Source organism: Donghicola tyrosinivorans, from assembly GCF_003003355.1.
GTDB classification, from domain to species: Bacteria; Pseudomonadota; Alphaproteobacteria; order Rhodobacterales; family Rhodobacteraceae; genus Donghicola; species Donghicola tyrosinivorans.
The window spans coordinates 56,258-149,118 of record NZ_PVTQ01000012.1; the positions used below are offsets into that span (position 1 = coordinate 56,258).

Genomic DNA, 92,861 nt, shown 5'->3' on the forward strand with positions numbered 1-92,861 from the left:
TCCGCAAGACATGCGCCAAGGGTCGGACCCGGTTCAATGTCGCTGGTGGTGTGGACAAAGTGGACCTCAATGGTCTGGCCGGACTGCAGCAGGCCATGCTCGCCAGTTCCGATCGGTGCGGCCAGCGGCGCCAGTTCGGCCTCGGTCAAATCGCCGTCATAGACGTAACCGGTACCCCAGCCTTCGCCGTCACCATTGCCACGGAAGGTCGAGAACTGACCGCCCGCGTGTTCAGCACCATCATGGAAGTGGATGTTGCACAGGTTCATCTGGCTGGCAGGAGGTGCCATCGAGAACACCCGCGGGTTGCCACCCACAGTGTAGCGCAGATCGCGGGGCGACTGGGGACCAAAGCCTGCGTCTTCTGTCGCCTCGGCCAAAACAGCGCGCTGTGCGTCGATCACAGCATCTGCCACCTCTGCATGTTCGCTGGTTCCCGCGACAGCTGCTATGCTTGCCGCAAGAAACGCCGTTACCGATAGACCGGTTGTCATGATTTTCATGGAAAACTCCCTTACATCGTTAAAGAAAATTGCAGAGCTGCAAATTTTGTCCAGCGACACTAAAGGGAAACTGTTCTAACAAAAGTTTAATATACCTTAAGAAGTAATCTTTTACCCCAATACCCTATAACGTTGGCAAAACGAAAGAAGGGCTGGCACCGCAGCACCTGCCCTTCCTACGATCCTACAAGACGCCTCCTGAGGATTACTTGGTCAGGATCAACTTGCCCTGACGGGTGATCCGAAGGGTGTATATCTGGTCACCCAGCTGGATCAGGGCCTGAGCGCCCCCGCCTGTCAGTTCCTCGGCAAGGTGCAGGGGCAGTTCGGGCGAATGGGCACTGGCGGTGCGGAAAGTCGTAGGCATCATGGTCATCTTGCGTGTCTCCGGTTGTCGGGGCGAAGGGGTTCAGCGGTCGCCAAATTCGATCCGGTCCAGCAGGCGCTCGGTATCCAGATCGACGGGCCACGACAACTCGGCAAGGATCGCCCGCACGTCGGCTGCGCGCTCGCGCAGACTGCGGGCAGTTCGGGTCTTCTGATCTTGGGTCATGTCAAAGCAATCCGTCTAAGAATGGCAACTGGCTGACCCGTTGAAGGCTGGCTGACCTAAACCTGACTTTTTTAGTCGGTTTAGTCAAGGCCCTTCCTTGCGCAAATAAAAAAGGCCCGCAGCAGCGGGCCTTTCGTGCCATCAATTCAGGCAGATCAGAGGGCGTCAACCACCGCTTCGCCCGCCGACAGAGTGCAAACTCCGGGGCTTTCCTCAACGTTCAGAAGGGTCACGGTGCCGTCTTCGACCACCATCGCGAACCGCTTGGAGCGGCCAATCAGGCCCGCGGGCGGCGCGGTGAAATCAAGACCCAGCGCCTTGGTAAAGCTGCCGTCCGCATCGCCAAGGAAGGTCAGCCCCGCCTCTTTCGCGCCAGTCGATTCGGCCCACGCGGCCATCACGAAGGGATCGTTGACCGACACGCAGATGATCTCTTCAACACCCTTTTCGGCCAGCGCATCCTTGCTGCGGATAAAGCTGGGAACGTGAGCGGTGCTGCACACACCGGTATAGGCCCCGGGCAAACCGAAAATGACAACCTTGCGGCCTTTGACCTTGTCGGCCAGCGCCACAGATTCGGGCCCTTGGTCGCCCAAACGCAACAAATTGGCCTCTGGCAAAGCCTGTCCGGTGGAAATGGTCATATCTTACCTCTCTGCAGAATTGCACTCGCAGGGATCCTGCGGTTATGTCGGTTCAATTGTCCGATGACGCTAACATAGGCGAGGTTTTCAGAATGTCCCATATTGCAGTGATAGGCGCAGGTCAGGCCGCAGCAACTTTGGTTGCGGAACTGCGGAAACAAGGCTTTGACGGGAACATCACGATCTTCGGAGACGAACCCGTACCCCCCTATCAGCGCCCGCCCCTGTCCAAAGCCTATCTGCTTGGTGACATGGCGATGGACCGCCTCTACCTGCGCCCTGCAGAATGGTACGCCGAGAACAACATCACCCTGCGCCTTGGCACTCGCGTAGATGGCATCGACACAGCCGCCAAAACCCTGCTGGTCGGGGACGAGCGCATCGCCTTTGACCAACTGGCCCTGACCACCGGCTCGACCCCGCGCACCTTGCCTGCGGCCATCGGCGGTGATTTGAACGGGGTCTACACCGTGCGTACGTTGGCCGACATCGACGCCATCGCGCCCCATGCCACCGAAGGCCGCCGTATCCTGATCGTCGGAGGTGGCTACATCGGGCTTGAGGCCGCTGCTGTCTGCGCCAAGCGCCAGATGCAGGTCACTCTGGTCGAGGCCGCCCCCCGCATCCTTGGCCGCGTCGCCGCGCCTGAGACCGCAGACTATTTCCGCGCCCTGCACCAAAGCCACAGGGTAGACATCCGCGAAGGCATCGGCCTTGCCCGCCTGATCGGCACCGACGGCCATGTCACCCAGGCCGAGTTGGCGGATGGCACCATGCTGGATGTGGATCTGGTCATCGTCGGTGTCGGCATCACCCCGAATGACGGTCTGGCAGAATCCGCAGGGATCACGCTGGACAACGGCATCGCTGTAGACATCAAGGGCCAAACCAACGTGCCCGGCATCTGGGCTGCGGGCGATTGCGCCAGCTTCCCCTACAAGGGCAAGCGCATGCGTCTGGAAAGCGTCCAGAACGCTATCGATCAATCCCTGACCGTTGCCCGCAACATGCTTGGGGCGGATCAGGATTACCTGCCAATGCCGTGGTTCTGGTCGGACCAGTATGACACCAAACTGCAAATCGCGGGCCTCAACACCGGCTATGATAATATCGTCACCCGCGACAGCGGCGCAGGCTCGGTGTCCTACTGGTACTACGCAGGCGATACCCTGCTGGCCGTTGACGCCATGAACGATCCCCGCGCCTATATGGTCGGCAAACGCCTGATCGAGAACGGAAAATCCCCCGCCAAAGAGGCCGTCGGCAACCCTGAAACTGACCTGAAGGCCTTGTTGAAATGAGGATCATCTCTGGCAGCCTGCGCGGCCTGAAACTGGCCGAGGTCGGCGAAGGTGATGCCAAGGCTCACCTGCGCCCCACCTCGGATCGCGTCCGTGAAAGCCTGTTCAACGTGTTGGCCAGCCTTGATGGGGGCATCTCTCCGGTGGTGGATGCCCGTGTGCTGGACCTCTTTGCAGGTACCGGCGCCTTGGGGTTCGAGGCCCTTTCGCGCGGGGCCGCCCAAGTCACCTTTGTGGACGAAGGGGTCAAGGCCCGCGCCCTCATCCGCGAGAATATCGACAAATGCCGCGCCATCGGCACCACCCGCCTGCTGCGCCGCGACGCCACCGACCTCAAACGCAATGACGGTGCGCCCTTCAAGGTGATCTTCCTTGACCCGCCCTACGGTAAAGGCCTTGGGGAAAAGGCCATCGCCTCGGCCCAAGACGGCGGCTGGATCGCCCCAAGCGCCTTGCTGATCTGGGAAGAAAACGCCCCGCAATCCACCCCCGCAGGCTTCACCCTGCTGGACCAACGCAAATACGGGGATACGTGGATCACCCTGCTGCGTGCCCCAGCACCTTAAAGCTCACGGCGCCACAAGCCCAAATCACCCAAATCAAAAAGCCCCGCGGTCGAATATGACCTGCGGGGCTTCTTTATTGCAAAAATACTCACCCGATCCGAAGATTGGCCAAGTCCTCAGACATCATAGGTCGGGTGGAACTTGCCCGCAGGCGACAGGGTGAAAATGTCAAACCCGTCCGCCGTCACCCCGATCGAATGTTCGAACTGCGCGCTCAGCGATTTGTCACGGGTCACAGCGGTCCAGTCATCGGCCAGAACCTTGGTTTCGGGGCGGCCCAGATTAACCATGGGTTCAATAGTGAAGAACATACCTTCTTCCAGAACCGGACCGGTGCCTTTGCGGCCATAGTGCAGCACGTTCGGCGGCGCGTGGAACACCTGACCCAGACCGTGGCCGCAGAAATCGCGCACAACCGACATGCGCTGCGCTTCCACATAGCTCTGGATCGCGTAGCCGATGTCGCCAAAGGTGTTGCCGGGCTTCACAGTCTCGATCCCCAGCATCAGGGCATCATGAGTGACCTGCAGCAAACGCTCGGCCTTGCGGGGCATCTTGCCTGCCACATACATGCGGCTGGTGTCACCGAACCAACCATCGACAATGACGGTCACGTCGATGTTCAGGATATCGCCTTCTTTCAGCTTTTTATCACCGGGAATGCCGTGGCAAACCACGTGGTTCACGCTGATACAGCTGGCGTGTTTGTAGCCGCGATAGCCAATCGTTGCACTGGTCGAGCCCGACGCATTCACCTTTTCCTCGATGATGCGATCAATCTCGCCGGTAGTCTGACCGGGGAACACATGCTCGGCGATTTCGTCAAGGATCTGCGCAGCCACACGGCCAGCTTTATGCATGCCGGCAAAATCCGCTTCCGAATGAATGCGGATACCATCTTTGGTCACGCGTCCGTCGTGCTTGGTTCTCACCGCGCTCTCCTTCTCAAACTCTGTGCTTTCCTTAAATAACTTCCGCACATTATGCCAGAGGCCCTGCATTCTAAGCACCCCCACCCGATTGAGACGCCGCGTCAACGGGCAGCGCCGCGCCAAAGCGCACGCCGCGTGTGTCAATCTCGGTGCCGTGGGCGATAACTTCGACCCCTGCCGCGCGGGCAGCGTCAAAAGCCGCGGCATAGGTGGGGTCCAGATCGCCCGCCACTTTCACCCGCCCGCAATCGGTGCGCTGGATCAGGAACAACAGCACGGCGCGGTGACCAAGCGCCACCATATCCGACAGCTCAGCCAGATGCTTGGCCCCGCGGGCAGTAACGCAATCGGGAAACTCGGCCCAGTCATCCATGCGGCGCAGGTGGACGTTTTTCACTTCGACATAGGCATCGGGCAGACCCGCGCCAGTCAGCAGGAAATCGATGCGGCTGTTCTTGCCGTATTTCACCTCGGGGCGGATCAGGTCGTAGCCCGCCAGTTCCGGCACCATTCCCGCGCTCAGCCCTTCGCCCACCACGCGGTTGGGCAGGCTGGTATCGATCCCCGCCATGTGACCGCCGTCCAGTTCGGCCAGCCGCCAGCCGTAATCCAGCTTTTTCTTCGGATCATCGTTCGGCTCTAGCCAGCAGCGGATACCGGGATCTTTCAGCCCCAACATCGCGCCGGGATTGGGACAGTGCGCACGCACTTCCTGACCGGTGTCTTCCAGCATCATATCGCTGAGAAAGCGATTATAGCGGCGGATCAGCCGCGCGGGGATCAAAGGGGTCGCAAATTCCATAGGCCAAGCTTTAGGCCCCCTGCGCCCCTTTGGCAAATCCGCACGTGCGCTATGGAAACCACCCACCCACTGCCCTAACCTCTGCCCCGAACACTGCTGAACCGGAGCGCAAAAGATGCCGAACCCCACCGCCGCCATGTTGGTCATCGGAGACGAAATCCTCTCGGGCCGCACCCGCGATGCGAACATGCACCATCTGGCGAATGAGCTGACCCACGCGGGGATCGACCTGAAAGAGGTGCGCGTGGTCAGCGACGACCATGACGCCATCGTTGCAGCAGTAAAGGCCCTGAGCGGTGCCTATGACTATGTATTCACATCGGGCGGCATCGGGCCGACCCATGACGATATCACCGCCGACTGCATCGCCGCCGCTTTTGGCAAGCACATCGATGTGCGCGACGATGCCCGCGCCTTGCTACAGGCCCACTATGACGCCCGCGGGCAAGAGCTGAACGCCGCGCGTCTACGGATGGCCCGTATCCCCGACGACGCGACCCTGATTGACAATCCTGTCAGCACCGCACCGGGCTTCAAGCTGGAGAATGTCCATGTGATGGCAGGGGTGCCTTCGGTATTCAACGCGATGGTGGCCAGCGTCATTCCGACCCTGACAGGTGGTGCACCGCTGCTGTCGCAAACCATCTGCATCATGCGCGGCGAAGGCGATATCGCGATCCCCCTGCGTGCGCTGGCCGAAGAATTCACCGACCTTTCCATCGGCTCTTACCCCTTCCAGCGGGACGGGGTTTATGGCTCGAACATCGTGATCCGTGGCACCGATGGCGTGCGGATTGATGCTGCTGCCACGCAACTGGCTGACACATTGGGGCTGTGATGGATCTGAGTTACTTTGATGTGGTTGACGCCACATGGCCGCCCGCCAAGATCACCTGCAACGGACCTTGGCTGATCCGTGAGGGCCAAGGGGGCGGCAAGCGGGTGTCGGCGGTCTCGGCCACCTGTGAGGTTAGCGCAGAGGACATCCCGCAGGCTCTGGCAGCGCAGGATGCATTGCACCAGCCGCACCTATTCATGCTGCGCCCCGTCGATCAGGCGCTGGACCAGATGCTGGACGACCAAGGATACCAAGTCGTTGATCCGGTGCATCTATACACTGTGGAACCTTCCACCGTAGCGCAGGCCCATATCCCGCCCGTCACCACCTTTGAATCCGAGACACCTCTGGCCATCGCCCGCGAGCTTTGGGCAGAAGGCGGGATCGGACCCGAGCGCATCGCCGTAATGGAGCGGGCCGCTGGCCCCAAGACCTTCCTTCTGGGCCGCACCGATGACCGCGCCGCGGGTTGCGCCTTTGTGGCGATCCACAACGGCATCGCCATGCTGCACGCATTAGAGGTGATCACCGCCCATCGCGGCAAGGGCCTTGGTCGTTACCTCATGTATGCCGCCGCCAAGTGGGCGCACCGCAACGGGGCCAAGGAACTGACCCTGCTTGTGACGCGCAGGAACGTGCCTGCCAACGCGCTATACACTTCCTTGGGGATGCTGGTTGTGGGACAGTACCACTACCGCTTGAAGGAGGCATGATGACCAAAGACACTCGTCCCACCGCGCTTGACCTGCCGATGGTTGATCCACTGCCGCCAGAAACGCAGAAATACTTTGATATCTGTCAGGACAAACTGGGGATGATCCCCAATGTCCTGCAAGCCTATGCGTTCGACATCGACAAGCTGAACGCCTTCACGGCGATGTATAATGATCTGATGCTGGCAGACAGCGGCCTGACAAAGCTGGAACGCGAGATGATCGCTGTCACTGTCTCCAGCCACAACAAGTGCTTCTACTGCCTTGTGGCCCACGGCGCGGCTGTTCGGCAGCTGTCCGGCGATCCGGCCTTGGGCGAGGCGCTGGCGATGAACTATCGCGTGGCCAATATCACCCCCAAGCAGCGGGCCATGCTGGATTTCGCAGTACAGATGACGCTGGCCAGCGCCACCATTGAAGAGGCTGACCGCCAAGCCCTGCGCGATCACGGTTTCACCGACCGCGACATCTGGGACATCGCCTCAGTCGCGGGGTTCTATAACATGACGAACCGCATGGCCTCGGCCACCGATATGCGCCCCAACCCCGAGTATCACGCGCTAGCACGATGATCCGTACTCTCTGTTTGCTTGGCTGCGTGCTTGCCGCCAACGCCGCCACGGCTCTGGAACTGCCCCTACCTGCGGGTACCGAGCAGGTGCTGTCCTTGGCACCTGCCGCAGACAACTATGCCATGCCCACCGGCCCCTACGCCCAAGGCATCGTCCCCAGCGAAGAGATCGAGGGGCTGCGTTCGGTCTCGGTCTGGCGGGCACCGCCGCAAAGCTCTTACCGAGTGATGAGCGCCTTGATCGACGGCCTGAAGGCGCAAGATATCGAGATCATCTTTTCCTGCGATACCCTGACCTGCGGCGGCTTTGATTTCCGCTTCGCGACTTATGTAGCGCCGGGGCCGGAGATGTTCGTGAACCTGCGCGATTTCCGTTTTCTGTCCGCCCGTCTGCCCGATGGTGGCGCGATGACCCTGCTGGTCAGCCAGACCAGCAACCGAACCTATGTGCAGATGGTGCAGATCAGCCCCGATTCTGTGGGCGAAACGCCTGAAACAGTCAGACCTGCTGAGCCAATCACCGCCACTCCGCAAATTTCCTACGCCACGCCCCCGCTGCAACGGATGCTGTCCGTTGGCCACGCGGTTCTGGATGATCTGACGTTCGAGACCGGCGCCTCGACCCTTGGGAAAGGGCCGTTTGCCTCGCTCGAAGTGCTGGCGGGCTATTTGAAAGAGCATCCCACCGCGCAAGTGGTGCTGGTCGGCCATACGGATTCGGTCGGGTCGCTGTCTGGCAACACCAATCTGTCCAAAGTGCGTGCACAGGCCGTACGCCGCAGCCTGCTGGACCGCTACGGCGTGCCCCCCGCACAGGTGGACGCCCAAGGCGCGGGTTATCTGGCACCCGTCGCCAGCAACATGGAAAACGCCGGTCGCGAAGCGAACCGGCGTGTCGAAGTCGTGTTGCTGAAGCAGTAAAGCCTTACCAGCTGTTCGGGCCTTTTTCCGCGAAGGCATCAACCAGAAAGTCGATGAAGGCGCGGACTTTGGGCTGGGTAAAGCGACCCGGCGGGTAAACCGCGTAGATGCCTTGTGTCTCCATTGGCAGATCGGGGATCACATCCACCACCTCGCCACGCTCCAGCGCCTCGGCGTAAAGGAACGAGGGCAGATAGGCGATACCAAGACCCGCAACCGCCGCGTTGAGCAGCGATTGACCGTCGTTGACGCTCAGCCAGCCGCCGGTGCGGATCTGACGTTTTTCGCCCGAAGGCGCGGTCAGCTTCCAGACGCTGCCATTGGCTTGGCTGGAGTAATGCAGCAGCTTGTGTTCGTTCAGATCATCAATCCGCTTGGGACGGCCATAACGCTCGATATACGCGGGCGAGGCGATCATGCGGCGGTTGGTGTCGGTCAGCTTGCGGGCCCGCAGAGTGCTGTCTTCCAGCTCACCGATACGCACGGCCAGATCAAAGCCTTCGCTGATCAACTCGACGTAACGGTTGTTCAGTACCATGTTGACGCTGATGTCCGGATAGGTGGCCAGAAAATCGCCAATCACCGGGCTCAGGTGGTTTACGCCAAAGTCGGTCGCTACCGAAATACGTAGCTGGCCCGACGGCGCCGCCTGCATGGAAGTCACTAGTGCATCCGCCTCGCCTGCATCCGTCAGAACACGGCGCGCGCGGTCGTAGTAGGCCAGACCGATTTCGGTCGGGCTGACGCGGCGCGTGGTGCGGTTCAACAGGCGCGCCCCCAGACGCGCCTCCAGACTGGACACATGCTTGGACACAGCAGATTTGGAGATTCCCATCTTTTTGGCCGCATCGGTGAACCCACCTTGGTCAACAACCGTTGCGAAAGCCTCCATTTCGGTAAGCCGATCCATAACAATCCCTCGAACTAAAATCCTCAAGGACTGTATCCCGCTGAAATTGGGCAAGAGTGGGGCCGAGGGGGGACAATATCAGGGTAAATGGATAATCGTTAGGCATATGGAAACGACAAAACTGTCGTTTCGCTACGCCCTTAGGAACCATATCTTTGCAAAAACCTCAGTTAGAGCATATTCGCAAGGCGAGTTCCTTGATTTATCGCCCGTTTGGCGTCCAATTCTGCAGCCACGTCCGCGCCGCCGATCACATGCACATTCTTGCCTGAATCTGTAAGCGCATCGGCCAGATCACGGCGCGAAACCTGCCCTGAACACAGAATGATTGTTTCCACATCAAGAACCTGCGGGTTCTCGCGGGCCTCGCCTTGGCTAATGTGCAGCCCCTCGGCGGTGATCCGTTCATAGTTCACGCCGCCAAGCATCTTCACGCCCTTCATCGCCAGACTGGCGCGGTGGATCCAGCCGGTGGTCTTGCCCAGCCGCTTGCCCGGCCGTTCGGCTTTGCGCTGCAACAGTGTGACCTGCCGGACAGGCGGCGTGGGCTGGGGGCCAGCCTCGGCCAGACCGCCACGGGTCTTTTCAGGATCGCCCACGCCCCATTCCGCGCGCCACTCTTCAAGGTGTTCGGTCGGGCTGTCATCCATCACCAGATATTCGGCCACGTCAAAGCCGATGCCACCCGCGCCGATAATGGCCACGGTCTTGCCCACAGGGGCCTTGCCTGCCAGCACATCTATATAGGACAGCACATTCGGGCCGTCCTGACCTTCGATCTGCGGATCACGGGGGGCAACGCCGGTGGCGATGATCACCTCGTCAAAGCCCTCCAGATCGGCCGCAGCAACACGGGTGTTCAGACGCAGATCAATGCCCGAGGCTGCAACCTGCGCCTCAAACCAATCCACCAGCCCGTGGAATTCCTCTTTGCCCGGAACCTGACGGGCCATGTTCAGCTGACCACCCACGCGGGCATCGGCATCGAACAACGTAACCTTGTGGCCGCGCTGATCGGCGGTCAAAGCTGCCGACAATCCCGCAGGCCCCGCCCCGACAATCGCCACTGATTTAGGCGCATCGGTGGGCGTGATCACCAGTTCGGTTTCATAGCAAGCGCGGGGGTTCACCAGACAGGTGCTGATCTTGCCGCCAAAGGTGTGATCCAGACAGGCCTGATTGCAGGCGATACACGGCGCGATGTCCTTGGACCGGCCACGGGCCGCCTTTGCCACGAACTGGCTGTCCGCCAGAAACGGACGGGCCAGACTGACCATATCGGCGCAACCGTCGGCCAGCACCTGTTCGGCCACTTCGGGCGTGTTGATCCGGTTTGAGGTAATCACCGGAATCCCGACCTTGCCCATCAGCTTTTTCGTTACCCAAGCAAAGCCAGCGCGGGGCACGCTGGTGGCGATTGTCGGAATACGCGCCTCATGCCAGCCGATGCCGGTGTTGATGATCGTCGCGCCTGCGGCCTCAACTGCCTGCGCCAGTTGCACCACCTCTTCATGGGTGCTGCCATTCGGCACCAGATCAATCATCGACAGGCGGAAGATGATGATAAAGTCATCGCCCACAGCCGCACGGGCGCGGCGCACCACCTCGACCGGCAGGCGCATACGGTTTTCATAGCTGCCGCCCCAACGGTCTTCGCGCCGGTTGGTGTGGGTCACAAGGAACTGGTTCAGGAAGTACCCTTCCGAGCCCATGATCTCGACCCCGTCATAACCTGCCTCGCGGGCGCGAACGGCGGCAGTGACGATATCTGCGATCTGCTTTTCAATCCCGTCTTCATCCAGTTCATTCGGCGGAAAAGGAGAAATGGGCGAGCGGATCGCAGATGGCCCGACGCAATCCTTGCCATAGGCATAGCGGCCTGCATGCAGAATCTGCATGGCAATCTTGCCGCCTGCCCCGTGGACGCGGTCCGTCACGATCCGGTGGTTCGCAATGTCATCGGCACTGAAAAGGCCAGCCGCACCGGGGAACACGCCACCTTCACGGTTGGGGGCCATGCCGCCAGTGACGATCAGGGACACATCGCCTTTGGCGCGTTCCTCATAGAAGGTCGCCACGCGGTTCCAGTCACGGGTCTCTTCCAGACCAGTGTGCATCGAGCCCATCAGGACACGGTTCTTCAACGTGGTAAAACCAAGGTCCAGTGGTGCCAACAGGTGCGGATAGTCTGTCATCGGTGCCTCCCCTTTGCGTGCAGGTTGGCACCAAATCCAACGCCCTGTCATCCGCAACGCCGCGTCACATGGCGCGGCGTCAGGGGCAGGGTACCGGCGGCCTTAACCGGTGGTCCGGCAGTGATGACGGAAGGCGCGTTTCAACAGGTCCAGCTCTTCGCGCAAGAGGTTCAGTTCGACCCGCAGATCGCCCGACAGCGGATCGCCTGCCATGATGGAAAACGTCTCAAGGATTTCATCCGTGGTCACATCGCGGATGATAAAGGTCTGCACCCCGTCCGAGATCTTTTCAGCCGGAATCGGAACCCGCAGCAACCAGTCGCCATCCTGCGGCGAAACGCTAACCCCGTCTACGGGCTGGCCCAGATGGGTCACCTCGATCGAGGGGCCGCCGTCCTCAGAAGTCGAGCAGCTAAGAACACCATGCCACACGCCTTCAAGGATGCGAGTCTTGGTCAAGGTCACGTTCATCATTGCACAAGCTCCAAGTTACAGTTCGGCGCGCGGGCGGCGGCAGAAGGTCAGATCGCGAATTGTGATCTGGTTCATCCGCGCCCGCTCAAAGATCAGATCGACCCAGGCGCTTTCCAGCCGCTTTTCGTTAATATTGCTATAGCCAAGATCGAATTCCACCGTGTCCGAGCCTGAACGCAAATCAACCTCACGGACGATCTGTTCATTGTTGGGGCCGTGGCGGACATTCAGGCGGGCGAACAGCTCGATCGGTTCTTCGGTTTCGACGGTGATGTCCATACGCACAAGGTGTTTGCGGCGCAGTCCTTTCAAAGCCTCATCGGGCAGGGCCACCGCAATCGACAGAAAGCTGCCGTCAAAGTCATAGACTTCCATACGGACGCTGAAGGGGGCCATGTCCTCTTCGCGGCTGTTGCGGAACTGGCGCAACACCAGCTCGCTTCGGGGACAGTCGTGGAACACCTTGGCCTCATCACTGAAGGCATCCCCGTTGCGGGCACCGACCATCCCTTTATGGTGGATCGGACGGCGCCACAGCATCGGACGCCATGCCCAATCCGCATCGCGTGGACGCGAAAATATCTCGGACCCGATGTGGGGCAGGGCCAGACGCTGGTCAGCCGCAGCGATCACCTCGGCCAACTGATAATCCAGCAGTTCCGCCCGTGTCCGCTGACGCCGCAAACGAGACAATTCGGTGGTCTCTGCATGGCGTGCCACATCCCGCCAGCGCTTTAGCGTGCGCCGAAAGAAAAGCGCGTTCATCACACGTCTTAGCTTAGCCATTTCTCAGTCCGATCCCGCGTTCCATTGTTCTCTTTATCGGGAAAGTCTTTGAGAAAACAAATCCCTAATCCCGAAAATCATCAAGAAATCCGAACATTCTCAACTAGCACAACGATTTACGCAAAACCGGACAGACATTGTCCGAAACTTATGATGCCGATCCGGCAACAACTGCGGCGGCGGCGCTTGTTTTCGTGGCGCTGATCCCGCCCATCAGACGCAGCAGAATCGAACGGCCCGCATCGCCCGCCGCAGGGGCCCCTTGCCGCGCATAGAGCGCGATCGAGACCAGCCGCCCGTTTACAACCTTGGCTGCCCGCCAATAACGGGGATCGCCCCCCGGCACCACACGGCGTCCGCCTTCACCCAAATGGACAATAGCCACGTCGCCGCGCATTTCCTTGGACAGGATTTTACCCCCATCCAACGCCTTGACCAGCGCATCCAGCGTGATCGCATCCGCACCCACCTGCGCCCCGATCGAGACGGTCATGATCGCGGGCGATGCCTCGCTGCTGGACAGGGCCTGACAACTGGCGACCAGCGCGAATGCACCCAATTCACGGCTGTCCTTCGTATGGGCCAGATCAACGCAATAAGACGGCGGCGCTTTGATCTGCATCGTGCCGTCTGCAATCACCACGGCCCGCGGCGTAAGCGCCGTCCCGCCCGTCTCGACGCAGGCCGACAGACCAAACGCAATCAGACATATGCCAAGTAAATAACGCACAGGTTCCCCCAAACCCTGCGCCCGCATACTTTAGTTAAAGTTGTGCGGACCCAAACAGCACACTCCGGCCCCAAAGTGGCATCCGGCCTGCATTACCGACCAAACGAAGGCCCTTTTGGCAACCCAAAAGTTATCTGAATGAGACTTTCTGCCACAAATTTTGAAAGTTTGGCCTTCGCTTCACTGCTGACAGGCAGGAAATTCGGTATCACTCCGCCTCACAGACCGCAGGGTTTTCGGTGCGCGGCGATCATGTCCGATTGTGCTTGGCCCTGTCGCTGCTAATACTGGCACCATGGCCCCTGCGCACCCCTATACCCCTCATGATGCCCTTGCCCGCAATGCCGCAACCCGCCCCGAGCCGTGGCGGCTGCCGATTGGCATGATGGTCATGCTTGTGGCAGGCTTCGGGTTGGGCTCGTTCTATTGGACCATCCTTCAGGGCCTGACCCTGCCCCTTGGTTATGATCTACAGGCCGAGGCTGAAAGCGGCCAAAGCGCAGCAGGCATGTTAGCCTTGCTGTTCAGCTTTGCGACAATGGCCGGAGGGCTGGCCTTGGCGCTGGCTCTGGTCCACGGGCGCAGGTTGCTGGACCTGCTTGGTCCGCTGGATCTGTGCTGGCGGCAGTTCCGCCGCGTGGCTCTGTATCTGGTCGTGCTGCAACTGGTCATCGCCATTCTGCCACCGTGGTCCCAAGACACCGAACTGGTGCGCAATCTGGGTACAAACGCTTGGCTTGCCCTGCTGCCCTTCGCAGTCATCGCCATCGGCGTTCAGATCGCCACCGAAGAGATGATCTTTCGCGGTTACCTGCAACAGCATCTGGCTGCCCGCTTCGCGCGCCCTGCGGTCTGGATCTCTGTGCCTGCCATTCTGTTCGGGCTTGGGCATTATACTCCGGGCACTCTGGGCGACAACGCAATGCCTGTGGCAATCTGGGCGGCACTGTTTTCGCTGGCGGCCTCGGACCTGACCGCGCGGGCTGGCACTTTAGGGCCAGCGCTGGCGCTGCATATGGTAAACAACGGCTTTGCCATCCTGATCCTGTCCTATCAGGGCAACCTGTCGGGGTTGTCCCTCTACACCCTGCCCCACGACATGTCCGAGGCCGAAAGCATCCGCGCCGCTCTGCCAGTGGACCTACTTTCGCTGCTGGTGTCATGGCTGTGCGCTCGGATCGCCCTTCGCAGATGAACCAGTACGCCCCGCATCTCGCGTTTATCGCCCCTGCGAAGCCCCGCAGCACTCTTTGGACCTTGGTCATCGGCTACGCCCTGATCGAGGCCGCCTATTATGTGGCCCGCGGGGCCACCGGCCTTTTTGTGACGCTGATCGGCGAGTTGATCGGCTATCCCGCGCTGATCGACGGCTATGAGTGGGGCCAGAACTATCCCGGACTACTGATCGAGCTGGCCTCGTTCTCATTTCTCATCGGGGCGACAGTGTTCATCACATGGGCGCATCACAGCCGCAGTGGCTGGACCTTGCTGGGTGACCTGACAGGCTTTGGCCCAACGGTGATAAAAGTCACAACCGGCTGCCTGCTGGTCTTTGTCGCCACGGAACTGGCCCCGCCGTTCTACAGCTATGAGGGGGCCGAGTTTCAGTGGCTACGGCTGGTGTTGCTGCCCCTATCTGTCGCCGCGCTGTTAATACAGGTGACCGCCGAAGAGATGCTGTACCGTGGGTATCTGCAGCAGCAACTGGCCGCGCGGTTCCAGAATCCGATCATCTGGATGGTCGCCGTGAACCTGCTGTTCGGCCTTGCCCATTTCGATCGCGACGCAGATTTGGTCTATGCCATGCAATATGTGGTATGGGCGTTTGTCTTTGGGATGGCCGCCTCTGACCTGACCGCCCGCACCGGCAGTCTGGCCGCCGCCATCGGTTATCATCTGGCCAATAACCTGTTCGCCTTCATGTTCTGGGCCGAAGAGGGTGTTGATTCCGGCCTTGCCCTGCTGCTGTTCCCCGCGTTTGATGCCCATAGCGATGAGGGCATGGCTATGCCGTGGTTCGACCTTTACTACGCCTCAGAGCTTGCCATGCCGGTGGTCCTGTGGCTTGCCGCCCGCATAGTGATACGCCGCTGATTGCATTCTCTGGCCCATCGCCTTATCTGTGCGCCATTGCCGCACTTGGCCCAGAGGTAAGCGATGAACTGGATCACAAACTACGTCCGCCCGACCATCAACTCGTTCTTCTCGCGTCGCGATACGCCAGAGAACCTGTGGACCAAATGTGAATCCTGCGGGACGATGCTGTTCCACCGCGAACTGAGCGACAACCAGAACGTCTGCACAAGCTGTGGTCACCACATGGCGATCACCCCGCGTGACCGCTTCAAGCACCTTTTCGACGGCGGCACCTTTGCCGAGATTGACGTGCCCGAGCCGATCACCGATCCGCTGCACTTCCGCGATCAGAAGAAATACCCCGACCGCATGAAGGCGGCCCAGAAAAAGACCGGCGAGAAAGAAGCCATGCTGGTCGCTGAAGGCGAAATCGGCCGTACCCCCATCGTGGCGGCGGCGCAGGACTTTACCTTCATGGGTGGCTCGATGGGCATGTATGTGGGCAACGCGATCATCGCGGGTGCCGAACGTGCTGTCGCTACTGGCAAGCCTTTCGTACTGTTCTCGGCCGCAGGTGGCGCGCGCATGCAGGAAGGCATCCTGAGCCTGATGCAGATGCCCCGCACCACTGTTGCGGTGCAGATGCTGAAAGAAGCAAACCTGCCCTATATCGTCGTACTGACCCACCCCACCACGGGCGGCGTCACCGCGTCCTATGCCATGCTTGGCGACATCCAGATCGCAGAACCCAACGCGCTGATCTGCTTTGCCGGTCCCCGCGTGATCGAACAGACCATCCGTGAAAAGCTGCCCGAAGGGTTCCAGCGCGCCGAATACCTTCTGGATCACGGGATGCTGGACCGCGTGACCCCGCGCACCCAGCTGCGCGAAGAGTTGATCACCATCACCCGCATGCTGATGGGCCAATCGCCCGTTGTGGCCGGTGACCTTCCCGCGCCTGCCCCCGTCGCAGAGGCAGAGGAAGCGCCCGCAACAACACCGGACGCCGAGCCGAAATGACCCAGACAGGTTCCGACGCCATCCTTGAGCGGATGATGGCCTTGCACCCCAAGGTCATTGACCTGACCTTGGACCGCGTCTGGCGCCTGCTTGAGGCATTGGACAATCCTCAAAACGCCATGCCGCCTGTCATCCACCTGGCGGGCACCAACGGTAAAGGCAGCACGCAGGCCATGATCCGCGCGGGCCTTGAGGCAATGGGCAAGCGTGTCCATGCCTATACCTCGCCGCATCTGGCCCGCTTTCATGAACGCATCCGTCTGGCCGGAGAGCTGATCTCGGAAGAGGCCCTGACCGCCTTTCTGGATGAGTGCTACGCCAAGAACGGCGGCGAAAATATCACCTACTTTGAAATCACCACCTGCGCGGCTCTTTTGGCATTTGCGCGGACACCGGCGGATTACACCCTGCTTGAGGTGGGTCTTGGCGGGCGTCTGGACGCCACCAATGTGATCGACAAGCCCGCAGTGACCATCATCACCCCCGTCGATCTGGACCACCAGCAATTCCTTGGCGAAACGCTGGCCGAGATCGCAGGCGAGAAAGCCGGTATCATCAAGCGTGGCGTTCCTTGCGTGGTCGGTCCGCAAAAGCCCGAAGGCCTTGAGGTCATTGAAGCCCGCACCGAACGTCTTGGCGCCCCCCTGCTGGCCTATGGACAGCAGTGGCATGTCGGCACCGAGAATGGCCGCCTGATCTATCAGGACGAACAGGGCCTACTGGATCTGCCCCAGCCCAACCTGCCCGGTCCGCACCAGATCATGAACGCTGGCGCCGCACTGGCTGCTCTGCGCCATCTGGGTGCAGATGAGGCCGCCTGTGAGGCTGCTGTGACCAAAGCCTTCTGGCCCGCACGGATGCAGCGCCTAAAAACCGGCCCGCTAGTCGAGGCAGCAGGTGACAGTGATCTATGGCTGGACGGCGGTCATAACCCCGCAGCAGGCGAGGCGATTGCCGCCACACTGGCCCAGATGCCCAAGCGCGAAACCCATCTGATCTGCGGCATGCTGAACACCAAGGATATCGGCGGCTATCTGCGCCCGCTGGCCCCTCATGTGGCCAGCCTGCACGCAGTCTCGATCCCTGGCGAGGCGAATACACTGCCCGCGGATGTGACGGTTGCGGCAGCGACAAAAGCGGGCATCCCTGCCCATGAGGCCCACTCGGTCAACGAAGCCCTTGCGACCATCCGCGCACAAAACAAAGAGAGCCGCATTTTGATCTGCGGCTCCCTCTATCTTGCGGGCAATATACTGCGGTCGAACGGCTGAACCTTAGTAGGCCAACCGGCGGGCAGCGCGTTTCGGGGCAGCAACGATCGCGGCCAGAATTTCGGTTTCGGTCGCGGGCAATGTGATGATGCTGCCCGACGGCAGGTATTCCCGTGCGACGGACAGGTTTCCTGCATTGGGACGGGTCAACAGCACTGCTCCCGGCGCGGCCGAGATCACATGCGGCAGCAGAACCTCTGCGATCTCGCGGGTGGTTCCGCGACCTTCCAAGCACAGAACAACCGACTGGAACGCCATACCGGATCGCAGCAGCATCGACAGGCCCACAGACAGGCTGTCAGCGCCGGCCACCTGATATCCGTGGCCGGTCAACATCTCTGTCATGACGCCCAAAGCCTCGGCCTTGTCTGTGATCAACAGAACCGGAAGCGCCGGCGTCGCGCCAGTCGCCTTACGATGGGCATTCGCCCAAGATCGGCGTGCGTCATTCGCGACCAAATGGTTTGGCGCGGTGGTACGTTCAAAACAAATTCCGCCTGCCGCGTTCGCGACGAAGGTCAGACCCGACACATCTCCAAAAGGGATATATCCGCAGGCCCGATAGATAGGCAAAAGTCCAATTGTTGTGTCTTCGGTCTCCATGAGATCAACCCCAGGCATCCAAATTTATACCAATCACCATATTATTTAATCTAACGGACAAATAGACGGTCTTACGTATGCTTTAATATCCAAATGGGTATCTCCTATATCCTACACTCTGTTTGCACCTTTTTTCTTAAGGAAACAAAGCCTATCCGAAAGGCCCGAGTCGGTCGTCGATTAGTAAATATTAGTTACACATTGAGACTTCAGGTCCGCTTCGGACCTATCATGTTTCCCAAAGTCAAGGCATTCCTCATTTCTCTGCGGGGCAGAAATTAACAGTAGTTCCTATACGTTAGCCGCGAAAACTTCCGTCGTGCATTTTTGAAATGACGGGATTGCAGTACAGATTCGCCATTCTTGAAAGGATAGCCCTGCTGTGAGTCGCCCGCACAACGCAAAACGTCCGCGATATTTCGCGGACGCCCAAAACAATTTTCTACGAAAAAAAAGGGGATTTAGCCCTCTGACTGCCCCCAGCCTTCGGACTGCATTTCCCGAAGGCGGCTGGCGGTGCGTTCGAATTCGAAAACACCGTCCCCTTCGACATAAAGCATCTCTGGCCGGTCGGCGGCACTGGCGATCAGGCGGACCTTGGCTTCATAGAGGGCGTCGATCAGCGTCACAAAGCGCTTGGCCTCATTGAAGTTTGATCGCCCGAGGATCGGGATGTCTTGAAGGATCAGCACTCGCACGGCCTCGGCGATGGCCAGATAGTCGGCGGGACCTAGCGGCTTGCCGCACAGATCATGGAAACGGACCTTGGCAACGCCATTGTGGAAATCAGGCAGTTCGACCGTGCGGCCCTTAACGGTCAAATGCAGGGCCGAGGATTTGCCCCCCGTCAGGTCCTGCCAGATGCTGGCGATCTCGGACCGCGCATCCGCATCGGCGGGGTAAAAGTAGCTGGGGTTCCCTGCCAGACGGTTTTGACGGTAATCGCGCGGGCTGACCATTTCCCAGACCACCAGCTTTTCCTTGATCATCGCGATAAAGGGCAGGAACAGCTGACGATTCAGACCGTTCTTATACAGGTCATCCGGCACGCGGTTCGAGGTGGTCACCACAACCACACCCGCATCGAACAACATCTGGAACAGACGCCCCACGATCATCGCATCGGTAATATCGGTGATCTGCATCTCGTCGAAGGCCAGCAGCTTGACCTCATCGATGATCGACTTGGCCACCGGTTTTAGCGCGTCTTCGACACCATCAGCCCGCGCCTTATGCATGGCCGCGTGGATTTCCTGCATGAACGCGTGAAAGTGGACCCGCCGCGCCGGCACATCCAGATGCGAGACGAACATGTCCATCAACATCGACTTGCCGCGACCAACCCCACCCCAAAGATACAGACCCTTGGGCGGCTCGGGCGCTTTGCGGAACAGGCCCTTTTTGACGGGCTTTGCAAGCTCTGCGCGAATGCGCTCGAACTCGGGCATGACGGCTTCCTGAGCGGGATCCGCGTGGATTTCCCCCTTGGCAACCATGTCGGCGTAAATGTTTTGCAGGCTCTGGGTCATAGGAAATCACCTATCGCGCAGCGGCCGATCCGCCAAGTGCCTGATGTGCTGGAAAATCACATATTGAAACCAGAATTAAACCTTTTCGACAGAATGCTTTGCATTCATAAACATACCGAAGTTAAATGAGTGTAGATTTTTGCCGGTACCAGTTTATCATTTTAGACCAAAACATACGAATGAGTGAGCAGCACCATGAGCGCCGAGCAAATGAATACTAAGACAAGAGTCCTCATCGCAGATGACCATTCCATGGTGCTTGAGGTTCTTAGCCTTTTCCTTTCTTCACAACCCGATCTTGAGGTTCTGTCTGCCGGTGACCTCGATGGGGCATTGAAAGTGATTGCCGACGTCGGCCCTGTCGATGTGACATTGCTGGACCTGAACATGCCCGGCATGAACGGACTTGAGGGTCTGCGCCGCGCTCTGGATGCCTCGGAAGGCAAGCCTGTCGCGATCATCACCGGCACGCCGACCCGCCGTGTTCTTGATGAAACACTGGAGATGGGCGGCGCTGGCCTGATCCCCAAGACAATGCAGGCACGCAGCCTGGCGAACGCGATCCGCTTTATCGCATCGGGTGAGGTCTACACGCCTCTTAGCCTGATGCACGAAGAAACGAACACCAACAACAACGCCAACAGCCCCCTGTCCGATCGTGAGATGACCGTGCTGAACTATCTGGGCGAAGGTAAGCAGAACAAGGAAATCGCGTTCGAGTTGGAGCTGTCCGAGGCCACCATCAAGATGCACGTCCGGTCGATCTGCACCAAGCTGTCGGCCAACAACCGGACTCACGCGGTCTTCATCGCACGGAATACCGGACTGCTATAACATCTTTTGCAATTCTGCAAAATTGGCAAAGGCCCGCAATTCCATGCGGGCCTTTTTGCTTTCCATGACGTGTTATCTTGGGTCACTTTTCCCGCAGAGCGGATTTATCCCACATCTCCGATCAAACCGCGCAGGCGCATGATCGCCGCCTTCTTGATCTGTGACACCCGTCCAGTTGTAACCCCCAGAATGGCGGCGACCTCATAGACGTTCAGCTCTTCCACATAGTACAGGTGCAGCAGCAGCGCCTCACGTTCCGGCAGTTTCTCCAATGCCTTACGCAGCAATACTTTCAGCTGTGACTGATGGGTCAGGTCTTCCGAGTTCTGCTGCCGGTCTTCGAACAGCATGGACTGATCCGAATAGACCTCGTCCAGCGACTGCACCCGATTAACCTGAAAGCGGGCCTGCCAGTCTTCGTATTCCTCTATGGGAATCTCCATCTTGGCGGCAACTTCCTTGGGCTCGGGCGTGCGGCCCAGTTCACCTTCCAGTGCGTTGATGGCGGCCTTGACCTGCTGCTGCATGGCAATCGTCTTGCGGCAGAGGTTGGAATTCCGCCTGAGCAAATCCACGATCGAGCCGCGCACACGGATCGCCGCATAGGCCGAGAACGTCACCCCTTCGCGGGGCGTATACCGTTGCGAGGCATCCACCAGGCCAAGATATCCGGCCTGCATAAGGTCTTCCAGTTCCACAAACCGGCCAACACGGCCGAGGAAGTGCCAGGCCAATCGCTTGACCAGATGCATGTGATCCTCGACCAGTTTGTCGGGCCGTGGGGCCTGTTCCGAGTACGCTTTGGGCGCGATCATGATTGTCCTCCATCAGAAGGCTCTTGGGCGTAGAGACTGCGCACTTGCGCAGGAATTTCAGGGGGGAGCTGCTCTGCCAGCCAGTCGCGTTCGACCGCCGTCAGGGCATGCACCACGGATTTCGTCGCGCTGATCCACGTCAGGGGCAGACCGGCATCGGCCAGATAGGTCAGATCCTCAGCTTCCAGATCGTCCCCGGCGCGGCGGCTCAGTGCGACTACAGGGTCTAATGCACGGTACGTGCCAGCTTGGCCGATGATCGCGCGACGGCGCAGACCAAATGGCAAAACCAGCACGACACGGCTGTTGTCCTGTTCGACCAACGCGTCGATGGCAGCCTCGCTCAGCGGCGCACGCCCCGAGATTACGATGATCTCCAGCATACCAGACCGCGGCGCGCGACGGATGCTGTCCAGATCAGCGTGTCCAACCGGACAGCCCAGGATACGCGCCTTGGTGCTTAGGAAGGCCCCGTCCGCGTGTGAGGCCCCGACAAAGCTGACCTGCACGTCGCGGCCCTTCTGGGCCTCTTGTGCGGCCAGTTGCAGCGCCAAGACGGATTTGCCGGCACCGATCTGGCCCACAATCACCAGCCGGTCGGCCCGCAGCACATCATTGGGGCTGGCAAGGGTCACGCGATCGACAGGGTTACGGGCCTCGGCCTTGCCTTCCGACAGGGCCACAGGGGCGGGCGAGGTAGCGGGGTTCATCCGCGAGGAAAACAGTTTGCCAAAGTTGGCCATCTTGCCCTTGCTTTCCGGCTTGGGCGCAGGCTCGGCTGCGGTCTTGTCCCGATGAGCCGCGATAGGAACGACCTTGTCGCTATCGGGCGTCACATCCGGCTCGACCACGCGCGCGGGCGCCTGAACTGCAGCACCGGTTTCGGCTGCGTCTTCGGCAGGCTCTTCGATCTTGGTCCGCTCGGCCTTGGGCAATCGCGGCGGCACAGGATCGGTGGTCGCGGTGATCTCGACCATGCCGTTCTTTTTCACCGTCGAGAGGATCAAGGCGTCCGGCCCGAGACGGGCGATGACTTCGTCCATCGCTTCGGCACTATCGGCAGCTCTTACGGTTGTGGTTGGCATTTTGGGGCCTCGTTAGCTGGCTCAGGACTGGCCGATCTGGCGGTTGCCGCCGATCGTCGCCACGATTTCGATTTTGCGGTTGTCGGGCAGTTCGTTGACCGCCAGCACGATGGCGTCGCTGCCATGACCGCGCAGGAAGGCGGCATAGGGACGGCGCAGCGCGCTAGAGACGATCACGACCGGCTGGCGCCCTTGGGCCAGCATCTCTTCGTTGCTCTGGTTCAGGGCCTGCAGCATCTGCTGGGTCAGACCCTGATCCACGATCAAACCGGCGCCCTTCTGGTAGCTGCGGGTCAGCAACTCTTCGAAGTCGGGCGACAGGGTGATCAGGGGCAGCGGGGTGTTCAGAGGAGCAATCTGTTGCAGCAGCAGCGGGGTCAGGGCGGGGCGAAGGGCCTCTGCCATATCCTGCGTGTCGGTCAGGCGGCCTGCCACATCGGCCAGACCTTCCAGAATGCGGCGCAGATCGCTGACGGGAATACGTTCGGACAGCAGGTTGCGCATGACCGAGGTCAGGGTGTGCAGCGCGATGGGCTTGGGCACGACCGATTCCACCAGCGTCGGGCTGGCTTCGGCCAGACGGTCCAGCAGACCCTGCACATCATCGGGACCAAGCAGGTCAGAGGCGTGGTTGTACAGCATCTGGCTGAGGTGCGTCGCAATGACCGACTCGGGCTCGACCACGACGTGATCATCTGCCTCTGCTTCGGCCTGCTGATGGGGCTGGATCCACGTTGCATCCATGCCGAATGACGGATCTTTGACATCTATGCCGCGCAGCTTCTTGACCGAGTTACCGCCCTGAAGCGCCAGTTTGCGGTCGGGGTAGACCTCATCCTCGGCCACAATCGCCTGACCGATGCGGATGCGATAGGTGTTCGAGGGCAGGTTCAGATCGTCACGGATACGCACACCGGGAACCACAAAGCCCATGGCTTTGGACACCTCGCGGCGGATGCCGGTGATCCGGCTTAGCAGCTCACCACCAGAGGTTTCGTCGATCATGCCGATCAGACCAAAACCGATCTGGATCGAGATGGGCGCGTAGTCGGTGACCTCTTCGGCGGTGATGGTTCCGGGCGTGGCAGGGGCTTCGCCGCCACCGGCTGCGGGCTTGGCGCCAGCCTTGGGTTTTTCAGCGGCGGTGGCCTCTTCGGTCTCGGCCCCGCGGGAATACCAGTAGCCCGCGCCTGCACCTGCCGCTGCAATCAGGAAGAGAAAGTTGGGCATGCCCGGAACAAGGCCCAGAATGCCCATCACAGCCGCCACAGGCAGCCATGCGCGGCTCAGGTTCACCTGCGTCTTGATGTGGCTGGCCATGTCGTGGCCGCCCGACACACGGGTCACGATGATCGCGGTTGCGATCGACAACAGCAGCGAAGGGATCTGCGCCACAAGACCGTCACCGATGGACAGCAGAACATAGGTCTCTGCGGCCTCTCCGGCGCCCAGACCGTATTGAGTTGTCCCGATAATAATGCCGCCGACGATGTTGGCCGCAAGGATCAGGATACCGGCAACCGCGTCGCCTTTTACGAACTTCGAGGCACCGTCCATGGCGCCGTAAAAGTCCGCTTCCTCGGCCACTTCGGCGCGGCGGGCGCGGGCGGTATCGGGGTCCATCAGGCCCGCGTTCAGGTCCGCATCAATCGCCATCTGCTTGCCAGGCATCGCGTCCAGCGTAAAGCGGGCCGAGACCTCGGACACGCGGCCCGCACCTTTGGTAATCACCACAAGGTTGATGATCATCAGGATGGTAAAGACGACGATACCAACGGCAAAGTTGCCCGCGATGACAAAGTTGCCGAAGGCCTCGATCACCTTACCAGCTGCACCGCCACCCGTGTGACCATCGGTCAGAACAATACGGGTCGAGGCCACGTTCAAGGCCAGACGCAAGGTGGTGGCAATCAGCAGAAGGCTGGGAAAGCTGCTGAAGTCCAGCGGCTTGTAGGTGTGCATCGACACCATCAGGATCAGCAGCGACAGCAGGATATTAAAGACGAAAAAGACGTCCAGCAGGAACACCGGAAGGGGCAGCACCATCATGGCGATCATCGCCATAATGCCAATGGGCAGAACAAGGCCTCCCATGCGTTCGGTTGGTGCAGCAGTTGCAGTATTTGCCATTCCAGCGGTTCCCTGCGGATTGTCGGTTTTCCGTCGCGTTGTGCGATTGCCGGAAATGCTGCAATTCCCGTGCCAGCTGTTGGCGAACACCTTGGTTTTAAGGGCCAATTGCGGGGATTAAGGCGGCGCGCCATGGCTGGCACGGCTTTTGCAGACCTTTGGCATCACCAATGGCCCGCAACCAGGAGACCCGGATGCCAAGGAACCCCAAAGCGATGCGCCTGATCGCCGCCGCAGGCCTGACCATGGCCGCGAGCGGCTGCATGATGCAGCAAACGCCCCGCGCCGTTGAGCAACTGCCCCTCGCGCCCGCCGCGCAGACCAAAGAACTGGCCGAACTGAAAGACGCGCTTGATGGGCGGACTCCGATGACGGCTATTCTGGCCGGAGGCCCAAAGACCGAACAGATCGTGCCCCTGAAGGGCATGGGCTATGCGCAGGTCGCGGGTCAGCCGGGCAAAACCACCAACGAAAAGCGTCTGATGGCCATCCGTGCCGCCCGCCTTGAGGCGATGCGCGATCTGGCCGAGCAGATCCACGGACTGCACATCAGCTCGACCTCGACCGTGAATGATATGGTCCTGCGCAGCGACTACATTCGCGGCGTTGTCGAAGGACAAATCCGCGGTGCTCGCACCACGGCCATCAATCCCAAAAGCGCCGATACCTTTGAGGTCGTCCTGACCCTTGACGCGGATGTGGTCCGCTACATCGTGCGCGCCGCCAAGAAAGGTCTCTGATCCATGCTGTCCCTTTCGCGTGTTGTTGCGACCTCTGGCCTGTTGCTGATCGCCCTTCTGGTGTTCCTGACCATGCGCCCTGCCTATGCGGGCACCAAGGATCAGGCCATCTGGGTCGAGGCATGGGGCCATTCGGCCATGACACGGGGGGACACGCAGGACACCGCCAAACGCCGCGCCCTGCTGGACGCGCTGGTTGCGGCGGCAATGCAAGGGGGCGCAACCCTTCGCGGCTACACCTACGTGGACAAAAGCGTTGTGCAGGCCGATCGCGCCCTGCTGCTGGCCAAAGGTCAGGTGCTAAGCCACAAGGTTCTGGACAGCAGCTTTGACGGCAACCTCTGGCGTGTGCGGGTGAAGGCGCTGGTCGGCCCCGTGCCTGCGGGCATCTGTGGCGGCAGCCGCAGCCTGCTGATCACGGCCACCATGCCGAACTACAGCATCTCTCCGGCAGCCCCCGCATGGACCGCCGAGATGAGCCAGACCATGTTCAACGACATGATGCGCACGGTTGAACGCAACCGCGCCACCAAACTAGAGCGCGTGATTGCCACCTCTTCGGCAGGGCAACCGGCCAGCTCGGTCCCCTCAGGGATGAATTACAACGCGCTGATGACAGGCGCCGCGCCGGCTGCGGCCAAGGGTGATCACATCCTTAGCACCACCTTCGATGTGGATGTCGTGCTATCCAACGCCATGAAAGCCATCGTCCTGAACGTGGATCTGGCCTTCAAGGAAAGCAACGGCAACATCCGCCGCCACCGCATCAGCCGCACCGCGCCGCTGCCCAAAAACACCACGCTGCACCAGTTGACCCTGCGCAACCGCACCACCGCCGAGGGGATGCTGTCGAACGGTGTGCTCAAAGAATTCAACACCGTCCTGTCGGCACTGGGATGCGAGCCACCCTCGGCCCGTCTGGCGCTGGCTGGCAAAAGCCTGAGCGTGCCCATCGGGGCCAGCCATGGCATTACCCGCGGCGCTTTGGCCGTGGTGGACGATCCCAACGACAGCTTTGGTCTGCTGGAAATCACCAAGCTTGAAAACGGTCGCGCCACCCTGCGCCCCTTGGACCCCAGCCGCAGCGCCTCTAGCTATGCGGGCCGTCTGGTCTACTTTATGGAGGCGGGACTGTGAAACTACGCGCCCTTGCCTTGGCCTTGCTGCCCATGGGCGCAATGGCGCAGCCCTATGCAGACGGGCTGGATCACATCGAGATCGCCTCGCTGGTGCAGACCGCTATGGCTGCCGAAGGTATGACCGGCCAGCCCGAAGTCAGCGAATTCCGCCGCTTTCCCGCCTGCGACACCACACCTTCGGTCACCAACCGCTCGGGCAACTGGCGGACGGTGGAATTGCGCTGCGACAGCCCTAGTGCATGGGCCCGCGCAGTGCGCACCTCGGCCGTCATGCCCCAGATCGAGCGCCATGATCCCCGGACCGCCCCCTTGGGTGAGCCGGTGGTAACGCTAACGGAAAGCTTATCGAAGGGCACAGTGATAGAATCCCGCCATCTTGCCCTAAAACCAATCGGCCAAGGCACGTTGGAAGGACTCATGACGGATCCGGAAAACGTCATCGGCCGCAAGCTGATGACCAATCTGGGCGAAGGTCGCCCGGTTCTGGCCCGTCACTTGGAAATCAGCTGGCTCGTGACCGAGGGAACTCCGGTCGCGATCGTTTTTGAATCCGCAGGAATGTCGATTTTAGCGACAGGAATTGCGGCCGAGAACGGGCAACGTGGCCAGATAATTGCAGTAAGGAATACAGGCAGTGACCGCCTCATCAAAGCTATCGTCCGCGAACGTAACAAAGTGGCCGTAAGTACTAAAATGAATTGAGACACCGCCGTTTAATGAGTCCGAGAGTGTGTGTTTGCTCGTTAAGTTTCAACCCGAGGAGAAAGTTATGGTCGACTCCATAAATCCGTCCCTCGCCCGCGCCCGAATTCAGAAGACGCAGGGTGATACGCCCGCCCCAAGCGGCAGCAAGGGTGCTGCCAGTGCCGGTAGCGTCGGTGCAACCGCTGCGACTGACAGCGTCAGCCTGAGTGCAGCTGCGATTCAGAAACCGACGAGCGTTGACGAAACCAATCCCCCCTTCGACGTCGAAGCGGTGAAACGCATCAAAGCCGCCATTTCTTCCGGTAACTATCCGGTGGATCTGGACCGTATCACGGACAGCCTTTTCGAAGGCTACCGTGAATTGATGATGTGACCTAATACGAACCAAAGACGGAACACGCACAGTGACCAGCCAATTTCTTTACCTTGCCGCCGCAGCAGGTCTGCTTCTCGCAGCTTTTGTTGGGGCGACATTTGTCGCACGCCGCAAGCGTGCCGCGAAAAAGGCTGTCGTGGCCGCCCCCGCGACCGCGACTGATACGTTGAGTGATCGACTGGAACGTCTGGAAGACGCCGTTGCAGAGATGAGCGATCTGATGAAGGACACCCGTTCCGATGTAGCGTGGCTGGCCGGCGAGCGGATGATTGACCAAGCCATCAGCCTGGCACGTCAGGGCGAAAGCGGGCTTGAGATCTCGCGCAAGACCGGCATCTCGGCGGACGAGTTGGTCGCCATGCAGGCCTTCCGCAAACACTGAGGTTTGCGCCTTATCTACATCAGTTGGATGGACAGGTTACCGGCAGTTTTTCTGCCGGTAATTTTTTGCACCATTCAGCGAACAGCTGGCGAGCACGGGCCTGAATGGTCAGACGCTCCTGCTTGCTGATTTCCTGACTGGTACCTTCACGGAAAAGCGCCGCATGAGGCGCCTCAAAGGCCGCAGCAACCGTGAACCACAACAGCGCCTCCGGCGGGTTCGCAGGCTCGCTGACTTCGCTGTAGACGCGGCCGATGGCTGTCAAAGCCCCAAGATCACCGCGCACGGCGGTATCCGTCAGATCCGTGATCAATCGGCCCGCCACTTCGGTGCGGCCTTCTTCGGTCAGACGTTCCTTCAAAAGCTTGATCATGCCCTTCGCGGCCAGCTCGCCGGAAAAGCGCGCGCGCCACGCCCAGTAGTAAGCCTCGGCGTCATCCTGCGTGATCCCCTGCCCCAAGGCATACAGCACCGCCAGATTGGCCTGTGCAGCGCCGTCGTTGGTGTCAGCCAGACGGCTGAACAGCATGATTGCCCGATCCGTATCGCCACCTTTGAAGGCCGCAACCGCATCGTCAAAATCATCTGCCCCCACAGGCGCAGTCATAAGGGCCGAGACCGCCACAGCGGCCAGCATTCGTCGCATCATCCGTTTCACCGTCCGGCCATCATCACCAGTTGTAGATACAAGAGCCGCCGCTTGGTCCCCGACACGGTCCGTTCATAAACCACAATGCGCGGGCGTTTACCCGGCTCGGTCTCGACCTCAATCGCGATGGCATCGGGCAGATGCACGTCATAGGTGGACAGCATCGCCTTGGGGTCATCCATAAAGGCGCTCTGGAAATTCTTGTCGATCCAGCCCCGCGCTAGCGCACGACCAAGGATGTTGGGCAAGTGCCGCTCGATCTCGGTCAGGCTCATGAGGCGGGTCATCTTCTGGACCAGCACAAAGTCCTCTTGCGGGATATGCCCGTTCTGGGGCGGTTCCTGCGGCGCGGTGGAGTCTTCGACCACGGGCAGGTTGTCCTCGGGGGCGTAGGGCGGCAGGACCGTCTGCGCAGCCGTCTCCGACCGCCTGAATAGACGCCTGAACGGGCTGAACACCCGAGCCAATCCTATCGCCATTCCCATCGTATCCTCACAAGCAGGGCAGTGCTGGGTCGGGGAACAGAATTCCCCTATTTATACCTTCGGACAAGACGGGGATAATTTTAGCAAACCTGTCCGAAGGGGAACTTGGCACCGCATTTGCACAGGGTTGCAGCAAGGTGATTGCACGAAACCCAAGGAATTTCCCGCATGTCTGACGAGACAGAAGACCAGCCAACCGTCGATCCCGGCGCTATCAGCGGCAAGGCCACCATTCTGCTGGGAATCCTGCCCGCGCTGGTGGTGATCGGTGCGTTCTCGGGCGGTCTTTTCCATGCTTTGCAAACCGGCCCTGCCCGCCCCGACGTGCCCGAAGAAGAGGTCGTCGAAGAGGTGGTCGAGGTCAAACCTGACCCGCAGCGCATGTATCTGGATATCATCAACCCGATCCGCGCCACGATCCCCGAGCTAGGCGGCACCGTCAGCATCAACATCGGTCTGGCCGTGCGCGACGACATGAACAAAGACGTCATCGAAAAGCTGAAATCCGCGTCCGAGCCCATCGTCGCCCCGCTGGCCGAGACCATTCTGGACATCATCCCGAACCTGCCGCCGCAATCGGACTGGCACGACCTGCGCAAGCGTCTGCCCAAGGCCTTCCGCGAACGGCTGAATCAGGATCTGACGTCTCCTGACGTTCCCGAACCTGTCTACGAAGTGCTGATTATGAATTTTGCTGTGGGGTCCTGAGGCCACTTGGCCCGCCCCTTGCAGGTATTGCCCCGAAGCGCCCTGTTGCGCACCCGAAACCGGAGAGCCCCGATGAACATGATGATCGACACCGCCACCACTCAAAGCACACCGGCCACCGAAGGCCATGATCTGCCATATATGATGGTAGAGACCGTCTACTGCGACAAGAACGGTCAACCGCGTGCCCGCGCACGGACCTCGCTGAGCGGTCTGATCGCAGCCCTAGCGGCGCCCCTGCGCCTGTCCTGAGCGGGGGATTTCCCGCTCGGTACCTTCTTCCTTGATGTAGCGTGCGTAGCGCACAGCAAAAATGCCAGCGCCCACGAACATCATCAGGGATGCAACAACACTGGCATCGGGCAGATAGCCCGCCAGCCGCACGATCCCTGCGGGCTTCAGCCCGATCAGGACGACCAACGCCAGCCCGATAAATAGAAACGCACGCAACCGCATGCAGGTTTCACAAGGCTTGCGCTCTGCCATCCCCTTAGTCCTTCCGCGAATAGGCCAGACGCAGCCGGTTTGCTTTGTGGTCACGGGCCTTCTGCGCCTTTTGTTGCAGGGCCAGCGTGTCCAGAGTTTCCCCTACAATCCGCAGAGCTTCCTTCAGGCTGTCCATCTGGCCTTCCTCGGGCAACTCGCCCGCAGGAACAGTGCCGATGACGGCCATAGCTGCACAGCGCAGTTCATGATCCAGCGCGGGCAGACGATCGATCTCGCCAGCCTCGGCGGCTGCTTGCAGTTCCGCAACCGTCCGCTCCAGACGCTCGATGGTCTGGCGCGCGGTGATTGCTCGGAGGACGTTACGGCTCACCCTTGCACCCTCACGGTCTGGCTGCCGATCTGGCGCCATGCGGAAAGGATGTCAGTGATGCAGTCACGGGCGACAACGATATCGCTGTTTTCTTCGCGGCGCATGCAGCACAAGATCTGCTGGCGGGCGTATTCATACAGCTGGAACAGGCTGACGGCGATGTCTTCGCCCTTTTCAAAGTCCAGGCTGCTTTGCAGGATGTAGATAGCGGTCAGGCCACGGCTGAGATGATCATCCGGAACCTTCTTGCCCGCTTCATAGGCGGTCGCCATCACCGACATCGAACGCTCCAGCTCGCGCAGCGTGATCATGATCACCTCATGGGGATCTTCGACCTCGGGGGCCGAGACGGCTTCGGTTTGACGATACCGGGATCTGGCAAGAGCAAAATTCATAACTTCCTCCGAAGACCTTGACGCTGTGTTTCGTATTAGAATCAACGACAGATGCTCTGCATCTTTTAGGCCAAAATGCACTTGCCCGAAAAACTAAGTCATTATTTTTAAATAAAAAATCGCGCCATAAGGCGCGATTCATTGGATACATACCGAAGATATTTCGGTCAGGCGGTCGCAAAGCTGCTGACGGACAGCACCATGCCTACATCCCCACCCGTGAGGATTGCGATGCCCGACAGGTCGCGCATGTTCGACAGAACACCACGCAGGGGACGCAGCAGAACCAGCTGTTGGCCCAGAAGTTCATCCACGGGGATCGCGCGGCGGATCTCGCCATACCGCACGATCACATAGAGACCATCGGGGCTGTCGCCGATCTTGGCGTGACCGTTCGACAAGGGCTGGATTCGGACCAGATCACCATCGTCCAGACGCAACATCGACATATCGCGTGCGGCGACAACCGGCACCAGATCCTTGCCTTGATGGATGCGCTGGATCGATTCGATCGGCAACACGTAACGCACATCGCCAACCCGAACGACCATGCCATCCAGAACGATCATGTGCAGCGGCAGGCTGATGTGGAACCGGACACCGCCATCAGGCAAGGCAACCGATTTCAGGGTGCCGCCCTTGTGCAGGACGTCTTCCTCAAGCTCGGCGAATTCCTTGTTCTTATCCAGAACACCGCCATTGTCGCTGAGTTCGACCGAGATCCGGTCATCCTCGTTCGCGACCGAGATGTGGAACTTGCCGGGGCGCTTTTCGTTCTTCAGACGCTGGGTGACCAGTGCCTTCAGGATCAGACGTAGATCCGAGATCATGGTCTGGTCCAGCGTAACCTCACCACCCGACGAAGACAGACGGGCATCGCCGCCGAACTTGCGGGCCAGCGTTTCCACGAAAGACGCCATCGGGCGCAACAGTACGGTCGCGGGACGCGAACGCATAGCCACGCTTTCTTCCTGCAACTGGGTCAGCTGAGAACCCAACTGGGTCTCGGCTTCGCTCAGCTGCTGAAGCTGGTTGATGTGTTCCTGTACGATTTCGCGCAGGATCGTCTTGTGACGGGCCAACAGCGGCGGGGCATCCGAATGCTGGATCGACTGTTCCAGTTCGGCGATCAGATCGCGCATGGCCAGTTGGCGGACCATTTCCTGCACCATCGCCTGACCCGAAGAGATCTCGCCGATGGTTTCCAGCATTTTCAGGCCATCACCGCCCGAGCCCATAACCACGTTGAAATCAAGCGCGGCATCGCCGCCTTCGCTCAGGGATACCGGCGCATCCTTAATCGTCAGTTCTTGTAGAACGAACAGCTTGTCACCCGACGGATCGATCTGGGCCAGCGTCTCATTGACGTGATCCGAGGGCAGGCTGGTGGCCACAAGGAAGTCAAACAGCGTGATGTCGTCTTTGAAGACCGTCACGTTGGTGATCATCTTGGCCTGCGGGCTGGAAATCCAGTCCAGGAAGTACTGGGCGATCTGTTCGTCGTCGTTCAGGTCCGAACGGATGACGAAGAAGTTCATCTCCGATTCAATCGCCGACTGCGCTTTCTTCACGCTTTCGGGCGACAGAACGCGGTGGAATTCCTTGGGCAGACCCAGACGTTCCTCGATCGATTTCGCCGTCACCATGCCCGAGGCAAGGAAGCAGACGGTCGAAGCCTCTTCGAACAGTTTTTCGATCTTGCTGGTGTCGGGCTCGTCGCCCTGATCCAGCGTGTCGAAGACCAGTTCCATCGTATCCACAAAGCCACGGGCGATCTGGATCAGAATGATGTCGGGCTTTACCCCGTCCACACGTACACGGGCGAACAGGTCGATCAGCGCCATGGTCAACTGCGCTGCGGTTTCCATCCCGTAGAAGTTACAGGCGTGGAAGGCACGGCGCATCAGGCCTTCAAAGCTGGCAAACCAGGTCTCGCCAGCGCCATTGTTGGCCTCAAGGCCCTGACGCAGCTGGGTCAGCGTGTCGAAGATATTGTCCGAACCCCAAACCCGCAGCAGACGGGTCGGCGTCAGCAGATCGTCGGGGATCGAGTTCTTGGGCAAGACCGCTTCAACAGCGGCCAGCTCTTCGTAAAAGCTTAGCTCTGCGCTACGGAAGCCTTCGATTGTGTTCGCTTTGGCCAGCAGTTCAGCCGCAGCAGTCACACGCACGTAGCCCTGCTTTTCGACAATCGCCACGATCTCTTTCGAAAGATCGGACAGTTCCTTGCCCGAAGGCTTCTTGTCGTTGGCAAAGCGCAAGCCCATCTCGGACACCCGCTTGAACAGATCCGACAGCTGGATCAACACAGCCGTATTGGGGTCCAGCTTGCTGTCAGGCTTGGCCGCAGCCGCCGGAGCAGGTGCAGCAGCCGCAGGGGCCGGAGCCGCCGCAGGGGCAGCAGGGCCCGGTGCAGGTGCAGGTTCTGCCGCGGGGGCAGGTGCAGCAGCCTCAGGGGCTGGCGCGGGTGCCGCTTCGGGCGCGGGTTCGGGTGCCGCCGCAGGCGCGGGGGGCGCACTTGCAGGGGGCTCGCCGACACCCAGATCGCGGTAGCGCAGGGCTTTGATGCCGTCGATAATCTCGGACAGCAGCGCCTTGGTGTCGCCTTCGGCATCCTTGGCCTTGTCCAGAAGCGCGGTCCATTCGTCCAGACCCAGCTGCTTGGCGGCGTAGGCCAAACCGCTGGCCTTCTTGGCGGCGGCAGCGTCCAGATCGTCGGCAGCTTCCAGCGCGGTCAGGGTCTCGGCGACCATGTCCGTGTAAATCTTGTGGTAAACCGCATCGTCCAGCAGACGCTTGGCAGCTTCCGAAGGCTGATCGTCCTCGGGCGCGGCAGGCGCTTCGGCAGCCGGTGCAGCCTCGGCGGGCGCAGGTTCCGGTGTAGGTTCGGGCGCGGCCTCGGCAGCGGGGGCCGGTGCGGGTTCCGGTGCAGGCGCGGGTTCAGGCGCAGGTTCGGGTGCAGCAGCTTCGGCAGGCGCAGCCTCTTCCTCTTCGTCACCGAAGATCGCGTCCGCATCTCCGAACGAGCCATCGTCGTCCATGTCATCAAATGCCGAGAACAATGCACCCATGTCGTCGCCAGCCGACGGCGCACTATCGTCGTCGTCCAGTTCGTCCAGCTGGCTCAGGGCATCGAGGCCCGAATCCGCGGATTCAGCGGCAGCTTCTGCGGGTGTGTCATCTTCGGCGCCACCCTCGCCCGAATATTTTGCAACCATCTTCTTAAGATCTTCATGCAGTTTCTCGGAAGGGCCGGGTTCAACGTCGGAACGGTGTGCCGCCGTGTGATCCAGCATGCCCCGCAGGGTATCGCCGGTCAGAACCAGCATTTCGAGGATCTCTTCGTTCATCGGAACGCCCTGGTCACGCACCAGCCCGATAAGATCCTCGGCCACGTGAGCACGGCTTTCGACGATCGCCAGACCCAATACGCGGGAATTCCCCTTGAAGGTATGCACAGCACGGAACAAAGCGCCGATATGCGGAGAAATGTCTCCGTCCAGACCTTCTTCCAGTGCTTCAAGGGCCTCTTCCATGGCATCAAGAGCCTGCGCCCCATCGTCGGCGTAGAGTTCCCAGATTTCATCCATTTCGTCGTTCATGGTCGCTTCCTTGATGCAACGGGTGAAAGGAAAGAGGTGAGCGGGTCAGGGAAAGCGGCGTTAGGCCGCTTCCACCAGCGAGCGCATCACGCGGCGCAGTTCATCGCCGACGCGTTCTTCCAGGTCGTGGGACACAGTGCCCGAGGGTTTGGTGACAACGCCGTCGGCGCCCAGTTCGCGGGCCTTTGCAGCCAGAGGCGATCCCGATACGGTCACCGAGGACAGCATGCAGATCTTGGCGCGGGTTTTCAGCTTGGCGTGGCGCAGGAACTCCAGCCCGTCCATCACCGGCATTTCGATGTCCAGCAGGATCAGGTCCAGATCCTCCAGATCGGCCAGTTTATCCAGTGCGTCCTGCCCGTTGGCAGCCTGTGCTACCATTTTGAAGTCAGGCAGTGTCTTAAGGAAGCTCGAGATGTAGAGGCGCATCATTGCGGCGTCGTCTACGATCATTACCTTGTATGCCATTTTATGTTCTCTCCAGGTTTAAGGTGCCGCCGCGTCTGATCCAGCGCGACGGCGCTTGTCTTAGAAGTTGCCGAAGCCACGTTCGTCGCGGTCGGAATTTCCGCGTCCGGCACCGGCGGTGGCGGGCGCTTTGCCAGCCATCATCTTGTTGATCTGAGCCAGCATCTCGGGCGAGAGGTTGGTCAGATCGGGCATGCCGTTCATGGCAGCAGTGCTGGCGCGCAGTTTGAAGCGGCCGATTTCGTTGCGCATCTGGGTCGTCGCAGAGGTCATCTGTGCCGAAGTTGCGGCCAGTTCTTCTGCCTGCTGGCTGGTGGCCAGCGCGGCTTTGGCGATCTCGCCGATGGCATCGTTGATCTGGGCCACACCGCGGGACTGTTCGCCCGATGCGCGGTCAATCTCAGATACGATGTCACGGACCTTCTGGATATCACCGGCGATCTGGCTGAAGGCCTCGCTGGTTTCGCTTGCGATCCGCACACCCGAGGTCACGCGGCTTGCCGAGCTTTCGATCAGATCCGAGGTCTCGCGCGCTGCTTTGGCCGAACGGCCTGCAAGGTTGCGAACTTCCTGAGCCACCACCGCGAAGCCGCGGCCATGCTGACCTGCGCGGGCCGCTTCCACAGCGGCATTCAGCGCCAGCAGGTTGGTCTGGAAGGCGATTTCGTCGATGACCTTGATGATCTTTGCGATGTCTTGCGAAGAGGTGCTGATGCCTTCCATCGCGTCGACCATCTGGCTGATCTTCTGGTTGCCCATATCGGCAACCTGCGCCGCGGCCTGTACCAGTTTCGAGGCATCCTGCGCGCTGGCCGCATTGGCACGGACCTGCGCATCGGTTTCCTCGACCGAGGCCGAAACCTCATCCACCGAGCTGGAGGCAATCTGGCTGTTGGTGGCCAGCTTCTGCGAGGCGTCGTTCATCTGACCCGAGGTGGACGAGACCTGCTCGACCTGCTCGTTGAACATGCTGAAGATGCTGTTCAGGCTTTCCAGCGCACGATCAAAGTTCTCGACGATGCGGCCGTATTCGCCACCGAACTGGCTGGTGTCGATTTTCACGTCCAGATTACCGGTCACGATTGCGTCCGACATCTTGCTGACCTCATCGGTCAGGGCGCGGAAGTTTGCACGCGAACGGTCAACGATGTCGTTCAGGAACACCTTCTTACGTGGCAGACGCGGGATATCAGCGTCAAAGTTGCCCTGTGCGAACTGGTTGAACACCTCAAGAACCATTTTCTTGGTCTCGATATGCGCTTTCACCATTTCGTTGACCATCATGCAGGCATCCTGAAGCGGACCAATACTGAGTTTGGTGTAGTCAATCTCTACATCGATGTCGCCAGCCTCATGGGCCATCGCCATGTTGTTCATCTCATTGATGAAGACCCGGAACTGCTCTTCGCGGGCGACCGCGTTGGTCACATCCTGCAATTCGCCCACCGCGTGGGTGTATTTGCCCGCATCATCGAAGAAAGGCGTCAGGCTCAGATCCAGTGCCATGCCATCCATGCGCACGGGGATCACCATCGTCGATTTCATTTTGGCAATCGTCTTGCGCTGGTGCGCGGGGTTGACGTGGAAATCATCGATGTTGCCGCCGACGAAATTAGCCGCGCTGAAACCAGGGATCCGCGAAGCGATGACGCTTTCATAATTGGTCAGCGCATCGACGCAGGCATCGTTCGCATAAACCACGTTATGGTCAACGTCCGTGATCACAACCGCCGTCTTCATGATGTCGAGCGCGCCGGTTTCCACCAACTTTTGCCATTCGGGCATCTGGGGGGTGGATGGTTGCATATTGGTCATCTCTTCGGTCCTTTTGGTAACGCCGGTGTCTTCGATACCGGGAACTGAAACTTCGTTTTCACCGCTGGCTTGGGGAGCAGGTGCGGCCTTGGGTTTTCGGGGTTGCCGGCGCGGGCTCGCTGCCGGCTTAGGGGTCTCTTCTGTCATCGTCGTCCTCCCTTGGCGCGCAGCGGTACTAGAAAGTCGTCAGTGCGTTTGGGGACCGGACGACACACCGCGCGCGCAGGCGCTGGTTCAGGCAAAGCCTCTCTCATCGCCGTCAGCGCAGAGATCAGCCCCAGAAGGGCGATCCGGCCTGCGCGACGCAGATATGTGTCCGGGCACATCATGGGTTAGTTCCGGAGCGCCTGAGGCGCGATCACGTCCATGTCGGACACCAGAACCGGTACATCCAGCAGGATGACCACGCGCTCTTCGATGCGGCCAAGGCCGCTGACAACGCTGCGGCTGTCCGCGCCGCCAAAGTTATGGGCGCTGTCGATGTTGGCATCGGGGATGTCGATCACTTCGCGAACACGGTCGACGATCAGGCCCATGGGGGCATCGTTGACCTCAAGCACGATAACAACGGTACGGTCGTCATAGGGGCGCTCGGCCATGTTAAAGCGCAGGCGCACGTCCATCAGCGGGATCACCTTACCACGAAGGTTGATCACACCCTTGATGTAATCGGGAACATCGGGAACGACCATAATGCGCTGCATGCCGACGATCTCGGTGACCATGCCGATGGTCAGACCGTAATCCTCAGAACCGACCGCGAAGGTCAGGTACATGCTGTCGATGCTGTCCGCACCCGCGACGCCGCCTTCTTCGGCAGCGCGCTTGGCGTCCGCGATCTGTTGTGTGGTCTGTTGATCCATTAGTAGGTTCCTTTCCTGAGAGGTGTGGAAAAAACGTTTGTTTCTTGTAGGGGCGCAGGGGGTGAGCCGACTGAATCAAGCATCGTCTGCGCCATTTTATGGATGGGGACCAAACCCTCGGCTCCGCCTATTTCCCAGGCTGCCGCGGGCATACCGAACACCACCGAGCTAGCCTCGTCCTGAGCAAAGGTCCGACCGCCCACGCGGCGGATCATGTTCAGACCCTGTGCGCCGTCCCGGCCCATTCCGGTCAACAGCGCAGCCGTCACGCGGGGGGCCGCGTAGTTGGCAACCGAGGCAAACAAAACATCGACCGCAGGCCGCGAATAACAAACCGGTGCGCCTTCGTGCAGAACCACGCGGTGCCCGCCAGGCATCGGCTGCAACACCATGTGGCGGTCGCCGCCGGGGGCCAGCAGAACCACCCCCTGCTTGATCACATCACCGTGCTGCGCCTCACGAACTTCGATCGCACACTGCTCGTTCAAACGGCGCGCGAACGCATTCGTAAAGCCCGAGGGCATGTGCTGGACAATCACTGTGCCCGGCGCATCTGCAGGTAGCTGTTCAATCAGCGTGCCAAGTGCCTGCACACCGCCCGTCGAAGCACCGATTGCGAACAACCAGCGCCCGTATTCGGGGTTGCTGGCGACCGACGGCACCGCCGCGCGCGGCATAGGCGCAGGGGCGGCTGCAGTCGTGGCGGCCGGCCGACGATCGGCGCGGGGCCGCTCATTGCGCACATGGGCCGCACGGGCCGCCTTCAGGCGCATCCGGATCTGGCTGGTGGCGGTCAGCATGTCATCGCCAGCGGTCATCCGCGGCTTGGGCAGCACGTCCACGGCACCGGCCTGCAAGGCATCGATGGTCACGCGGATACCGGAGGCCGTCGTCGACGAGACGACAACCGTCGGAATGGGGTCTTTCGAGATTTCTTCCTTCAGGAAGGTCAGACCGTCCATCTGGGGCATCTCAAGATCCAGCGAAATCACGTCAGGACGACGGATGCGGATGAACTGGCGGGCCTGTTCGGCATTCGCGGCAGCGCCGACCAGCTCGAATTCGGGATCGCTCTTGATGCCCAGTGCCAGCAGGCGCCGGAACATGGCCGAGTCATCGATGATCAACACGCGGATAGGGGTGGAAACCATTATGCAGGCCTCCGGTAGATACCAGCCACCACAGGCTCCCAGCGCGATCCCAGATCACGGATCGATTCCGTGACAGAGGTGATCAGCCAGCCACCGGGTTCGGTCGCGTCATAGATCGCTTCCAGCGTGCCGATCTGATCGGCGCGGTCGAAGTAGTACAGAATGTTCCGGCAGAACACGACCTGGAACGGGTGAATGAACGGATAGGGCCGCGCCTTCAGGTTCATCCGGCGGAACGTACAGGCATCGCGGATCTCTTCCTTAACGCGGTATTGCTCCATGCCCGCAGGCTCGAAGTAGCGCGACAGGATCGACGGGTCCGTCTGTGCGAACTGGCGGTGGGGGAAGACCCCCATCTCGGCGCGGGCCACGACGGGCGCGCTAATATCGGTGCCCAGAATCTTGAGCTTCTTCAGCGCCTGACGACCCAGAGTTTCGGCCACCAGAATAGCAACGGTATAGGCTTCGTCACCGGTCGAGGCCGCCGCACTCCAGACGCGCATCTCGGCGCGCTCGGCGATCTCGGGAAGGATCATCGTGCGGAAATTGTCCAGAACTTCCGGCTCGCGGAAGAAATAGGTGTGGTTGGTCGAGGCCGCGCTCATGACGGCCAGTTCGACCTCTTGGGGCGGATTGTGCAGCAGGTCGTGCGCCAAGCCGTTCAGATCGCCATAGTCAAACCGCCGCGTCACACGCGACAGACGCTGACGCAACAGATCCTGCTTGTTGTCGGCAAAGTTGATGCCGCAACGTTCGCTCAGCCAAGAGCGGATCTGTTCGTATCCAGCGTGGTCGGGGAAGCTCATTTCTCGTCCCCCGAAGCAAGGCGTTCGCAATCCAGAACGATTGCGACTTCGCCCGACGGCAACAGGGCGCAACCCCAGCTGGCACGCACCTTGGCAAGGCTTCCGACCAGCGGCTTCATCACCACTTGCTGACGATCCATCACCTCATCCACAGGCACCGCGATGGTCCCGCGCGAGGTGTTGAAGACGATGCAGACCATCTCCGACAGCGGAGTCATGTCGGTGACTTTGCTGTTGTAGAATTTCTCAAGGCGCAGGATCGGGATATGGGCGCCGCGAAGGCGCAACATGTCCGAGCCCTTTTCCTTGCCGCGACGGGCAGAGACACCCACGATGTCGCTGGGACCGGGTTTGACGATCTCGGAGATATCTTCGACCGGCACCGTGAACAGATGCTTGCCAAGACGCAGCAGGATGCTGTCAAGGAAGGCCAGCGACACCGGAATATGCAGCGATACCGTGGTGCCAGAGCCTTCTTCGCTGTCCACGGCAATACGGCCGCGCAGTTCGCTCATAGTGGTGTTCAGAACGTCCATGCCCACGCCTCGACCCGACAGGGTCGAGACCTTTTCAGCGGTCGAGAAGCCGGGCTCGAAGATACATTTCCAAAGACGCTCGGGTTCGGGCTCTTCGGTTTCGCCGAAAAAGCCACGCTTGCGGGCGATCTTCAGGATCTTTTCACGGTTCAGACCGCGACCGTCGTCGATTACCTGAATGCGCACTTCGCTGCCCACCTGCGCGGCGGTCAGTTTGATGGTGCCTGCTTTCTTCTTAGAGGTCTGCGCGCGCTCTTCCGGAGTTTCCAGACCGTGGTCGGCCGAGTTACGGACAACGTGCAGCAGCGGATCATAGAGCTTGTCAGCAACAAGCTTGTCGATGGCGGTGTCATCGCCCTCGATAATCAGATCAATATTTTTTTTGGTTTCACGCTCAAGCTCGCGGACCATGCGTTTCAGGCGTCGGAAGACCTCGCCGACGGGAACCAGTCGCAATTCGGTGGCGGCGTCCTGCACTTCGCGGACGATCATGGACAAACGGTGCGCGGCGGCATCGAACCCGACCAGATCAAGGCCCTCAAGATCTGGCGAGTTCACGGTTTCCGACACGCTGAGCGAAAGCTCACCGACAAGGTCCATCAAACGACCAATCTTGTCAGAGGACACACGGAGTAGTGCGCCACCGCTTGATTTTTCAGTTGTGGCTTCAGGATTAGCGCTCATGCGCGTGCCTTTCCTTGCCTATCGCTTCGTTCTCAAAGCCGCCGTGCATCACGTTGTCAGACAACGGTTTTCCGACAGCCTCATGGCTTTTCATTCAGTCCCGGGATGCCAATGCAAACCCCGTGCCGAGTCTGGAAAAATTCGTCAGGCTGCGTCGGTACTTGCGTCGAAGTTAAAGATGCAGACCCCGTCGAACCCCGTTGAGCGGAAGAGGAATGTGGATTTCATCGCATCCACAAAGCCGCCGTGGTTCTTTTCGAAGGTTTTCAGATCGGCCGCCGAGGGAAAAAAGACATTTACGGAAATGTCGCCCTCTTTACTGATCAGGACAGTGAGACCGGACATGTTGCACTCGGGGATGGCATTCCCGATGGACTCGGTCACAAAAGGAGCCGCGATTTGCGCCGCATCCAGACTTGGAAACTTCAGATGGTATGTTTTGGACAACATGGTTGGGCCTACGCTTGTTCATTTCGACGTCTGAAAAGCTAAACGGCCCCGTTGAATTTTGTTTCATACCTCTTTTGGACTCGGTCGCCCTATCCATTCGGCACACTTAGGGGTGGGTTGCCCTACCTACCTACGTCCAACAGCCTAGCCATAGGGAGTCTATCGGTGTGCAGGAAAGGCAAAGGGGGTGTCGGAATCCCGTCAACTGACGGCTTTTCCCTGTCAGAGTCAGCGCAATGACACGCCTTTCGCCCCTATCGGTTCATTCATCGGCTGGCTTGAGCCTTATTTTAGGGTCTTTGTGAAAAAAATTTTCGACCACATGCGATTTGGCACGACTCCTGCCTCTTAAAACCTCGACAGCTATGCGAGGACGCCATGACCGATATTCTGATTATCCCGACCGAATTTACCGCAGCCGCAGGTCTGACCGATCTGCTCTCGCGCCGCCGGGCACAAGTAGAATGCGCCACCGATGGCAAAGCCCTTACCTTTGTATGCAGCGCCGCAGCCGAAGCCGCTCTGGGTGGCCAGCGCGGTGTGGTGGAAAAGGCCAAGGTTGCTGGCGCCAAGCGCGTCATCATCGTGGATGAGGCCGCAACCGAACTGACCATCACCGAAGAGCTGGGTGGTCGCATGGTTCGCTTCGGCCTGCCCGCCGGTTCCGCGGATGCGCTGCGCAACGGTCCTCTTCTGATGCTGTCGGACCTGATCGCTGCGCCCTTCGGTGGCATGGTTGCCGCTGACGCACAGACCGGCGCCCTGATCGACATGACCGCCCGCGTGGCCCGCACCGATGTGACCGTCTTCATCAACGGCCCGACCGGCAGCGGCAAAGAGGTTCTGGCCCGCACCGTCCATGATCATTCGCGCCGCGCCGATGCGCCCTTCGTCGCTATCAACTGCGCCGCCATCCCCGAAAACATGCTGGAAGCAATCCTGTTCGGCTACGAGAAGGGCTCGTTCACTGGCGCATCGACCGCCAACAAAGGCATCGTGCGCGCCGCAGACGGCGGCACCCTGCTGCTGGACGAAATCTCGGAAATGCCGCTGGGTCTGCAAGCCAAGCTGCTGCGCGTGCTGCAGGAAAAGAAAGTCACTCCGCTGGGTTCGCAGAATGAATGCGCCGTGGATATCCGCGTGATTGCCACCTCGAACCGCGACATGGCCGAAGCCGTCGCCGAGGGCACCTTCCGCGAAGACCTGTACTACCGCCTGAACGTTTTCCCCCTGGCCACCCAGAAACTGGCCGAGCGCGCCGAGGACATTCCCGCACTGGCATCGGCCCTGCTGCGCCGTCACTGCGGCGAGGCCCTGCCCGTCCTGACCGAAGAGGCTTGCGACGTGCTGATGGCCCACAACTGGCCCGGCAACGTGCGTGAATTGGAAAACGTGATCCAACGGGCACTGGTCTTGCATGACGGCAAACAGATCACCGCCGCAGACATCATGCTGAACGGCAAACCGGGGCTGCTGCCCCACACCTCGATGGCCCAAGCTGCATAAGACAGCACGGCCACTTCTACCGCAGGCAACAACGACAATGACGAGCAGTAAAGCTAAGAGGATCAAAACCAAATGAGCATCAATGGCCCCACTTCGGTGTTCGGCGCACTGCCGCTCGGTTCGGTATCGGGGGCGTCCAAACCCACCGAGACCCTCAAACCCTCGGGCGCAGAAGGCCCCAGCTTTGGTCAGCGAGTGAATGACGCACTCGACAACGTGGCCAACGCACAAAGCAACGCGGCGCAATCCGCAAAGGATTACGAGACCGGCAAGACCGACGACATCGCATCGGTGATGATCGAACAACAGGTCGCCAGCCTCGGGTTCCAGATGACCCTTCAGGTTCGCAACAAGGCGCTGAACGCCTACCGCGATATCATGAATATGCCGGTCTGATTGACCGGTTGAACACGAGTTAGACGCTAGGGACAGAACATGGTGGACACATCGACAGCTCCGGTGCTCGCAGGTGGACAGGCAAATTCGCTGATGGCCAAAGGCCAGAACGCATTTGAATGGACCCGTGGTGTCACCGACCAGCCGGGCGTACGTCGGGCGATGCCGGCGATCGTGCTGGTCTCGGCCGCTGTGCTGGGTCTGATGATCTATATGTTCCTGTCCACACCGGGCATGGTGAACCTCAACACCGGCCTGCCTGAAAACGAAAAGGCCTCGGCGCTGGAGCTGCTGACCGGCCAAGGCATCACCGCGCAGCTGGACCCCGAAACCGGCCAGCTTCAGGTGATCAAGGCCGACTTCCACAAAGCCCGCATGGCGCTGGCCGCCGAAGGCCTGCCCGCAGGCACCCCCGATGGCCTGTCCACCATCACCGATATGCCCATGGGCACCAGCCGCAGTGTCGAAAGCGCCCGTCTGCGCCGCATGCACGAGCTGGATCTGGCCCGCTCGATTTCCGAGATCAAAGTCATCACTCAGGCCCGCGTGCATCTGGCCCTGCCCGAACGCACCGCCTTTGTGCGCGACACCCAGCCGCCCCGCGCGTCGGTGTTCCTGCAAGTGGCCCCCGGCAACACACTGGGCCAAAGTCAGGTCGAAGCCATCGTCAGCCTTGTCAGCACCTCGATCCCCGGCATGCCGCGGGCGAACGTGTCTGTTGTGGACCAGACCGGCCGTCTTCTGACCAACGGCAGCGATGACGCCATCACCCAGATGAGCGACCAGCAGTCGCGCCAGCGCATCGAGATGGAAGAGCTTTATCGCAACCGTATCGAAGCCCTGATCACCCCCATCGTCGGCCTCGGCAACGCAGCCGTTCAGGTCACGCTGGACATGGATTTCACCCGTTCCGAAGTGATGAACGAACAGTTCAGCCCGAACCAGACCGCTCTGCGCTCTGAGCAGAAGATGAACGAGGAAAGCAAAAGCGGCAAAGCGGGCGGCATCCCCGGTGCGATCTCGAACACGCCTCCTGCCGAAGCTGATCTGGCCGCCAACCAGCCGGGCGAAGGCCGTCTGAACGCGGGTGACGTGACCAACACCTCGTCGTCCTCGACCCGCAACTACGAAGTCAGCCGCCGCGTTGAAACCATCCAGCCGCCCAGCAGCAAGATCACCCGCGTGAACGCAGCCATCCTGCTGCGCGCGCCCACCAGCGCCGATCCCACCGAACCCGCAATGCTGCCCGAAGCCGTCCTGCGCGAGATCGAGGCACTGGCCCGCACCGCCATCGGTTTCAGCGATGATCGCGGCGATACCATCACCGTTTCCTCCAGCCCCTTCATCGACACCTTCGATGTCTACGAGGCCCCTTGGTACAAAGCCGACTGGCTGCCGACCGTTGGCCGCATCCTGGCCCAGCTGGTGGCACTGGCGATCGTCATCCTCGGGATTATCCGCCCGCTGCTGTCCCGCCTGCTGCCCAAGCCCATGGACTATGGCCTGAGCCCCGCACTGGCCGAAACCGTAGAGGTCGGCGAAGGCGACACCCTGTCCACCCTGCGCGCCCGCCTGGAAGGTCAGGACGCCCCCGAAATGGCCGGTGGCAGCGCAGGTGGCGAAGGCGGACGACCCGCAAAAGGCAGAGGCAAGGGCACCGCTTTGCCCGTCGGCCCCGAAGTGGAAATGCTCAAGAATGAAGCTGTCACCTATGAAGAGAAGGTCGCTCTGCTGCGCCATCTGGCCGAAGTGGAAAGCGCCCGCGTGGCAGCTGTGTTCGAACTGATGATCGAGCGTGACAAGGAGGTCACCCCATGAACGCCCTGGTTCCCGTAGGTGAAGAAAACACCCAACTCGCCGGTCTCGACGGCACCCAGAAGGCCGCGATCCTGATGATGCTGTTCGGTGAAACTGCCGCCTCCAGCGTCCTGAAGGAACTGAACCCCGGTCAGGTGCAGGATCTTGGCGCCGCCATGTACGGTGTCCGCCGCATCAGCCACGAAACCATCGCCGCCGTGGTGGACCAGTTTCTGGAAGAGTTAAGCCAGCAGACCAATCTGGGCATCGGCGCGGGCAACTATGTGCGTACCGTCCTGAATGACGCTCTGGGTCCGGACAAGGCACAGTCGGTTCTGTCGCGCATCACCCCCTCCAGCGCCGAGCATCCCATCGAGATCTTCGACTGGATGGACGCCAAAGCGATTTGCGAGCTGATCATGGACGAACACCCGCAGATCATGGCGCTGGTTGTGGCCTCAATCGACACGCAACTGGCCGCCGAGGTGCTGCGCCTTTTGCCCGAATCCACCCAGCCCGATGTGATCTTCCGCATCGCGACCCTGACCAATGTCCAGCCGGACGCCCTGAAGGATCTGGAAAAGGTCATGCAGCGCAAGTTCAAGGCCAACACCACCCTGCGGGCAAGCCAGATTGGCGGCATCCGCTCGGCGGCGCGCATCATGAACTTTACCAAGCAGGACATGGAACAGCGCATCATGAAGGCCATCAAGGGCGAAGACAAAGACCTCATGGAGAACCTGCAGGACAACATGTTCGTCTTCGACAACCTTATCCAGTCGGAAGACCGCGCCCTGCAGACCCTGCTGCGCGAAATCGAACCCGAAGTTCTTACTCTGGCGCTCAAAGGGGCGGACGACCAGCTGCTGCGCAAGCTGCTGGGTTGTATGTCCAGCCGCGCCGCCGCCAACATCGAGGACGAAATGGAGGCCATGGGCCCCGTTCGCCTCACCGCAGTTCAGGAAGCCCAGAAACAGATTGTCGCCGTGGCCCGTCGTCTTGCCGATGCAGGAACGATTACCCTTGCCGGTCGCGGTGGTGAGGAGATGGTCTAATGGCACAAAGCGCACGCAACAACGACACCCTCAGCCGCGCACTGGATCACGCAGACATCATGCGCCTGATCCGCGAGGCCGACGAAACCGGTTTTGTGGGCCGCAGCCCCGTGCCTGCCCGCCCCTCGGATGAAACCCGCGACTTCCAGCCCCGTGGCTTTACTTCGGTCGCCGCACAGGAACTGCCCGCGCTAGAGGTCCCCGAGGACCGCGTAGAGCTTAGCCCCCGCGCCCGTCCCGCACTTGGCGCGGATGCAGGCTCGCCGCTGGTGCAGGACGCACAGCCCAAGGCATCGTCGGTTGACGTGGAGGCGATCCGCAAAGAGGCATGGGCTGAGGGCTATCAGTCCGGCCTGATTGAAGGCGAGGCCAAAGGCCGCCTGACCGCCCCCGAAACCGAAGGAGAAGGTGAACCCGTCAGCGAAGACGCCCTAGCCACCGCCCGCGCAGAAGGTCACGCCGAGGCCTACGCCCAAGCGCAAGAAGAACTGGCCGAAGCGCGTGAAGCCTTCCTGAAAGCCGCCGAAGCCCTGATGCGCCCTGACACCGACGCAATGGCCGGTCTGCGCGATCAGATCACCGAAGCCGTGCGCAAGCTGGCCTCGGACCGTGCAGGCGTACAGATCGACAGCACCCCCGCCCGCTTTGCCAAGCGTATCGACACCATCGTCGAGAATATCGCGGCAGGCGTTTCGGACGTCATCGTCCGCCTGAACCCCAAAGACCTTGAGATCATCACTCCCCACCTGCACGAAGCGCCCATGCTGCAAGACGCCCGCTTGATCGCGGACAAAGACCTGCGCCGCGGCGATGTGGGTGTGGCGACGCCCGATATCTCGATCACTGACAGCCTGACCCGCCGATAAGGAGCCGGACAACATGAGCGCACTTCTCAGCCAACTGACCGCCGGCCTTGATGATCTGGCAAAGGCCCCCACCCCCGCCATGTCAGGCAAGGTGCTGCGCTATGACGGCCTTATTCTGGAATGCACCGGCTTTCCTGCCAGCCCCGGCGCGATTTGCCATGTGGAAACCGAAGACGGCGAAGGCGTCCATGGCGAGGTTGTGGGCTTTCGCGATGGCCGCAACATGCTGTTTCTGGATACCCCCGGTGCCCGCATCGTCTGCGGTGCCAAAGTCACCCGCAAGGATGGCGGCCATAACGCGATGATGGGCGAGGCCCTGCTTGGCCGCGTGATCGATGCCGAAGGCCAGCCGCTGGATGACGGCTCCGTGCCCGTGGGCGACGTGAAATGGCCGCTGGCGGGCAAAGTGCAGAACCCGCTGGCCCGCCAGCCCGTAGACAGCGTTCTGGATGTGGGTGTGCGCATCATCAACAGCGCCCTCACCGTGGGCCGCGGCCAGCGCGTGGGGATCATCGCAGGCTCGGGCGTGGGTAAGTCGGTCCTGATAGAGATGATGACCAAGAACACCAACGCCGACATAGTTGTCGTGGGTCTGATCGGGGAACGCGCCCGCGAGGTTGGCGCATTCGTCGGCCACATCATGAACGGCGAGAATGCCCATAAGACCTGCGTTGTGGCAGTACCCGCCGACCGTTCGCCCCTGCTGCGTTTGCGGGCGGCGAACCGCGCCACCGCGATTGCCGAGTATTTCCGCAGCAAAGGCAAAGATGTGCTGCTGATCATGGACTCGCTGACCCGCTGCGCCCATGCCCGCCGCGAAATCGGTCTGGCCTTGGGGGAACAGCCCACCGCCAAGGGCTATACACCGTCCGTGGTCTCGATGATCCCGACGCTGATCGAACGGGCCGGACCGGGCCTGAAGGGCGAAGGCTCGATCACCGCGTTCTACACCATTCTGGCCGACGGCGATGACACCAACGATCCCGTTGTGGACACCGCCCGCGCCATTCTGGACGGCCACCTTGTGCTGTCGCGCAAGCAGGCGCAGATGGGCATCTATCCCGCGATCGACATTCCCCAGTCGGTCAGCCGTGTGATGAACGACATCGTGGACAAAGACCACCAGCGCGCCGCCCTGAAGCTGCGCCGCATGGTCAGCATGTACATGGACAACCGCGATATGATGCTGATGGGCGCCTACACCCCCGGTCAGGACCCCGAACTGGACGAGGCCGTCAACAACTGGCCCCGCATCAAGAACCTGATCCAGCAACCCGTGGACGAAAAATCGCCCTTCCCCGAAAGCCGCAAAGCGGTGCTGGCCCTTTCCGGAGGTAGCATCGGATGACGCGCAAGGAAAAGCTGATGGACCTGATGGTCCGCAAGGAAAAGGCGGCCTTGGGCGAGGAAAGCAAAGAACTTGGCCAGATCAGCAAAAAGGCCGCCACGGCCGAAGCGCAGGCCAACCAGTTGCGCAACCTCTTGGCTGAAAGCAACGCGGGTAACTCGGGCATGGTTTCTAAGGGGCAGCTGGCCTCGAACATGTGGTTCGGCAACGCGATTGCGACCCAATTGGTGAAAACCGAAGAGCAGCGGCAAAAGCACGAAGCCTTGTTGCAAGAGGCCCGCATGCGTGTGGCCAAAGCCGAACAGCGCGTCAGGATCTACGGCGAAAAGGCCCAAGAAACCCGCCGTGAGGCCCGCGCCGAGGCCGACGCCAAGGAAGACGCCCGACTGGGTGAACGGGGTGTTCAACCGAAGTAACGCCAAACTTGGCACCGGTCTTGCAACACCATCTTTGAATGAATGCTTTTTCTCGAACGCATTGCGCGTGAAAGGATGACAATGACACCCGTATCTCTCTCGGAACCTAGTTTCCTGAAGGTCGACGCCCCCAAAGCCGCCGTTGCCGCCTCTGGCACGGCTCCGAAGGGCGAGACCTTTGGAAATCTGATCCATGAGGCCACCGGTGACGCCGGCTCTGAGGCCGAAGGAGCGAAGATCGTTGTCGCGCCCGAAGGCGAGGGTGCCGAGCAAGACACTGAAGGCAAAGAGACTGCTTTGAAGATTGCCGGTGCCACCAATGAAGGCGAGGACGACGCTCTGGGTCTGCCGCCCATTGCGCGTTTGCCCAAGGGTGGGCTGACCACTGCCAAGCCCGAAGCCGTCGCGACAGCGGTCCCCACAAGTGACAAGCCTATCAGAGCTGCCGAAACTGCGCACGACGCCGAAGGTGTGGTGAATGCCGTAACAGACGCAAAACCCGTGCAGCAGGTCGTGACCGAGGCCGCCGTAAAGGGAACCCCGCAAACCGTTGCGCAGACTGGCGATGCGCCGGTAGAGGCGGCGGTGGATGCACCGACCGAGGCCGCTCAGGTCATCAAGACCGCTGCCACTGTTGCTGCCCCCATCGCGGCGCAGCCCGAAGGCGACACCACGCCCGAGACTGTCAGCGCAGACACACCCGAAAGCCTAAAGGCGCAAGCCACCCGCGAAAAGCTGGCAACCTCTGCCCCTGTGACCGCGCAGACCGAAGAGGTCACACAGACCGCCAAGCAGGCAGAGGCCAAAGACATCAAGACCGTCAAAGCGGCGAAGTCACCCGTTGAAACGGCGACAAAATCTGAAAAGCCCGCCAAATCGGCAGAGGCATCGGACGTTGCGCCTGAACAAACCGTCGCGGCCCAGCCCGTGGACCAGGTCAAAGCGCAGCCCGACGCGGAAGTTGCCCTGCCGGATGCCGCACAAGTGACCGCACAACCGGTCGCACAAGATGATGCGCAACTGCAGGCCGCCGCGATCACCGGTCAGGCCGTGTCGCCCGCAGGCCAGACGGCACAAAACGCCACTCTCAGCGCGCCCACCACCGCCGCGCAACTGCGCAGTGCCGCAGGTCAGCGCATGGCCAGCACCGCGCCGCAAGCGTTGCAGGTCGGCACCCAAGGCGCTCCGGCAGCCTCGACCCTGTCGCGCGTTCAGTCGGCCGCCAACGCGAAATCTCCGGTCGTTGGCAAAGCCGCGCTGGCGGCTCAGGCGGAACAGACCGCCCCCGCGTTGTCGCGTACCGGCGCTGAGCCCCGCTTTGCTATGGAAATGGCCGCCGTCGATCCGATGCAGCAGGCCCTGAGCCCCGAGATGATCATGGGCGACACCGAGACCGACACCGTCGCCAGCCTGATCGCAGACAAGGGCCTGCCCCAGCAACCCGTGCAAGGCCAACCGACCGCCGCGCCCATGGTACAGGTCCAGCAATCGCCGGACAGCTTCACCATGCCAACCGGTGACACCCAGCGCCCCAGCCTGGCGAACGCAGAACTTTCGCTTGAGGATGCCAACTGGCCAGAAACCATGGTCGAGAACTTCGGCCTTGAACAACTGGCCGATGGCGAAGCGATCGAGATCCAGCTGACCCCCGAAAACATGGGCCGCGTCCAGCTGCGTATGGAACTGCGCGACGGTCAGGCCAGCGTGATGATCGTGACGGAAACCGCCGAAGCGGCGCGCCAGTTCAACGACAACCAGCAGCGCCTGTCCGAGATGATGGCGAAAGCAGGTATCGAACTGGCAAGCCATGACGCCAGCGCCGGACACAAGAACCTTGGCGGCCAAGGCGGTCAGGGCAATGGCAACGGCAACGCAAACGGAATTGCCGGACAGAACGGCGAAGACATGAATCAGACCAGCACCGCGCAAAAGCAGCGCGATCCCAACAGACTGGTGGACGTAGAGGCATAGGAATTGAACAATGAGTGACGCAAACGCAGATGCTCCCAAAAAGAAAGGTGGTCTGGTCAAGATCATCCTGATGGTTGTCGGCGCCCTCGTCATTCTTGGCGGCGGCTTTGGCGCGGGGATTTTCTACGCGGGCCAGCAGATTTCACCCTCGGAAGAGGTGCTGCGTCTGGTCGAACGGACCTCGACAGACGGCAGCGGCGGCGAAGGCGGCGGTGATGGCGCAGAAGGCGAAGGGGAAGGCGAAGGCGGTCCCCAGCGCAAGATGAAAGACATCCCCGAAACTCCGGTCTTCGAGACGAACTACTACGAATTCCCCGAACCTCTGACCACGAACCTGCGCGGCTCGCGCCGGTTCCTTCAGGTGGGTATCGGCATGTCGACCCAGTATGATCAGCAGGTGATCAGCAACGTAGAAAACCACGCAATGGCGCTGCGTTCTGATATGCTTGCGGTGATCAGCGGCTTTTCCGAAGAGGATGTGGCTGGCAAGGATGGCCGCGCGCTGCTGTCGCTGACCCTGAGGGATGCGGTGAACGAACGCCTTGAACAGCTGGAAGGCTTTGGCGGGATCGAAGACGTGTTCTTCCCCTCTTTCGTGCTGCAGTAAGATCGGCGGAGCGCGGTATGGCAAAGGCAACAAAACTTTCCAGCTTCGAGGTCGCCGCACTGGTCGACGGCCTCAAGAACCTGGACAACGATGGCGACGCCAACGACGCCAGTTCTCAGGCGAAACCGTATAAATTCGGCGAAGACAACCATTCGGCTCTGGGTGACTACTACGGCCTGCGCATGGTGAACGAGCGGTTCAACCGTCTGGCCCGCAGTGTGTTCCTGCCCTTTTTGCGGATGCAGCCCCGGATCAGCAGCTTTCCCCCCGAGGTGAAAAGCTATGACCATTACACGGACGAATTGGACAACTTTTCCAGCCTGACGATCAGCCGGATCGATGAGCTGCGCGGCACCCAGATGGTGGTGCTGCAACCCAGCTTTGTCTCGCTGCTGACGAACGTGTATTACGGCGGCTCGATTGATCAGCCGCCCCCCAGCGGGCGCAACGAATTCACCGCAACCGAACTGCGGGTGATCGAACTGGTGGTGGGCGGGCTGAACCGTGCGCTGGAGATGGCATGGCGTGATCTGTTCCAGATCAACTTCACCAAACCCAGCCACGAGGAAAACCTGCAATTCGCCAGCTTTCTGGACGGGCAGGATCAGGTGGTGAAGTGTTCCTTCATCGTGCAGCTGCCCAATGCGGACCCTGCGGATGTGGATATCCTGTATCCCCTGCAAACCCTGAAACCGATTGCCGCGCAGCTGCGTTCGCGCACCCAGTCGGATGTAATGGGCGAAGACCTGAGCTGGCGCCAGCGTCTGGAACGCGCCGTCATGGAGGTTCCGCTGACCATCGAGGCCCATCTGGACGAGCCCGAAGTGCAACTGGGCCAGATCAGCGGCATCACGGCAGGCAAAGTGGTTCCTGTGAACCTCAAGCCCAAACCGCGCCTGCTGATCGGAGGCGAGACCTTCTTTATGGGCGAGCTGGGGGAAGTCTCTGGCAAAGCCGCCATCAACATCACACAACAATTGCCCACGGGCACTGACCTTGCACCGAAAGGAGCACAGACATGAGCGACACCGTACCCGCAGAAGTCAGCGGCAAGCTGGGGATGCTGGCCAACGTCAAGGTCCGCATGACCGTCGAAGTGGGCCGCACCCAGATCACCATTCAGGACCTTCTGCGCCTGAACGAAGGCAGCGTGATTGAACTGGACCGCATGGCCGGTGATCCGCTGGATATTCTGGTCAACGGCACCATCATCGCCCGCGGCGAGGTCGTGGTGGTCGGGGAACGTTTTGGCATCCGCTTTGGCGAGATTGTCGACCCCGAAACCCGCATGGCCTCGGTCTAACCCCCGCTGAAGGGGTTAAAAACGCACACACGGCATTGCGGCGCATCCCTTTGCGCCGCCCAGCACCTCCTATCGGATAGGAAGGTGCGCCCACGGTCGGCATGAAACTTGCTCCCTTTCCTGTGCAAATGGCAGGAAACTGGAGCAGACCGTTGGATTTCCTAGAGACACAACAGATCCTCACCACACTGGCCTTTCTGGCCGTGATGGGCCTCGCGTGGGTCGCGGTGCAGATGAACAAGGGCCGGATAGGGTCCAAGATCAAGCAGGGCCGCCGTCTGGTGGTCTGCGAGGCCGCCGCCATCGGCGCAGGCGAACGCGCTGTTCTGATCGAGGCCGACGGCCAGCCCATGCTGGCGATCCTGCCCCGCAAGGGACAGGCCCAGATCGTTCCCCTTGCCGCCCGCACCCCTGCGCAAGAGGAGACCGCCCAATGATCGCCCGCACCCTGCGCCGCACGCCCCCGATGGTCTGGACCGCTTTGATCGTTTCCATGGCGATGATCTCTATCGCCATGCCCGCAGAGGCTCAGGGCCTGCCCGCCCTGAGCCTCACCCAACCCGGCGGCGAGAATGGCGAGGTCACCTATTCGCTGACCTTGCAAGTTCTGGCGCTGATGACCGTGCTGACGGTCCTGCCCTCGATTGTTCTGGGGATGAGCGCCTTTACCCGCATCATCATCGTGCTGTCGATCCTGCGTCAGGCCCTTGGCACCCAGCAGACCCCGCCGAACCAAGTGTTGGTCGCGGTCGCCCTGTTCCTGAGCTTTTTCGTGATGCAGCCGGTCCTGACCGAGCTTTATGACACCTCGCTCTCGCCTTATCTGGACGGCAACATGCCCGCCACAACGGCGCTGGAGTCGGGCAGCAAGATCGTCAGCGAATACCTGATGGGCAACACCCGCCAGAACGATCTGCTGATGTTCAGTGAACTGTCCGGCGAAGGCCCCTATGCCTCGCCCGAGGATGTGCCCCTGTCGGTGCTGCTGCCTGCCTATATTACCTCGGAACTGAAGACCGCCTTCCAGATCGGTTTCCTGCTGTTCCTGCCGTTTCTGGTCATCGACATGGTCATCGCCTCGATCCTGATGGCGCTGGGTATGATGATGCTGTCACCCATGCTGGTCTCGCTGCCGTTCAAGCTGCTGCTCTTCGTTCTGGTGGACGGATGGGCGCTGACGATGGGCTCGCTCGCCAGCAGCTTTATGGGAGGATAACCCCATGGATTTCGACGCGAATATCGAACACCTCAAGATCGCCTACTGGAACATCCTGATGACCGCCGGTCCCATCCTTGGCATCGCGCTGGCGGTGGGTCTGCTGATCGGGGTTTTGCAGGCCGCAACCTCGATCAACGAAAGCACCCTTAGCTTTGTGCCGAAACTGGCGGTGGTGCTGATCTCTATGGCGCTGCTCTCGGGCTTCATGCTGCGGGTGATGTCCGACTACTTCAGCTTTGTCTTCGAGACGATTTCGACGGTGCACTGACATGCTTCCCTTGGCGAACACAGTTAGCGGAATTCCCGGCCTGCCTCTGACAGAGGTGGTCGAGGTCGCGCTGCAATTCATGTTCGCCATGCTGCGCGTGGGCGCCTTCATTGTGGCGGCTCCGTTCTTTGGCGCGCGCTATATCATGCTGCCGATCCGCGTGATCACTGGCGTGTTTCTGGGCATCGTTGTCTATTCGAACTTTGACATGCCCCCCGTTGAGCAACTGGTGAAACTTAGCGCCGTCGGCATGGTCCTGACCGAGATCGCCATCGGTCTGATCCCTGCCCTTCTGCTAACCATCCTATTCGGCGCGGCCAGTGTGGCCGGTGACCGGATCGCCTCGACCGCAGGTCTTGGCTTTGCCGCGCAGATCGACCCCGCATCGGGCACCAACGCGCCTGTGGTCTCGCAGATTTTCAGCCTGTTTCTGCTGGGGCTGTTTGTGGCCACCGACGGGCATCTGGTGGCCTTGGAACTGGTGATCAAAACGTATGAAACCATCCCCGCCGGGGCCGGTTTCCAAGCTGCACCTGCCCTATCGGCCGGGCAAGAAGCGGCGGCGATGATGTTCCAGATGTCCACCCAGATCATGATGCCCATCGTCACGATCCTTCTGCTGGTGAACGTGCTGATCGGGGTCATCACCCGCTCGGCCCCACAGATGAACATCTTTTCATTCGGCTTCCCCATGACGCTGACCGCGACCGTGGTGCTGCTTTTCTTTAACGCGCCCGCGCTGGCAGTGGCCTTCGAACACCTGACGGACGAAGCCCTTGTTCTGCTGCGCGACACCCTGAGGGAGATGGCCAATGGCAGAGGGTGACGACGGCCAAGAAAAGACAGAAGACCCATCCGAACGAAAGAAAGAACAGGCCCGCGAAGACGGTAAGGTTCTTACGTCCAAGGAGATCTTTGTCCTTTTCAGCATTATCTCGGCCATCGCTCTGGTGATGACCACATCGGCTATGGGCCAGATGCTGGCGGGCCGTTGGGCCACGTGGCTGCGCTTTGACACCACCGAACAGCTGGAGACCATCATCGTCACCCGCAGCAGCGAGGCCCTTTGGACCATGTTCCTGATCGGCATGTCCTTTGGCATTCCCATGCTGATCCTGACCTTCGTGGTGCAGGCGGGCATGGGCGGTCTGAACTTCTCCACCAAAGCGATGTCGTTCAAGGGCAGCAAGCTGAACCCCGGTGCGGGGCTGAAACGCATGGTGTCCATGAAATCACTAGTGGAACTGGGCAAGGCGCTGATGAAGGTCGGCCTATTGGGCGGCGCGGCCTACGGGGTGCTGATGGGGATGCTGCCCAACATGGGCGAGATGTACTCCATGTCCCCCTCTGGTGCCCTCTCGACGTTCAACGGCGGGCTGATCAAGCTGCTGATCGCCCTGACCATCGGCCTGGCGGTCATCGGCTCGGTAGATGTGGGCTACCAGTTCTACAGCCTGAATAAGAGCCTGAAGATGTCTCGGCAAGAAATGAAGGACGAGATGAAGCAGTCCGAAGGTTCCCCCGAAATCAAAGGCGCGATCCGTCGCCGCCAGATGGAGGCCGCTCAGAACGGCGCTGCCCGCCGCAAATCGCTGGAAAAGGTGCCGGACGCCACAGCCGTCATCACCAACCCGACCCACTTTGCGGTTGCCCTGCGCTATAACCCCGATGAAAACGACGCCCCCATCGTGCTGGCCATGGGCAAGGGCGCTTTGGCCCACCGGATCATCGAACGGGCCGCTGCTGCAAAGGTTACCACCATTCAGGCACCCCCCTTGGCCCGTGCGCTGTTCTTTACCAGCGCCCTGGACCATCCGATTTCCGAGGCCCTCTACGTGGCGGTCGCCGCCATTCTGGCCCACGTCTACCGTCTGGATCACGACATGCCCACGGAAATGCCTGATCTGGAAATCCCGAAAGAACTGCGACTGGATGAACACGGTCGCCCCGAGGAGAAGAAGTAAGATGCAGAAGAAACGTCATCGTCAATCGGTCGGCACGCTGATCTCGACCCTCAGTTTTGCGGGCGTCAGCCTTGCGCTGGCCGATCAGGCCATGCAGGCCGAAGGGATGCGGATGCTGGGGTTGTGGCTGACCTCGGCGGTCTGTATGGCGGCCGCCCTGCGCTACCAGATCGCCCGCGCAATCGAAAAATTCCAGACCGGCGAATAAACGCAAAACGGGCCGCCTCATGGCAGCCCGTTCCGTAAATCGCTATTCCTATGAAAGCGGCGTTACATCACCGGCAGGATCTGTGCACCGGCGCCCAGACGCTCGGCCCAGCCGATCATATCGGCCGAGACCTCCAGTTCCAGATCAGGCTGCGCTTTGACCAGAGCTGCAACGGCGCGGTCTTTCATCTTTTCCTTCGGCATTTCGCCAATGGTTACGGTCGCCCAGTCCTCATCCCCGACCTTGATTTCAACGGTGGCAGGATCGGCGGTGTCACGGACCAGCCAGCTCAGGTCATCCAGCGCGTAGGGCACAGGGTCCGAAGGGCCATAGTTGCCCTCGATCCGCACCACATGAGTACGCACGAAACGGGCCAGCGCGTCAGGGCGGCTCAGAATGATGCCGCCACCAATACGGGGCCAGCCATCTTCAAGGATCATCCCCAGCGATTGCCAGTCCGACGTGCCTTCAGGGCGATAGGCCAAGGTGGTGTCATCCCCGCAACGCGCGACTTCGTGGGCCCCGTCACCGAAGACAATCTTGGCGAAGGGCTTGAGGTTTTCCAGCGAAACAAACGCAGATGCTTCAGAGGTTACGGGTGTTTGAGCAGTCTGGGACATGCGTTGCGGTCTCCGTTGCAGGCCATGGGTGCCGGTGCTGAGCGCACACCGGCGGATTGACTCTGACAACGGCACAAGGCCCCAGAGCTTTAGGCACCTCTCCGAAAGAGACTAATCCGATGGATCACCTAACCCGATCGGGTGGCCAGATCGCAACTGGCACGTAACATGCATAACCTCAGCGAATGCTCCCCCCTTAGTTTCCAGTAGGAGTGACCATGAGCAAGAGATCCAAAGCGGCAGACGTCGAAGATGCAGAAATCGTCGATGACGGCCCCAATCCTGCGGATGAACTAAAAGACGCCATCCGGCTGGCCCTTGAGGCCGCCGAAGCCGCCAATGATGCCGCCTCCGAAGTGTCGCGCCTGCAAAGCGAAACCTCGGCCGCCGCGGCCCGTCTGGACAAGTTCGGCAACAAGTTAAAGCCCGTGATGATCGGAACGCTGGTCGGGGCAGCCGTGTCTATCGCGCTTGGCGGTCTGGTCTATTTCAAGACACTGGCCGAGATGCGCCGCACCTCTGCGACCCAGATCGAAGCTTTGGCAATGTTCCAAGATAGCGTGACCCAGCTGAACGGTCAGCTTGATGCGGTGAACGGTCTGAGCGAACGCATGGCCAAGCTGGAAGCTGCCGGAAATGACGGGGTAACCCGTGTGATCGAGGCGCTGACCGGCACGGAAGAAAAGGTGATGACCCAGCTTGAGTCCACAACCTCCGAATCCGGCGGCATGTCTGCCCAGATGGCCAGTGCGATTACCGACCGGATCGACAGCAGCGCCACCACCACGCGCGAGGCGATCCAGGGCGGCATTTCGGACCTGCAACTGGCGCTTAGCAAGATGCTGGCAGCGGCTGTGACCAACGCGCCGCCCGCTGCGGCCGCGAAACCCGCAGCGCCCGCCCCTGCGCCAAAACGCACGACCTCTTCCTCCTCGAAGAAAAGCAGCAGCAGCAGCGCCCGTAAATCCGCGCCGAAAGCAGAGCCCAATCCGTTCAAATTCCCATGAGCACAGAACCCGCCTCCAACGACACTGATTCCAAATCGCCGCCGGCCCACCGCCTGAAGTTAAAGGCGCTGGACGTGGCGGCGATTGCCCTTGGATTAAAATCTGGGGATGAATTGATTGCCGTCAATGGCCTGCCCTTTGACGGCGGTGAAATGCAGCTGCGCGAACGGTTTGGCCGCAAAGGGATTACCGTGGCGCTGACCTTCGAGCGCGAGGGCCGCAAGTTTGTGGTTCTGGCCAGCAATCCCAACCTTGGCACATGGACACGCGGCGCGGAATACGACGCCGCAGAAGCCGCCAAAAACGCCAAGCGCATCCTGCCCGACGGGCTGATCAACTGGGAGGTCTATCGGGACATCAATGATGTCTACGATCTGCAACAGCAGCGCCCCTCGGCACTGGCGATTGCCCTGACGCCCCTGTGGCTGGCGCAGATGCGCCTGTGGACGCCGCTGGCGATCTGGGTGGCGACGATCATCGTCACCGCGCCCATCGGCCTATATGTGGTGCTTCTGACGCAGGTGCTGGCGTGGACCTATTTCTGGAACACCGGCCCCGAATTCTTCCGCCGCGACCGTATCGCACGGGGTATGAAGCCCTTCATGGTCATCGCCGCCTCATCCGAGGCCAAGGTGCACGGCTACCTGAAGAAAGAATTCCCCGAGCTGCACTTTGTCTACGATCCCGTCCCCCGCGTTGAAGAGCACGAGGTCGAGGCGCTGTAACTGCCCCCACTCACGAAAGCATGAAACCCGCACAGCCCTAGGGCTGTGCGGGTTTTTCTTTGATCGCACCTCCAACCACACGGGTGGGGGGCCGAGCCAATTCCAATGGCGGGCAGCGAACGCGGGCAACATCACATGTTCAGACACGAAGAAACCCCGTGCCTTGGGGGACACGGGGTTTCGGGGGGTGAAGCCGTCTGGAGGCCGGCTCCGGGGGTAAAGGGATCAGGCGTTCAGTTTCGCCATACGCTTGCGCTGGAAGGACGAAGGGATCTTCAGCATTTCGCGGTATTTCGCGACGGTGCGGCGGGCTAGATGGGTGCCTTCGTCGGTGATGATCTTGGCCAGCGCGTCGTCGCTGAGGGGACGGTTTGCGTCCTCGTCCTTGACCAGTTGCTGGATGCGGTGACGGATCGCCGCCGAAGAGGCCGCCTCATCGCCATCGGTGCTGAGGGCGGTGCTGAAGAAGGTCTTCAGGCCAAAGGTGCCCTGCGGGGTAACGATCAGCATGCCGGTGGTCACGCGGCTGACGGTGCTTTCATGTACGCCAACCTTCTCGGCCACATCCTTGAGGGTCATGGGCACAATATGCGCGGGGCCATGCTCAAGGAATTTGGCCTGACGGCGGACGATTTCAGCGCCGACCATCATGACGGTCTGGTTGCGATGCTCGACCGCGCGGCGCAGCCAGCGGGCAAGGTTCAGACGCTCGCCGACGAATTCGGTGGCGGTCTTGTCACGGGTGACGCTTTGGGCCTTGGCCTCATCCACCACAACCGACGGCAGGGTCGAGCGGTTCAGGTCCACGACCCATCCCTCTTCGCCTTTGGTCACGATCAGATCGGGTTCGCGCTGGGTCACGTCACCATATTCAAAATCTGCACCCGGCTTGGGGTTCAGGCAGCGCAGCTCTTTCAGAGTGTCGCGAAGGGTGTCCATATCGCAGCCACAAGCGCGAGACAGGCCGTTCAGATCGGCAGCCGCCAGCTTGGGCAGGTTGTTCAGAACGCCTTCCATCACGGGACTCATCAGGCCCTTGTCGATGGCTTGCAGACGCAGACATTCGGCCAAAGTACGAGCAAACAGACCGGCGGGTTCAACCTGCTGGATGCGGTCCAGCATATCTTCGGCCTCTTCCATCGTGATGGCGGCACGGAAAGCGATGTCTTCCAGAGGCTCGCTCAACCAACCGCTGGGTTCGATGCCTTCCAGGAACTGCTCTGCAATCACCCGTTCACGGGCATTGCCGAACATCAGATCGAATTGCGCAGCTACATGACCATAGAGGGAGGGAGCGTGGTCAGCGGCGCGAGCAGTGATATCGTCATAGTCCGATGCGGAATGCTTCTTCAGCAAAGGCTCACGCAGACGGTCATTGGTGGGGCGGGCCACCTCAACGAACGGATTCTCTTCCGCTTCGGATTCGATGTAGGATTGAAGGTCCGTGTTGCTCAGTTGCAGAAGGCAGATCGCCTGTTGAAGCTGAGCCGTCATCACCAGCGATTGGCGCTGTCCGATTTGTTGAGTGTAGCTGAGTTGCATGTCGTTCCCTCCTGGAATGACCCAATTAGGGACCCAGTGACGGATTCTCGCAAGGCAGCTTATTTGACACCTAACGGCTACCCATTCGGGCATTTTAGTAAAAAAGTGAAGAAAATTTCTTCTTATTGAATCTAAACGAAAAAACCCGACGCCGAGGCGCCGGGTTGATTCTTGGGTGTCAATTTTCCGTCAGCCGCGGAGCAGCGACAGGACGTTCTGGTTCGACGCGTTCGCCTGTGCCAGCATCGAAGTTGCCGCCTGGCTAAGGATTTTACCGCGTGCCAGATCCGACGATTCTTTGGCGAAGTCGGCGTCAGCAATCTGACTACGTGCAGCTTCCACGTTGGTGGTGATGTTGGTCAGGTTCGAGATGGTGCTGTCCAGACGGTTGGAGACCGCACCCAGATCCGAGCGAGACTGCGAAACCTTCGACAGAGCCACGTCCAGAACCTTGATCGCCTTCGATGCGCCTTCAGCAGTGGTCAGGTCGATATCCGAAACCTTTTCCAGCGAGGAGGTGTTCGAGTCTGCGTCCAGGAAGTCGACGTCTGCGCCAGCTGCACCACCCGAGACCGAGAAGGCCTTCATCGAGGTGAATTCAACCTGACCTGCAACAGTCGCGTCACCTGCCGAGCCGTCAGCCAACAGAGTCTGCGATGCGTTGTCGGAGGTGCCGTCACGCTCCAGAGCGGTCACAGTCATTGCAGCGGCCGGAGTGGTCTGCTGGTCTTCGAAGCCCGAGATCGAGATATCGTCACCGGTCTTGTCGGTCAGGATGATGGTGCTGTTGTCATCGCCCATCTTCGCAGTCACACCAGTGGTGCCCGCTTTGTTGTTGATGGCGTCACGCAGACCGCGCAGGTCGGTGTTGTCAGTCACAGCGACGGTACCAAGGTCGGTGCCGTTCACCGAGAAGGTGACGTTACCAGCAGCGCTCAGCGAGATCTCGGCGTTGGTTTCTGCCGAAGCGTCCACACCGGTCGAAGCCGATACTTTGTTCACAGCAGCTGCCAGATCTTTTGCCGAAGTGTTCGCTGCGACAGTGATGTCCGAAGTGCCGGTGTGACCGGTGACCGAGATGGTTTCGCCAGCGATACCGTTGTCGGTTGCATGCGCGTTGCTCTTGATCGAGGTGCTGAAAGAGTGCGAACCGATTTCGGTCGAGTGCACGCTGTCTACGTTGACTTCGATCGACTGGCCGGTGTCCGCACCGATCTGCAGCTGCTTGCCAGTGAACGAGCCGTCCAGGATCTTCATACCGTTGAAGGTGGTGTCGGTGGCGACGCGGTTGATCTCGGTGATCAACTGCGAACCTTCCGCCGAGATGTTACCACGGTCGCTAGCGGTGTTCGTGTCGTTCGACGACTGAACGGCCAGTTCGCGGAGACGCTGCAGCATGTTCGAAACTTCGACCTGTGCGCCTTCGGTGGTGTCCAGCAGGTTCTTGCCGTCGTTGGCGTTGCGAACCGCTTGATTCAGACCCATGATCTGCGAGGTCATCTTTTCAGCGATGGCCATACCAGCCGAGTCGTCTTTCGCCGAGTTGATGCGCTTACCAGTCGACAGGCGCTCCATCGAGACTTCCATGTCGGAGTTTGCGCGAGCCATGCTCGCCTGAGCATTGATAGAACCGATATTCGTGTTGATGATGGCCATTGTGGCGTCTCCTGTGTTCGGTTTGGTGTGCGCCCCTCGGCGTCTGATTAGGAGAACGGCAGGTCCGCGTTTTTTGTTTAGAAAAAAATGCGTATCGACCTAAGGCATTGATTCTATTCAGTATCGTTATCCCATATCCATATGCGCATGAGTCTTTGATATATATATAGCGTTTGGCACGTCGTTTGCTTTGACATCACCGAAGCAACATTTGACGGGAGTTCAGACCCCTCATGGATATCGCAACACTTATCGGATTTCTTGGCGCAATGGGCATGATCCTTGGCGCAATGATCTCTGCAGGCGGCATCGGGCCGTTCATCGACGTACCCTCGATCCTGATCGTTTTCGGGGGCGCGTTCTTTGCAGTTATGTACACAGCCCCTATGGGCGTGTTCCTTGGTAGCTTTGGCGCGATGGCAAAAGCCTTCATGCCAAAAGCCCCCAAACCCGAAGCCTTGATCGAAACTATGGTCGATCTGTCGAACAAGGCACGTAAGGACGGCATGATGGCGCTGGAAGGCGCAGAGGTGCCGGACAAGTTCTTTGGCAAAGGACTTCAGATGCTGGTCGATGGTGCGGACGAGCACAAAATGGCCAAGCAGATGAACCAGGAGATCAAAGCCATGAAAGCCCGCCACGCCGCGGCGCAGGGTGTTTTGAAAGCCTGGGTCGATATCGCCCCTGCAATGGGCATGATCGGTACGCTGATCGGTCTGGTGCAGATGCTTGGTAACATGGCCGATCCCAAGTCCATCGGCCCCGCGATGGCGGTGGCCTTGTTGACCACTCTATACGGTGCGTTCATCGCGAACGTTCTATTCGGCCCCATGAACACCAAGCTGGAAGGCTACACCGGCGACGAGGTGGTCTACCGCGAGATGGTCATCGAAGGCCTGCGCAACATCGCCCGCGGCGAGTCGGGCCGGAATGTACAGGAACAGCTGCTTGCGAACCTGCCGCCCAAGGCGCAGGCCAAGATGCAAGACGCCGCCTAAAGCAGCATAGAAGACAGAGTAGGGCAAATACGCCATGGCCAAAAAGCCGATCCCCCTTCCCGTTCAGGCCGAAGAAACCCCCGAAGAGGATTGCCCAAAGTGTCCTCCGGTGGGTGCGCCTGCGTGGATGGCCACATTTGCGGACATGGCAACGCTGCTTATGGCGTTCTTCGTGCTTATTCTGTCCTTTGCCGAATTCAACCAGCCTAAATTCAAGATGATCGCGGGCAGCCTGAAGAACAGCTTCGGTGTTCAGAAACAGGTGCCCGTGATGGAACAGCCCAAGGGCACCACGATCCTCAAGCTGGAATTCAGCCCCTCGCCCGATCAGGCGGTGATCAAAGAGATCACGCAGGAAACGACCGAGACCGAGAAAAAGCAGATCGAAACCAAACCCGATGAGACCGAAGGTGACGGCGCCCAAGGGGAAGGCGGCGACGCGCAGGATCAGGCCAAGCAAAAGGCAATGGAAGATTTGGCCGATGCCCTATCTGAGGCGATGCAGTCCGGTGCGATCGAAGCGAACGTGGAAAACGGTCAGGTCACAATGAACTTTAACGGTCAGGCCGAAAGCGCCGAGCAACTGGCCGAACAGCTGTCCGAAGCCGCAAATGCAATGGCGCAAGCACAGGCCCAGACCGGCGCAAACCCTGATGATGTGAAGATCGGCGGTTTGGCTGATGATCTGAAGCAGATGGCGGAAATGGCCCAAGGTGCAGGTGCGGGCGAAGGGGCCGGTGGCGGCGCCGAGGCAGGCGATGCCGCCCGCAAGGCCGGTATTGCCGCAGCCGAATTGCAGGTCGCCCTGCGTCAGGAACTGGGTCAGGGTCTGGTCACGGTGGAACAGGAAGAAGGCAAAGTGAAGATCACTGTTGGCGCAGGCGGGGCCTTCCCGTCGGGTACCGCAGATCTGACCGCCGAAGCGCAAGAGATCATGTCGCGCATCGCCTTCGCCTCGATGGACGAAAACAGCAGCATCACCGTCACCGGTCACACCGACGACGTACCTGTGAACCCGTCCTCCGAATTCCGCGACAACATCGGGCTGGCCGCCGCGCGTGCCTCATCGGTGGTGCGGGAAATGGCGAACTCGGGTCTGCTTGATGCCTCGCAATTGACCGCCGTGTCGAAAGGCGAAAGCGATCCGGTCGCTGACAACACCACAGCTGAAGGGCGTGAACAGAACCGCCGCATCGAGATCGAAATTTCGTATTAACCCTAATCCTTTTGAAGGATCGGCCGTTAGATCGGTCAGGAGGTGCCTACAATGGCAGTCGACGTCATCAGTTCTCTGAACACAAATGGCTCGGGGTTGAACATCACCCAGCTGGCCAAAGACCTGACTCAGGCCGAGACCAGCGCCAAACGGTCCATCGTGACCGACCGCATCGACAAGGCCGAAGTATCCCTGTCGGCGCTCGACCGTCTGCGCACCCAGTTTGAAAGCCTAGACAGCGCGGTTGGCGCAGCCGCCAGCGCCAGTGCCACCTCGATCACCAGCGACAACTCGGCCATCGTCCTGACCTCAGAGGATACCGAAAATCTGGTGATGGGCGACACGACCATTGCGGTAGAACAGATGGCCCAACAACAGGTTCTGGCCTTTGGCGGATTCTCTGGTGAAACCGACACGCTGGCGGGCGGCACGCTGGTCATCGACTTTGGCAGTTGGGATGACGCAGAACCTTCGGCCTTCACCGCTGACGCCACCAAGACCCAGCAAACCATCACCATTGCCGAGGGCACCACGCTGGCTGAACTGGCCGACCAGATCACCGCGCTTGACGGGCTTGCGGCCTCAATCATCGACGTGGGTGACGGGACGTTCTCGCTTGGGGTGCTGACTGATTACGGCGCAAAGAATGCCGTGCGCTTCACCGCCACGCAGGATGATCCGGCCTCGACGAATACAGCGATTGATGTGCTGGATATGACCGATCAGGTCGAAGACGTTCAGATGCAGGCGGCCATGAACGCCCAACTGAAGGTCAACGGCATCACGATCACCCGCCCAAGCAACGACATCGACGATGTTATTCCGGGCGTCAGTTTTACCGTGGCGGGATATTCCGACTACATGGCCACCGTCTCGGTCGAGATCAACACCACTGCCGCCGAAGAGGCGATGCAAGGGCTGGTGGATGCGTTCAACACGACGCTCAAGATGCTGGATACCATGACCGACCGCGGCTATGCGGGCTCGGCCGCGGGGGATCTGGCGGGGGATTCCGCGATCAACGGCCTGCGGCGTGAATTCGAACGCTCGCTCAATCAGGGGATCTCGGGCTATGGCGATCGGACCTACTACCTGTCTGACCTTGGTGTGCGCACCGAACGCGATGGCACCCTGACGCTGGACACGAATGCCCTTGAAGATGCGATGACCAACAGCCCGCAGATTTTCGAGGCAATCCTGCGCGACGGCCTCAGCAGCCCCACCGCAGGGGTCGAGCTGTCAGGCACCCCCGGCACCACAGCAATCGCGGGCCGCTATTCGCTGACCCGTGACACCGTCACCGGCACCGCCTTTGTGAACGGGATCGAACTGGTCAATGAAGGCACCGAGGACGGGATTACCACCTACACCGCCACCAGCGGCAACCTGCGCGGCGTATCCTTCAAGCTGGAAGACGGGGTCGAGAACGCGATCATCGACTTTGGCCGCAGCTTTATCTCGAATTTCCAAGACAGTATGGACAAATGGCTCAGCTCGTCCGGCGCGATGTCGCGGCGCGAAAACAGCATTGGCGACTCGATCAGTGATGACAGCACCATGCTGGATTCGATCGACGCCTCCGCCGAGGCGAAAGAGGCCTACTATCTGACCCGCTTTACCCAGATGGAGATGGTCGTGACCACGCTGAACAACACCGGCGACTATCTGGAAAGCCTGATCGACGCGTGGAACAACAGTAACAACTGATCCGCGTCACAGCCCTAAGCACAAAAGAAAAAACGAGCCGCCCTGTTCGCAGGGGCGGCTCGTTTGGTTCGCGCACCAAGGTATAGCGGAAGAGGGCGCGTCTTAGCTGGCCAGCGCGGCTTCGCGCGAGATTGCCAGTTTCTTCATCTTTTCAATCAGGGTCGTGCGCTGAAGGCGCAGGGTCCGGGCGGCGGCACTGACACTGCCACCGGTTTTTTTCAAAGCGGCGTCGATCATCATGACCTCCATGTCCCGCAGATGGCGGCGCATGTCGACCGAGGTGTCGGTATTCATGATCGAGTCCAGAATAGCGTCAGCGGGCGCGACAGACGCCGAGGGGGCAGGCGCCGCGCTGATCGGTTCCGCTGCAAGGGCGGTCATGCCCTGCATCGGCAGTAGATGGCTGCATACGGCCTCGGCGTTCACCACACGGCCTGCAAACAGAACGGCAGCGCGGTCAAAGACGTTGCGCAATTCGCGCACGTTGCCGGGCCAGCCGTGGGTCGCCAGTGCCTGAATGGCACCTGCGTTAAAATGGGGGGTCATCACGTCGGGATACTGGGTCTGACGGCGGTCGATCATCGCTTCCAAAATCAGCGGGATGTCATCCAAACGCTCGGAAAGCGAAGGTACGCTTACAGGAAAGACGTTGATGCGGAAGTAAAGGTCAGCACGGAAGCGGCCCTCTTCCACGTCTTTGGCCAGTGCGCGGTGGGTCGCAGTCACAAGGCGAAAGTTCACTTCGATCTCGCCGCGGCCACCCACTCGCTGGATGCGACGGGTTTCCAGAACACGCAGCAGCTTGGCTTGCAGAGCGGCGGGCATGTCACCGATTTCATCAAGGAAAAGGGTGCCCCCCTGCGCCTGTTCGATACGGCCCACACGGCGGCTGTCTGCGCCGGTGAAGGCCCCTTTTTCATGGCCAAACAGTTCAGATTCCAGCAATTCCGAAGGGATCGCCGCACAGTTTACAGCAACCAGGTCCCCCGGACGGCCCGACACAGCATGGATGGCTTCGCACACCAGTTCCTTGCCAACGCCGGTTTCCCCTTGCACCATCACAGGGGCATCAGACGGCGCCACCATGTTCAGGACTTGCTTGAGCTGGCGCATGGGCGCGGATCGGCCAACAAGGATCTTGTCCAAGCGGCTATCGATAGGTGCGTCCTGATCGCCAAAGGTGCTCTGCCAGTGCTGTGTCATGAGAGTGCCTCGTTAGGGTTTTGTTTCGTTGATCCTAGATTACGACTCCTACAAGTGGTCCGATAAGCCGCTCATCGGTTTTTTTAGGTCTACTTACGGGTAGTCGGTGAGATCCTTTGCGACCCGTACCACCCTGTGGATAACCCAACGTGCTGGGTTAATACCCAAATGCAGCCCTGACAGAGGCCTTCATTTCGGCCAGCGTTTCGATTCTCGCATCATCACCTGTGTTCACATCCGGCGTTGAGAGAATCACATTGCGGTTATCTTTGGGCAGAATCGCCGTGCCTGACGCGATCAGGCTGCGCCCGCCGTGGACCAAAGGCGCGCCAGAGATGCCAATCATCGGCGCGCGCGGGCGGCGCGGGGCGTTCGGATCTGCCGCCCCTGATGCATCGGCCACCTGTATATCCGGCCCCAGATCGGGGCTTTGACCGAAACCGGCCATGACCTTTTGGACACGGGTCAGATATGCCTCGCCCAGATTGGGCGTAGCCGAGTGGTAGTGCCGCGTCGCCTCTTGCCAGCTGCCCAGACGCTTCTTCAGACCTGTCAGGAATTGCGCTGCATAGGCGGTATTCACACCCGGATCGATCATCTGGTCGATCGAGGCGAACTGTTCCCCGTGCCAACGGTAGTTGATCTGCATGCAGCCCACATCCACGCTGGTTTCGCCCGCATTGATGGCTTGTTGCAGGGCGGCCAGTGCGTCTTCGCGGGTTTCAAAGTAGTAGCCCTTGCCCCTGATATTCAAAGTCCACGGCCACGCGCCATAGCCACGACCGGCACGGGTATGGCCCGTTTCCGTGCGCGAGATTGCCGCCAGCAGAAAGCTTGGAATACCTGCCGCCTTTTCGGCACGCACGGCGGCGGCCTCGCAACTGGGGACAGTCGCGGCAGCAGCGCCAGTAGCGGCACCGCCAAAACCAAAGGCGGCCAGCGCCGCAAACAAGGACATACGAAGGGTCATAGACCCCGAATTGCAAACGGCGGGCCAATCCTGCCCGCCGCTTTGTCTCTTTCGAAGGTCCCCGCCTCTAGCGGATATAATCAAAGAGGCTAGTCGAGGTGATCTTAACAAAGCTGGACTGGCTGGCCTCGCGGTTCAGCAGCAAGGATTGTAGCTTGGTGATCGCCGCCGCCAGATCAAGATCCGACAGGTTCGAGACCGCCTCGTCCAGAATGACCGTCCGTTCGGCCACCAACTTCTGGAACCGGTCCACAGATTCCGCCTGCGCACCGACCACGGCCCGCATATCCGCCACATGTTCACCTGCTGCAGTGATCTGGTCGATGATACCGGACGACGTGCGGTCCTTTGAGACCATCTGAATGAACACGCCTTCCTCGGGGTAGGCGCGGGCCACTTCGCCGCGCTGTTCCGGCTCGACCTTGATGTCCGAAAGGGTCACACCGTTGACGCCGGTCAGAACCATGCCATCACCATCATCAGTGAAAGCGGCAGTAATGCCGGTCTGGGTGCTGACCGCGTTGATCGCCGCAATCGCGGGGCCGGGCTGGCCGGACACCAGATCAGCGCTGATCGTCACCGCGTTCGCCCCTTCGCCAAGGGTCATGGTCCATTTCGCATCGCCTTGGGTTTTGGCCAGATCGACGCTCATAGTATTGGCCTCAGTGACCGAGTCCCTCAGGCTGTGCCCCTCTGATCCCAACGTGAAGATAAAGTCATCCACGATATCAAACAGGCCGCGCGTTTCGCCCGACAGCAGATCAACGCCCATAAAGGCCTCGTCGCCGCTGATGCCGGTCGAGACCATGGCGCTTTCGGAAACCCGCAAGTTATGGCGGCCCGCGTCCCCGTTATACTCGACGCCGTTGGTGCCTTCGGTGAAGGGGTCCATGCGGCCCTGATAGCCACCAAAGATCGGGCGGCCTGTGTCATCACGGGCATTGGCCTGCGTGATCAGTGAGTCCCGCAACTGCGTGGCCTTGTGCAACAGAACCTTGCGTTCGGACGGGGTCACGCTGGCATCCGCGCCGCGGATTGCCAGCTCGCGCATGGACTGAAGCAGATCGTTCACTTCACCAAGGTTCGAGTCCGTGATCTCCAGCCGTTTTTCCGCGACAATCAGGTTCGAGTTGAACCGGTCCAGCATGTCCTTGTGTTCATTCACAACCGACAGGCGCTGTGCGCGGATAGGATCGGCCGAGGCTTTGGGGTCCTCGGTTCCGGTCGAGATGTTCTCTTGCAGCTGTGCAATCTTGGCGTCCGACTTCTGGAACGCGCGGGTGTTCAAAGCTGCGAATAGGGATGTACCGATGGTCATTTTAGCCTCACAGCGAATTCAGTAGGGTGTCGAACAGCGAACGTGCGACCGACATGACTTGGGCGTTGGCCTGATAGGCCTGTTGTTGAGCCAAGAGGTTCGCCGCCTCTTCGTCCAGATCAACCGAGGTCTTCTCTGCATCGGCGCGCAGGGCGGCCTCGTGCATCGAATTGGCGGTCTCAAGTCGGCTGGTGGTGGCCGAGACAACGCCGCCCACATTGGTCACCATCTCATTGAAGACCGCCTGAAAGCCACCAAGGCCCGTGTCCACATTGCGCATCTGCAAATCGGCCAGACGTTCCAGAATACGGCTGTCGCCGCTATCTGCACGGGCGGGCAGCAGGGTGAAAGAGTCTCCGTCCTCATACCCGGCCGTCAGGGTCACCGCGTAGCCGCCGATCAACGTATCGCCATTGGCACCCAAAGTGCGGCGGGCGATCTCGTGTCCGGTTTCGGCATCATAGAGGCCGACCAGATCGCTAGAGGCATCCAACACACGCAGCTCCACTTCGCGGTCAGGTTCAGGATTGATCCTTGCCTGAATATCAACGGCCAGTTTCTGCGCACCGTTACCCGCCATCACGACCAGCAGATCTTCGTTCGGCAGATCGTTCAGGGTGATCCGGCTGCCAGACGCCTGCGTCTGCGCCGCAATATCCAGCACCCGGCTGTCGGTGGCGGTGATGGACAGTTTGCCATCGTCCGAGACCGAAACTTTGGCCGCGATGTTGCCAAAGCCCAACACGTCTGCCCCCGCCTGGGGCGCGAATTCAACCGGACCGCTGCCAGCGGGCGGGGTGATGATAATGCGGCCATTGGTGGCGTCCCAGCTGGCACTGCCTGCAAAGCCGCCGCCCACACTGACGCTCAGGGCCGTGCCGGTGCTAGAGGCGCTCAGGGTGTAACTGCTGCCATCGACGGTGAAGGTGGCGCTTTGGGTCCCGCCCGGCCAGTTGACCAGATCGACCTTGCCGCCAACTCCTTCGGACTGGACCACATTGGTCAGGCCCATGCCAAAGGCCGCCGCATCCGCAGGGCTGCTGGCCACTTGCAGGACCGAGCCATCCAGCGCACCGCCGTTGGTTTCCACCACCAGCCGGTTCGAGGCATCAAAGCTTGCCGTCAGGCGTCCCTCTTCTGGGCCAGAGACAACGGGAACACCGTTCTCCATGCGGATGGAATAGATATCCTCGCCCAGAGAGACACGCATCATGGTGCCTTCGCCGGGAATGCTGGTGACAGCCTCGCCGGTCAGGCGGCTGCCCACGGCGGTTTCACGCAGGGCGGCGGCCATGCCATAGGCGGCATCCACACTGTCCTGCGCCCCGTAGGCTTGCGGATCAAAGGTGGCGGTAAAGAGCGCGCCGTTGCCGTCCTGAATGGTCATCGTATACAGGGCCGAGCCCGCCGTTTGCAGAATGCTGTCATCCTGCGCACCGTCAAAGCTGGCATCATAAGAGACCGAGATCACCTGCGTGCTGCCCCCGTCTTCGATGCTACGCGCCATGCGCCCACCGTTGAAGGTATCACGCGCCGCAGTCAGCGAGCTTGCACCTTCGCTGACACTGAACGCGATCTGAGAGGCCAGTTTCACCGTGCCTGTGGCCCGCAAGGCGGTATCGCCGCCCGCGCCAAGGGTCGCGGTACCTGCCCCCAGCGAATTGCCGGTGGCATCTACGCGGTCTGCGGTCATCGTCCCGCCACCCGAATGGGTGAAGTGAGTGATGGTGATATCCGCGCCGGTTTCATGGGTCAGCACCAGACGATCGCCGTCAGGGGCCACCTCGGCGGTGATACCGGTGCCGGAACTGGCAAGGTTGATCGATTGGGCCAGCTTGGTCAGATCGCCGCCTGTCACGTCGGCGCTGATCTGGAACGGGTTGATATTCTCGCCCTTAATACGGAACGACACCGTGCCATCGCCGGTCACATCCAGCGCCAGATCGTTGCGGGCCGTCACAGTGGCCGAGACATCCTCGCGCAGCATATTGGCGATCTGGGTGGCAGTGGTCCCTTCCGGAACGGTAACCGTGCCGCCATCAATCGCGCTGAGGTTCAGCGTAACCGACGGGGTCACCGGCACCGGATCAGCCGCTGTCCACGTCGACAAGCCGGTCGAGGCCCCCAGCTGGGTGACAAAGTTGCCTTCGTCATTGCTTTGGACCTGCGTCATGCCGCGATAGGCGTCGGGGCTGTTCAGGTCGGCCATCCGGTAGGTGGCACCGGGCAGAAAGCCGTTGGCCTCGGTCAGGTAAAGGGCCGCCTCGGACGGGTCCATCGGCGCACCGGCCACTTGCAGACCGTCGCGGGTAAAGATCGCCATGTCGGCTGCGGGCTCGGGGTCGGCCAGAATTGTTGCCGCCGTGCCATCCAGATCAGCCGTCACCAGCGTTTCGGCCCCAGCCACATCCAGCAGGATTTCCGAGCCCGACAGCATCAGCCGCCCGCCGGTTTCACCCAAAGTCAGGCCGGTGGCGCTCTCGATCAGGCCACCATTCATCTGGCTGATGAAATCCGCCTCGGACAAGGCGCTTGGCGCGGTGAAGTCATGAGTGGTGCCATCAATCGTGATGCTCAAAGAGGTCAGCGTGCCCCCCGTCGCCGGAAAGCTGAGGCTGGCCTGACGGTCCAGTGTCGCTAAAGTCACGCTTTGCGTACCTGATGGGATCACCCCCACAACACCGGGGCTCAGGAATTCACTAGCCTCCAGCGCATTGTCGTTGGTTGCGATATTGATCGCTGTGACGTTCTCCAGCGGGTTCAGACCAGGCTCGGCGTAGATTTCGGACGTGCCAACGTTCGAGGCATGGGCCGAGGACGACACCGCCGCCGCTGCCGCGATCTTGCGCGGGTCTTTGATGATCAGGTTCAGGTCCGCCGCATGACCGGTCCGGCGCGACAGCATCAGACGGTCGCCGTCCACAGCCTTGCCGCTAAGACCGATGATCATACCGGGCAAGGTGATCTGGTTATCGCCAGAGGCCAGTTCGTCCCCGTTCGCATCCAGCGCGCGCCAAAGGCTGGCGGCGGTATCGCGGACCAGCTCAATCGGGCCGTCGGGCATGATGGTCGGGTCGGTCATGGTGACATCGGCCTGACCGGTACCACGGTTCAGGTCCAGCGCCTGCACTTTCCACCCGACAAGCGAGAACATGTCCTCGCCCGGTGCGCCGTTCAGGTCGACACCATCACGGTGCGCGGCGTTCATCTCGGATGCCACCTTCTGCGCCCAGAGGTTCAGGTCTGTGAGGGCCGCATCAATAGCACCCATAGACTGGGAAAACCCGTACAATGCCCCGCCGGTCAAAGGACGGCTTTGCGCAGGGGTGTCAGGGTCTTCGGGAACAATCTCGACGCGGTTCGGACCATCCTGCCGCAGCTGCGCCACCTCATCCCGTTCGATCAAAGGCAAGCCGCCAGTCGTGTTGCCAAAGGTGATGCGCACCAGATTGCCGTCTTCGGGGGTGACGGTGATGTCGATCAGCTCGTTCAGTTCCTTGATCAGCAGATCGCGGCGGTCCATCAGTGGGTTCAAAGCGCCCGTGTCCTGGGTCTGCGCAGTCTTTTGCTGCAACTGGCCCAGCTCTTTCAGGATCTTGTTCGCCTCATCAATGTGGTTCGCCTGATCGCCCATCGCGCTTTCGATCATGGTCTCCATCTCGACCGCCAGCGATTTGACCCCGTCCACAAAGCTTTCGCCCGAAGTCAGCATCAGCTTGCGCAGGCCAGTGTCCACCGGATCGCCCGACACCGCCGAGATACCGGCAAAGAAGGCGTCCATCATATCCAGCGGCCCGCCTTCCTGCGGGGTCACGCGGGCCTCAAGGATGTTCAGAACGGGCAGCATCGCCTCATTCTCGGACACATCCCCTGCGGTGGTGCGCACGCGCTCGGCGACGATGGCATCAAAGGCGCGGCGGATATTTTCAACGCTGACCCCCTGCGAGGTGGTCCCTTCGGACAGCGGGTTCATCTTGCCACCGCCGATCTCGCGCGTTTCAACCGAGCGCCTGTGATAGCCCTCGGTTTCCGCGTTTGCGATGTTTTCGCCGGTGACCTGAAGACGGGCAGCTGCCGCTGTCAGACCACTGCGACCTATAGCGAGAAGGTTGCTCATGAGCCCTTAATCCCCAGAACCATCGGTGCAAATTGCTGGTACAGCGCCTTGCCGATCCCCAGACCGGCCTTACCTGCCCCCAGCTGCGAGAATTTTTCGTCCAGCATGCCCTGCATGGTTTCCACGCCAGAGCCGCCCATGAGATCGTCGCCAAGACTGGCTTCTCGGGCGGTCTTCATGATCTGTTGAAGGAACAGGCCCTCAAAGGCGTCGGTGGCTTGTCGCAACTCGTCCGCTTTGGTGGGGGCCTTGACCCGCGTGTCACTTGCGGGGGCCATCTGGTGAAGGTCGGTGTATCCTGAAACGTTCATGCCTGCTCTCTTTTTTGCTTTGTTTCAGATGATGATCAGTTCGGCCCGCAGCGCACCTGCGTGGTGCAGCGCCTCAAGGATGGCCACCAGATCGGCGCTGCTGGCGCCCACGGCGTTGATCGCATCCACAAGGTTGGACAAAGAAATTCCGGGATCGAACAGGAAGGCCTGTGCGGCGGGCTGATCGACCTGGATGTTGGTGTCGGGCGTGACCACAGGATCACCGGGGGCAACGATCACGTTGTCACCTGCGGCAACCACAGCCGCGCCTTGATCCACGTTCACATCTTCATTCACCCGCACGGTCAGCGAACCATGCGTCACCGCCGCAGGGGCAACACGGACGTTGCCGTTGATCACCACAGTGCCGGTGCGCGAATTCACGATGATTTTGGCGTTGGGCTCGGCGGGTTCGACTTCGATGCTTTCCAGCATACCCATAAAGGACACGCGCTGACCCGGATCAGCAGGAGCACGGACACGCACCGAGGTGCCATCCAGCGGCAAAGCCATGCCGCCGCCAAAGATGTTGTTGATCGCCTCGGCCACACGGTTCGAGGTGGAAAAATCGTTCCGGTGCAGGTTCAGCACGAAGTATTCGGATTCAAGGAAGGGTGTTTCCACCAGGCGCTCCACAGTCGCGCCACCGGGGATACGGCCCACAGTCGGCACGTTCACCACGAGGGACGACCCATCGCCCCCTTCGACACCCAGACCGCCAACCACAAGGTTGCCTTGGGCGATGGCATAAATCTCGCCATCCGCGCCCATCAGCGGGGTCATGAGCAGGGTGCCGCCTTTCAGCGACTTGGCCTTGCCGGCGGTGCTGACGGTGATGTCCATCACCTGACCGGGTTTGAGGAAGGGCGACATCTCGGCCGTGACCATCACCGCTGCCGCGTTCTTGGCATCAAGGTTCGAGGCTGTCGTCTCTAGCCCGAGACGCGAGATGATCGACTGCATCGACTGCTGCGTCAGGCTGGAATTGCCATCGCCCGTGCCCGCAAGACCCACGACCAGACCATACCCCACCAAAGGGTTCGACCTAACACCCGCCACCGCGGCCAGATCCTTGATCCGGTCGGCAGACGCCGCAAAGGGGGCCACAATCATCAGGGCTGTGATCAGAATTTTGCGGAACATGGGCTTGGCCTTTCAGGTCAAACGGGAAGGGATCAGAACGGAGAGACGGTGTTCATAGCGCGGCTCATCCAGCCGCGTTTGCCGGTATCGGCCACCTGCCCTGCACCGATGTATTTGATCTCGGCATTGGCGATGCGGTCGGACTCGACGATGTTCTCGGGCGAGATATCGGCGGGGCGCACGATGCCCGTCAGGCGAATGTATTCGTCGCCATTGTTCAGGGTCAGCTTTTTCTGGCCGATGATCTCAAGGTTACCACCGGGCAGAATGCGGGCCACGGTCACCGACATGCGGCCGGTCAGGCTGTTCGACTGGCTGGCGCTGCCCTTGCCAGAGAACGAATTCGCACCGCTGGCCGACAAGTCTGCATCCAGCACGGGAATCGGCAGGACGTTGGGCAGGTCTACCTCAAAGCTGTCACTGCGCGACGCGGTGGCGTTCTGGCTTTTGGTGGCGGCGAAACGCTCGCTCAGTTTTACGGTCAGAATGTCGCCCACCTGCGCGGCTTTGCGATCGGTCGCGAAAAGGCCCATTGATCCGCCCGAATAAATGCTGCCCGAAGGCATGGTGCGGGTCATGGTGGGCGCTTCGACGGGGTAAACCGGAGCGTAGTTGGCCGAAGCGGCCTCTTCGATCTGCTGGGAACAGCCTGCCACAGTCAGGGCGGCGCAACCGGCGGCAATGGTCAAGCGCAGGGTCATCTAGATCACACCTTGTTCGAAAGGAATTGCATCATCTCGTCCGAGGCCGAGATCGATTTGGAGTTCAGCTCATAGGCCCGTTGGGCCTCGATCATATCCACCAGCTCTTGCACCACGTTCACGTTCGATGCCTCAAGCGAGCCTTGGTTGATCTTGCCCATCCCGTCCTGCATCGGGTTCGCGATGATGGGCGCGCCGCTGGCGGGGGTCTCGGTCACAAAGCTTTCCCCGACGGGGTTCAGACCGCGCGGGTTCGAGAAGGTCGCCAGCTGGATCTGACCCACTTCCTGATATTCCTGGTTACCGGGGGTGGTGATGCTGACGATGCCATCGTCGGAAATGTTGATTTCCATCGCATCAGCAGGGATCTGGATTTCGGGCTGGACCACATAACCGCTAGAGGTCGTCAGCGTGCCTTCCGCATTGCGCGAGAAGGTGCCGTTACGGGTGTAGCCGATTTCGCCGTTGGGCATCAGAACCTGAAAAAAGCCCTGTCCGTTGATGGCGATATCCAGATTGTTGCCAGTGTCCTGCAGGTTGCCCTGCGAATACAGCTTCTGGGTGTTCACCATCCGCACACCGGTACCGATGGCCGAGGCCGAGGTCAGCTGGGTGGCTTCGGAGGTTTGCGCACCGCCTGATTTCCAGGTCTGGTACAGCAGGGTTTCAAAGTTCGCGCGGTCGCGCTTGAAACCGGTGGTATTAACGTTTGCCAGGTTGTTCGAGATCACCTGGATTCGGGCCTGTTGGGCATTGAGACCCGTCTTGGCAACGTGCATCGCGGCGCTGGACATCTCGTGCTCTCCTTGCGAATGGTAGCTTCACGTCTCTACCTGCAAGGCACATGCCAAAATATTTTCGCGCAGCCCTAAAATTATTCGGGCGCACGCATCAGGCTGGTTCCGCTCTCGTCGATCTCTTTGGTGGTGCTGATCATTTTCAGCCCGACTTCAAAGTTCCGCTGGTTTTCAATGGTGGCCAGCATCTCTTCGATGGGGTTCACGTTGGACCGTTCCAACGCCCCTTGCATGATCTTGGCTTGCTGGTCGGCTTGGGGAATCGTGCCGTTGATGTTGCGCACCTGACCATCATCACCTTTTTGCAATGTGCCCTCGGGCGGCACCACGGTGCCCAACGTCCCGATGTTCAGCTGTTCGCCGGGGGCGCCGTCTACGGGCTCGATCAGGATTTCACCGACTTCGGTGATCACGATCTGCCGGTAGGCGGGCACCTGAATGGGGGCCATCTGCGGGTTCAACATCAATTCGTTCGCGCCGTTGCGCAGAAAGCCATCGTTGTCGATGTGCATGTCGCCGCGGCGTGACAGGGCGGGCTGGCCGCCCTCGTCATCTTGAATAAAGAAATAACCTTGGTCGGGAATGGCCACATCCAGCCATTCATCCGTTTTGTCGATAAAGCCCGGCGCTTCCGAAAAGGACGCGTGGCCCTTTTCAAGTTGGAAGGCGCGGACATTAGCCTGATCCATGGCGTCCAGAAATTTAGTGTGGCCCGGGTTGTCGCGGTCGGCCCGGAAACCGGGCACGTTCAAGTTCGCGAGGTTCTGCGCCTGCGTAATGTTGGCGTCACGCTGGTTGTGCAGGGCGTTCAGCGCCGTATAAATCAAACGGTCCATGGATCAGTCTTCCTTGGGTCTTAACCTAAACGTTAACCACGCATGTTCATGATGGTCTGCGACAACGAGTTCGAAGTCTCGAGCGCTTTTGCCGAGGCCTGATAGTTCCGCTGCGACGAGATCAGATCCACCAGTTCCGAGGTCAGATCAATGTTCGCCTGTTCCAGCGAGCCCGAGTTGACGTTGCCGAAACCACTCAGACCCGACTGGCCAAAGTAGGGATCGCCTGAGTCTGCGGTGGATTTGTAGGCCGCATCCCCAACCGGCGACAGGCCGTTAAGGTTTGTAAAGTTCGCCAGTGCCACCTGCCCCAGCGCGATGGTGTCCACGCCCGAATAGTTGGCCCATACGATGCCTTCACTGTCTACCTGCAGGTTCGACAGGCCACGGGGGGTATCGCCATCATGGCTAAGGGTCTGCACGGCGAATTTATCCGCCATCTGGTTCGAATCTGCGAAGTCCAGATTGATGGTACGGCCATCGCCGGTGAACCCAACGGGGGTCTCGCCCTCGATCGCCAGACCGGTCTCATCAAACGCCAGTGTCATGGGTGTCGCAGGAGTGTAAGGCACACCGTCCACAGTCATATGCACTTCGTAGCGCGAAATGGTCGAGCTCGCGTCAGGCTGATCGGTCATGACAAAGAACAGTTCCGCTTCCTGCGCGGTACCAGTGCTGTCGTAGATCGAGAACGGGGTCGAGAACGCATAGCTTTCGCTATCTGCAGTGTCGAAAGTCAGCGCACTGGGAACAGCATCCTGACCGCCCTGCGCCTCAACGCCCGAGGGGAAGCCCATGGTCAGCGAGGTATTGTCGGTCGCCTTCGGCGAGCCGCGGAACGCGGGTACCTGAAGGGGCTGGATTTCAGCCTTCGACAAAACGGTTCCATCCTCGGCGCTGGGGTAGGACATCATGTAGCTGCCCGACGAGTTCACAATATGCCCTTCCGAGTTCAGGCTGAACGCACCTGCGCGGCTGAAGGTCATCTCGCCAGAGTTCAGTTCGGGACGCAGCGCGAAAAAGCCCTGACCCTGAATGCCTAGGTCCAGCGTGTTACCGGTCTGCTCGAACGAGCCCTGATTAAAGCTTTTCGACACGTTGGTCAGACGGGTCCCCAGACCGGTCTGTTTCTTGGGGTCCGAGAACGGCGGCGTCGAATAGAGGTCGGTGAACTCGGTCCGGCTTTTGTGATAGCCGACGGTGTTCACGTTCGCGATGTTGTTCGAGGTATTTGCGATATCGGCCTGCGCGGCGTGCAGACCTGTCATTGCGACCAGTGCGGACATTTTTAATCTCCTAGGTGTCTTGCAACAGTGTGACTGGTGAGAGGGGGGCTATGGCGGGGCGGTGATCAGCGCAGGGCGCTGACCTCCATGAATTGCTGATCGTCGTAGTCTTCGATCTTGAGGGTGACGTCCCCGCCATCGGTGGGCAGCGTGACGCCTTGAACGCGGGCGTAGACCTTGGCACCCAAGGTCTGGCTTTCGTTGTTATTGGTCACCTCGACCGAGATCCGCACCTTGCGGTTGGTGTCAGTGATCTTGTCGGGAACATCGGTCCATTCGAAGGCCACATCGCCGACGTTCTGCATGCCCAAGGTCTGGGTGTGCAGGGTCTCGCCGGTAATGTCGTCCTTGTAGGTAATCTTCACACGGTCGGCCCGTTCGCTCAGGGTCACCATGCCGTGGATCTCGCCTTCGCTGTTGGCGCGGGCGGTATTGCCGGTGACCAGCACCTGCTTGCCCACCAGCGATGAGGCGTTCGAGATGCGGAAACTGTTCATCTCTTCGGTCAGGCCGGTCAGCGCGGTCTTGATCTCTTCCAGACCGTTCACGGTCGAGAACTGTGCCATCTGGGCGATGAACTCGCCGTTTTCCATCGGCGCGAAGGGGTCCTGGTTCTTGAGCTGCGCGCTCATCAGTTCCAGAAAGTCGCCCTGACCCAGATCTTTCTTGTTCTGGATCGTATTTGCGGTGTCGCTTGTGTCCACATAGGACCGGACCCCGGCAAGACTTGCAGCAGTGACAGCCATCAATGCTCTCCTAAATCGGCCTTATTGGCCCATGCTCACGGTGCGCGAAATCAGGGTGCGCAGCGTTGAAACCACTTCCAGAGTGTTCTGGTACTGGCGGTTGGTTTCCATCATCTCGACCATCTCTTCGTCGACGTTGACGGTGCTTTCCCAAACAAACCCCTGCTCGTCGGCCATAGGGTGGTTGGGGCGGAAAATACGCTCGGGCTCGCGGTCCAGCGAAACGATGTCCTTCACATCGGTGGTGGACAGGCCGCTTTCGAGAAAGTCGCTGGCGTAATCCACCTCAAAGACGGGGCGGATCGGGCGAAAGGCCTCTTCCTTGGTACTGGCCACGGATTTGGCGTTCGCAAGGTTGGTTGCGATGGTGTTCAGACGCGTCATCTGGGACGACATCGAACGGCTCGCCACATCGAAGATGTTGTTAATCGCCATCGTTATTCTCCTTTAATCGCGTTCTGTAGACCGGCGATTTTCCGGTTCAGCAGCATCAGGCTGGCCTGATAGCGCATGGTGTTTTGCGAGAACTCCATCTGCTCGACCGCCAGTTCCACGGTGTTGCCATCAAGCGAGGGGTTCAGGTTCTGCCGGAAGGCCAGCCCGTTGGCACTGGGATTGCCTACAGAGAAATGCTGGTCGTCGCTGGTGCGCAGATTTCCGACACCTTGGGCCTGTTTGAAGGCCGAGGCGAAATCGATGTCACGCGCCTTGTAACCGGGCGTGGCCGAGTTCGCGATGTTCGATGCCAGAACGTTATTGCGCTTTTCGCGCAGGACCAGCGCATCGGCGTGCAGGCTGATGTGATCGCGTATCCCGTTCATTGCGTCCTCGTGTTTCTTCTAAAAAATCCGGAAAACCGGTCGTAGCTGGTCTGGAAGTTGCAAGTGCCATGCCAAATGGAACTCAAAAGGCGGAGCACCCGATGACATCAGCCAGCAAGGACAATGCGAAAGCCAAGTCCGCACCGGCGCGCAAACCGATGCGCAAGATTCTGGATAAGATGCGCGGCGTCCAACCCTTGGACGGGGCCGACGCATTAGCTGATGTCTATGAGGACGAACGGGACGCGGCCCGCCGCAACCTTCTTATGCAAGCACGTCTGAAACTGCTGAATGATGCCCTGAAAGGCGAGGCCCCCAAGCCAAAGCCGAAAAAGGCCAAACCCAAGCCTCCCCCGCCCGAGCCAGAGCCCGAACCTGTCGTCGAAGAGGCCCCGCCGCCTCCGCCCAAGCGCGCACCCAAGATGGAGATGATGGACCTGACCGATCCGGGGGCCTTCGACATCTTTGCCGATCTGGACAGCGACGATGAGGACGAGTCCCCCGCGCCCGCGCCCAAACCTGCCGCGCCTGCACCGGCCCCCGCTGCCGCGACCGCTCCTGCGGCAGCGGCCGACGACGAAGACGATCCCTTCGCAGCCTTTGCCGATTTCGGCGGAGAAGGCGGCGTCTCTGGCGCGGATGACCTGTTCGGCGACTCTGACGACGACGATCCCTTCGCAGCTCTTGGCGGCGGAGACAGCAAAAGCGCGGATGACGACCCCTTCGCGGCCTTCGCTGACGATGACGCGGAAAAGGCCGAGGAAGACCCCTTCGCGGCCTTTGCCGATGAAGAAACAGACGAGGCTGGGGATGATCCCTTCGCAGCCCTCAGCGATGCCGAAGAGGACACCCCTGCCGAAGCACCCGAAGAAGATGACCCCTTCGCGGCCTTCGCCGATGAAGAAGCGGATGAGGTAGAGGAAGATCCCTTTGCTGCCCTCAGTGATGCCGAAGAAGACGCCCCAACCGAAGCGCCCGAAGAAGAAGATCCCTTAGCGGCGTTCACTGATGACGAAACGATTGAGGCAGAGGACGATCCCTTCGCCGCGCTCAGCGATGCCAAAGAGGACGCCCTAACCGACGCGCCCAAAGAAGAAGACCCCTTCGCAGCATTCACTGATGACGAAGCGATTGAGGCAGAGGACGATCCTTTTGCCGCCCTAAGTGATGCCGACGAGGACGCCCCTGCCGAAGCGCCCGAAGAGGATGACCCCTTCGCGGCATTTGCCGATGACGACGCGATTGAGGCAGAGGACGATCCCTTCGCAGCCCTCAGCGCTGCCAAAGAAGACGCCCCAACCGAAGCGCCCGAAGAAGAAGATCCCTTCGCGGCGTTCGCCGATGACGACGCGATTGAGGCAGAGGAAGACCCCCTCGCTCCCCTAAGCGATGCCGACGAGGACACCCCAACCGAAGCACCCGAAGAAGAAGACCCCTTCGCAGCATTCGCCGATGACGAAACGATTGAGGCAGAGGACGATCCCTTCGCTGCCCTCAGCGATGCCGACGAAGACGCCCCTGCCGAAGCGCCCGAAGAGGATGACCCCTTCGCCGCGTTCGCCGATGACGAAGCGGACGAGGCAGAAGATGATCCCTTCGCGGCCCTCAGCGACACCGACGAAGACGCCCCTGCCGAAGCATCCGAAGAAGAAGGCCCCTTCGCGGCATTCGCATACGAGGAAACGGATCAGGCCGAGGACGATCCCTTCGCCGCCCTAAGCGATGCCGGAGAAGACGCCCCAACTGACGCGCCCGAAGAAGAAGACCCCTTCGCTGCCTTTGCCGATGACGAACCGGTTGAGGCAGAAGAAGACCCCCTCGCCGCCCTAAGCGAGACCGACGAGGCCACTCCAGTAGAAGCACCCGAAGAGGAAGACCCATTCGCGGCATTCGCCGATGAAGAAACGATTGAGGCGGAGGACGATCCCCTCGCCGCGCTAAGCGATGTCGAAGAGGCCACCTCAACCGAAGCACCCGAAGAGGATGACCCCTTCGCCGCGTTCGCCGATGACGAAACGGACGAGGCAGAGGATGATCCCTTCGCGGCCCTCAGCGACACCGACGAAGACGCCCCTGCCGAAGCATCCGAAGAAGAAGGCCCCTTCGCGGCATTCGCAGACGAGGAAACAGTCGAGGCAGAGGAAGATCCCCTCGCCGCGCTAAGCGATGTCGAAGAGGCCACCTCAACCGAAGCGCCCGAAGAGGAAGACCCCTTCGCCGCGTTCGCCGAGGAGGAAGCGGAAGAGGCTGAGGATGATCCCTTCGCCGCCCTCAGTGATGCCGACGAGGACGCCCCTGCCGAAGCGACCGAAGAAAAGGACCCCTTCGCGGCATTCGCAGACGAGGAAACAGTCGAGGCAGAGGAAGATCCCCTCGCCGCGCTAAGCGATGCCGGAGAAGACGCCCCAACTGACGCGCCCGAAGAAGAAGACCCCTTCGCTGCCTTTGCCGATGACGAACCGGTTGAGGCAGAAGAAGACCCCCTCGCCGCCCTAAGCGAGACCGACGAGGCCACTCCAGTAGAAGCACCCGAAGAGGAAGACCCATTCGCGGCATTCGCCGATGAAGAAACGGACGAGACTGAGGATGATCCCCTCGCTGCCCTAAGCGATGCCGACGAGGAAACCCCAACCGAAGCACCCGAAGAAGAAGACCCCTTCGCAGCATTCGCCGATGAAGAAACGGACGAAGTAGAGGAAGACCCCTTCGCGGCCCTGTCTGACTTGCCCGACGATGAGGCCTTCGCGGCGGATGAGCCTTTTGATGGGTTTGGCGCGGAAAATGAGGACGAGAGCACGGACGAGGTGCCGGTCGAAGACGCGGCTCCGGAACCTCAAGCATCTTCGGCGGATGAGCCGTTCGCCGCTCTGGCGGATTTGCCGGAGGAAGACCCGTTGACGCTGGATGATCCGTTCGACGGCTTCGACGACGACAGTGCTGAAGTACCGCCTGCCACGGACGCCTCTGCCGTTGAAGAGGCTCCGGAGTCGGCGCCCCTAGAGGAAGACCGCGGAAATGCGCCGGAACTGACGCGATTGGAAAAGCTGCTCTTGGCCAAAGTTGCCGCCGGAAAGAACCTGCCCGACGGGATTTCGCGCGACGCGTTGAAAGATATCCCCGTGCACGGGGCAGCGATCGGGGCCAAGGATCAGGGGTGAACAGGCCCCGCAGCATCACCGCTGCTGGGGGGCTTTCATCACAAACCTTGATTTGACGTGCAGCTTTCATTTCGTAATGTCAGGGCCTCTGACCCAATAGAAAGCCTCTGCCATGCCTCGTAGCGCCGCGTTGTTCACGCCCGTTCTGATCGCAAGCTGCCTGATCATCATGATCAGCTTTGCCGTGCGCGCCAGCTTTGGCGTTTTCCAGATCCCGATTGCTGCAGAGTTCAACTGGCCGCGGGCCGAGTTCAGTCTGGCCATCGCGATCCAGAACCTTGCATGGGGCATCGGGCAGCCGATCTTTGGTGCCTTTGCCGAGAAGTTGGGGGATCGCAAGGCGATCATCTTGGGGGCTTTGGTCTATGCTGCAGGTCTTGTGGCCTCTAGTCAGGCTGTCAGCCCCGAAGCGCACCAGATGCTGGAAGTGCTGGTGGGCTTTGGCGTTGCGGGCACCGGCTTTGGCGTCATTCTGGCTGTGGTCGGTCGCGCTGCCAGTGACGAAAACCGCAGCATGGCGCTGGCGATTGCCACCGCAGCAGGCAGCGCGGGTCAGGTCTTTGGCGCGCCTTTGGCCGAATGGCTGCTAAGTTTCATGAGCTGGCAGCAGGTCTTTATGGCCTTTGCGGGCGCGATCATCCTGTCGCTGGCATTCCTGCCGCTGATGAAGGCCGAGCCTCGCGCCTCGAAGGCGGAACTGGAAGAGAGCCTTGGCCAAATTCTGGGCCGCGCTTTCCGCGATCCCAGCTACACCATGATCTTTATCGGGTTCTTCAGCTGTGGCTACCAACTGGCCTTTGTGACCGCGCACTTCCCCGCTTTTGTGACCGAGATGTGCGGTCCCATCCTGCCGGGTGGCGTGCTGCATAACATCGGGATCACGACGACCTCGGCCCTTGGGGCGGCGGCGATCAGCCTGATCGGTCTGGCGAATATCGCAGGCACCTTGCTGGCTGGCTATCTGGGCAAGCGCTATTCGAAAAAGTACCTTCTGGCGGGCGTTTACGCCCTGCGCACCATCATCGCAGCGGCCTTTATCATGACGCCGATCACCCCCGCGACCGTGCTGCTATTCTCGGTCGGGATGGGCGCTTTGTGGCTGGCGACGGTGCCGCTGACCTCCGGTCTTGTGGCGCATCTGTACGGCCTGCGCTACATGGGCACGCTCTACGGGATCGTGTTCCTCAGCCACCAGCTTGGCAGCTTTCTGGGTGTCTGGCTGGGGGGCAAGATGTACGATATCACCGGCGATTACACCGCTGTCTGGTGGGTCGGGGTTGGTGTTGGCGCGCTGTCCGCACTGGTTCACCTACCGATCCGTGAAGAGCGCCGCAGCTTTGCGACCTAACTAAGATCGATCCAGTCCGAGATCTGACGCAACACCTGCATGGGGTGGGTGTAGGGCAGCCCGTGACCTGCCCCCTCAACCACCTCTTGCACCGCGTTGCGGTTCCATTCCGCCAGCTTGCCCAAGGCTGACACAGGGATCACCACGTCATCAGCGCCCCAAAGGGCCAAGGTGCGTGGTCCCTGTTCGGCGATCTTGCGGTGTACAGGCTCTTGGGTGTCGCGCAGGAGGTAGCGGATGCTGGACAGGATGGCAGGGATCGCCCCACGGCGGCGGGTTTCGTGCCGCTGCACTTCGGGCAAACCGGCAACGGCGCTGGTGCCCCCGCGCAAGTCACGACGCAGCAGATGGCCGCCGATCAGGCGCGCAGCGGCATCCCCTAGAACAGGCGTATTCGCCATCCAAATCCATGGTCGCCCCACTTTGACCTGCATGCCCACCGGCGCGATCAGCACCAGACGGGCCACGCGGGTCGGGTTCTGCGCCGCAAAGGCCGAGGCAATCGCCGCCCCCATGGAATAGCCGATCATCATCACCGGACCGCGCACGCCGCAATGTTCCAGCACGCCATCCAGTTGGCGCAGGAAATGCCCCTGATCCTGCTGCTCCTTCGGGTTGTCAGAGTAGCCGCGTCCATAAAGATCATAGACCAGCACGCGAAAGCCCATACGGGCCAGCCCCTGCGCGATGCCCGACCAAACCTGTGAGGGCGTAGTCAGCCCGTGGACACAGACAACCACCGGCCCCTCTGTCGGGCCGATCCAGCGGAAATGTGTCGTGCCTTGGGGCAGATCGGCGAATGCGCCCGGCGCATTGGCGCGGCTGCGTTTGGTGACAGGACGGCGGCGGATTTCAATCAACGACGGGATCGCCAGAAGAAGAATAAACGCTGCCGCGAGCCATATCACTGAGCCTGCCTCCATGCCTCAAGGATGTAACGGCTGGTCATCAGGTCCAGATGAGCGCCGCCGCCGTTCTTGGCGATTGTGATCTCTTCATTGGTCAAACGACAGTAGGCGTCAGGCTCATAGAAGGAAGCAACAATATCTTTTTCACTGATCACACCGCGGGCGATGGGATCTTTGATCTCACCGATGTGGTGAACGGTGGTTTCGCGGCTGTCGACGAACAGGCGGGCGCGGGTCAGGGCGGTGTCGTCCACCTCACGCATGTCGGGGCGATAGGCGCCGATCAGGTCCAAATGCTGACCCGGTTGCAGCCATTCACCCTTGATCACCGGATCGGTGCTCATGGTGGCGCTACATAGAATATCGGCCTTGGCGATGGCTTCAGGCAGATCGGTGGCAACCGCCAGACCTTCGATCTCTGCGGCCATCTCTTCAGCGCGGGCGGTGGTGCGGTTCCAGACGGTGAACTGCGCATCGGGGAACGCCGCGCGATAGGCCGAGATCATCGAGGCCCCAACCGTTCCTGCCCCCACAATCAGAATGTTACGGCTGTCAGGCCGCGCCAGCTTGCGGGCGGACAAAAGGCTATCACCGGCGGTCTTCCACTTGGTCACCAGATGGAAATCAACCAGAGCCTCCAACAGACCATTGCGGTCCGCATAAAGGCTGACGCCCCCGTTCACCGCAGGCAGTCCCTGTTCGTGGTTGTTCGGGTAGACTGTCGCCGCTTTGACCGCGATCCCCAGACCATCGATCCACGCGGAACGCAGCAGCAGCGTGTCATCCCCGCGATAGAGAAAGCTGTCGCTAATCTCGGCCTTGGGCATCTTGTGACCGGCGATCAAAGCGTCAGTCAGGCCGATCCAGTCCAGATGCGCCTCGGCTTCAAAGGGGACGAAATCGATCATGCAGCCTCCTCCGCCGTCAAAAGCCCTTTCGAGACCAGACAATCCGCCCACCCTTGCGGGCCTTCGAACAGATGGGTCTGCCAACCACGAGCCGCCGCAGCGGCGATGTTGTCCGCGCGGTCATCAGCGAAAATCAAAGCCTCTGGCGCGACGCCACAATCCTCTTCGACCATCTCATAAATCCGGACCTCGGGTTTGATCACCCCCATATGCCCCGAGACATACTGTCGGTCGAATTCATTGAAAAATGGATAATGTCCGGTGGCCATGTCGAAGGTCTGGATGCCAAAGTTGGTCAGGGCAAAGACCGGAATGCCCTTGGCCCGCAGCGCCCGCAGCAAGCGGACGGAATGCGGGATCACAGGGCTGGCCATCTTGATCCAGTCATCGTGCCAACGGATCACCTCATCGCGCCATTCGGGGTGGCGGTCTGCCATGCCAAAGACCAGCTCGCGGAAATTGCCGCCCCGATCCACCGCATCGTTCATCCCGTGCAGATCGATGGTGTCAAACAGGGCGCGGCGACGCTCTTCCCCGATGATGCTGTCGTAGTGCCGCTCGGGCTGCCATTCGATCAGCACGTTGCCGATGTCGAAAATCACGGCTTCAGGGGTCATCGCGGTCTTATCCTTTGCGTTTCAATCGGCGCAGTGCGTCTTCCATAGCTTGCAGGAAACGAGAGCGGTCGGCCTTTGTAAAGCCCTTGCCGCCCCCCTGACGGAACGGATCGGCCGCCCGAAGGTCGGCCATCAGATCGCGGGTCGCCAGAACGTTGCCGATGTTCTTGGCGGTTAGGGGTTCGCCATTGGGGCGCAAGACCTCGGCTCCGGCTTCGACGCATTTGGCGGCCAAGGGGATGTCATTGGTGATCACCAGATCAGCCCCCGTGGCGCGGTCAGCGATCCACATATCGGCCACATCCGGCCCTTCAGGCACGATCACCAGTTCGATCAGCGGATTGCGCGAAGGGCGCAGCCCCCCGTTACACACCATCGCCACGGGGATCTTGTGCCGCGTGGCGATACGCTCGATCTCTTCTTTGACCGGACAGGCGTCCGCATCCACATAGATCATAGGCCGTGCAGGGCCTCTGCGTGGAAGGCGATATGCTCTTCCATGAAGGTCGAGACGAAGAAGTAGCTGTGATCATAGCCCTTCTGCATCCGGAAGGTGCCATCCTGACGGCGGGCGGCCATCGCTTCGGCCAGTGTTTCGGGCTTTAGCAGGTCAAGGAACTGGTCCGATGCACCCTGATCAATCAGGACCGAGCCCTCAAAGCCCTTTTCCCGCATCAGAATGCTGCTGTCATGGGCACGCCATTTGTCCTCATCTGCGCCAAGGTAGGCCCCCAGCTGCTTGCGGCCCCAATCACTGGCGGTCGGGTTCGCGATGGGCGAGAACGCCGAGACCGACGCGTAACGCCCCGGCAGGCTCATCGCCAAGGTCAGCGCACCGTGACCGCCCATGGAATGGCCGGTGATCGACTGACGCTCGGGATCGATGGCAAAGTTATGGTCCAGAATGCGCGGCAGTTCATCGGCCACATAGTCCCACATCTGGAAATGGGGCGCCCAAGGGTTTTCAGTGGCGTTCACGTAGAAACCGGCACCCTGACCCAGATCATAAGCGTCATCGTTGGCCACACCTTCGCCGCGGGGCGAGGTGTCGGGAAAGCACAGGGCGATGCCATGTTCTGCCGCCCACGCCTGTGCGCCGGCTTTTGTCATGGCGTTCTCATGGGTGCAGGTCAGGCCCGACAGGTACCACAGGACCGGCACGGGGCCGTGCTGCGCATCTTCGGGCAGGAACAGGCCAAAGGTCATCTTGGTGCCGGTCGCTTGGCTCTCATGGCTGTAAACACCCTGAACGCCGCCAAAGCACCGGTTTTCCGAAACGGTTTCAATCATCTCAAACGTCCTTTCATCGCCTCATCGGGCGGTTTGGGGAAGATGCCCTTAGACAGGCACCACCGCGACCCATGCGATCACGGCAGAGACAGTCAGAATGCTGACCGTCGTAGAAATCAGGATCGAGGCCGACACCCGCTGGGGGGCCGCCTTGTAGTGTTGCGCCAACATATAAACGTTCCCCGCCACAGGCAGCGAGGATGCGGCGATCATGACGCTGGCAGCAAAGGGCTCTACGTCGAAAACGACCAATGCGGCAAATGCCACGGCGGCAGGGTGCAGCACCAGCTTGCAGAAGGTCAGCCACGCGGCGACCTCTAGCCGTTCCGCGGATTTATCGGCCAATGAGGCACCAATCGCGAACAGCGCCCCCGGTGTGGCTGCCGCCCCAAGGATCGACACAAATTCGTTCAAAGGTTGCGGCATAGGCATTTCATAGGCGCTCCACGCCAGCCCCAGCGCGATCGAGACGATCATCGGGTTCTTCAGCAGCCCCATTGCCACGGTTTTCAGCACGCCAATGCGCATCCGCCCGTCCCGCGATCCGGTGATCAGAATGACGATCAGCGATGAAAAGACGATCAGATCGACGGCCAGTACCATCATCGTGGGACCAATCGCCTGCGCCCCCATCAGAAGGGCCAGCATCGGAATGCCCAAGAAACCGGTGTTGCCGGTGACTGCGCATTGCGCCTCGACCGCGGCCACGTCAACGGGCTGCTTTCGGGCAAAAGCCACAATGATCGCAAGCACATAGATCACGACCGAGGCCAGCAGATAGGCCATGATAAACTGGGGATCGAAGACCTCTGACATGGTCAGGTTCGCACTGAACCGGAACAGCATCGCCGAGAGGGCAAAGTAAAAGACAAACCGCGTAATGGCCGAGGTCGCCTCGGGTCCGAAAAAGCGGGTACGCGCCGCGCCATAGCCCAAAGCGATCAGGGCGAAGAACGGCAATGTCTTGAAGAAAATATCGATCATGCCGAAATCGTTAAGGGGCGCCGCCGTCTGTGGCAACGCCCCTTGATAGGTTTTTCATATTACGGACGGGCGCGGCCTATTTGCATCAGCCACCGCCGATCAAAACGCCCGCAGCAAAGACCAATGCGCCGCCCAGAACCACTTGGAAAGTGGCCCGCAGGAAGGGTGTCTCCATATAGCGGTTCTGAATCCAGACGATGGCCCACAATTCAATAAACACCACGATGAAAGCGGTGACAGTCGCGGTCCAGAAGTGGGGGATCAGATAGGGCAACGCATGGCCCAAGCCCCCCAATGTGGTCATCACGCCTGCCGCAATCCCGCGCTTGGTGGGCGATCCGCGCCCCGACAGCGCCCCGTCGTCCGAGGCCGCTTCGGTGAAGCCCATGCTGATACCCGCACCCACGCTGGCCGCCAGACCGACCAGAAAGGTGGTGTGGGTGTCTTGCGTGGCAAAAGCGGTCGCGAAAATCGGGGCAAGCGTACTGACCGAGCCATCCATTAGCCCCGCTAGACCGGGCTGCACCCACGTCAGGATGAACTGGCGGTGGGCCATATCCTCTTCGGTCTGCTTTTCGTCCGCTCCAAGATGGGCCTTTTCCAACTCGCCCGCTGCGGCCTGATGACCGGCCTCGGCCTGCGCCAACTCGCCCAGAAGATCGCGGGTCCGTGCGTCTGTGGTTCGCGCCGCCGCCATCCGGTAGAATTTCTCGGCGTCCCGCTCCATCCCTTCGGCCTCGGCGCGGATGCGATCAAGGCTGAGATTCTGGATCAGCCAGACAGGACGGCGGGCGTAGTAGCCTGCCACATGTTCACGGCGGATCAGGGGAATCGTTTCGCCAAACCGTTCGCGGTGCAGATCGATCAAGCGGGACCGGTGGGTGTCCTCTTCGGCAGCCATGCCATCGAAGACAGCGGCGGTTGCGGGGAATTCCTCTCGCAGTCGCGCCGCATAAGACCGGTAAATCTGCGCGTCGTCCTCTTCTGACGAAATGGCCAGCGCCAGAACTTCTTGCTCTGACAACTCACTGAACCGGCGGCGCTGTGTAAAGAAACGCATGGAACACCTCTTTTAGAATGGTTCTAATTTATCGCTTTCCACTATAACCGCAAGAGAAGAGATCGGGCTCACACCAAAGTGAACAGATCAGTTCACTTTCTAACTTCCCGATTCTGAACTGATCGGTTTAGTTTGGAGTATCCCTCAAACACATGAGACCTCCGATGAAACAGATTGCTCTTGCTACATTGATTTTTATCGGCTTTTTCGCCCAAGAGGGCCACGCCTGTGTTTCCTTCGATCTACCGTCTTTGACGTGGCCCGATGACGCACCGGAACCCACCAAGATCGTCACCGATCAGTGAGCCTTTGCTTGCCTGAACTGAACCGCTCGGTTTATGCTGGCGACCTGTTCAGGAGAGTAAATGATGCAGTGCGATAAGCCCGTCGTTCGCAAGGGGCGCAAGTTTGATCAGGTTCTGGAAGGGGCCCGTGAAATCTTTATGCGTGACGGCTTTGAAGGGGCCAGCGTCGATGACATCGCCAAAGCGGCCGAGGTGTCAAAGGCGACCCTCTACAGCTACTTCCCTGATAAAAGCCTTTTGTTCATGGAAGTGGCCAAATGCGAATGCTGTCGTCAGGCTGAACGGGCCGACAGCGAGATGGACCACACCCGTCCTCCAAGCGAGGTTCTGTCCTATGCGGGGCACCGCCTGCTGGATTTCATGATCAGCGCTATGGGGGAACAGATGTTCCGCCTCTGCGTCGCCGAGGCCCGCCGTTTCCCCGAATTGGGACAGGCCTTTTACGAGACCGGTCCCAAGATGGTCGCCACCCGACTTGGGGCCTATCTGGACATAGCCGTCGCAGATGGCAGCCTGAAGGTCGATGACACCAATCTAGCCGCCTGCCAGTTCGCAGAGCTGTGCAAGGCCGACATCTTTACCAAGCTGGTCTTCGGCATCCAGACCGAGTTTACCGCTGCCGAAAAGGCCCATGTGGTGGATAACGCCGTTTCAACCTTTTTGGCGCGCTACGGGGCCTGACCTATAAGGCCGCGCAAGGCTTACAGAATCCCTGCCTGCTGCAAGCCTTGCCGCAAGCCCTCTGCCCCGCCAAAGACATGGCCCTGCATGCCCGACTTTATCGCGCCTGCGACATTCTCGGCGCGGTCATCGATGAAATAGCCGCTCTGCGGCTTCACCCCCAGATGGGCCAGACAGGCGACAAAACATCTGGGATCGGGTTTAGCCGCGCCAAAGATGGACGAGGGGAAGATCAAGTCGCCAAACAGGGGGCGCAATTCCGGAAACAGATAATCGATGTTGTCGCCGACCAGTTCCGAATTATTGGTCAGAACGGCGATTCTATGGGTCTTGCCGACCTCTGCGACCAGCTCCAGCACCTCGGGCGCCGGCGTCATCGAGGATTTTCGCGCCTCTAGCCACTGGTCCGCCGAAAAGGGGACGCGCAGTTGCAGGGCGACCTCTCGCAAATAAGTGGTTGTGCTGATGGTGCCCGCATCCGCCGCCGCATCAATGCCCGAGCCCCAAATCGCGGCCCAGACCCGCTGCGCCGTCGTTCCTGTCAGATCGGCCAGATAAGCGCAGCGGTGCTGCTTGTCCGAGACGCACAGGACGTCATCCATATCAAACAGCACAAGATCAACTTTGGGCATGGGCACATCGCTTTCAACAAACACACTGGTAAAATTCAAGCGTGACGCATGGGCTTGGCCACGCGCAAGGAAAACCCAAGCGCGGATGTGCCTTTGGCGAAGGACCGCCTGTCAAAGAAGCTGGTACATCACGTGCGCATCCACCAGTCCGGCCTGCGGATGGCGGAAGGCTTTGGGCAACGTGCCGATGATCTGGAACCCGTTGCGCTGCCACAGCCGGATCGCACCGGTGTTGGTCGAGACGACAAAGTTGAACTGCATCGCCCCATAGGCAGCCGCCCGCGCCTGCGCCAACACATGGGTCAGCAGCGCCCGTGCTACGCCTTTGCCACGCGCATCTGGACTAGTGACAAAGCCCGCATTGCAGACGTGATCCGCGTTGCCCTTATGGTTCGGGCAAAGATAGGCGGTACCCAAAATCTGCCCACCCTCTTCGGCCACATAGGCAGTGTGAGAGCCGCGCAGCCAGTAGTCCAATGCCTGATCACGGGTGATGTCTGTCGGCACGGCATAGGTGTCGCCCGCATGAAACACGGGGCCAAGCATGGCCCAGAGGGCCTGATCATCTGCGGGGGTCGCGGGGCGGATATTCAACATGGGTCACAAGGGCAAAGCCCGCACGCCAACGCGCACGGGCCATGCCATCCGTTCTTAGTATTCGACCACCGCGCGGATGGATTTACCCGCGTGCATCAGTTCGAAGCCTTCGTTGATGTCTTCCAGCTTCAGCTTGTGGGTGATCATCGAGTCGAT

Annotated in this window: 97 protein-coding genes and 1 pseudogene (1 of these 98 cut by a window edge); 44 read left to right on the plus strand and 54 right to left on the minus strand. The window is 60.4% G+C overall.

Annotated elements, in window-relative coordinates; translation table 11 throughout:
- From CLV74_RS15760 to CLV74_RS15770, 4 genes are all read right to left on the minus strand, one after another.
- On the minus strand, positions 1–503 hold the 5' portion of the coding sequence (locus CLV74_RS15760) for a delta-class carbonic anhydrase (protein ID WP_245888570.1). Its footprint begins 361 nt before the window's first position; 503 of the gene's 864 nt are visible here — the first part of the coding sequence; it begins with the start codon at positions 501–503; the stop codon falls past the left edge of the window.
- Positions 504–708: 205 nt separating this feature from the next.
- A complete protein-coding gene (gene hemP / locus CLV74_RS15765) occupies positions 709–873 on the minus strand; it encodes a hemin uptake protein HemP (RefSeq protein WP_106266835.1) in 165 nt (54 codons plus the stop codon).
- Positions 874–912: 39 nt separating this feature from the next.
- The gene (locus CLV74_RS22865; protein WP_170108076.1) at positions 913–1,056 is read right to left on the minus strand and encodes a hypothetical protein; all 144 of its coding nucleotides are present in this window, start codon (positions 1,054–1,056) and stop codon (positions 913–915) included.
- A gap of 155 nt (positions 1,057–1,211) precedes the next feature.
- Positions 1,212–1,700, minus strand: coding sequence for a peroxiredoxin (locus CLV74_RS15770; RefSeq protein WP_106266639.1), 489 nt, complete (start codon positions 1,698–1,700; stop codon positions 1,212–1,214).
- Between the two features lie 92 nt (positions 1,701–1,792).
- Between CLV74_RS15770 and CLV74_RS15775 the strand changes: the two genes are divergently transcribed.
- A complete protein-coding gene (locus CLV74_RS15775; protein ID WP_106266837.1) occupies positions 1,793–3,001 on the plus strand; it encodes an NAD(P)/FAD-dependent oxidoreductase in 1,209 nt (402 codons plus the stop codon).
- A complete protein-coding gene (gene rsmD, locus CLV74_RS15780; protein WP_106266641.1) occupies positions 2,998–3,567 on the plus strand; it encodes a 16S rRNA (guanine(966)-N(2))-methyltransferase RsmD in 570 nt (189 codons plus the stop codon). The genes CLV74_RS15775 and rsmD overlap by 4 nt, the downstream gene beginning before the upstream one ends.
- Positions 3,568–3,683: 116 nt before the next feature.
- Here rsmD and map read toward each other — a convergent pair whose 3' ends face one another.
- Positions 3,684–4,499, minus strand: coding sequence for a type I methionyl aminopeptidase (gene map / locus CLV74_RS15785; protein ID WP_106266643.1), 816 nt, complete (start codon positions 4,497–4,499; stop codon positions 3,684–3,686).
- A 70-nt stretch (positions 4,500–4,569) separates the two neighbouring features.
- Complete coding sequence (gene sfsA / locus CLV74_RS15790) at positions 4,570–5,301, minus strand: DNA/RNA nuclease SfsA (protein ID WP_106266645.1); 732 nt, start codon at positions 5,299–5,301, stop codon at positions 4,570–4,572.
- A gap of 115 nt (positions 5,302–5,416) precedes the next feature.
- Between sfsA and CLV74_RS15795 the strand changes: the two genes are divergently transcribed.
- Genes CLV74_RS15795 through CLV74_RS15810 form a run of 4 tightly spaced genes read left to right on the plus strand, consistent with a single transcriptional unit; the run spans position 5,417 to position 8,344 of the window.
- Positions 5,417–6,139, plus strand: coding sequence for a competence/damage-inducible protein A (locus CLV74_RS15795; protein ID WP_106266647.1), 723 nt, complete (start codon positions 5,417–5,419; stop codon positions 6,137–6,139).
- Positions 6,139–6,852, plus strand: a complete 714-nt coding sequence (locus CLV74_RS15800; protein WP_106266649.1) for a GNAT family N-acetyltransferase — start codon at positions 6,139–6,141, stop codon at positions 6,850–6,852. The genes CLV74_RS15795 and CLV74_RS15800 overlap by 1 nt, the downstream gene beginning before the upstream one ends.
- A complete protein-coding gene (locus tag CLV74_RS15805) occupies positions 6,852–7,424 on the plus strand; it encodes a peroxidase-related enzyme (protein WP_106266651.1) in 573 nt (190 codons plus the stop codon). Before CLV74_RS15800 ends, CLV74_RS15805 begins: the two co-directional genes overlap by 1 nt.
- Positions 7,421–8,344: an OmpA family protein gene (locus tag CLV74_RS15810; RefSeq protein WP_106266653.1), complete on the plus strand. Its 924-nt coding sequence runs from the start codon at positions 7,421–7,423 to the stop codon at positions 8,342–8,344. The genes CLV74_RS15805 and CLV74_RS15810 overlap by 4 nt, the downstream gene beginning before the upstream one ends.
- A gap of 4 nt (positions 8,345–8,348) precedes the next feature.
- On the opposite strand, the gene CLV74_RS15815 is transcribed toward CLV74_RS15810, so the two are convergent.
- The 5 genes from CLV74_RS15815 to CLV74_RS15835 all read right to left on the minus strand — a co-directional run bounded on the left by CLV74_RS15815 (position 8,349) and on the right by CLV74_RS15835 (position 13,439).
- Positions 8,349–9,254: a LysR family transcriptional regulator gene (locus tag CLV74_RS15815; protein WP_106266655.1), complete on the minus strand. Its 906-nt coding sequence runs from the start codon at positions 9,252–9,254 to the stop codon at positions 8,349–8,351.
- Between the two features lie 170 nt (positions 9,255–9,424).
- Positions 9,425–11,449 (minus strand): NADPH-dependent 2,4-dienoyl-CoA reductase, encoded by a 2,025-nt coding sequence (locus tag CLV74_RS15820; protein WP_106266658.1) that lies wholly within the window; start codon positions 11,447–11,449, stop codon positions 9,425–9,427.
- Positions 11,450–11,551: 102 nt separating this feature from the next.
- A complete protein-coding gene (locus tag CLV74_RS15825) occupies positions 11,552–11,923 on the minus strand; it encodes a hypothetical protein (RefSeq protein ID WP_106266660.1) in 372 nt (123 codons plus the stop codon).
- A 15-nt stretch (positions 11,924–11,938) separates the two neighbouring features.
- Positions 11,939–12,709 (minus strand): DUF6478 family protein, encoded by a 771-nt coding sequence (locus tag CLV74_RS15830; RefSeq protein ID WP_106266662.1) that lies wholly within the window; start codon positions 12,707–12,709, stop codon positions 11,939–11,941.
- A 148-nt stretch (positions 12,710–12,857) separates the two neighbouring features.
- Positions 12,858–13,439, minus strand: coding sequence for a hypothetical protein (locus tag CLV74_RS15835; protein WP_146134968.1), 582 nt, complete (start codon positions 13,437–13,439; stop codon positions 12,858–12,860).
- Positions 13,440–13,701: 262 nt separating this feature from the next.
- Between CLV74_RS15835 and CLV74_RS15840 the strand changes: the two genes are divergently transcribed.
- The 4 genes from CLV74_RS15840 to CLV74_RS15855 all read left to right on the plus strand — a co-directional run bounded on the left by CLV74_RS15840 (position 13,702) and on the right by CLV74_RS15855 (position 17,806).
- On the plus strand, positions 13,702–14,634 hold the full coding sequence (locus CLV74_RS15840; RefSeq protein WP_245888571.1) for a CPBP family intramembrane glutamic endopeptidase: 933 nt from the start codon (positions 13,702–13,704) through the stop codon (positions 14,632–14,634).
- The gene (locus CLV74_RS15845; protein ID WP_170108077.1) at positions 14,631–15,533 is read left to right on the plus strand and encodes a CPBP family intramembrane glutamic endopeptidase; all 903 of its coding nucleotides are present in this window, start codon (positions 14,631–14,633) and stop codon (positions 15,531–15,533) included. The genes CLV74_RS15840 and CLV74_RS15845 overlap by 4 nt, the downstream gene beginning before the upstream one ends.
- A gap of 63 nt (positions 15,534–15,596) precedes the next feature.
- Positions 15,597–16,535 (plus strand): acetyl-CoA carboxylase, carboxyltransferase subunit beta, encoded by a 939-nt coding sequence (accD, locus tag CLV74_RS15850; RefSeq protein WP_106266671.1) that lies wholly within the window; start codon positions 15,597–15,599, stop codon positions 16,533–16,535.
- Entirely contained in the window at positions 16,532–17,806 is a 1,275-nt protein-coding gene (locus CLV74_RS15855; RefSeq protein ID WP_106266673.1) for a bifunctional folylpolyglutamate synthase/dihydrofolate synthase, read from the plus strand. Before accD ends, CLV74_RS15855 begins: the two co-directional genes overlap by 4 nt.
- Positions 17,807–17,809: 3 nt before the next feature.
- Here CLV74_RS15855 and CLV74_RS15860 read toward each other — a convergent pair whose 3' ends face one another.
- Together CLV74_RS15860 and zapE are read right to left on the minus strand one after the other, a co-directional pair.
- Positions 17,810–18,337, minus strand: a complete 528-nt coding sequence (locus CLV74_RS15860) for a hypothetical protein (protein WP_146134969.1) — start codon at positions 18,335–18,337, stop codon at positions 17,810–17,812.
- 533 nt (positions 18,338–18,870) lie between these two features.
- Positions 18,871–19,938, minus strand: coding sequence for a cell division protein ZapE (gene zapE / locus CLV74_RS15865; protein ID WP_106266677.1), 1,068 nt, complete (start codon positions 19,936–19,938; stop codon positions 18,871–18,873).
- A 210-nt stretch (positions 19,939–20,148) separates the two neighbouring features.
- Here zapE and CLV74_RS15870 point away from each other — a divergent pair, with 210 nt between their 5' ends.
- On the plus strand, positions 20,149–20,772 hold the full coding sequence (locus tag CLV74_RS15870) for a response regulator transcription factor (RefSeq protein ID WP_245888572.1): 624 nt from the start codon (positions 20,149–20,151) through the stop codon (positions 20,770–20,772).
- Positions 20,773–20,876: 104 nt separating this feature from the next.
- On the opposite strand, the gene CLV74_RS15875 is transcribed toward CLV74_RS15870, so the two are convergent.
- Genes CLV74_RS15875 through flhA form a run of 3 tightly spaced genes read right to left on the minus strand, consistent with a single transcriptional unit; the run spans position 20,877 to position 24,802 of the window.
- Positions 20,877–21,587 carry a sigma-70 family RNA polymerase sigma factor gene (locus tag CLV74_RS15875; protein ID WP_106266681.1) on the minus strand — a complete coding sequence of 237 codons (711 nt, stop codon included), beginning with the start codon at positions 21,585–21,587 and terminating at the stop codon, positions 20,877–20,879.
- A complete protein-coding gene (locus CLV74_RS15880; protein ID WP_146134970.1) occupies positions 21,584–22,672 on the minus strand; it encodes a hypothetical protein in 1,089 nt (362 codons plus the stop codon). The genes CLV74_RS15875 and CLV74_RS15880 overlap by 4 nt, the downstream gene beginning before the upstream one ends.
- Positions 22,673–22,693: 21 nt before the next feature.
- Entirely contained in the window at positions 22,694–24,802 is a 2,109-nt protein-coding gene (flhA, locus tag CLV74_RS15885) for a flagellar biosynthesis protein FlhA (protein ID WP_106266686.1), read from the minus strand.
- Between the two features lie 194 nt (positions 24,803–24,996).
- On the opposite strand from flhA, the gene CLV74_RS15890 reads away from it, so the two are divergent.
- From CLV74_RS15890 to CLV74_RS15910, 5 genes and pseudogenes are all read left to right on the plus strand, one after another.
- A complete protein-coding gene (locus tag CLV74_RS15890; RefSeq protein ID WP_106266839.1) occupies positions 24,997–25,542 on the plus strand; it encodes an LPP20 family lipoprotein in 546 nt (181 codons plus the stop codon).
- 72 nt (positions 25,543–25,614) lie between these two features.
- Positions 25,615–25,893: pseudogene (locus CLV74_RS23480) on the plus strand (flagellar assembly protein T N-terminal domain-containing protein); the annotation flags it as partial.
- Positions 25,894–26,675: 782 nt separating this feature from the next.
- Positions 26,676–27,383, plus strand: a complete 708-nt coding sequence (flgA, locus tag CLV74_RS15900; protein ID WP_106266690.1) for a flagellar basal body P-ring formation chaperone FlgA — start codon at positions 26,676–26,678, stop codon at positions 27,381–27,383.
- A gap of 67 nt (positions 27,384–27,450) precedes the next feature.
- Positions 27,451–27,759 (plus strand): flagellar biosynthesis anti-sigma factor FlgM, encoded by a 309-nt coding sequence (flgM, locus tag CLV74_RS15905; RefSeq protein WP_106266692.1) that lies wholly within the window; start codon positions 27,451–27,453, stop codon positions 27,757–27,759.
- A 31-nt stretch (positions 27,760–27,790) separates the two neighbouring features.
- Complete coding sequence (locus tag CLV74_RS15910) at positions 27,791–28,144, plus strand: hypothetical protein (protein ID WP_106266694.1); 354 nt, start codon at positions 27,791–27,793, stop codon at positions 28,142–28,144.
- Positions 28,145–28,163: 19 nt separating this feature from the next.
- Here the strand turns inward: CLV74_RS15910 and CLV74_RS15915 are convergent, their stop codons facing one another.
- A complete protein-coding gene (locus CLV74_RS15915; protein ID WP_146134971.1) occupies positions 28,164–28,793 on the minus strand; it encodes an SEL1-like repeat protein in 630 nt (209 codons plus the stop codon).
- A gap of 5 nt (positions 28,794–28,798) precedes the next feature.
- Positions 28,799–29,272 carry a hypothetical protein gene (locus CLV74_RS15920; RefSeq protein WP_106266699.1) on the minus strand — a complete coding sequence of 158 codons (474 nt, stop codon included), beginning with the start codon at positions 29,270–29,272 and terminating at the stop codon, positions 28,799–28,801.
- A gap of 174 nt (positions 29,273–29,446) precedes the next feature.
- Between CLV74_RS15920 and CLV74_RS15925 the strand changes: the two genes are divergently transcribed.
- A complete protein-coding gene (locus CLV74_RS15925; protein ID WP_106266701.1) occupies positions 29,447–29,986 on the plus strand; it encodes a hypothetical protein in 540 nt (179 codons plus the stop codon).
- A 72-nt stretch (positions 29,987–30,058) separates the two neighbouring features.
- Positions 30,059–30,238: a hypothetical protein gene (locus CLV74_RS15930; protein WP_106266703.1), complete on the plus strand. Its 180-nt coding sequence runs from the start codon at positions 30,059–30,061 to the stop codon at positions 30,236–30,238.
- Here the strand turns inward: CLV74_RS15930 and CLV74_RS15935 are convergent.
- From CLV74_RS15935 to CLV74_RS16000, 11 genes are all read right to left on the minus strand, one after another.
- On the minus strand, positions 30,212–30,472 hold the full coding sequence (locus CLV74_RS15935) for a hypothetical protein (RefSeq protein ID WP_106266705.1): 261 nt from the start codon (positions 30,470–30,472) through the stop codon (positions 30,212–30,214). The genes CLV74_RS15930 and CLV74_RS15935 overlap by 27 nt on opposite strands.
- Before the next feature lie 4 nt (positions 30,473–30,476).
- Positions 30,477–30,803, minus strand: a complete 327-nt coding sequence (locus CLV74_RS15940) for a hypothetical protein (protein WP_106266707.1) — start codon at positions 30,801–30,803, stop codon at positions 30,477–30,479.
- Complete coding sequence (locus tag CLV74_RS15945) at positions 30,800–31,198, minus strand: flagellar export chaperone FliS (RefSeq protein ID WP_106266709.1); 399 nt, start codon at positions 31,196–31,198, stop codon at positions 30,800–30,802. Before CLV74_RS15945 ends, CLV74_RS15940 begins: the two co-directional genes overlap by 4 nt.
- A gap of 167 nt (positions 31,199–31,365) precedes the next feature.
- Complete coding sequence (locus CLV74_RS23020) at positions 31,366–34,800, minus strand: Hpt domain-containing protein (RefSeq protein WP_211299062.1); 3,435 nt, start codon at positions 34,798–34,800, stop codon at positions 31,366–31,368.
- Positions 34,801–34,860: 60 nt separating this feature from the next.
- Positions 34,861–35,268: a response regulator gene (locus tag CLV74_RS15970; RefSeq protein ID WP_106266711.1), complete on the minus strand. Its 408-nt coding sequence runs from the start codon at positions 35,266–35,268 to the stop codon at positions 34,861–34,863.
- A gap of 60 nt (positions 35,269–35,328) precedes the next feature.
- Positions 35,329–37,083 (minus strand): methyl-accepting chemotaxis protein, encoded by a 1,755-nt coding sequence (locus CLV74_RS15975; RefSeq protein WP_170108078.1) that lies wholly within the window; start codon positions 37,081–37,083, stop codon positions 35,329–35,331.
- Between the two features lie 332 nt (positions 37,084–37,415).
- Complete coding sequence (locus CLV74_RS15980; protein WP_106266715.1) at positions 37,416–37,946, minus strand: chemotaxis protein CheW; 531 nt, start codon at positions 37,944–37,946, stop codon at positions 37,416–37,418.
- Positions 37,946–39,097, minus strand: coding sequence for a protein-glutamate methylesterase/protein-glutamine glutaminase (locus CLV74_RS15985; RefSeq protein ID WP_106266717.1), 1,152 nt, complete (start codon positions 39,095–39,097; stop codon positions 37,946–37,948). Before CLV74_RS15985 ends, CLV74_RS15980 begins: the two co-directional genes overlap by 1 nt.
- Positions 39,097–39,903, minus strand: coding sequence for a CheR family methyltransferase (locus CLV74_RS15990; protein WP_106266719.1), 807 nt, complete (start codon positions 39,901–39,903; stop codon positions 39,097–39,099). The genes CLV74_RS15985 and CLV74_RS15990 overlap by 1 nt, the downstream gene beginning before the upstream one ends.
- Complete coding sequence (locus tag CLV74_RS15995; protein WP_106266721.1) at positions 39,900–41,123, minus strand: chemotaxis protein CheA; 1,224 nt, start codon at positions 41,121–41,123, stop codon at positions 39,900–39,902. The genes CLV74_RS15990 and CLV74_RS15995 overlap by 4 nt, the downstream gene beginning before the upstream one ends.
- Before the next feature lie 144 nt (positions 41,124–41,267).
- Positions 41,268–41,573, minus strand: a complete 306-nt coding sequence (locus CLV74_RS16000; protein ID WP_106266723.1) for a hypothetical protein — start codon at positions 41,571–41,573, stop codon at positions 41,268–41,270.
- A 378-nt stretch (positions 41,574–41,951) separates the two neighbouring features.
- Between CLV74_RS16000 and CLV74_RS16005 the strand changes: the two genes are divergently transcribed.
- The 17 genes from CLV74_RS16005 to CLV74_RS16085 all read left to right on the plus strand — a co-directional run bounded on the left by CLV74_RS16005 (position 41,952) and on the right by CLV74_RS16085 (position 56,497).
- On the plus strand, positions 41,952–43,079 hold the full coding sequence (locus CLV74_RS16005; RefSeq protein ID WP_106266725.1) for a sigma-54 interaction domain-containing protein: 1,128 nt from the start codon (positions 41,952–41,954) through the stop codon (positions 43,077–43,079).
- Between the two features lie 72 nt (positions 43,080–43,151).
- Positions 43,152–43,475 carry a flagellar hook-basal body complex protein FliE gene (fliE, locus tag CLV74_RS16010; protein WP_106266727.1) on the plus strand — a complete coding sequence of 108 codons (324 nt, stop codon included), beginning with the start codon at positions 43,152–43,154 and terminating at the stop codon, positions 43,473–43,475.
- Positions 43,476–43,514: 39 nt separating this feature from the next.
- Entirely contained in the window at positions 43,515–45,293 is a 1,779-nt protein-coding gene (fliF, locus tag CLV74_RS16015; RefSeq protein ID WP_106266729.1) for a flagellar basal-body MS-ring/collar protein FliF, read from the plus strand.
- Positions 45,290–46,327 carry a flagellar motor switch protein FliG gene (fliG, locus tag CLV74_RS16020; protein WP_106266731.1) on the plus strand — a complete coding sequence of 346 codons (1,038 nt, stop codon included), beginning with the start codon at positions 45,290–45,292 and terminating at the stop codon, positions 46,325–46,327. Before fliF ends, fliG begins: the two co-directional genes overlap by 4 nt.
- On the plus strand, positions 46,327–47,193 hold the full coding sequence (locus tag CLV74_RS16025; RefSeq protein WP_106266733.1) for a FliH/SctL family protein: 867 nt from the start codon (positions 46,327–46,329) through the stop codon (positions 47,191–47,193). Before fliG ends, CLV74_RS16025 begins: the two co-directional genes overlap by 1 nt.
- A 13-nt stretch (positions 47,194–47,206) precedes the next feature.
- Positions 47,207–48,541: a FliI/YscN family ATPase gene (locus CLV74_RS16030; protein ID WP_106266735.1), complete on the plus strand. Its 1,335-nt coding sequence runs from the start codon at positions 47,207–47,209 to the stop codon at positions 48,539–48,541.
- Positions 48,538–48,957, plus strand: coding sequence for a hypothetical protein (locus CLV74_RS16035; protein WP_106266736.1), 420 nt, complete (start codon positions 48,538–48,540; stop codon positions 48,955–48,957). Before CLV74_RS16030 ends, CLV74_RS16035 begins: the two co-directional genes overlap by 4 nt.
- A gap of 81 nt (positions 48,958–49,038) precedes the next feature.
- Positions 49,039–50,928 (plus strand): flagellar hook-length control protein FliK, encoded by a 1,890-nt coding sequence (locus CLV74_RS16040; RefSeq protein ID WP_170108079.1) that lies wholly within the window; start codon positions 49,039–49,041, stop codon positions 50,926–50,928.
- Positions 50,929–50,938: 10 nt separating this feature from the next.
- Positions 50,939–51,535, plus strand: coding sequence for a flagellar basal body-associated FliL family protein (locus tag CLV74_RS16045; protein WP_106266740.1), 597 nt, complete (start codon positions 50,939–50,941; stop codon positions 51,533–51,535).
- A 17-nt stretch (positions 51,536–51,552) separates the two neighbouring features.
- Positions 51,553–52,557 carry a flagellar motor switch protein FliM gene (gene fliM / locus CLV74_RS16050; protein ID WP_106266742.1) on the plus strand — a complete coding sequence of 335 codons (1,005 nt, stop codon included), beginning with the start codon at positions 51,553–51,555 and terminating at the stop codon, positions 52,555–52,557.
- Positions 52,554–52,838 carry a flagellar motor switch protein FliN gene (gene fliN / locus CLV74_RS16055; protein ID WP_106266744.1) on the plus strand — a complete coding sequence of 95 codons (285 nt, stop codon included), beginning with the start codon at positions 52,554–52,556 and terminating at the stop codon, positions 52,836–52,838. Before fliM ends, fliN begins: the two co-directional genes overlap by 4 nt.
- Before the next feature lie 152 nt (positions 52,839–52,990).
- Positions 52,991–53,275 carry a flagellar assembly protein FliO gene (locus CLV74_RS16060; protein WP_106266746.1) on the plus strand — a complete coding sequence of 95 codons (285 nt, stop codon included), beginning with the start codon at positions 52,991–52,993 and terminating at the stop codon, positions 53,273–53,275.
- Positions 53,272–54,054: a flagellar type III secretion system pore protein FliP gene (gene fliP, locus CLV74_RS16065; RefSeq protein ID WP_170108080.1), complete on the plus strand. Its 783-nt coding sequence runs from the start codon at positions 53,272–53,274 to the stop codon at positions 54,052–54,054. Before CLV74_RS16060 ends, fliP begins: the two co-directional genes overlap by 4 nt.
- Positions 54,055–54,058: 4 nt before the next feature.
- Entirely contained in the window at positions 54,059–54,325 is a 267-nt protein-coding gene (gene fliQ, locus CLV74_RS16070; protein WP_106266748.1) for a flagellar biosynthesis protein FliQ, read from the plus strand.
- Position 54,326: 1 nt separating this feature from the next.
- Positions 54,327–55,151, plus strand: a complete 825-nt coding sequence (fliR, locus tag CLV74_RS16075) for a flagellar biosynthetic protein FliR (RefSeq protein ID WP_106266750.1) — start codon at positions 54,327–54,329, stop codon at positions 55,149–55,151.
- Positions 55,138–56,289: an EscU/YscU/HrcU family type III secretion system export apparatus switch protein gene (locus CLV74_RS16080; RefSeq protein WP_106266752.1), complete on the plus strand. Its 1,152-nt coding sequence runs from the start codon at positions 55,138–55,140 to the stop codon at positions 56,287–56,289. The genes fliR and CLV74_RS16080 overlap by 14 nt, the downstream gene beginning before the upstream one ends.
- A gap of 1 nt (position 56,290) precedes the next feature.
- Positions 56,291–56,497: a hypothetical protein gene (locus CLV74_RS16085; RefSeq protein WP_106266755.1), complete on the plus strand. Its 207-nt coding sequence runs from the start codon at positions 56,291–56,293 to the stop codon at positions 56,495–56,497.
- Between the two features lie 62 nt (positions 56,498–56,559).
- Here the strand turns inward: CLV74_RS16085 and CLV74_RS16090 are convergent, their stop codons facing one another.
- Entirely contained in the window at positions 56,560–57,117 is a 558-nt protein-coding gene (locus CLV74_RS16090) for a hypothetical protein (RefSeq protein ID WP_106266758.1), read from the minus strand.
- A gap of 218 nt (positions 57,118–57,335) precedes the next feature.
- On the opposite strand from CLV74_RS16090, the gene CLV74_RS16095 reads away from it, so the two are divergent.
- Both CLV74_RS16095 and CLV74_RS16100 read left to right on the plus strand, forming a co-directional pair.
- Complete coding sequence (locus CLV74_RS16095; RefSeq protein ID WP_106266761.1) at positions 57,336–58,124, plus strand: hypothetical protein; 789 nt, start codon at positions 57,336–57,338, stop codon at positions 58,122–58,124.
- Entirely contained in the window at positions 58,121–58,849 is a 729-nt protein-coding gene (locus tag CLV74_RS16100) for a PDZ domain-containing protein (protein ID WP_106266763.1), read from the plus strand. The genes CLV74_RS16095 and CLV74_RS16100 overlap by 4 nt, the downstream gene beginning before the upstream one ends.
- A gap of 225 nt (positions 58,850–59,074) precedes the next feature.
- Here the strand turns inward: CLV74_RS16100 and rpoN are convergent, their stop codons facing one another.
- Both rpoN and CLV74_RS16110 read right to left on the minus strand, forming a co-directional pair.
- Positions 59,075–60,391, minus strand: coding sequence for an RNA polymerase factor sigma-54 (rpoN, locus tag CLV74_RS16105; protein WP_106266766.1), 1,317 nt, complete (start codon positions 60,389–60,391; stop codon positions 59,075–59,077).
- A gap of 189 nt (positions 60,392–60,580) precedes the next feature.
- Positions 60,581–62,047, minus strand: a complete 1,467-nt coding sequence (locus CLV74_RS16110) for a flagellin N-terminal helical domain-containing protein (RefSeq protein ID WP_106266768.1) — start codon at positions 62,045–62,047, stop codon at positions 60,581–60,583.
- Positions 62,048–62,280: 233 nt separating this feature from the next.
- On the opposite strand from CLV74_RS16110, the gene CLV74_RS16115 reads away from it, so the two are divergent.
- From CLV74_RS16115 to fliD, 3 genes are read left to right on the plus strand one after another with little or no spacing between them, the layout of a single operon-like run.
- Positions 62,281–63,045, plus strand: a complete 765-nt coding sequence (locus tag CLV74_RS16115) for a motility protein A (protein ID WP_106266771.1) — start codon at positions 62,281–62,283, stop codon at positions 63,043–63,045.
- A 34-nt stretch (positions 63,046–63,079) separates the two neighbouring features.
- Complete coding sequence (locus CLV74_RS16120; RefSeq protein ID WP_106266773.1) at positions 63,080–64,261, plus strand: flagellar motor protein MotB; 1,182 nt, start codon at positions 63,080–63,082, stop codon at positions 64,259–64,261.
- 51 nt (positions 64,262–64,312) lie between these two features.
- Entirely contained in the window at positions 64,313–65,968 is a 1,656-nt protein-coding gene (gene fliD, locus CLV74_RS16125; RefSeq protein ID WP_106266775.1) for a flagellar filament capping protein FliD, read from the plus strand.
- Between the two features lie 102 nt (positions 65,969–66,070).
- Here fliD and CLV74_RS16130 read toward each other — a convergent pair whose 3' ends face one another.
- The 13 genes from CLV74_RS16130 to flgB all read right to left on the minus strand — a co-directional run bounded on the left by CLV74_RS16130 (position 66,071) and on the right by flgB (position 80,217).
- Positions 66,071–67,171 (minus strand): sigma-54 interaction domain-containing protein, encoded by a 1,101-nt coding sequence (locus CLV74_RS16130; protein ID WP_106266777.1) that lies wholly within the window; start codon positions 67,169–67,171, stop codon positions 66,071–66,073.
- Between the two features lie 157 nt (positions 67,172–67,328).
- Positions 67,329–68,129: a lysozyme family protein gene (locus CLV74_RS16135; protein WP_170108081.1), complete on the minus strand. Its 801-nt coding sequence runs from the start codon at positions 68,127–68,129 to the stop codon at positions 67,329–67,331.
- 79 nt (positions 68,130–68,208) lie between these two features.
- On the minus strand, positions 68,209–69,459 hold the full coding sequence (flgL, locus tag CLV74_RS16140) for a flagellar hook-associated protein FlgL (RefSeq protein ID WP_106266781.1): 1,251 nt from the start codon (positions 69,457–69,459) through the stop codon (positions 68,209–68,211).
- Positions 69,460–69,466: 7 nt separating this feature from the next.
- Positions 69,467–73,576, minus strand: a complete 4,110-nt coding sequence (locus tag CLV74_RS16145) for a FlgK family flagellar hook-associated protein (protein ID WP_106266783.1) — start codon at positions 73,574–73,576, stop codon at positions 69,467–69,469.
- Entirely contained in the window at positions 73,573–73,887 is a 315-nt protein-coding gene (locus CLV74_RS16150) for a rod-binding protein (protein ID WP_106266785.1), read from the minus strand. Before CLV74_RS16150 ends, CLV74_RS16145 begins: the two co-directional genes overlap by 4 nt.
- Positions 73,888–73,911: 24 nt before the next feature.
- Entirely contained in the window at positions 73,912–75,030 is a 1,119-nt protein-coding gene (locus tag CLV74_RS16155) for a flagellar basal body P-ring protein FlgI (RefSeq protein ID WP_106266787.1), read from the minus strand.
- Between the two features lie 32 nt (positions 75,031–75,062).
- Positions 75,063–75,731, minus strand: a complete 669-nt coding sequence (locus CLV74_RS16160) for a flagellar basal body L-ring protein FlgH (RefSeq protein WP_106266789.1) — start codon at positions 75,729–75,731, stop codon at positions 75,063–75,065.
- Positions 75,732–75,736: 5 nt separating this feature from the next.
- Complete coding sequence (flgG, locus tag CLV74_RS16165; protein WP_106266791.1) at positions 75,737–76,525, minus strand: flagellar basal-body rod protein FlgG; 789 nt, start codon at positions 76,523–76,525, stop codon at positions 75,737–75,739.
- A gap of 80 nt (positions 76,526–76,605) precedes the next feature.
- Entirely contained in the window at positions 76,606–77,364 is a 759-nt protein-coding gene (locus CLV74_RS16170; RefSeq protein ID WP_106266793.1) for a flagellar basal body rod C-terminal domain-containing protein, read from the minus strand.
- A 32-nt stretch (positions 77,365–77,396) separates the two neighbouring features.
- On the minus strand, positions 77,397–78,650 hold the full coding sequence (locus CLV74_RS16175; protein ID WP_106266796.1) for a flagellar hook protein FlgE: 1,254 nt from the start codon (positions 78,648–78,650) through the stop codon (positions 77,397–77,399).
- A gap of 65 nt (positions 78,651–78,715) precedes the next feature.
- Positions 78,716–79,396, minus strand: coding sequence for a flagellar hook assembly protein FlgD (locus CLV74_RS16180; RefSeq protein WP_106266798.1), 681 nt, complete (start codon positions 79,394–79,396; stop codon positions 78,716–78,718).
- 21 nt (positions 79,397–79,417) lie between these two features.
- Positions 79,418–79,831, minus strand: coding sequence for a flagellar basal body rod protein FlgC (flgC, locus tag CLV74_RS16185; protein WP_106266801.1), 414 nt, complete (start codon positions 79,829–79,831; stop codon positions 79,418–79,420).
- 2 nt (positions 79,832–79,833) lie between these two features.
- Positions 79,834–80,217 carry a flagellar basal body rod protein FlgB gene (gene flgB / locus CLV74_RS16190; protein WP_106266804.1) on the minus strand — a complete coding sequence of 128 codons (384 nt, stop codon included), beginning with the start codon at positions 80,215–80,217 and terminating at the stop codon, positions 79,834–79,836.
- Positions 80,218–80,318: 101 nt separating this feature from the next.
- On the opposite strand from flgB, the gene CLV74_RS16195 reads away from it, so the two are divergent.
- Both CLV74_RS16195 and CLV74_RS16200 read left to right on the plus strand, forming a co-directional pair.
- Positions 80,319–83,375, plus strand: coding sequence for a midas domain-containing protein (locus CLV74_RS16195; protein WP_106266806.1), 3,057 nt, complete (start codon positions 80,319–80,321; stop codon positions 83,373–83,375).
- Between the two features lie 112 nt (positions 83,376–83,487).
- Positions 83,488–84,723 (plus strand): MFS transporter, encoded by a 1,236-nt coding sequence (locus tag CLV74_RS16200; RefSeq protein WP_106266808.1) that lies wholly within the window; start codon positions 83,488–83,490, stop codon positions 84,721–84,723.
- Here CLV74_RS16200 and CLV74_RS16205 read toward each other — a convergent pair.
- The 7 genes from CLV74_RS16205 to mbfA form a co-directional block, all read right to left on the minus strand.
- Positions 84,720–85,631: an alpha/beta fold hydrolase gene (locus CLV74_RS16205; protein WP_170108082.1), complete on the minus strand. Its 912-nt coding sequence runs from the start codon at positions 85,629–85,631 to the stop codon at positions 84,720–84,722. The two genes, CLV74_RS16200 and CLV74_RS16205, sit on opposite strands and share 4 nt — an antisense overlap.
- Positions 85,628–86,539, minus strand: coding sequence for an ornithine cyclodeaminase family protein (locus tag CLV74_RS16210; protein ID WP_106266812.1), 912 nt, complete (start codon positions 86,537–86,539; stop codon positions 85,628–85,630). Before CLV74_RS16210 ends, CLV74_RS16205 begins: the two co-directional genes overlap by 4 nt.
- A complete protein-coding gene (locus tag CLV74_RS16215; protein ID WP_106266814.1) occupies positions 86,536–87,156 on the minus strand; it encodes an HAD-IA family hydrolase in 621 nt (206 codons plus the stop codon). Before CLV74_RS16215 ends, CLV74_RS16210 begins: the two co-directional genes overlap by 4 nt.
- Positions 87,157–87,163: 7 nt before the next feature.
- Positions 87,164–87,613, minus strand: coding sequence for a YaiI/YqxD family protein (locus CLV74_RS16220; RefSeq protein WP_106266816.1), 450 nt, complete (start codon positions 87,611–87,613; stop codon positions 87,164–87,166).
- On the minus strand, positions 87,610–88,443 hold the full coding sequence (fghA, locus tag CLV74_RS16225; protein ID WP_106266845.1) for an S-formylglutathione hydrolase: 834 nt from the start codon (positions 88,441–88,443) through the stop codon (positions 87,610–87,612). The genes CLV74_RS16220 and fghA overlap by 4 nt, the downstream gene beginning before the upstream one ends.
- 51 nt (positions 88,444–88,494) lie before the next feature.
- Positions 88,495–89,430: an AEC family transporter gene (locus CLV74_RS16230; protein WP_106266818.1), complete on the minus strand. Its 936-nt coding sequence runs from the start codon at positions 89,428–89,430 to the stop codon at positions 88,495–88,497.
- A gap of 85 nt (positions 89,431–89,515) precedes the next feature.
- On the minus strand, positions 89,516–90,490 hold the full coding sequence (gene mbfA, locus CLV74_RS16235; RefSeq protein WP_106266820.1) for an iron exporter MbfA: 975 nt from the start codon (positions 90,488–90,490) through the stop codon (positions 89,516–89,518).
- Positions 90,491–90,654: 164 nt separating this feature from the next.
- Between mbfA and CLV74_RS22875 the strand changes: the two genes are divergently transcribed.
- Both CLV74_RS22875 and CLV74_RS16240 read left to right on the plus strand, forming a co-directional pair.
- Positions 90,655–90,795 carry a hypothetical protein gene (locus tag CLV74_RS22875; protein ID WP_170108083.1) on the plus strand — a complete coding sequence of 47 codons (141 nt, stop codon included), beginning with the start codon at positions 90,655–90,657 and terminating at the stop codon, positions 90,793–90,795.
- A gap of 63 nt (positions 90,796–90,858) precedes the next feature.
- A complete protein-coding gene (locus CLV74_RS16240; RefSeq protein ID WP_106266847.1) occupies positions 90,859–91,476 on the plus strand; it encodes a TetR/AcrR family transcriptional regulator in 618 nt (205 codons plus the stop codon).
- A gap of 20 nt (positions 91,477–91,496) precedes the next feature.
- On the opposite strand, the gene CLV74_RS16245 is transcribed toward CLV74_RS16240, so the two are convergent.
- Together CLV74_RS16245 and CLV74_RS16250 are read right to left on the minus strand one after the other, a co-directional pair.
- Positions 91,497–92,108 carry an HAD family hydrolase gene (locus CLV74_RS16245; RefSeq protein ID WP_211299063.1) on the minus strand — a complete coding sequence of 204 codons (612 nt, stop codon included), beginning with the start codon at positions 92,106–92,108 and terminating at the stop codon, positions 91,497–91,499.
- A gap of 111 nt (positions 92,109–92,219) precedes the next feature.
- Positions 92,220–92,705, minus strand: a complete 486-nt coding sequence (locus CLV74_RS16250) for a GNAT family N-acetyltransferase (protein ID WP_106266822.1) — start codon at positions 92,703–92,705, stop codon at positions 92,220–92,222.
- Positions 92,706–92,861 lie beyond the last annotated feature (156 nt).

Bases quoted from the DNA above. Each gene is read 5' to 3' on its own strand.
- flgM (WP_106266692.1), top strand. From the start codon at position 27,451: ATGGTCGACTCCATAAATCCGTCCCTCGCCCGCGCCCGAATTCAGAAG.
- CLV74_RS16025 (WP_106266733.1), top strand. From the start codon at position 46,327: ATGGCACAAAGCGCACGCAACAACGACACCCTCAGCCGCGCACTGGAT.
- fliD (WP_106266775.1), top strand. From the start codon at position 64,313: ATGGCAGTCGACGTCATCAGTTCTCTGAACACAAATGGCTCGGGGTTG.
- CLV74_RS15875 (WP_106266681.1), bottom strand. From the start codon at position 21,587: ATGATCGCGCCCAAAGCGTACTCGGAACAGGCCCCACGGCCCGACAAA.
- CLV74_RS15975 (WP_170108078.1), bottom strand. From the start codon at position 37,083: ATGACCAATATGCAACCATCCACCCCCCAGATGCCCGAATGGCAAAAG.
- CLV74_RS16195 (WP_106266806.1), top strand. From the start codon at position 80,319: ATGACATCAGCCAGCAAGGACAATGCGAAAGCCAAGTCCGCACCGGCG.
- CLV74_RS15830 (WP_106266662.1), bottom strand. From the start codon at position 12,709: ATGGCTAAGCTAAGACGTGTGATGAACGCGCTTTTCTTTCGGCGCACG.
- CLV74_RS16095 (WP_106266761.1), top strand. From the start codon at position 57,336: ATGAGCAAGAGATCCAAAGCGGCAGACGTCGAAGATGCAGAAATCGTC.
- CLV74_RS16080 (WP_106266752.1), top strand. From the start codon at position 55,138: ATGGCAGAGGGTGACGACGGCCAAGAAAAGACAGAAGACCCATCCGAA.
- CLV74_RS15995 (WP_106266721.1), bottom strand. From the start codon at position 41,123: ATGAGCGCTAATCCTGAAGCCACAACTGAAAAATCAAGCGGTGGCGCA.
- CLV74_RS16245 (WP_211299063.1), bottom strand. From the start codon at position 92,108: ATGCCCAAAGTTGATCTTGTGCTGTTTGATATGGATGACGTCCTGTGC.
- CLV74_RS16100 (WP_106266763.1), top strand. From the start codon at position 58,121: ATGAGCACAGAACCCGCCTCCAACGACACTGATTCCAAATCGCCGCCG.
- CLV74_RS16155 (WP_106266787.1), bottom strand. From the start codon at position 75,030: ATGTTCCGCAAAATTCTGATCACAGCCCTGATGATTGTGGCCCCCTTT.
- CLV74_RS15815 (WP_106266655.1), bottom strand. From the start codon at position 9,254: ATGGATCGGCTTACCGAAATGGAGGCTTTCGCAACGGTTGTTGACCAA.
- CLV74_RS16085 (WP_106266755.1), top strand. From the start codon at position 56,291: ATGCAGAAGAAACGTCATCGTCAATCGGTCGGCACGCTGATCTCGACC.
- CLV74_RS16035 (WP_106266736.1), top strand. From the start codon at position 48,538: ATGACGCGCAAGGAAAAGCTGATGGACCTGATGGTCCGCAAGGAAAAG.
- CLV74_RS16135 (WP_170108081.1), bottom strand. From the start codon at position 68,129: ATGTCCTTGTTTGCGGCGCTGGCCGCCTTTGGTTTTGGCGGTGCCGCT.
- CLV74_RS15890 (WP_106266839.1), top strand. From the start codon at position 24,997: ATGCCAAGGAACCCCAAAGCGATGCGCCTGATCGCCGCCGCAGGCCTG.
- CLV74_RS16215 (WP_106266814.1), bottom strand. From the start codon at position 87,156: ATGACCCCTGAAGCCGTGATTTTCGACATCGGCAACGTGCTGATCGAA.
- CLV74_RS23020 (WP_211299062.1), bottom strand. From the start codon at position 34,800: ATGAACGACGAAATGGATGAAATCTGGGAACTCTACGCCGACGATGGG.
- rsmD (WP_106266641.1), top strand. From the start codon at position 2,998: ATGAGGATCATCTCTGGCAGCCTGCGCGGCCTGAAACTGGCCGAGGTC.
- CLV74_RS16230 (WP_106266818.1), bottom strand. From the start codon at position 89,430: ATGATCGATATTTTCTTCAAGACATTGCCGTTCTTCGCCCTGATCGCT.
- CLV74_RS15880 (WP_146134970.1), bottom strand. From the start codon at position 22,672: ATGCCAACCACAACCGTAAGAGCTGCCGATAGTGCCGAAGCGATGGAC.
- CLV74_RS16180 (WP_106266798.1), bottom strand. From the start codon at position 79,396: ATGGCTGTCACTGCTGCAAGTCTTGCCGGGGTCCGGTCCTATGTGGAC.
- hemP (WP_106266835.1), bottom strand. From the start codon at position 873: ATGATGCCTACGACTTTCCGCACCGCCAGTGCCCATTCGCCCGAACTG.
- CLV74_RS15810 (WP_106266653.1), top strand. From the start codon at position 7,421: ATGATCCGTACTCTCTGTTTGCTTGGCTGCGTGCTTGCCGCCAACGCC.
- CLV74_RS15935 (WP_106266705.1), bottom strand. From the start codon at position 30,472: ATGGCAGAGCGCAAGCCTTGTGAAACCTGCATGCGGTTGCGTGCGTTT.
- fliR (WP_106266750.1), top strand. From the start codon at position 54,327: ATGCTTCCCTTGGCGAACACAGTTAGCGGAATTCCCGGCCTGCCTCTG.
- CLV74_RS15925 (WP_106266701.1), top strand. From the start codon at position 29,447: ATGTCTGACGAGACAGAAGACCAGCCAACCGTCGATCCCGGCGCTATC.
- CLV74_RS16090 (WP_106266758.1), bottom strand. From the start codon at position 57,117: ATGTCCCAGACTGCTCAAACACCCGTAACCTCTGAAGCATCTGCGTTT.
- CLV74_RS15820 (WP_106266658.1), bottom strand. From the start codon at position 11,449: ATGACAGACTATCCGCACCTGTTGGCACCACTGGACCTTGGTTTTACC.
- sfsA (WP_106266645.1), bottom strand. From the start codon at position 5,301: ATGGAATTTGCGACCCCTTTGATCCCCGCGCGGCTGATCCGCCGCTAT.
- CLV74_RS15920 (WP_106266699.1), bottom strand. From the start codon at position 29,272: ATGGCGATAGGATTGGCTCGGGTGTTCAGCCCGTTCAGGCGTCTATTC.
- CLV74_RS16110 (WP_106266768.1), bottom strand. From the start codon at position 62,047: ATGGCCATCATCAACACGAATATCGGTTCTATCAATGCTCAGGCGAGC.
- CLV74_RS22875 (WP_170108083.1), top strand. From the start codon at position 90,655: ATGAAACAGATTGCTCTTGCTACATTGATTTTTATCGGCTTTTTCGCC.
- fliP (WP_170108080.1), top strand. From the start codon at position 53,272: ATGATCGCCCGCACCCTGCGCCGCACGCCCCCGATGGTCTGGACCGCT.
- CLV74_RS16170 (WP_106266793.1), bottom strand. From the start codon at position 77,364: ATGGACCGTTTGATTTATACGGCGCTGAACGCCCTGCACAACCAGCGT.
- CLV74_RS15855 (WP_106266673.1), top strand. From the start codon at position 16,532: ATGACCCAGACAGGTTCCGACGCCATCCTTGAGCGGATGATGGCCTTG.
- fliE (WP_106266727.1), top strand. From the start codon at position 43,152: ATGAGCATCAATGGCCCCACTTCGGTGTTCGGCGCACTGCCGCTCGGT.
- fliN (WP_106266744.1), top strand. From the start codon at position 52,554: ATGAGCGACACCGTACCCGCAGAAGTCAGCGGCAAGCTGGGGATGCTG.
- rpoN (WP_106266766.1), bottom strand. From the start codon at position 60,391: ATGCAACTCAGCTACACTCAACAAATCGGACAGCGCCAATCGCTGGTG.
- CLV74_RS15800 (WP_106266649.1), top strand. From the start codon at position 6,139: ATGGATCTGAGTTACTTTGATGTGGTTGACGCCACATGGCCGCCCGCC.
- CLV74_RS16200 (WP_106266808.1), top strand. From the start codon at position 83,488: ATGCCTCGTAGCGCCGCGTTGTTCACGCCCGTTCTGATCGCAAGCTGC.
- flgG (WP_106266791.1), bottom strand. From the start codon at position 76,525: ATGTCCAGCGCCGCGATGCACGTTGCCAAGACGGGTCTCAATGCCCAA.
- accD (WP_106266671.1), top strand. From the start codon at position 15,597: ATGAACTGGATCACAAACTACGTCCGCCCGACCATCAACTCGTTCTTC.
- CLV74_RS15870 (WP_245888572.1), top strand. From the start codon at position 20,149: ATGAATACTAAGACAAGAGTCCTCATCGCAGATGACCATTCCATGGTG.
- CLV74_RS16160 (WP_106266789.1), bottom strand. From the start codon at position 75,731: ATGACCCTGCGCTTGACCATTGCCGCCGGTTGCGCCGCCCTGACTGTG.
- CLV74_RS16250 (WP_106266822.1), bottom strand. From the start codon at position 92,705: ATGTTGAATATCCGCCCCGCGACCCCCGCAGATGATCAGGCCCTCTGG.
- fliG (WP_106266731.1), top strand. From the start codon at position 45,290: ATGAACGCCCTGGTTCCCGTAGGTGAAGAAAACACCCAACTCGCCGGT.
- CLV74_RS16005 (WP_106266725.1), top strand. From the start codon at position 41,952: ATGACCGATATTCTGATTATCCCGACCGAATTTACCGCAGCCGCAGGT.
- CLV74_RS16000 (WP_106266723.1), bottom strand. From the start codon at position 41,573: ATGTTGTCCAAAACATACCATCTGAAGTTTCCAAGTCTGGATGCGGCG.
- CLV74_RS16220 (WP_106266816.1), bottom strand. From the start codon at position 87,613: ATGATCTATGTGGATGCGGACGCCTGTCCGGTCAAAGAAGAGATCGAG.
- CLV74_RS16130 (WP_106266777.1), bottom strand. From the start codon at position 67,171: ATGACACAGCACTGGCAGAGCACCTTTGGCGATCAGGACGCACCTATC.
- CLV74_RS15915 (WP_146134971.1), bottom strand. From the start codon at position 28,793: ATGATGCGACGAATGCTGGCCGCTGTGGCGGTCTCGGCCCTTATGACT.
- CLV74_RS22865 (WP_170108076.1), bottom strand. From the start codon at position 1,056: ATGACCCAAGATCAGAAGACCCGAACTGCCCGCAGTCTGCGCGAGCGC.
- flgL (WP_106266781.1), bottom strand. From the start codon at position 69,459: ATGACCATCGGTACATCCCTATTCGCAGCTTTGAACACCCGCGCGTTC.
- CLV74_RS15985 (WP_106266717.1), bottom strand. From the start codon at position 39,097: ATGGTTTCCACCCCTATCCGCGTGTTGATCATCGATGACTCGGCCATG.
- CLV74_RS16175 (WP_106266796.1), bottom strand. From the start codon at position 78,650: ATGTCCGCACTGGTCGCAATGACAGGTCTGCACGCCGCGCAGGCCGAT.
- flgC (WP_106266801.1), bottom strand. From the start codon at position 79,831: ATGGCGATTAACAACATCTTCGATGTGGCGAGCCGTTCGATGTCGTCC.
- CLV74_RS16240 (WP_106266847.1), top strand. From the start codon at position 90,859: ATGCAGTGCGATAAGCCCGTCGTTCGCAAGGGGCGCAAGTTTGATCAG.
- CLV74_RS15825 (WP_106266660.1), bottom strand. From the start codon at position 11,923: ATGATGAACGTGACCTTGACCAAGACTCGCATCCTTGAAGGCGTGTGG.
- CLV74_RS16115 (WP_106266771.1), top strand. From the start codon at position 62,281: ATGGATATCGCAACACTTATCGGATTTCTTGGCGCAATGGGCATGATC.
- fliQ (WP_106266748.1), top strand. From the start codon at position 54,059: ATGGATTTCGACGCGAATATCGAACACCTCAAGATCGCCTACTGGAAC.
- CLV74_RS16040 (WP_170108079.1), top strand. From the start codon at position 49,039: ATGACACCCGTATCTCTCTCGGAACCTAGTTTCCTGAAGGTCGACGCC.
- CLV74_RS16045 (WP_106266740.1), top strand. From the start codon at position 50,939: ATGAGTGACGCAAACGCAGATGCTCCCAAAAAGAAAGGTGGTCTGGTC.
- CLV74_RS15845 (WP_170108077.1), top strand. From the start codon at position 14,631: ATGAACCAGTACGCCCCGCATCTCGCGTTTATCGCCCCTGCGAAGCCC.
- CLV74_RS16120 (WP_106266773.1), top strand. From the start codon at position 63,080: ATGGCCAAAAAGCCGATCCCCCTTCCCGTTCAGGCCGAAGAAACCCCC.
- CLV74_RS16030 (WP_106266735.1), top strand. From the start codon at position 47,207: ATGAGCGCACTTCTCAGCCAACTGACCGCCGGCCTTGATGATCTGGCA.
- CLV74_RS15990 (WP_106266719.1), bottom strand. From the start codon at position 39,903: ATGAGCTTCCCCGACCACGCTGGATACGAACAGATCCGCTCTTGGCTG.
- CLV74_RS15770 (WP_106266639.1), bottom strand. From the start codon at position 1,700: ATGACCATTTCCACCGGACAGGCTTTGCCAGAGGCCAATTTGTTGCGT.
- CLV74_RS15970 (WP_106266711.1), bottom strand. From the start codon at position 35,268: ATGGCATACAAGGTAATGATCGTAGACGACGCCGCAATGATGCGCCTC.
- CLV74_RS16210 (WP_106266812.1), bottom strand. From the start codon at position 86,539: ATGATCGATTTCGTCCCCTTTGAAGCCGAGGCGCATCTGGACTGGATC.
- zapE (WP_106266677.1), bottom strand. From the start codon at position 19,938: ATGACCCAGAGCCTGCAAAACATTTACGCCGACATGGTTGCCAAGGGG.
- CLV74_RS16150 (WP_106266785.1), bottom strand. From the start codon at position 73,887: ATGAACGTTTCAGGATACACCGACCTTCACCAGATGGCCCCCGCAAGT.
- CLV74_RS15805 (WP_106266651.1), top strand. From the start codon at position 6,852: ATGACCAAAGACACTCGTCCCACCGCGCTTGACCTGCCGATGGTTGAT.
- flgB (WP_106266804.1), bottom strand. From the start codon at position 80,217: ATGAACGGGATACGCGATCACATCAGCCTGCACGCCGATGCGCTGGTC.
- fliM (WP_106266742.1), top strand. From the start codon at position 51,553: ATGGCAAAGGCAACAAAACTTTCCAGCTTCGAGGTCGCCGCACTGGTC.
- CLV74_RS15945 (WP_106266709.1), bottom strand. From the start codon at position 31,198: ATGAATTTTGCTCTTGCCAGATCCCGGTATCGTCAAACCGAAGCCGTC.
- flhA (WP_106266686.1), bottom strand. From the start codon at position 24,802: ATGGCAAATACTGCAACTGCTGCACCAACCGAACGCATGGGAGGCCTT.
- CLV74_RS15930 (WP_106266703.1), top strand. From the start codon at position 30,059: ATGAACATGATGATCGACACCGCCACCACTCAAAGCACACCGGCCACC.
- CLV74_RS15775 (WP_106266837.1), top strand. From the start codon at position 1,793: ATGTCCCATATTGCAGTGATAGGCGCAGGTCAGGCCGCAGCAACTTTG.
- CLV74_RS15980 (WP_106266715.1), bottom strand. From the start codon at position 37,946: ATGGATCAACAGACCACACAACAGATCGCGGACGCCAAGCGCGCTGCC.
- fliF (WP_106266729.1), top strand. From the start codon at position 43,515: ATGGTGGACACATCGACAGCTCCGGTGCTCGCAGGTGGACAGGCAAAT.
- mbfA (WP_106266820.1), bottom strand. From the start codon at position 90,490: ATGCGTTTCTTTACACAGCGCCGCCGGTTCAGTGAGTTGTCAGAGCAA.
- CLV74_RS15795 (WP_106266647.1), top strand. From the start codon at position 5,417: ATGCCGAACCCCACCGCCGCCATGTTGGTCATCGGAGACGAAATCCTC.
- CLV74_RS16145 (WP_106266783.1), bottom strand. From the start codon at position 73,576: ATGAGCAACCTTCTCGCTATAGGTCGCAGTGGTCTGACAGCGGCAGCT.